General features: G+C 62.1%; 87 protein-coding genes, 2 tRNA genes, 1 rRNA gene and 1 pseudogene (1 of these 91 running past the window's edge). 50 read left to right on the top strand and 41 right to left on the bottom strand.

The genetic code is table 11. The annotated features are described in order from the left end of the window. Window positions 1-151 (bottom strand): 16S ribosomal RNA (locus CTR55_RS05580); the annotation flags it as partial. 958 nt (window positions 152-1109) lie between these two features. Here CTR55_RS05580 and CTR55_RS05575 point away from each other — a divergent pair. Further along, on the top strand, window positions 1110-1478 hold the full coding sequence (locus CTR55_RS05575; protein ID WP_296284869.1) for a BRO family protein: 369 nt from the start codon (window positions 1110-1112) through the stop codon (window positions 1476-1478). 420 nt (window positions 1479-1898) lie between these two features. On the opposite strand, the gene CTR55_RS05570 is transcribed toward CTR55_RS05575, so the two are convergent. The 3 genes from CTR55_RS05570 to CTR55_RS05560 form a co-directional block, all read right to left on the bottom strand. After that, window positions 1899-2648 (bottom strand): HNH endonuclease, encoded by a 750-nt coding sequence (locus tag CTR55_RS05570; protein WP_296284868.1) that lies wholly within the window; start codon window positions 2646-2648, stop codon window positions 1899-1901. A 79-nt stretch (window positions 2649-2727) separates the two neighbouring features. Then, window positions 2728-3114 (bottom strand): (deoxy)nucleoside triphosphate pyrophosphohydrolase, encoded by a 387-nt coding sequence (locus tag CTR55_RS05565; protein ID WP_296284866.1) that lies wholly within the window; start codon window positions 3112-3114, stop codon window positions 2728-2730. A gap of 64 nt (window positions 3115-3178) precedes the next feature. Next, complete coding sequence (locus CTR55_RS05560) at window positions 3179-5707, bottom strand: ATP-binding protein (protein ID WP_296284865.1); 2529 nt, start codon at window positions 5705-5707, stop codon at window positions 3179-3181. 774 nt (window positions 5708-6481) lie between these two features. On the opposite strand from CTR55_RS05560, the gene CTR55_RS05550 reads away from it, so the two are divergent. The 13 genes and pseudogenes from CTR55_RS05550 (at window position 6482) to CTR55_RS05490 (ending at window position 14965) form a co-directional block, all read left to right on the top strand. Then, window positions 6482-6754, top strand: coding sequence for a DNA-binding protein (locus CTR55_RS05550; RefSeq protein WP_296284862.1), 273 nt, complete (start codon window positions 6482-6484; stop codon window positions 6752-6754). Beyond that, window positions 6747-6878: pseudogene (locus CTR55_RS05545) on the top strand (Arc family DNA-binding protein); the annotation flags it as partial. The gene CTR55_RS05550 and the pseudogene CTR55_RS05545, both read left to right, overlap by 8 nt. 22 nt (window positions 6879-6900) lie before the next feature. Then, complete coding sequence (locus CTR55_RS05540; RefSeq protein WP_296284878.1) at window positions 6901-7233, top strand: DUF5447 family protein; 333 nt, start codon at window positions 6901-6903, stop codon at window positions 7231-7233. A gap of 573 nt (window positions 7234-7806) precedes the next feature. Then, window positions 7807-8226 carry a DNA-binding protein gene (locus tag CTR55_RS05535; protein WP_296284859.1) on the top strand — a complete coding sequence of 140 codons (420 nt, stop codon included), beginning with the start codon at window positions 7807-7809 and terminating at the stop codon, window positions 8224-8226. 98 nt (window positions 8227-8324) lie between these two features. Beyond that, window positions 8325-8537: a hypothetical protein gene (locus CTR55_RS05530; protein ID WP_296284857.1), complete on the top strand. Its 213-nt coding sequence runs from the start codon at window positions 8325-8327 to the stop codon at window positions 8535-8537. Window positions 8538-8550: 13 nt separating this feature from the next. Next, complete coding sequence (locus CTR55_RS05525) at window positions 8551-8781, top strand: major capsid protein (protein WP_296284855.1); 231 nt, start codon at window positions 8551-8553, stop codon at window positions 8779-8781. Window positions 8782-8925: 144 nt separating this feature from the next. After that, window positions 8926-10431: a virulence factor TspB C-terminal domain-related protein gene (locus tag CTR55_RS05520; RefSeq protein WP_296284853.1), complete on the top strand. Its 1506-nt coding sequence runs from the start codon at window positions 8926-8928 to the stop codon at window positions 10429-10431. Continuing rightward, window positions 10431-10757, top strand: coding sequence for a DUF2523 domain-containing protein (locus CTR55_RS05515; RefSeq protein ID WP_296284852.1), 327 nt, complete (start codon window positions 10431-10433; stop codon window positions 10755-10757). Before CTR55_RS05520 ends, CTR55_RS05515 begins: the two co-directional genes overlap by 1 nt. 12 nt (window positions 10758-10769) lie before the next feature. Continuing rightward, a complete protein-coding gene (locus CTR55_RS05510) occupies window positions 10770-11951 on the top strand; it encodes a zonular occludens toxin domain-containing protein (RefSeq protein ID WP_296284850.1) in 1182 nt (393 codons plus the stop codon). Window positions 11952-12092: 141 nt separating this feature from the next. Beyond that, a complete protein-coding gene (locus CTR55_RS05505) occupies window positions 12093-13385 on the top strand; it encodes a hypothetical protein (RefSeq protein ID WP_296284848.1) in 1293 nt (430 codons plus the stop codon). Between the two features lie 40 nt (window positions 13386-13425). Continuing rightward, entirely contained in the window at window positions 13426-13647 is a 222-nt protein-coding gene (locus tag CTR55_RS05500) for an AlpA family transcriptional regulator (RefSeq protein ID WP_296284846.1), read from the top strand. Beyond that, a complete protein-coding gene (locus tag CTR55_RS05495) occupies window positions 13644-13856 on the top strand; it encodes a hypothetical protein (protein ID WP_296284844.1) in 213 nt (70 codons plus the stop codon). Before CTR55_RS05500 ends, CTR55_RS05495 begins: the two co-directional genes overlap by 4 nt. Next, window positions 13856-14965: a tyrosine-type recombinase/integrase gene (locus CTR55_RS05490; protein WP_296284841.1), complete on the top strand. Its 1110-nt coding sequence runs from the start codon at window positions 13856-13858 to the stop codon at window positions 14963-14965. The genes CTR55_RS05495 and CTR55_RS05490 overlap by 1 nt, the downstream gene beginning before the upstream one ends. 86 nt (window positions 14966-15051) lie before the next feature. Here the strand turns inward: CTR55_RS05490 and CTR55_RS05485 are convergent. From CTR55_RS05485 to CTR55_RS05440, 10 genes are all read right to left on the bottom strand, one after another. Then, a tRNA-Pro gene (locus CTR55_RS05485) sits at window positions 15052-15128 on the bottom strand. A gap of 85 nt (window positions 15129-15213) precedes the next feature. Then, window positions 15214-15570, bottom strand: a complete 357-nt coding sequence (locus tag CTR55_RS05480; RefSeq protein ID WP_045217778.1) for a MerR family transcriptional regulator — start codon at window positions 15568-15570, stop codon at window positions 15214-15216. Beyond that, window positions 15551-15853 carry an integration host factor subunit alpha gene (ihfA, locus tag CTR55_RS05475; protein WP_003090661.1) on the bottom strand — a complete coding sequence of 101 codons (303 nt, stop codon included), beginning with the start codon at window positions 15851-15853 and terminating at the stop codon, window positions 15551-15553. Before ihfA ends, CTR55_RS05480 begins: the two co-directional genes overlap by 20 nt. Window positions 15854-15856: 3 nt before the next feature. Further along, entirely contained in the window at window positions 15857-18235 is a 2379-nt protein-coding gene (pheT, locus tag CTR55_RS05470) for a phenylalanine--tRNA ligase subunit beta (protein ID WP_296284536.1), read from the bottom strand. 34 nt (window positions 18236-18269) lie between these two features. Next, window positions 18270-19286: a phenylalanine--tRNA ligase subunit alpha gene (pheS, locus tag CTR55_RS05465; RefSeq protein WP_296284535.1), complete on the bottom strand. Its 1017-nt coding sequence runs from the start codon at window positions 19284-19286 to the stop codon at window positions 18270-18272. Between the two features lie 97 nt (window positions 19287-19383). Next, complete coding sequence (gene rplT / locus CTR55_RS05460; RefSeq protein WP_045217787.1) at window positions 19384-19740, bottom strand: 50S ribosomal protein L20; 357 nt, start codon at window positions 19738-19740, stop codon at window positions 19384-19386. Between the two features lie 21 nt (window positions 19741-19761). Next, complete coding sequence (gene rpmI, locus CTR55_RS05455; RefSeq protein WP_017516491.1) at window positions 19762-19956, bottom strand: 50S ribosomal protein L35; 195 nt, start codon at window positions 19954-19956, stop codon at window positions 19762-19764. Between the two features lie 60 nt (window positions 19957-20016). Beyond that, window positions 20017-20568 (bottom strand): translation initiation factor IF-3, encoded by a 552-nt coding sequence (infC, locus tag CTR55_RS05450; RefSeq protein WP_296284877.1) that lies wholly within the window; start codon window positions 20566-20568, stop codon window positions 20017-20019. Next, a complete protein-coding gene (thrS, locus tag CTR55_RS05445; RefSeq protein WP_296284534.1) occupies window positions 20568-22490 on the bottom strand; it encodes a threonine--tRNA ligase in 1923 nt (640 codons plus the stop codon). The genes infC and thrS overlap by 1 nt, the downstream gene beginning before the upstream one ends. Window positions 22491-22731: 241 nt before the next feature. After that, window positions 22732-23565 (bottom strand): alpha/beta hydrolase, encoded by an 834-nt coding sequence (locus CTR55_RS05440; protein ID WP_296284533.1) that lies wholly within the window; start codon window positions 23563-23565, stop codon window positions 22732-22734. Between the two features lie 248 nt (window positions 23566-23813). On the opposite strand from CTR55_RS05440, the gene CTR55_RS05435 reads away from it, so the two are divergent. Then, the gene (locus CTR55_RS05435; RefSeq protein ID WP_296284532.1) at window positions 23814-24167 is read left to right on the top strand and encodes a histone-like nucleoid-structuring protein, MvaT/MvaU family; all 354 of its coding nucleotides are present in this window, start codon (window positions 23814-23816) and stop codon (window positions 24165-24167) included. A 440-nt stretch (window positions 24168-24607) separates the two neighbouring features. Beyond that, complete coding sequence (locus tag CTR55_RS05430; RefSeq protein WP_296284531.1) at window positions 24608-24832, top strand: hypothetical protein; 225 nt, start codon at window positions 24608-24610, stop codon at window positions 24830-24832. 72 nt (window positions 24833-24904) lie between these two features. Here CTR55_RS05430 and CTR55_RS05425 read toward each other — a convergent pair whose 3' ends face one another. Both CTR55_RS05425 and CTR55_RS05420 read right to left on the bottom strand, forming a co-directional pair. After that, the gene (locus CTR55_RS05425; protein ID WP_296284530.1) at window positions 24905-25426 is read right to left on the bottom strand and encodes a DUF4946 domain-containing protein; all 522 of its coding nucleotides are present in this window, start codon (window positions 25424-25426) and stop codon (window positions 24905-24907) included. A 139-nt stretch (window positions 25427-25565) separates the two neighbouring features. Then, a tRNA-Val gene (locus CTR55_RS05420) sits at window positions 25566-25642 on the bottom strand. Window positions 25643-25827: 185 nt separating this feature from the next. Between CTR55_RS05420 and CTR55_RS05415 the strand changes: the two genes are divergently transcribed. Continuing rightward, window positions 25828-27111 carry an FAD-binding oxidoreductase gene (locus tag CTR55_RS05415; protein WP_296284529.1) on the top strand — a complete coding sequence of 428 codons (1284 nt, stop codon included), beginning with the start codon at window positions 25828-25830 and terminating at the stop codon, window positions 27109-27111. A gap of 208 nt (window positions 27112-27319) precedes the next feature. Here the strand turns inward: CTR55_RS05415 and CTR55_RS05410 are convergent, their stop codons facing one another. From CTR55_RS05410 to moaA, 5 genes are all read right to left on the bottom strand, one after another. Further along, window positions 27320-28264: a PA2778 family cysteine peptidase gene (locus tag CTR55_RS05410; RefSeq protein WP_296284528.1), complete on the bottom strand. Its 945-nt coding sequence runs from the start codon at window positions 28262-28264 to the stop codon at window positions 27320-27322. Between the two features lie 11 nt (window positions 28265-28275). Further along, the gene (locus CTR55_RS05405) at window positions 28276-28671 is read right to left on the bottom strand and encodes a PA2779 family protein (protein ID WP_296284527.1); all 396 of its coding nucleotides are present in this window, start codon (window positions 28669-28671) and stop codon (window positions 28276-28278) included. A gap of 131 nt (window positions 28672-28802) precedes the next feature. Continuing rightward, entirely contained in the window at window positions 28803-29288 is a 486-nt protein-coding gene (locus CTR55_RS05400) for a hypothetical protein (RefSeq protein ID WP_296284526.1), read from the bottom strand. 109 nt (window positions 29289-29397) lie between these two features. After that, complete coding sequence (locus CTR55_RS05395) at window positions 29398-30216, bottom strand: transporter substrate-binding domain-containing protein (protein ID WP_296284525.1); 819 nt, start codon at window positions 30214-30216, stop codon at window positions 29398-29400. Window positions 30217-30281: 65 nt separating this feature from the next. Further along, window positions 30282-31277 (bottom strand): GTP 3',8-cyclase MoaA, encoded by a 996-nt coding sequence (moaA, locus tag CTR55_RS05390; RefSeq protein ID WP_296284524.1) that lies wholly within the window; start codon window positions 31275-31277, stop codon window positions 30282-30284. A gap of 211 nt (window positions 31278-31488) precedes the next feature. On the opposite strand from moaA, the gene CTR55_RS05385 reads away from it, so the two are divergent. After that, window positions 31489-32142 carry a TetR/AcrR family transcriptional regulator gene (locus tag CTR55_RS05385; RefSeq protein WP_296284523.1) on the top strand — a complete coding sequence of 218 codons (654 nt, stop codon included), beginning with the start codon at window positions 31489-31491 and terminating at the stop codon, window positions 32140-32142. Between the two features lie 113 nt (window positions 32143-32255). Here the strand turns inward: CTR55_RS05385 and CTR55_RS05380 are convergent, their stop codons facing one another. After that, window positions 32256-32687 (bottom strand): heme-binding protein, encoded by a 432-nt coding sequence (locus CTR55_RS05380; protein ID WP_296284522.1) that lies wholly within the window; start codon window positions 32685-32687, stop codon window positions 32256-32258. Window positions 32688-33044: 357 nt separating this feature from the next. On the opposite strand from CTR55_RS05380, the gene gcl reads away from it, so the two are divergent. The 10 genes from gcl to CTR55_RS05330 all read left to right on the top strand — a co-directional run bounded on the left by gcl (window position 33045) and on the right by CTR55_RS05330 (window position 45531). Further along, window positions 33045-34820, top strand: coding sequence for a glyoxylate carboligase (gene gcl, locus CTR55_RS05375; protein ID WP_296284521.1), 1776 nt, complete (start codon window positions 33045-33047; stop codon window positions 34818-34820). Between the two features lie 120 nt (window positions 34821-34940). Next, window positions 34941-35723 (top strand): hydroxypyruvate isomerase, encoded by a 783-nt coding sequence (gene hyi, locus CTR55_RS05370; RefSeq protein ID WP_296284520.1) that lies wholly within the window; start codon window positions 34941-34943, stop codon window positions 35721-35723. 69 nt (window positions 35724-35792) lie between these two features. Then, a complete protein-coding gene (locus CTR55_RS05365; RefSeq protein WP_296284519.1) occupies window positions 35793-36683 on the top strand; it encodes a 2-hydroxy-3-oxopropionate reductase in 891 nt (296 codons plus the stop codon). A 306-nt stretch (window positions 36684-36989) separates the two neighbouring features. Next, a complete protein-coding gene (locus CTR55_RS05360) occupies window positions 36990-38261 on the top strand; it encodes a glycerate kinase (RefSeq protein WP_296284518.1) in 1272 nt (423 codons plus the stop codon). Beyond that, a complete protein-coding gene (gene pyk, locus CTR55_RS05355; RefSeq protein ID WP_296284517.1) occupies window positions 38258-39688 on the top strand; it encodes a pyruvate kinase in 1431 nt (476 codons plus the stop codon). Before CTR55_RS05360 ends, pyk begins: the two co-directional genes overlap by 4 nt. A 585-nt stretch (window positions 39689-40273) precedes the next feature. After that, window positions 40274-41191 carry an urea transporter gene (locus tag CTR55_RS05350; protein WP_296284516.1) on the top strand — a complete coding sequence of 306 codons (918 nt, stop codon included), beginning with the start codon at window positions 40274-40276 and terminating at the stop codon, window positions 41189-41191. 32 nt (window positions 41192-41223) lie between these two features. After that, entirely contained in the window at window positions 41224-42078 is an 855-nt protein-coding gene (dapF, locus tag CTR55_RS05345) for a diaminopimelate epimerase (RefSeq protein ID WP_296284515.1), read from the top strand. Between the two features lie 197 nt (window positions 42079-42275). After that, window positions 42276-43520 (top strand): serine/threonine transporter SstT, encoded by a 1245-nt coding sequence (sstT, locus tag CTR55_RS05340; RefSeq protein WP_296284514.1) that lies wholly within the window; start codon window positions 42276-42278, stop codon window positions 43518-43520. Between the two features lie 90 nt (window positions 43521-43610). Further along, window positions 43611-44450 carry an ion transporter gene (locus CTR55_RS05335; protein WP_296284513.1) on the top strand — a complete coding sequence of 280 codons (840 nt, stop codon included), beginning with the start codon at window positions 43611-43613 and terminating at the stop codon, window positions 44448-44450. An 82-nt stretch (window positions 44451-44532) separates the two neighbouring features. Continuing rightward, entirely contained in the window at window positions 44533-45531 is a 999-nt protein-coding gene (locus CTR55_RS05330; protein WP_296284512.1) for a sulfate ABC transporter substrate-binding protein, read from the top strand. Between the two features lie 161 nt (window positions 45532-45692). Here the strand turns inward: CTR55_RS05330 and CTR55_RS05325 are convergent, their stop codons facing one another. Both CTR55_RS05325 and CTR55_RS05320 read right to left on the bottom strand, forming a co-directional pair. Then, window positions 45693-46790: a P1 family peptidase gene (locus CTR55_RS05325; RefSeq protein ID WP_296284511.1), complete on the bottom strand. Its 1098-nt coding sequence runs from the start codon at window positions 46788-46790 to the stop codon at window positions 45693-45695. A gap of 19 nt (window positions 46791-46809) precedes the next feature. Beyond that, window positions 46810-48174: an APC family permease gene (locus tag CTR55_RS05320; protein WP_296284510.1), complete on the bottom strand. Its 1365-nt coding sequence runs from the start codon at window positions 48172-48174 to the stop codon at window positions 46810-46812. A gap of 211 nt (window positions 48175-48385) precedes the next feature. Here CTR55_RS05320 and CTR55_RS05315 point away from each other — a divergent pair, with 211 nt between their 5' ends. The 3 genes from CTR55_RS05315 to CTR55_RS05305 all read left to right on the top strand — a co-directional run bounded on the left by CTR55_RS05315 (window position 48386) and on the right by CTR55_RS05305 (window position 51466). Beyond that, window positions 48386-49189, top strand: coding sequence for a helix-turn-helix transcriptional regulator (locus CTR55_RS05315; protein WP_296284509.1), 804 nt, complete (start codon window positions 48386-48388; stop codon window positions 49187-49189). 159 nt (window positions 49190-49348) lie between these two features. Beyond that, window positions 49349-49933, top strand: coding sequence for an HD domain-containing protein (locus CTR55_RS05310; RefSeq protein WP_296284508.1), 585 nt, complete (start codon window positions 49349-49351; stop codon window positions 49931-49933). Window positions 49934-50074: 141 nt separating this feature from the next. After that, on the top strand, window positions 50075-51466 hold the full coding sequence (locus CTR55_RS05305) for an adenylate/guanylate cyclase domain-containing protein (protein WP_296284507.1): 1392 nt from the start codon (window positions 50075-50077) through the stop codon (window positions 51464-51466). 336 nt (window positions 51467-51802) lie between these two features. Here the strand turns inward: CTR55_RS05305 and CTR55_RS05300 are convergent, their stop codons facing one another. Next, window positions 51803-53104, bottom strand: coding sequence for a dicarboxylate/amino acid:cation symporter (locus CTR55_RS05300; protein ID WP_296284506.1), 1302 nt, complete (start codon window positions 53102-53104; stop codon window positions 51803-51805). A gap of 363 nt (window positions 53105-53467) precedes the next feature. On the opposite strand from CTR55_RS05300, the gene CTR55_RS05295 reads away from it, so the two are divergent. After that, window positions 53468-54469: an AraC family transcriptional regulator gene (locus tag CTR55_RS05295; RefSeq protein WP_296284505.1), complete on the top strand. Its 1002-nt coding sequence runs from the start codon at window positions 53468-53470 to the stop codon at window positions 54467-54469. A gap of 119 nt (window positions 54470-54588) precedes the next feature. Here CTR55_RS05295 and CTR55_RS05290 read toward each other — a convergent pair whose 3' ends face one another. The 5 genes from CTR55_RS05290 to CTR55_RS05270 form a co-directional block, all read right to left on the bottom strand. Further along, window positions 54589-55932: an ATP-binding protein gene (locus tag CTR55_RS05290; RefSeq protein WP_296284504.1), complete on the bottom strand. Its 1344-nt coding sequence runs from the start codon at window positions 55930-55932 to the stop codon at window positions 54589-54591. Further along, window positions 55929-56606, bottom strand: a complete 678-nt coding sequence (locus tag CTR55_RS05285; protein WP_296284503.1) for a response regulator — start codon at window positions 56604-56606, stop codon at window positions 55929-55931. The genes CTR55_RS05290 and CTR55_RS05285 overlap by 4 nt, the downstream gene beginning before the upstream one ends. A 56-nt stretch (window positions 56607-56662) precedes the next feature. Further along, window positions 56663-57274: a hypothetical protein gene (locus tag CTR55_RS05280; protein WP_296284502.1), complete on the bottom strand. Its 612-nt coding sequence runs from the start codon at window positions 57272-57274 to the stop codon at window positions 56663-56665. A gap of 342 nt (window positions 57275-57616) precedes the next feature. Next, a complete protein-coding gene (locus CTR55_RS05275; RefSeq protein WP_296284501.1) occupies window positions 57617-58825 on the bottom strand; it encodes a lytic murein transglycosylase in 1209 nt (402 codons plus the stop codon). After that, on the bottom strand, window positions 58822-59493 hold the full coding sequence (locus tag CTR55_RS05270; protein ID WP_296284500.1) for a polysaccharide lyase family 7 protein: 672 nt from the start codon (window positions 59491-59493) through the stop codon (window positions 58822-58824). The genes CTR55_RS05275 and CTR55_RS05270 overlap by 4 nt, the downstream gene beginning before the upstream one ends. 222 nt (window positions 59494-59715) lie before the next feature. Here CTR55_RS05270 and CTR55_RS05265 point away from each other — a divergent pair, with 222 nt between their 5' ends. From CTR55_RS05265 to CTR55_RS05255, 3 genes are all read left to right on the top strand, one after another. Then, window positions 59716-60513: a dienelactone hydrolase family protein gene (locus CTR55_RS05265; protein ID WP_296284499.1), complete on the top strand. Its 798-nt coding sequence runs from the start codon at window positions 59716-59718 to the stop codon at window positions 60511-60513. A 240-nt stretch (window positions 60514-60753) separates the two neighbouring features. After that, a complete protein-coding gene (locus tag CTR55_RS05260) occupies window positions 60754-61476 on the top strand; it encodes a 4'-phosphopantetheinyl transferase superfamily protein (RefSeq protein WP_296284498.1) in 723 nt (240 codons plus the stop codon). Window positions 61477-61693: 217 nt separating this feature from the next. Further along, the gene (locus tag CTR55_RS05255) at window positions 61694-63067 is read left to right on the top strand and encodes an OprD family porin (protein WP_296284497.1); all 1374 of its coding nucleotides are present in this window, start codon (window positions 61694-61696) and stop codon (window positions 63065-63067) included. 185 nt (window positions 63068-63252) lie between these two features. Here the strand turns inward: CTR55_RS05255 and modC are convergent, their stop codons facing one another. The 6 genes from modC to CTR55_RS05225 form a co-directional block, all read right to left on the bottom strand. Continuing rightward, a complete protein-coding gene (gene modC, locus CTR55_RS05250) occupies window positions 63253-64356 on the bottom strand; it encodes a molybdenum ABC transporter ATP-binding protein (RefSeq protein WP_296284496.1) in 1104 nt (367 codons plus the stop codon). Window positions 64357-64363: 7 nt separating this feature from the next. After that, window positions 64364-65044: a molybdate ABC transporter permease subunit gene (gene modB, locus CTR55_RS05245; RefSeq protein WP_296284495.1), complete on the bottom strand. Its 681-nt coding sequence runs from the start codon at window positions 65042-65044 to the stop codon at window positions 64364-64366. Between the two features lie 17 nt (window positions 65045-65061). Then, complete coding sequence (gene modA, locus CTR55_RS05240) at window positions 65062-65817, bottom strand: molybdate ABC transporter substrate-binding protein (protein ID WP_296284494.1); 756 nt, start codon at window positions 65815-65817, stop codon at window positions 65062-65064. A gap of 211 nt (window positions 65818-66028) precedes the next feature. Further along, window positions 66029-67654, bottom strand: coding sequence for an ATP-binding protein (locus CTR55_RS05235; protein WP_296284493.1), 1626 nt, complete (start codon window positions 67652-67654; stop codon window positions 66029-66031). Between the two features lie 238 nt (window positions 67655-67892). Beyond that, window positions 67893-68447: a GNAT family protein gene (locus CTR55_RS05230; RefSeq protein ID WP_296284492.1), complete on the bottom strand. Its 555-nt coding sequence runs from the start codon at window positions 68445-68447 to the stop codon at window positions 67893-67895. A gap of 3 nt (window positions 68448-68450) precedes the next feature. Beyond that, window positions 68451-69155, bottom strand: coding sequence for a response regulator (locus CTR55_RS05225; protein ID WP_296284491.1), 705 nt, complete (start codon window positions 69153-69155; stop codon window positions 68451-68453). A 798-nt stretch (window positions 69156-69953) separates the two neighbouring features. On the opposite strand from CTR55_RS05225, the gene CTR55_RS05220 reads away from it, so the two are divergent. The 5 genes from CTR55_RS05220 (at window position 69954) to CTR55_RS05200 (ending at window position 77109) form a co-directional block, all read left to right on the top strand. Beyond that, window positions 69954-72842, top strand: coding sequence for a ribonucleoside-diphosphate reductase subunit alpha (locus CTR55_RS05220; protein WP_296284490.1), 2889 nt, complete (start codon window positions 69954-69956; stop codon window positions 72840-72842). Window positions 72843-73077: 235 nt separating this feature from the next. After that, window positions 73078-74325, top strand: coding sequence for a ribonucleotide-diphosphate reductase subunit beta (locus CTR55_RS05215; RefSeq protein WP_296284489.1), 1248 nt, complete (start codon window positions 73078-73080; stop codon window positions 74323-74325). Between the two features lie 267 nt (window positions 74326-74592). Beyond that, on the top strand, window positions 74593-75228 hold the full coding sequence (locus tag CTR55_RS05210; RefSeq protein WP_296284488.1) for a hypothetical protein: 636 nt from the start codon (window positions 74593-74595) through the stop codon (window positions 75226-75228). Then, window positions 75225-76268, top strand: coding sequence for an ATP-binding protein (locus CTR55_RS05205; RefSeq protein WP_296284487.1), 1044 nt, complete (start codon window positions 75225-75227; stop codon window positions 76266-76268). The genes CTR55_RS05210 and CTR55_RS05205 overlap by 4 nt, the downstream gene beginning before the upstream one ends. 370 nt (window positions 76269-76638) lie before the next feature. Further along, entirely contained in the window at window positions 76639-77109 is a 471-nt protein-coding gene (locus CTR55_RS05200; RefSeq protein ID WP_296284486.1) for a Bro-N domain-containing protein, read from the top strand. A gap of 1564 nt (window positions 77110-78673) precedes the next feature. Here the strand turns inward: CTR55_RS05200 and ycaC are convergent. After that, a complete protein-coding gene (ycaC, locus tag CTR55_RS05195; protein WP_296284485.1) occupies window positions 78674-79303 on the bottom strand; it encodes an isochorismate family cysteine hydrolase YcaC in 630 nt (209 codons plus the stop codon). 367 nt (window positions 79304-79670) lie between these two features. Between ycaC and CTR55_RS05190 the strand changes: the two genes are divergently transcribed. Beyond that, complete coding sequence (locus CTR55_RS05190) at window positions 79671-79892, top strand: DUF1654 domain-containing protein (RefSeq protein ID WP_024763117.1); 222 nt, start codon at window positions 79671-79673, stop codon at window positions 79890-79892. A 56-nt stretch (window positions 79893-79948) separates the two neighbouring features. Here the strand turns inward: CTR55_RS05190 and CTR55_RS05185 are convergent, their stop codons facing one another. Further along, entirely contained in the window at window positions 79949-80272 is a 324-nt protein-coding gene (locus CTR55_RS05185) for a hypothetical protein (protein WP_296284484.1), read from the bottom strand. A gap of 158 nt (window positions 80273-80430) precedes the next feature. On the opposite strand from CTR55_RS05185, the gene CTR55_RS05180 reads away from it, so the two are divergent. From CTR55_RS05180 to CTR55_RS05165, 4 genes are all read left to right on the top strand, one after another. Next, the gene (locus tag CTR55_RS05180) at window positions 80431-80709 is read left to right on the top strand and encodes a hypothetical protein (protein WP_296284483.1); all 279 of its coding nucleotides are present in this window, start codon (window positions 80431-80433) and stop codon (window positions 80707-80709) included. 82 nt (window positions 80710-80791) lie between these two features. After that, complete coding sequence (locus tag CTR55_RS05175) at window positions 80792-81676, top strand: LysR family transcriptional regulator (RefSeq protein ID WP_296284482.1); 885 nt, start codon at window positions 80792-80794, stop codon at window positions 81674-81676. Window positions 81677-81860: 184 nt separating this feature from the next. Beyond that, window positions 81861-82697 carry a bifunctional allantoicase/(S)-ureidoglycine aminohydrolase gene (locus CTR55_RS05170; RefSeq protein WP_296284481.1) on the top strand — a complete coding sequence of 279 codons (837 nt, stop codon included), beginning with the start codon at window positions 81861-81863 and terminating at the stop codon, window positions 82695-82697. Window positions 82698-82881: 184 nt separating this feature from the next. Continuing rightward, a complete protein-coding gene (locus CTR55_RS05165; protein ID WP_296284480.1) occupies window positions 82882-83400 on the top strand; it encodes a hypothetical protein in 519 nt (172 codons plus the stop codon). Window positions 83401-83407: 7 nt separating this feature from the next. Here the strand turns inward: CTR55_RS05165 and CTR55_RS05160 are convergent, their stop codons facing one another. After that, window positions 83408-84256 carry a CAP domain-containing protein gene (locus CTR55_RS05160; RefSeq protein ID WP_296284479.1) on the bottom strand — a complete coding sequence of 283 codons (849 nt, stop codon included), beginning with the start codon at window positions 84254-84256 and terminating at the stop codon, window positions 83408-83410. A 206-nt stretch (window positions 84257-84462) separates the two neighbouring features. On the opposite strand from CTR55_RS05160, the gene CTR55_RS05155 reads away from it, so the two are divergent. Then, complete coding sequence (locus CTR55_RS05155; protein WP_296284478.1) at window positions 84463-85932, top strand: diguanylate cyclase; 1470 nt, start codon at window positions 84463-84465, stop codon at window positions 85930-85932. A gap of 7 nt (window positions 85933-85939) precedes the next feature. On the opposite strand, the gene CTR55_RS05150 is transcribed toward CTR55_RS05155, so the two are convergent. After that, complete coding sequence (locus CTR55_RS05150; RefSeq protein ID WP_296284477.1) at window positions 85940-86233, bottom strand: putative quinol monooxygenase; 294 nt, start codon at window positions 86231-86233, stop codon at window positions 85940-85942. Between the two features lie 166 nt (window positions 86234-86399). Here CTR55_RS05150 and CTR55_RS05145 point away from each other — a divergent pair, with 166 nt between their 5' ends. The 4 genes from CTR55_RS05145 to CTR55_RS05130 all read left to right on the top strand — a co-directional run bounded on the left by CTR55_RS05145 (window position 86400) and on the right by CTR55_RS05130 (window position 90469). Further along, window positions 86400-86990, top strand: coding sequence for an NAD(P)H-dependent oxidoreductase (locus CTR55_RS05145; RefSeq protein WP_296284476.1), 591 nt, complete (start codon window positions 86400-86402; stop codon window positions 86988-86990). Window positions 86991-87278: 288 nt separating this feature from the next. Further along, a complete protein-coding gene (locus CTR55_RS05140; RefSeq protein ID WP_296284475.1) occupies window positions 87279-87560 on the top strand; it encodes a peptidylprolyl isomerase in 282 nt (93 codons plus the stop codon). A 369-nt stretch (window positions 87561-87929) separates the two neighbouring features. Further along, entirely contained in the window at window positions 87930-89246 is a 1317-nt protein-coding gene (locus CTR55_RS05135) for a methyl-accepting chemotaxis protein (RefSeq protein WP_296284474.1), read from the top strand. A gap of 107 nt (window positions 89247-89353) precedes the next feature. Then, the gene (locus CTR55_RS05130) at window positions 89354-90469 is read left to right on the top strand and encodes a PilT/PilU family type 4a pilus ATPase (RefSeq protein WP_296284473.1); all 1116 of its coding nucleotides are present in this window, start codon (window positions 89354-89356) and stop codon (window positions 90467-90469) included. Between the two features lie 240 nt (window positions 90470-90709). Here CTR55_RS05130 and CTR55_RS05125 read toward each other — a convergent pair whose 3' ends face one another. After that, a protein-coding gene (locus CTR55_RS05125; protein WP_296284472.1) for an SGNH/GDSL hydrolase family protein crosses the window boundary here: on the bottom strand, window positions 90710-91772 show its 3' portion. It continues 170 nt past the right edge of the window; the window shows 1063 of its 1233 coding nt (coding positions 171-1233); the start codon falls outside the window, past its right edge; it ends in the stop codon at window positions 90710-90712.

The raw sequence follows: 91772 nt of genomic DNA, 5'->3' as shown, positions 1-91772 counted from the left end.
AAACGTTGTCCCCCACTACCAGGCAGATTCCTAGGCATTACTCACCCGTCCGCCGCTGAATCCGGGAGCAAGCTCCCATCATCCGCTCGACTTGCATGTGTTAGGCCTGCCGCCAGCGTTCAATCTGAGCCATGATCAAACTCTTCAGTTCAATACTGCTTGGGTTTTGAGAAAACCCTAAACTTGGCTCAGCAATCGCATGCTCAATTTAATGAGCTAAAACTCTCGAATTCACGAGTGTTACTTGCGTTGCTGATAATCAGTCGATCACCAGTCTTACATCACAAGCACCCACACGAATTGCTTGATTCAACTTGTTAAAGAGCAGTTGGTTNNTTCCGTCAAGCTTTATTTTCGAAAATTTCTTTTCTACTCAATCGCTTGGGCTTCAGCGAAGGCAAACCTTCTCATCAGCGGGAGGCGCATTCTACAGCGATCAAACTCACTGTCAAGCACCTCGGCGACCTTCTTTTCAGCTCGCTGCCGGAGCAGCTAATGAAGAGCAGCAAGTGAATCACCTGCCTGATCACCACTCTCAACCTCGAATCTCTGTAAGTACTTGATTTTCAAGTTCTTTCATCGCTTCGTCGCTGGGAGTGGTGCGCATTATAGGGAGTTTAAATCGGCCGTCAACGACTTTTTGCAGAAAGATGACAAAGGCCCCCCTCTATAGAAACAGCACCTTCCTGCGCCCTCACCACACCGGCGCATCAGCAGCATCCAAACGGGTGCGTCTTGCTGCCTATATTAAAGAAGGCACCGCTGAACCTCACATCCCCAGCGCGCTTCCCGGATTCCTACGCGCTTTGCAGGTTGCCGCCTCGGAACGCTCTCCCCCATCCTCCGCCCGTCACGGTCATTCCCGTGACCAGGTTTAGCGACTTGAGAGATGGCGCGACTGCGCTGAAAGCGCATGCGGGAAACAGCGAAGGTTTCCTGTAGGCCCTTTCACGCCTGTAGTATTCACTACTGGCTCTATGGCGGATCGCGCGGGGAGACCCTCGGGTCTGCCGGTACCATCTCCCGGTTCGCTAACCCTGCGCGGTCCGCCACCCTTCGAATAGCGACGACGCGTGGCGGCTCCTCAACCTCGTAGATGGAGCTTCACCATGCACGACGTCTACAAGCCTGTCGTTTTCCAACGCCACACCTACCAACTGCGCGCCATCCTGATCGACCGCCAACCCTGGTTCGTCGCCCACGACTTCGCCCTGCTGATCAACGCCCGCCGCCCCTACCGCCTACCAAAGCGCATGGACCCAGAACAGAAACGCGCCGTCGTCCTGGAATACAACAGCGGCTTCCGCGAGGAAGTGGAAGTCATCAGCGAATCCGGCGCCTACAAAGCCCTCTACCGCTTCTGGCACCCCGAACACCGCAACATCGCAACATCGCCAAATGGCTCAGCGACGAAGTCCTCCCCACCCTCCACGACACCCAGCACATCCCCGACACCAATCCCCACCGCGCCTTCATGACCTGGGCCGACCAACGCATCGGCGTCATCAAGTGGCAAGGCGAAATCTGGATAGCCCGCGGCGACCTGCCAACCTTTCTGGCGGCGCAGGATGATTGGGCGCTGCGGGACGCGCCGAGTTGGAGATCGATCTAGGTAATCTTTGCGGGAAGAGAAATGCAAAAAAGCCGGTTCATTGCTGAACCGGCCTTTTCAAATTTGGTCGGGACGGAGTGATTCGAACACTCTACCCCTTGCACCCCATGCAGCGCGCGAGTCCTCTGCAATAGAATGATTAATAAGGAGAAAATGCCATCACTGCCGGTGCAAAAATCACCAATGTGGGTGCTTATACAAACGTAGCCATGCGGGCTGCAGGGGCGGTTTTGCGCAACCGAAACGCCCTCGAAGGATCTGCACCAGAGCATCCCTCCTTCGCTAGCTAGGCTTCCGAGCGCTCGATAAGCAATCGCTTTTGGAGCGTTTTCACGTCTGCCCCATCATTCAAAACATGCATGCGTCGATGGCAGTTCGGGCACAGCGCCACTGTGTTCTCCACAGTGTCCTCACCATCACGAGCTAGCCAAACAATGTGATGTGTCTCCAAGTAGGCAGTCCCATCTTTCCGCGTAAACGGAGCGGGCCCTTCACAAAGCTCGCACTTCCCTTTTGCACGCCGCTTCGCGTGCTCCGCCACCCAAGGAGACCGCTGGTACTGGGTCGCACGAACGCTACGCTGACCTACCGCCTGCCGACCAGTCCGGCGTGCTTGCTCAGCTACCTGCTCGTCACTGAGCCGTCGAATCTGCTTCTCTTTCAGCTCGTTCAACTCATGGAGAGCTGCCTCGGGGATCTCCGGGGGCGCTCCGGTCTTTAGCCGCATGGGGAAGATCCATACCAAACGAGAGCGCCCCAGAGCGTCAGGCTGCTTCTCGGAGTAGGCACTGCCCGACAGCTCGACCTCACCGATGTAGGTGTATACCTTCGGCGTGAAGACCTCGAAAAGGTGTACCGCCACGCCATTGGAGCTTGATTTATGGAGCGTCTTATTTTGAGCGAAGGCCAGTGATTGGTCTCCCTCCTGCCCCATGCCGGTGTAATGCAAGACATCGCTAATCCAGCGATCGTCATAAACAGACTTCACGTGGTTGGAGACAATGACTAGCGTGTTGGTCTCCTTTGAACGTCGCATACCGCCTTGGGGACTACACCTGAACCAAGCAGTAAGCTCATCGTTGTTAAGCGTGGCACCAGACTCTGGGGGAACGAAGCTATCCATACTTCCCAATGATCTCCATAGCTATCGGAATGTCTGCAGGAGCCAGCTCGTAGCTCAGCAGCTCGCGAGGCAGACACCACTCAACGCGGTCATGCACCTGCAGAACGAAATGCGTGGAATTCAGAACGAGCTCCACAGCGATCAAGTGAATTGTGCCGCCGGGATAGGCAAAGGTGGACTCAGTGAGGATCTCGCCAGCCTCAGAGTAGACTCCAAGCTCTTCGCGGATCTCGCGAACAATGCAGCGTTGCGGAGTCTCATCGACCTCAAGCTTTCCGCCCGGAAACTCCCACATCCCAGCAAGCTTTTCACCTGGAGCACGGCGAGTGAGGAGCACCTTCCCGTCGAGGTATACAACTGCAGCTGCAACCTTCTTCATTTTGACCTCAGAACTCCGCGCGCAGAGGGCTATGATGTAATCATTGCGCTTTAGCTGTGGATGGCTAAATAGTCTTTCTAGTGAGAATGTCGCAAAATCTTGTCACTGAAGATCCATAAGCATCACCAACGTGAACCGGATTTGAATCCACATCATAATTGCCTGCCCCCCATGCTTTTTCGATTGCATCAATGGCAATCTCATAGTTTGTCTTAAAATTATCTTGATGATACCCATCAATTGATGCTAGCCAGTCAGGCTTTCTAACTTTGCTTAGCTCAAGAAGGTTGCTTTCTTGCTCAAAGTGGTCAAAGTCGCTCTTTGCGATATCTTCATCATCGTGAGTGACCTCATCATCATAGATAATGATTTCGCTAAGTTTGGCAGCCTCATGCTCTAGCTGTTCAACAGTGACTTTTTTCCCGCCTAGCCTTCCAATAGTAAGACCAGAAGCAGTTGCGCCATAATGTATTAGCAATGCGCAGCACGCGGGAGTCATCATATTATTTTTCAGCATGATCTGTTTTTGAGCTTCAGCCCAGACCGTAAGCTGTTTAACTGTTATATCAGGAATGGCGGTAGTTCTAGCAAGATCTTCTTGCGGCTTTGACTTTATAATCCCAGTCAACCCTGAGATATCTGCAGCTTTAATTCCGTTGGTAACAGCAACCCCTGAGTGAACAAGGTAAGATGAGAATTCTCGGGTATTATAAATGCAGGCACGCCCCTTGAGCTCATCCCCCTCAAATATATCCGTAAACTCCTGCGTATATTTAGAGTTGCCCTTTCCGATTCGCTCAAGTATTTGACCTGAACCAATTGAAATCCAATCGTTAGCTTGAACAGCAAGAGTTCTAGGCTGCAGCTCGGTTTTTGTGTAAATATTTATATCTAGCGCAGGGGCTAGACTTGCACAAAGCTGAGAAATTGTGAGTCTCGGGGAGTCTTTGTAGAAAGATAGTTTTGGGAGTAGTCCCTCCACAATCTCTTTACTTATCGGCGTGACTATTTTTGTTCCGTGTCTTTTTAGTTTTTCTTCGCTTGATGGTGGCCGTAGAATTGGGCGACTCCTGGTTCCATTGGTGAACTCTAGAACCCAATCTTTACTTTCGTCGTTTTTACTATCACAACGTTTTGTTATTACTTTTGGCTGATCACCAAGCATGAACAGCGAGAAGAAGCCAATGCCAAATTTACCTGTCGGTTTAAATTTTGCCCTTGTTAGGTCTTCCCATTCCCTTCTTAAATCAGGACTCCCCCAAAGAGATCGCCCAAAGTCAAGCAAGACCTCTGTTAGCACGTACTTGCTCATTCCTACTCCAGTGTCGGACACTGTGAGTAAATAATCCTCCTCCCGCTTAATTAGTGCTACTTCAATTTCACCCTCTTCCTCCGATAGTGCACCTAAAGCTCGACAGGCGCGAATAGCGTCAGCGGAGTTTTGAATTAACTCTCTCAGAGCTTGGGCTGGCGAGCTCCCATAGAGTCTAGAGCCACCAAAATTTTCGACTATATTATTTATATTTGTAATTTTAATACTGGTATCGATCGGATGCCATTCTTTAGCTGGAACATTTATTGCGAAATCGCTAGGTGTATTTATATAGGCAACACTTCTAGCTGCAAGTCTCTGCCTATGAGTTTCGACAAGGATTATGTCTGCAGCGCGAAGCTCTTTATCTATTAACTTTGCCGTGTCGTATGCTAGCCACCAAGCAGCCTGTTCCTGTATAGGAAATTCGGTTCCAGATACAATTAGCTCATGCCGCTCATGGTTGTCCGCTAGCTTTATATCGTGGATTCTGCCTTGAAACTGCCAATGAGGTATGGAAGAGGCAGAGGGTTTTGTTAATGCGAAAAGGAACTTTGGGGCGCGCAAGCTATTTATATGTGCAGCGTCAGCAGTGCGTAAGAGGATGGCTAGCTTTAGGAGGTCGATCTTCCAAGGGGCAGGGTTTATTACAGCAGGTGGATTTATGGTTTTCTTATTGAATGCCTCTAATTCTTGTGGATAAAACCAGTGACTCTCTGCTATTTGCCCTATTACATCCCCGTAGGCTGCTCTAAGCTCATCATGTGGAATAAGGTATAATTCAGTTGTGTCTTGAGGAGCCTTCCATTTCGCGTGAGGAAGCTTCCTGGCCTGCTTCGGATGCATATATCGAAGCACTTCAAATAAGGTAACTTGAAATTCTATGCTACCAGGCTTCGCATGGATCAACTCCCCATTTTCTTTAGGTAGAAACGATTCCCATTCAGGAAGACTCATAATTTCCTGAATACCTCCGGGGTAGGCGGCAATAGTATGGGCTGAGTCATGAAGCAAGAACGCTCCTCCGAGAACAAATGCCTCAGCGGGATTTATTTCGAAGTCATCGCCGGCCACCTCTGATGCCGTCCACCAGAGTGCGTCAATATGAGTAATATCGTGCACTGTCAAGTCAGGCATATCGGCGTGTATTTTTGAGACTAGCAAGGATGCTCGCCCTCTAAATTCTTCATATGCTTTCTCCAACAATTCACCTTGCTTTTTGAATACAAGATTCTTTTCGGAGAATGCACTTTTCCAGAGCGGAGAGTCTTTGTAGTCCATCACTTGGGTCCGTTTAGTATATTTCGATAGCTTAGTTTTAGCGTCAAATCAGAAAGCTAAATTATAGTAGCGCCATATATCCATAATGCCACTATAGATACGACCACTCCAGAAGCGAAGCCTAGGATAAATGTTTTCTTCGCCCTTCTGCGAATCGCTAGTTCATAACGAGCCGCCCATACCGAGTATTCAGGCGGAGCAGACATTTTTTGGATCCAGGGCTCTCGATACCTTGTTGTAACTTTTGGTTCTTGGCGACCATTCTGAGTAAATTTTGTTTGCTCATCCTGTTCGCTACGAGCGCTTCTGAACCATTCCCTGTCGTATAATCCCATTTGCTGCTCCTTGCCCTAATTTTTTAGGACGCACCAGCGCCTAGTTACTTCCCCATGTAATCGCTATCCCGCGTCTTGTCCGGCCAAGCTTCTATGGGACTCATCATATTCAGGGCTAGTTTGGCCGCTTTCAGGCGCGACCTTTCCAGTCACCAGCCAAAGGGCGTATTGGGGGAAAAGTGCTATTACAGCTTCAATCTCGGCGTCCGTAATGCGCGCCTTTCCATTACGCACGTTTCCCCACCGGTAGCGATCAATACCGGTTTCTTTCTCAAACCAGACGCTAGTCCGCTCCTTGTTGAACAAGGTTATAAGCCGGTCTTTTATCATTCCCAAATATTCTACTTAGTAGATTGTACTTAGCGACAATCTAGATGTATGGTTTTGCTACTTAGTAAATGTTACTCAGTAAGAGTGTTTTTTATTATAGGGCAAAACCATGGAAGAGTCTGGAATAGTGGGGTTCACCGTCACAGGTGCGATGGAGAGAGTCACGGACTTCCGTACCGCTCCGTTCTGCTCCCAGGCGGTATTCGCTCAGATGCTGGGCCTGGAGGACATCACGGAAGACGTGGTGCGCGGCTGGGTCGAAACCAAGACCGTGCCGACCGCCAAGATTGGTCGCCGCCGCGTCATCAACCTCCACAAAATCCGCCGCGACCTCGACCGGGGTAAGTCGATCTTCTGCCAAGGGGATTACGACGATGAATGACGCCCGGTCCTTCTCCCAATTCAAGCTGCGTATGCCTCCGGCTCTTCGCTCCCAGGTTGAGCAAGCCGCCGAAGCTTCCCTGCGCTCCCTGAACGCCGAACTGGTCTTCCGCCTTCAACAGAGCTTCGAAGGGGAGGTGCCCGCCGATGCATCCGAGCAAGTACCTGCACCGACCGCATCCATTGGACTGCGACTGCTCTGTCTGCTGGTCCCGTCGCGAACTGGGGAAAATCAGTCCCTGCCAATCCACACCGTGCACCGAATGCCGCCCTACGCGAGTCGTCACCGTAGTTACCGTGATGAAGAAGGTCGCTGGAGCGTGGCGCTCGATCTCCTCGACCTACCGGGTGGAACGGGGTTTTACCTGCGCGAAACACATGCCCGCGCTCCGTCCCCCGAAGTACTGGCACGTTGTGTACGACAGCGGCAGGCCGACTCCCTTCGTTCCTGTGCGCGAACCATTCGAGCTGGAGGGCTGAGCCATGGTCTCTAACCCGATCCCGCACCTGATCTTCTGGCTCGTCCTGCTGGCAGTTGGCGCAGTGGTTGGCCACTACCACGCTCGTCACACCATCCCCACCTGGGCCAACCAGGTCCAGGGCCGCCGCACCGGCTTGTCCGAACGCGCTTTCCCGTTCGGACAAACGGAGCGCCGAGCGAAGCGCACCCTTGACCGTCCCCCTCCCTGAGTAGCCTCCGCTCGGGAGTGAGGGGCAGCATCACCGCCCCGCGCTCCTGAGCCCTCGGCGGCGAGAGCGGGATGACAAGGGCAGAGCCCTTGGTGTTATTCGAACATGAGTAATCTGCACTTTAGAGAACTTCTAATTACTCAATATTGCAGAGTGTTACTTGTTAGAAGCACTCACTTGATAAATTCGCACAAACGGTTTTAGCCGGCTTTTTTGTGCTGATATAGAGCTGTTGCAAGGCAATTTAGCTAAAGAAATTTGGCTCTTAAATCCTAAAGAAAACAACCCCGCTGAATTAACGGTACATGAGCCGAATTGCAGCAGCGGGCCAACTCATGCCCGAAAAAGGCAAAGGAGCTTCAGATGAACATGTTTGCAACCACTGGCGGCGTAGTTGAACTCTGGGTCACCAAGACTGATACCTACACCTCCACGAAGAGCGGCGAGATCTTCGCCAGCGTCCAGGCGATTTCCCCAATCCCGGAAACCGCTCGTGGCAACGCCAAGGGCTTCGAGATCAGCGAATACAACGTTGAGCCGACCCTGCTGGACTCCATCGTCTTCGAAGGCGCTCCGGTGCTCTGCAAGTTCGCCAGCGTCGTCCGCCCAACCCAGGACCGTTTCGGTCGCACCACCAATACCCAGGTGCTGACCGAACTGCTGGCCGTGGGCAAAGAAGCCAGCGCGCCTTCTCCGGCAGCCCGTCCCGCTGCACAGCAGCAGGCCCAGCGCCCCACTCAGCAGCCCGCCGCCGAGAAGCCCGGCGACTCGGCCAAGAGCTAATTCGGGAGCGCTGCCATGACTAAGTACCTCTCCCTGTTCGTCGTGGGCCTCGCCACCGGCTACCTGTGGGGCTGGCTCGATGGCGTGGCGCGCTTCCTGTGAATTTCCTCGCTTGTGACGGCAACTGGGCTGTCAGCGCCGATGGCTCGGCCATCTGCACCGGAGTCCTGCACGTCGTCACGAGCGAGGAACTGCAGAGCGAGTTCGGCTCTGCACTCACCTGGGATCAGGTCGCGGAACTGCGTGGCGAAGTCCTCGCGCTGTTCTGCATCGCCTTCGGCTTCCTGGTCCTGAAACGACTGCTCAAGTAGCGAGGTAATACCCATGAAACAGCTCAAGACCCACCTGCAAAACAGTGCTTCGGCATTCGGTCGCAAGGCCGCTGCTGTCGGCGCTCTGACCCTCAGCGCCGCTGGTGCCGCCATGGCTGCCGTACCGGCTGACGCCACTGCCGCCCTGACCACCGCGGGCGACGACACCAACACCATCGGTTGGGCCGTCTTCGCCGTGCTGGTCGCCGCCGCGGCGTTCAAGTACATGCGTCGCGCCCTGTAAGCCCACCCGGCTAACAAGCCGAAGCACCGAACCCCGCTCCGGCGGGGTTCTTTCTTCTGGAGTCCGAACAATGTCCGTTCAATGGTTCGTCCTCATCGTCACCACCGTGGCCTTTGCCGTGGTCCTGTTCGGGCGGGTGTGAGCATGGGCCGATATCTCGCACTGCTGCTGGCCCTGATCGTCGGGCCAGCCTTCGCCACCGAGCGAGTGAAGGTCGATCCCTTCATCAAGGCAGGTCCCGGCTACAGCGCCGCCAACGGATCGATCACCGGCTACGTCCCTTCCAAGTCCAACGCTGATCTTCTGCTCGAAGCCGAGCGCAAGGGCTGGATGGGCGGCTCCGCTGCGAAGACTCCGGTCACGGTAAAACCCAAGGTCACCGTGCCCGTCAGCGGGATCGGCTCCAAGCTCAAGGCGGGCCTCAAGACCAATGCCGGGCAACTGGCGATGAGCGCCGCCATTTCCGGTGCCATCGCCGCAGTGGGCTGGGTGATGTCCGACGACAACACCAAGCTACAAAAGAAACAGGAGTCGGTCGACGGCATCCCGGTATCAGGCAGTGGCACCGGCTCATTTGATGCGTGCTCGTACCCCGCCGCCGAAGTCCTCAACAAGATCAAGGTGGTGACTGCCAACGGTGTCACTCGTGCCATTGGTGCGTGGCCCTCCGGCGCCAAACCCGGCGATGGGATTCCATCGGGCTACACGCTCGTCAACAACTGCACCAACACCAAGTTGGGCTACGACTGGAACAAGACCACCGGCTACTGGCCGTCCTCCGCCACGCGGACTATCTCCATCGATGAAGTTCAGTCCGTGAAGATGGACCTCACCGACTCCGACCTGAACCAGCTGGACCCGTGGGTGAGCGCGCAGACCGCCCCCTTCCTGCGCGACCTGCTGAAGGCCACCTGCGAGGGTTCGCTGGCTCCGCAGGCTTGCTACGACGACCTGCAGAAGCAATCGAAAGCCATCATCACCGGCCCGGCCTCCGTCCAGGGGCCGAAGCAAACCACAACCGGCACCTACAACCGCCCGGACGGCACCCTCGGCAATACCTCCACCACGAGCAACACCACCTACAACATCCGCTACGGCGATTCGTACTTCGACTACGACACCGTCACCACCACGACGACCTATCAGGACGGCCAGAAGACCGGCGAGCAAACCACCTCGGATGAAGGTAACCCACAGGAAAAGCCCGACGAAGAAAAGGACAAGGAGGACGAGGAAAAACCCGAACGCCTAGCCTCCGGTGAGCCCTGCGACGTGCCGTTGTCTTGCTCCGGCGACGCCATCGATTGCGCGGTGCTGACCCAGGAAAAAGCCCTGCGCTGCGCCTACGAAAAGCAGAGTGACTACGAGAAGCACGAGGCCGACATCAAGGCCGCCGTCACCGGTGCGAAGTTCGAAATGGACGACAGCACCGAGATTCAAATCCCGTCCTTCATCAACCAGGGCACGCGCTTTCTCCCCGCGTCCTGCCCGGCTGACAAGACCTTCACCCTCAGAACCAACGGCGGCCGCACGTTCGCCGTCACCTACGAGCCGCTCTGCGCGGCTGCCACAGACCTTGGCTACCTGATCGTCATCGCGGTCGGGGCTTTCTGCGTCCTCTACGTCGGACGCTCTCTCGGAGGTGAATGATGCAATACGCCTTTATCGTCCAGATGCTCCTGATCATCGCCGTGCCCATCGTGAAGATGGTCCTGCGCGCCATCGGCTTCGCCGTCGTCAGCTACGTCGGCTTCAACCTGCTGATCGACGTGGCCCGCAGTTACCTGATGTCGCAGATGGGCAATGTCGCCGTGCCGATCCAGCAGATCCTCGGCCTCGCGAAGATCGATGTGGCGATCAACATGTATCTCGCTGCCGTCACCACCCGTGCGCTCATGGCCGGCTGGTTGAAAGCGCAGGACCGTCTCCGTCGGCAGGTGTGGAACCCGCCGGGCCGTGACTACATCGACGCGTAAGGGGGACCGGTCATGCTCTATATCCGCACCGGTAAGCCCGGCCACGGCAAAACCCTCAACACCATCCGCGAAGTGGACGCCAAGGCCAAAGCTGAAGGCCGCATCGTCTACTTCCACAACGTCGCCGGCCTCAAACCCGAAAAGCTCGAAGCGGCCTGGTTCGAGTTCGAAGATCCGTTCAAATGGTACGAGCTGCCTCAGGACGCGATCATCGTCGTGGACGAGGCCCAGGGCTGGTTCGGCGCCCGCGACCCGCGTAACCGCCCACCGGAGCACATCACCCGCTTCGAAACCATGCGCCACCAGGGCCACGAAGTGCATCTGGTGACTCAGGACCCGCGTTACATCGATGTGCACCTGCGCCGCTTGTGCAATGGCCATATCCACTACTGGCGGGTCTTCAAGAGCCAGCAGCTACTGCGGTTCGAATCGGAAGCCGTGATCGAGGCAGTCGAGAAAAAGACCAGCTTCAAGGATGCCGACAAGACGGTCATCAAGCTCGATAAGAAGTACTTCGGCGTCTACACCAGCACCCAGGCGCAGCACCACTTCAAGTTCAAGCCACCGAAGAAAATGGTGCTCGCACTGGCGGTCATCGTCGGCGCCGGTTTCATGGTGTATCGCGCCTTCGAGCGCTACCAGCAGGGCAGCAAGCCGGCAGAAACGGCGGCCACGGCCAACGTACCGAAAGACCAGCCCGGCATGGTCGATCAGGCCAAGTCGATGGTGGGCTCGCTGATCAGCCCCAGCGGCGGCGACGCCCCGAAGGCCGTCACTCCCGAGCAATACATTGAGCAGCGAAAACCACGCATCGCGGATCTGCCAGCCTCGGCCCCGGTGTATGACCAGCTCACCACACCGGTCAGCAAACCCCGCATCTACTGCCTGTCGACCAGCGACCCGAGGCTCGTAGAGCGGCGGCCGCCGGAGACGGTCAAGGACGGCCAGTCCTGCCAGTGCTACACGCAGCAGGCGACCAAGTTCGCGACCTCCTTCGACTTCTGCATCAGCGTGGCGCGCAACGGCTACTTCGATCCCACCTTGCCCGACCGTGGCATCGGCCCTGATGCGCGCATGGCGCAGCAGCTCCCGCCGGGGCAGGCATTCCCCACGAACCAGCCCGCGCCCACCAGCGAGGCCGAGGGGACGAGGGTGACGGTCATTCCCTACGAGAAGGGCAAGTTCCTGTGGTGAGCCCGCCAGGGCCGTTTTGCGGTTTGAGCCGACGTAGGAGGCCACCCGCAAACGGCCCGGCGGGGCGGGCCGACGCCCCTGTAACACGTCAGATAGCTAACGAGTAAGCACCTCAATAAACCTCATTGAAGGTACGAAAGAATGAAAAAGGCAGTTCACCCCCTCCGCCTGATCCTCAAGGAGACCGGGGATTTTTATGAGTCGTCCGAAGGACGGATTTTCATGGACCCGAGCAACGGCCGATTCGCCGACCTGTCGGGTGTGCGCCTGCTGCGCTGTGGCGTCGATACCGTGCGGCAGCTGTACAACGGCATGATCCGCCCGGAAGTGATGGCGCTGTTCGATGAGCCGGAGGATCTCGTCAACTTCGCCGGCTACAAGTGGGCCAAGGGCCGCATCGGTCGTGACTCGGGCTACCAGTTCCGCCTGCAGAACGCCGACCTCGGTCTGATCTTGCTGATCAAGAACCACAACGTGAAGCTGGAGAACATCGGCCCGCACCTCAAGATTGAAGTGTCGCCTCACGCCCTGGATGGCGCCGATCCGAAGATCCTGCAGGGCGTAATGGATGACCTGGCCGCTGGAGTGCTCTCGGCCTGCGAGGTGAACCAGTGCGCCGTCCACATCGCCCTCGACGTCCAAGGCTGGATCCCACCCGTGGACTTCGTGGACCGCATGCACTGCCGATCCCGTCGTGTGCGCCAGATCAGCGGCATCGACCGCATCGAGTATGACGGCAACGCCTCGGTCTATGGGCGTGGTGAGACCTTCATGTTCGGCTCGGCCAACGGTCTGCAGATGTGCCTCTACAACAAAACGCTGCAGGCGAGAGCGACCGACAAGCTCGACTATTGGGAATCCGTGTGGGCCTCCCTCAACGGTGATCCCTTCGGCGATGGTGAACCCGCCTTCAACCCGCTGGAAACGGTGTGGCGTATCGAATTCCGCTTCCACCATTCCATCGTCCAGCAGTTCTCCGAAGGCTCCACGATGTCCTCTGGCGAGGTGATCGGCTGCCGGACCTATGAGGGTCTCTGTCCGCACCTGCAAGGCCTCTGGCAGTACGCCTGCGACAACTACAAGCTCATTTCCCGGGAAGGGATCTTCGATGCCTTCTGGTCGCTGATCAGCCTCGACACCAAGGTCCAGGTGGAAGCGGATCCACTCATTGAACGCACCGAGTACCGCCGCTACTACAAGACCGCTCAGGGCTTCTCCGGCAAGAACTGCGAGATGTTCCTGGGCCAGTTCGCCAGCCTGATCGCACGGGAGCGCATCCCGCCAAAAAAAGCGCTTGAGGTCGGGAGAACGCTCCCCTTCTGGCATGTGATCGAAGACCACTACACCGCCAAGGGCTACAGCACTCGCGACCTCGAAAAGCACGTTATCGGATTGATCAATGATCGCTACATCAGGCGCGGCTACGCCATTTGATGACATCAGCGGATCAAGTAGTAGCGATGGAGTAAGAGAAATGGAATCGAAAGCAGGCACTCGCAGAATACTGCGCTTACCCGAGGTGATTCATCTTTGCGGCATCAAGCGCTCGACCATCTATCTCTGGATGAGCACGGGAGTCTTTCCCCAAGCCAAACAGATTGGCCCATCAATGGTGGGATGGGACTCCCTGGAAATCGATCAGTGGATCTCCGCTCGACTCGATGGAAAAGGCTGGAAGTCCGAGGGGGAAGAATGAGCAGAGAGCTGATTAAGATTGCTGAGTTCCAGCGTCGGTATTGGGGAGTGAACGGAACACCTCTCTGCAGTCAGACCATACGTAACCAGATCCGCAATGGTGATATTCCGGGCGTCAGGATCGGCAAGCTCTGGTATGTGGATTGGCGAGCTTTCAATAAGGGGACAAGCAACGAACTGGTCGCCATGGTGCTCAAGGACCACTGCTGATGTCACCGCGTCCTCGTAACAAAGCAAATAGGTCCCTTCCGCAGAATCTCTACTTCGACGGTCGACGTGGGACTTTCAGGTACAGGCGCCCTACTGATGGCGTCTGGTTTCAATTCGGAAAGGATCGGCTCAAGGCAATTGATGCTGCCAAGCAACTGAATCTCACCTTCATGGAAGGTGCCGACCTAGTTGCCAAGGTTAAAGGCCTGGCTACAACCTTGTTCGTCGACTTTCTGGATTACTACCAGCGTGAAGTACTGCCGCCTCGCGAATTGGCAAAAGCCACCCTGGAACTCTACGCAGTGAGATTCAGGCAGTTCCGAGCAGCCTGGCCGTCTAAGGCCGTGGATGAAATCACGCTTCGAATGGCTGCTGAACTACTCGATAGCCTGACCGCGCGGGCATCCAACCAAGCAAGAGCGCTTCTTATCGATATCTTCAACCACGCTGCCGCTAAGGGACTATGCCCGGATAATCCTGCAGCCGGGACTATCCCCAGGATCGAAAAGAAGCAGCGCAAGCGCCACACCGCGGAAGGACTCAAGGCTATCAGAGAAGAATCTCCGACCTGGCTGCAGAACGCGATTGATCTGGCTTTGATCACAGGCCAAAGGCGTTCGGATATCTTGTCGATGAAATTCGATGATATCCGGGACGGGTTCCTGTACGTCATCCAGCAGAAGACAGCCAAAGTATCGGATGCCGCCTGGATCCGCTTCCGCGTTACCCGCGAGCTGCAGGATGTAATGGATCGCTGTAACGATGGCGTCCCCTCCCCCTTCCTGATTCATCGGCGACCGGACCGGAAACTGGGGCTTGCTGACCGAAAGGAGCATTGGACGAAGATCGATGAGCGTTATCTGTCCAGGGCATTCAAAGAAGCGCGGGACGCTTCAGCCTGCTATTCAGGATGGAAAGACGAAGAGATGCCGGGCTTCCATGAGATCAGAGCCCTGTCGCTGCATTTGTATAAGAAGGCCGGGAAAGATGGCCAGAAGATCGCTGGGCATGCCAGCGCAGAGATGACGAAGAACTATCAGCGGGACCATGCCGAAGTGGTCTGGTCAGATGCAATTCCGGACCTGGATATCAGCGAATTTGCCCGCTAGTTTTGCGCGCATATTGCGCCGGTTTTGCGCAGTCCAGAAATGAAAACGGCCCAAACACTGTAAGTATTTGAGCCGCTTCAAGAATTTGGTCGGGACGGAGTGATTCGAACACTCGACCCCTTGCACCCCATGCAAGTGCGCTACCAGGCTGCGCTACGCCCCGACGTTGCTTTTGAGTTCCCTCAGAAGCGGATCGCACTATACCCCAAGCATTTGCTTTGGAGAAGTGCTTTTTTCATTTTTTTCAGTTACTTGCGCAACACATGCAGCACATCTTCCAATTCGGCGATCATCTGCCGGATCAGTTGTTTGTACTGGGTGGCGTCATCGCGGGCTTCGTCGCCGGTGAGGCGCTGACGGGCGCCACCAATGGTGAAGCCCTGGTCGTAGAGCAGCGCACGGATCTGGCGAATCATGAGGACGTCCTGACGCTGATAGTAGCGCCGGTTGCCTCGTCGCTTGACCGGGTTGAGTTGCGGGAACTCCTGTTCCCAGTACCGCAGCACGTGCGGCTTCACCGCGCAAAGATCGCTCACTTCACCGATGGTGAAGTAGCGCTTGCCCGGAATGGGGGGCAACTCGTCGTTATGACTTGGTTCCAGCATAAGCTTCAACCCTGGCCTTCAGTTTCTGCCCTGGACGAAAGGTGACGACGCGCCGGGCTGTGATCGGGATTTCCTCTCCCGTCTTCGGGTTGCGTCCGGGACGCTGGCGCTTATCGCGCAGATCGAAGTTGCCGAAACCTGACAACTTTACCTGTTCGTTATGCTCCAGCGCCTGGCGGATCTCTTCGAAGAAGAGCTCCACCAGTTCCTTGGCTTCCCGCTTATTCAGGCCCAGCTCTTCGTACAGACGTTCAGCAATTTCAGCTTTCGTCAGAGCCCCCATACGCTACTTCCTTAACGTGGCGTTGAACCTTTGTTCCAGCGAGGCGACGATATTCTGCGTAGTCGCGTTCACCTCGTCATCATTAAGAGTGCGTGATGGATGCTGCCAGGTCAAGCCAACGGCCAAGCTTTTTCTAAGCGGATCAATGCCTTTACCGTGGTAGACGTCAAACAACCTGAGATCTGTCAGCCATTCGCCCGCCGTTTCACGGATATTTGCCAGGACGAATTCGGCCGGGGTTTCCAGATCGACGATCAGGGCGAGGTCACGGCGCACTTCAGGGAAGCGCGACAGTTCGCTGAATTTCGGCAAGCGGCCCTTGGCGACTTCGGCCAGTACCAGCTCGAAGACATAGACCGGGCGGTCCAGATCCAGCACCTTGGCCAACTCCGGGTGCAGGGCGCCGAGGTAGCCGACCAGTACGCCGTCACGCTCGATCTTGGCGGTCTGGCCCGGGTGCAGCGCCGGGTGTTCTGCCGGGGAGAAGGTGAAGGCCTCGATGGCGCCAGCGTTACCCAGCAGCGCTTCGACATCAGCTTTCACGTCGAAGAAGTCGACGTTCTCGCGGCCGTTGGCCCAGCCTTCCGGCTGACGGGCACCGCAGACGACGCCGGCGAGCATGTTTTCCTGCACCAACCCTTCCAGCTGACCGACGAAGCGCAGGCCGCTTTCGAACAGGCGCACACGGGTCTGCTGACGATTGAGGTTGTGCTGCAGGGACTTCACCAGACCCGGCCAGAGCGAGGCGCGCATGGCGGCCATGTCGGCAGAGATCGGGTTGGCCAGCATCAGCGGCTCGACGCCAGGGTGGAACAGCTGGAACAGCTTGGGATCAATGAAGCTGTAGGTGATGGCTTCCTGGTAATCGCGGGCGACCAGCAGGCGGCGCAGCGCCGGCAGCTCGGCCTGGGACTCGGACTTGGTGTTCGGCGCCAGGCGGGCCTGCGGGTAGCGAACCGGCAGACGGTTGTAGCCATACAGGCGGCCCAGTTCCTCGATCAGGTCGACCTCGATGGAGACGTCGAAGCGATGGCTCGGTACACCAACGGTCCAGGCATCGGCACCAGACTTCTGGACGTCGAACTCCAGGGCGGCGAGTAGACGCTCGATCTCGGCGTTTTCCAGGGTCATGCCCAACATCTGGGTGACGCGCTCGGCACGCAAGGTGACCGGCGCAATCTTCGGCAGGTCAGCTTCGCTGGCTTGCTCCACGATCGGACCGGCTTCGCCGCCAACAATCTGCAGCAGCAGTTCGGTGGCGCGCTCCATGGCGCGACGGGCCAGTTGCGAGTCCACGCCACGCTCGAAGCGGTGCGATGCATCTGTGTGCAGGCCATAGGAACGTGCCTTGCCGGCCACGGCGATGTTGTCGAAGAAGGCGCTTTCGAGGAACAGGTCGCGGGTCTTGGCGCTGACGCCGCTATGCTCGCCCCCCATCACGCCGGCGATGGCCAGGGCGCGTTCGTGGTCGGCGATTACCAGGGTGTCGGCACGCAGGGTAACTTCCTGACCGTCTAGCAGAACGAGCTTCTCGCCCTCCTCCGCCAACCGCACGCGAATGCCGCCCTTGATCTCATCAAGGTCGAAAGCGTGCATCGGCTGGCCCAGTTCGATCATCACGTAGTTGGTGATGTCGACGGCGGCGTCGATGCTTCGGATGTCGGAACGGCGCAGGCGCTCGACCATCCACAGGGGGGATGGTTTGCTCAGGTCGACGTTGCGGATGACGCGGCCGAGGTAGCGCGGGCAGGCCTTGGGTGCCAGCAGCTCGATGCTGCGCACTTCGTCGATCTGCGGAGCAACGGCATTGACCACCACCGGCTTGACCTCGGCGCTGTAAAGCGCACCGACTTCGCGGGCGAGGCCGGTCAGGGACAAGCAGTCGCCGCGGTTCGGGGTCAGGCCGATCTCGATGGACGCGTCATCCAGTTCAAGGTAGTCGCGCACGTCAGCACCCACCGGCGCATCTGCGGCGAGCTCCATCAGACCGGCGTTTTCTTCGCTGATTTCCAGCTCTTTGGCCGAGCAGAGCATGCCGTTGGACTCAACGCCGCGCAGCTTGGCTTTCTTGATCTTGAACTCGCCCGGCAGTTCGGCGCCAATCATGGCGAAGGGGATCTTCAGGCCTGGGCGCACATTGGGCGCGCCGCAGACGACCTGGAAGGTCTCCGAACCATTACTGACCTGACAGACGCGCAGCTTGTCGGCGTCCGGGTGCTGTTCGGTCGACAGCACTTCGCCCACGACCACACCGCTGAACTGGCCGGCAACCGGGATCACGGCGTCGACTTCGAGGCCGGCCATGGACAGACGAGCCACCAGCTCATCACGGGATACCTGCGGATTTACCCAGCTCCGCAGCCACTGTTCACTGAATTTCATCCTGCTCTCCTAAATGCGTTGACGGTCGTGCGGGCTAGCGGAACTGGCCGAGGAACCGCAGATCGTTGTCGAAGAACAGGCGCAAGTCGTTAACGCCATAGCGCAACATGGCCAAGCGCTCAATGCCCATGCCGAAGGCGAAGCCCTGGTATTTTTCGGGGTCAATGCCCGACATGCGCAGCACGTCGGGGTGGACCATGCCGCAACCCATGACTTCCAGCCAGCCGGTCTGCTTGCAGACGCGGCAACCCTTGCCGCTGCAGAGCACGCACTGGATATCGACTTCCGCCGAAGGCTCGGTGAAGGGGAAGAAAGATGGACGGAAGCGGACGGAGAATTCCTTCTCGAAGAAGGCACGGAGGAATTCCTCGATGGTGCCCTTGAGGTCGGCGAAGCTGACGTCTTCATCGACCAACAGACCTTCGACCTGGTGGAACATGGGCGAGTGAGTCAGGTCGGAGTCGCAACGGTAGACGCGGCCCGGGCAGACAATGCGAATCGGCGGCTTCTGGTTTTCCATGGTGCGAACCTGTACCGGCGAGGTATGGGTGCGCAGCAGCATGTTCGCATTGAAGTAGAAGGTGTCGTGCATGGCACGAGCCGGATGGTGGCCCGGAATATTGAGCGCTTCAAAGTTGTGGTAGTCGTCTTCGACTTCCGGACCCTCGGCGACTTCGTAGCCGATGCGGGTGAAGCACTGCTCGATGCGCTCCTTGGTACGGGTGACCGGATGCAGACCGCCGGAGGACTGGCCACGGCCCGGCAAGGTCACGTCGATGCGCTCGGCGGCCAGCTTGGCGGCGAGGGCGGCGCCCTCAAGCTCAGCCTTGCGGGCGTTCAGCACATCCTGAACCTGTTCCTTGGCGACGTTGATCAGCGCACCGATTTTGGGGCGCTCTTCGGCGGGCAGGTCGCCCAGGGTCTTCATGACCTGGGTCAGTTCGCCTTTCTTGCCGAGGTAGTGAACCCGGATCTGCTCCAGGGCGTTGACGTCTTCGGTGTTTCGCACGGCGTCCAGGGCCTGCGAAACCAGCGCGTCCAGGTTTTCCATGTACCAACTCCAGATACAAAATAGGGGAAGAGCGGTAAGGCTCTTCCCCTATCGGTGACGTTACGTCCGGACCGAGATCCGGTAACTGTCGTGGGGCTTAAGCCAGGCTGGCCTTCGCTTTCTCGACAATCGCGGTAAACGCCGCTTTTTCGTTCACAGCCAGATCGGCCAGGACCTTACGGTCGATCTCGATGGCCGCTTTTTTCAGGCCAGCGATCAGACGGCTGTAGGACAGACCGTTCAGACGAGCACCAGCGTTGATACGGGCGATCCACAGAGCACGGAACTGACGCTTGCGCTGACGACGGTCGCGGTAGGCGTATTGGCCTGCCTTGATTACCGCCTGCTTGGCAACACGGAACACACGCGAACGCGCGCCGTAGTAGCCTTTTGCGAGCTTCAGAATCTTTTTGTGACGACGACGGGCAATTACGCCACGCTTAACACGAGCCATTTATTTATCCTCTACCAGAAATCAACGCAGACGCAGGGAGCGCGCTACACGGCGAACGTCGGAAGCAGCGAGCATCGAAGTGCCGCGCAGCTGACGCTTACGCTTGGTGGTCATTTTGGTCAGGATGTGGCTCTTGAAAGCGTGCTTGTGCTTGATGCCACCAGCAGTCACTTTGAAGCGCTTTTTGGCGCCACTCTTGGTTTTCATCTTTGGCATGTTTGGTACTCCGCATTCGTTAACAACTGATAACCATCAGGCCTGCCAGTGCCCGGGAGGTTATTTACGCTTCTTGGGAGCGATGACCATCATCAGCTGGCGTCCTTCCAGCTTAGGATGCTGTTCCACGGTGCCGATCTCGGCGAGGTCGTTTTCGACCCGCTTCAACAGCTCCATGCCCAGCTCCTGGTGGGCCATCTCACGACCACGGAATCGAAGCGATACCTTGGCCTTGTCCCCTTCATTAAGGAAACGTACCAGGTTGCGTAGTTTTACCTGGTAATCCCCTTCTTCCGTCCCTGGACGAAACTTGATTTCTTTGATCTGCTGCTGGTGCTGATTCTTTTTCGCAATAGCGGCTTGTTTCTTCTTCTCGAAGAGGTGCTTGCCGTAGTCCATGATGCGGCAGACAGGGGGCAGCGCATCAGCAGAAATTTCCACCAGGTCCAGCTTGGCCTCGTCAGCCAGACGGAGAGCCTCATCGATGGAGACCACACCGATCTGCTGACCGTCAGCACCAATCAGACGAACCTCACGGGCAGTGATGTTCTCGTTGATCGGCGGTTTCGGGAGAGCCCGCTTATCCTGTCTCATTTCACGCTTAATAATGATTACTCCGAGTCTTGGCGACCACGCCGGGAAACCGCCTGAGCAAGCAGCTCAGCGAACTGGGCGACCGGCATCGAGCCGAGGTCTGCCCCTTCGCGCGTACGTACGGCGACGGCCTGCGATTCAACTTCCCGATCGCCTATAACAAGCAGATAGGGAACCTTGAGCAAGGTATGCTCGCGGATTTTAAAGCCAATTTTCTCGTTTCTCAAGTCGGACTTGGCACGGAATCCGCTTTCCTCGAGCTGACGAACCACTTCTTCGGCCCATTCGCCCTGCTTGTCAGTGATATTCATCACCACGGCCTGGGTCGGCGCGAGCCACGCAGGGAACAGGCCCGCGTAGTGCTCGATGAGCATGCCGATGAAGCGCTCGAAGGATCCGAGAATCGCGCGATGCAGCATGACCGGACGGGTACGACTGTTATCTTCGGCGATATAGCTGGCATCCAGACGTTCCGGCAGGTTCGGATCGTACTGCAGGGTGCCACACTGCCAGTTACGGCCGAGGCAATCTTTCAGGGTGAACTCGATCTTCGGACCGTAGAACGCGCCCTCGCCCGGCTGGTATTCCCACTCCAGGCCGGATTCGTTCAGGGCGTCGGCCAGCGCACTTTCGGCGCGGTCCCACAGCTCTTCGGAACCAACGCGCTTGGCCGGACGAGTGGACAGCTTCATGGAGACATCGCTGAAACCGAAGTCCGAATAGACCTGCAGGGTTAGCCTGATGAAGTCGGCCGCTTCCTTCTTCACCTGCTCTTCAGTGCAGAAGATGTGGGCGTCGTCCTGAGTGAAACCACGCACACGCATGATGCCGTGCAGCGCGCCGGACGGCTCATTGCGGTGGCAGGCGCCGAACTCGGCGAGGCGCAGCGGCAGGTCACGGTAGGACTTCAGGCCCTGATTGAAGATCTGCACGTGGCACGGGCAGTTCATCGGCTTGACCGCGAAGTCGCGACTTTCCGACGCAGTGGTGAACATGTTTTCGGCGTAGTTGGTCCAGTGACCGGAACGCTCCCAGAGGATACGGTCGACGACCTGAGGAGTGCGCACCTCCACATAACCGTGGTCACGCTGCACCTTGCGCATGTACTGCTCGAGCACCTGATAGACGGTCCAGCCGTTCGGGTGCCAGAAGACCATGCCCGGCGCTTCTTCCTGGAGATGGAAGAGGTCGAGCTGCTTGCCGATGCGGCGGTGATCGCGCTTCTCGGCTTCCTCGATGCGCTGAATGTAGGCGGCCAACTGCTTCTTGTCCGCCCAGGCGGTGCCATAGACACGCTGCAGCTGCTCGTTCTTCGAGTCGCCGCGCCAGTACGCGCCGGAAATCTTGGTCAGCTTGAAGGCTTTCAGGAAACGCGTGTTCGGCACATGCGGGCCGCGGCACATGTCCACGTACTCCTCATGGAAGTACAGGCCCATGGCCTTCTCGTCCGGCATATCCTCGATGAGGCGCAGCTTGTATTCCTCACCACGAGCCTTGAAGGTCTCGATGACTTCGGCACGCGGAGTCATCTTCTTGATGACGTCGTAGTCCTTCTCGATCAACTCGGCCATGCGCTTTTCGATGGCGGCCATGTCTTCCGGCGTAAAGGGGCGCTCGAAGGCGATGTCGTAATAGAAGCCCTCATCGATCACCGGACCGATAACCATCTTGGCGGTTGGATACAGCTGCTTGACCGCATGGCCCACCAGGTGCGCGCAGGAGTGGCGGATGATTTCCAGCCCGTCCTCGTCCTTCGGGGTAATGATCTGCAGCGTCGCATCGCTGTCGATGATGTCGCAGGCATCGACCAAACGGCCGTTGACCTTGCCGGCCAGAGTGGCTTTCGCCAAGCCTGCGCCAATGGATTGCGCCACCTCGGTCACACTGACCGGATGATCGAAGGAACGCTGACTACCGTCGGGAAGAGTAATGATGGGCATGGCGCCTCCTCTCCTAGTGGTGACCCCTACGAAAGGCCACATGGGTTGGGATGTGCCAGTAAGCGTCGCCCGCCGGGAAAGCCTGCCTCACAGTGGCAGGCGCCTTGTCGGCACCCTGCGCATTCGCGCGCGGACGTAGATCACTGGAAGAAATCGAAAACCTGCCCGCGAACGATAGCGGGCAGGACGTGGAATGTTACTGCAAGTTAGCGAAACTGACGAGCGGCAACTCTGGCGTCACTCAGCACCACTCGACAAATTCCAGCACGGCACGATTAAAGGTTGCTGGGCGAATCACGTTCATGCCATGGGACGCCCCAGGAATCACCACCGTCTGGGCATTTCTAATGATCGATTGCAGCGCCTGAATGATTCGCGGAAACGGCTCTGGACTTCCAGCTCCACCGATCAGCAGTACCGGCATCTGCAATTGTTCAATTTGTTCGCGATTAATGGGCACCGGATGGTCGGCCACTTGCCCGACCAACGTCATGGCATTGGCCGTTGCCATTTCACGGAACTGCCGGGAGGATCGAGCCCAAACCCCTGCCCCACTAACTGTATCGACAAAGAGTCGCAACCCCTCCTCCACCTCACCAGCACGAATCAACTTCAGCGCCTGCTGACGAAACTGATTGCGCTCAACGGGAGATACTGGCGCTTCGATATTTACCCCAGTGAAGACATCATCGGCAAAATCTCCTCCGGGATCTGCAAGCGTCAAGGAAAGCAGTTTCTGCGGAGCCGCCAGCGCCATTCGTAAACAGAGATTGCCGCCTCGCGAATGGCCCAACAGATGAACCTGTCCGGGCAACTTATCAAGTAGCGCCAGCAGATCACGGACATGTTGCTCGGTCGTGAAGCCCGTGCCCTCACCATCCCATTGTTCGGGGAAATAGTGACGCAGACTGGGTACTATCACACGATAGCGGCCAGACAAAGCCTCAATCTGCCCCTGCCAGTAGCGATAGTCACAAAGCGACCCGTGAACCAGCAGCAGCGGCACCCCTTGCCCGGCAACCTGGCACGTCAGCTCATAGTCACCAACCCGGTATCGCACTATCTCGTTATTCATCCAGCACTCGCACGCAACGCACCACAATAAAGCACACAGGTTTTTCCAGGGGTTACTGACGGGCAGGCAACCCCCTTGAATCCACGCATTATCCCCCACCGATCAATTATTTCGCCAACCCTTCATGTGCTCTTAATATTTAAAGGTTTCTTCCCAATCGCAACAATTCATATATTCAGTTGACGCGCACAGTCACCAGAACACAGAATCGCCCGGTACTAATCAACCCTACTTACGGGAGCACCTAGATGTCCAAACTTGCGGAATTCCGTGAAGCCGAGCGCAAACTCCAAGAACAACTCGCCCTCCTCGAGAAACTCAAGAGCGATGGCGGCCTGAAAAAAGAACTGGAGTTCAAGGATCAACTACAATCCCTGATGGACCAGTACGGCATGAACCTGCGCAATGTCATCGACATTCTCGACCCGCAGATCTCTGCCGAGCCCGCCGCCGCACAACAGCCGCGCCGCACCCGCCAACTGAAAGTCTACAAGAACCCGCATAACGGCGAGACTATCGAAACCAAAGGCGGCAACCACAAGACCCTGAAAGCCTGGAAACAGCAGTACGGTGGCGACACCGTGGAGTCCTGGCTGCAGTAACACCGCGCTTCCGCGGAGCGCTCCCGCTCCGCGGAATACCCTATCCACCACAGGGAACTGACCGACGGCTGTATAAAAACTAGCCATCGTTAGCAGGATTCCTTATAATCGTTGAAGCGAACACCAAACCCAAGGTCGCCCCTCCCAGTACTCCCTACCTGATCCAGGGCAGAATCTGGGCTCTACAGGGCCACGGCCAGCGCATCCTCCGCATCGATTCCAGAGCACGTCAACCGCGCCAGGAACATTTGCCCGAGCGATCAGCGCCCCACGTCAGATCATCTGCCTTTACCCAACATTGCAGCCTGGCGCGACAGACCCCCAAGTTTCCAATCGCTGCCATATTCCGGTCACACGTCTTCTGCATTCTCAGATCGCACCCGGAGCTTTTGACGATTTCGACGGTCACAGGACCGTTACCTATTTGGAAAGACAAGACAATGAAAACTTCCCTGCAAATCCAGGAGGCGATTGGCACCCTCTCCGCGGCCTTCGCCCCTCTGAACTGCGTCATCCAGGCCACGCGCAAGCATGGCTTCAGCTTCACCCTGGTGAACGAGCATGGCATCGCCAAGCACACCGAGCGCCTCTATCCCCAGCAGTATCTGGGTGAGGCACCGCTGAACGCGGTGATCCAGCGAGTGCAAGCCACCATCGCTGCCTGAGCCAGAAAACGAAAAAGCCCCGCCTAAGCGGGGCTTTGCATTTGTGCCTTCTTATATAAAGGAAGGCAGCACTCAGTGCAGACTGATACCCACCTTCACCGACTCGATCTCCCCCGCCAGCGCCGCATAGCGCTGGGACGGTGCCGCATAGGTCAGCGAGTAGGCCACCCCATCACCGAGCGCGACCTGCACAGTCTGCCTGAGCACTTCGGTGCCGTTCTGACTGATGCCGCAATGGACTTCCAGCCCCGCCAGCCCACCCAGCTTCGTCTCCAGCGGCTTGCCGCACGCCGCCTGGAAACCCTGGCGCATGAAGTCTTTCTGCAACGCCTTGCGCATCTCGACGATGACATTCTCGACGCTGACCGCGACACCGGAACCGAGTCGACTGCGCGTAACCTCCATGACCAGGTCCTGGGATCCGTCTTGCGCCATGCGCACGCCGCGCTGGCGAACCACCGGCGCATTGGCGGCGGCATCCGCCGGCGAACGCGAGACATCCCAACCCTGCGGCCAGATCACCTGCATTTCCGCCAGCGCTGGCAACGGGACAAGCAAAGTACCGAACAACAACCAGGATCGCAGACTGCTCATCACCACCTCCGACCACACCCCAAGGGAACACCATAGCAGGTGCGCCCGCGCCTTCGCGGACCAGCAACTTTTCCACAGGCAAACAAAAAGGGCGATCCTTTCGGATCGCCCTCTAAGTACCGCCAGAAGCGGGTTTGTTTGGTAGGCACAATTGGACTCGAACCAACGACCCCCACCATGTCAAGGTGGTGCTCTAACCAACTGAGCTATGTGCCTGTCGTGTGGGGCGCATTCTACGCGATCACTTTCGAGCGTCAAGCACTTTTTCAGCTAAGCCACTGAAAAAGTGAATTTTTTTATGTTCGACCGTCCGTAAATTATTTTGCACGGGCACTAGCCGGCCAGATTCGACTCAGGTAGCATCCGCTCATCTCGTAAAAAATAACAAACACAGGTGCATTATGCCGCACACTTCCTACCCCACTTCCTATTACGCAGCTTCGGCCAACCCGGTTCCGGCCCGTCCTGAACTGCAGGGCGAGGTGGAAACCGATGTCTGCGTGATCGGCGCAGGCTACACCGGCTTGTCGACCGCCCTGTTCCTGCTGGAAAGCGGCTTCAAGGTCACCGTACTGGAAGCCGCCAAGGTCGGCTTCGGCGCGTCGGGCCGCAACGGCGGCCAGATCGTCAACAGCTATAGCCGTGACATCGACGTCATCGAACGCACCGTCGGCGCCAAGCAGGCCAAATTGCTGGGTGACATGGCTTTCGAAGGCGGCCGCATCATTCGCGATCGTATCGCCAAGTACAACATCCAGTGCGACCTGAAGGACGGTGGCGTGTTCGCGGCCCTCAGCGCCAAGCAGATGGGCCACCTGGAGTCCCAGAAGAAGCTGTGGGAGCGTTTCGGCCACACCCAGCTGGAACTGCTGGACGCCAAGCGCATCCGCGAAGTCGTCAAGACCGACAGCTACGTCGGCGGCATGCTCGACATGAGCGGCGGCCACATCCACCCGCTGAACCTCGCCCTGGGCGAAGCCGCGGCCGTGGAATCGCTGGGCGGCGTGATTCACGAGCAGTCTCCTGCCATCCGTATCGAACGTGGTGCCAACCCGGTCGTGCACACTCCGCAAGGCCGCGTAAAAGCCAAGTTCATCGTGGTGGCCGGTAACGCCTACCTCGGCGGCCTGGTTCCGGAACTGGCGTCCAAGTCCATGCCGTGCGGGACCCAGGTGATCACCACCGAGCCGCTGAGCGCCGACCTGGCCAAGTCCCTGCTGCCGCAGGACTACTGCGTCGAAGACTGCAACTACCTGCTCGACTACTACCGCCTGACCGGCGACAACCGTCTGATCTTCGGCGGCGGCGTGGTCTACGGTGCGCGTGATCCGTCGAACATCGAGGCGATCATTCGTCCGAAGATGCTCAAGGTCTTCCCGCAGCTGAAGGACGTGAAGATCGACTTCGCCTGGACCGGCAACTTCCTGCTGACCCTCTCGCGCCTGCCGCAGGTTGGCCGCATCGGCGACAACATCTACTACTCCCAGGGCTGCTCCGGCCACGGCGTTACCTATACCCACCTCGCCGGCAAGGTGCTGGCCGAGGCCCTGCGTGGCCAGGCCGAGCGTTTCGACGCCTTTGCCGATCTGCCGCACTATCCCTTCCCGGGCGGGCGCATGTTCCAGGTTCCGTTCTCCGCGATCGGTGCCTGGTACTACACCCTGCGAGACAAGCTGGGCGTCTGACGCTCCGCACCGCACGAAGAAGAACGGCGCCTCTGGGCGCCGTTTTCTTTTTCATCGCGAGGCGCCACCTTCTTCGCAGCCGACGCACTCGCCTTGGCTGACGCTCCGCCGCGTACCGATGTTTTTTTCGTGGCCACGCCAAGCACCTCGCCGGGGGCATTGCAGGACTCGCTACGCCCTCCCCGCTTTGGCTCAGGAACCGGCAGCCTCAGTTCGCCGGGCAGGCCGGTACCGACTGGCAACTGGCACCCGCCACTGCCGCACTGCTGACTTTCTGCGAGAAACGCGCATCGTCCGGCGCCAAGTGACGCGCACAACTCGCCGCGACGCCGGCCTGCTGCGGGCAGCCGCGCTCACCCAGCACGTTGGCCAGATTGAACCAGCCCGCTGCAAACGCCGGCTTCGCGCCGACACTGCGGCGCAGCGCGTCCTCGGCATCACTCAGGTTGCCGTCCGTGTAACGCGCGTTGGCGAGGGCGAACCAGCCGAGGGACTCCTGCGGCCAGGCACGGGTCGCGGTGCGATAGGCCTGCTCCGCCAACGCCGGCTGCCCGGTTTCCTCCAGGTCATGAGCCGCCCGCAACCAGGCTGTCGGCTCCGCCGTGGCAGGCAGGCGATCCACCGGTACGGTCAGCACCGCCCAGCGCTGGCTGCGTTTCCAGGTCAGGTCGAAGGCGGTGAAGTCGATCACCAGGCGCTCGGTGATGCCCGAGCGGAGGATCAGTTCGTGGCGATTGCGGTCAAAGCCGACCACCACTGCGAAGTGCCAGACCGGCAGCCAGTCCAGCCCCTGATTCTGCAGGATCAGCACCGGATTGCCCGCCGCCACTTCGCTGAGGATGCTCTCCAGGCGCGGCTTGAGCGGATAGACCAACATGCCCTTCTCCCGAGCCGCGGCCACCAGCTCCACCTGCAGGCTGCCCTCGCGGCCGGGGATGAACACCCGATCCTTCAGCTCGCGAGGAGTCACCCGCACGCCGCGCTGGTTAAGCATGGTCGCGAGCGCGGCCGGGCCGCACTGAAACTCCTGCTGCGGGAAGAACTGCACATCGCTCAGCTCCACTCGCTCCGGCAACGCCTCCACGCTGGATGGCAGCGTCGGCGACTGCGCGCAGCCGCCGAGTGCCACGGCCGCCGCGAGGGCGACGGCCATGGCCCAGCACCTCAACGCTGGCACCTCACGAAGGTGAAGATGTGGGTAATACACAGCATGTCGGTGATCACGAAGATCAGCAGGAACAACAGGATGATGCCGATGATCCCACCCGCCGGCGCCTGGTCCAGTTGCTGGTTGAACTGCGCGAGCTCTTCGTTGGACAGACTCTTGATGCGCTGTTCGACCTTGCCGCGCTCCACGCCCATGGACTGCAGCTTTTTCTGCACCCCCTGGTCATCGAGCATCTTCAACAACTGTTCGCGGTCGACCTGTTGCTGCTGTGCCTGCAGCACTTCGCCCGTACCCACCATGGCGGCCTGAGCCAACGGGATTTGCGCAACGACACCCAACTGCGCGAACACCAGGACTGCCGCAAGGCTTTTTACCCGTTTTGTTATGGTCATTCTGGGTCACCTCATCATGGACTGCATGCACTAAGCAGGAGGTGCAGGCCGCTCGCACGCGAGACAACCGACCACCACGCTCCCGCCACTTCGGCGGCAACCGCAGGGCCGCTATCTAGTGAGATGCTGGCTCAGGCAAAGAGTTCGAAGCGCAATTGGCTCCAGTCGGCGTCCAGATGACCCAGGTAGAGGCAGGCGTGGCCACGGGGAAAGAGAATGTGCTCCGGGCCGATACCCGGACCTTCGAGGCGCAACAGACGCCCCCAGGGGTGGTGGCTGATGCGTCCGCGCACGTCCTCGACTGTGCCGCCACGCCACCAATGGATAGCGGCCTCCGCATCTTCGACACCTTCAGGCTGCTCGATGCGCACCGGCTCGTCGCACCAGCCGATCACCCGTTGCGGGTCGAAACCGGGCTGCTGCGCCAACGGAAGCGGGGTGATCCAAAACGCGCCGTCACGCTCTTCCAGCAACACTGCCACGGGGCACCACCGCGGCTGCTCCAGCGCCCAGAGCAGATCGCCATCGATCTCCAGCGAGGGTTCAGGCTGGGCCTGGATGCGAAAGCCGGGGCAAACCAGCGCGCCCTCGCGCAAGGGAATGCGGAGATCGCTCATGCCGGCTCCGGCTGGGAATGGCGGAGAAGGAAGAACAAGGCGCGGCGCACTTCATCCTCCCTACGGCTGGCGCGCGAACGGCAGCGGCGATTTTAGGGAAGAAGACGGCTCAGGGCGACTTCTGTTTCGCTTTCTGGCGCTCGAGGAAGTCCACTTTCCACTGCTCGACGCCCAGGTGCTCGGAATCCAGGCTCGCCTCGACACCATACTTCGTCTTGAGCGCAGCGACTTCCTTGGCGTGGTCGACGAGGAAGCGGTCGAAGCGCTCGACCAGCTCGCCCTGCTTCACCGTGGACAGGTGGAAGGCGCTGCGGGTGTGCGGCAGCGACGGATCGAACACCAGAGCGCCCGGCTTCGCGCGAATATTGTCCAGGTAGTAGGTGGCGACCACCACGTTGAAATAGGCGCCATCAGCCTGCTTCTTCAGCGCGGCGTGAATCATCTGCCGCAGGTCGGCGCCCGGCGCGATGCTGATCTGCCCGGACTGCACCTGCTGCTCGTAACCACGAGGCGTCCAGCCGTCCACCAGCGCCAGCCGCTTCAGCGCGCCGACGCCCTGTCCCAGCCGCTCCGGCGCCACCAGCACGCCATCGACATATTGGCTCACCGGCTGGCTGTAACGCAGGGTTTTCCCGGCCTTCTGTTCGGGCGCCCAGTTGGGGTTGTCCGGGTACTTGAGGTCGACCTGGCCGGAAAGCAGCGCCGGCAGCAGGGCATCCACCGGTAGTGGGCGGTATTCCAGGGTGATGCCATTGGTGCTGGCGAACAGGTCCAGCACTTCTCGGGCGAAGCCCTGGTAATTGCCCTGTGCATCGGTGACGTAGTGCGGGGCGAAGGCGAGTTTCTCGACGCCGACCACATAGGTCTGCGCCATGACGCCAGTGGAAAGGATGCTGGCAAGCGCGCAGCAGAAGGCCTTGAGCTTCAAACGACTCTCCTTGTTAGCTGTTGTTTTTGTTCTGTCAGGCGGGCCGGGCAGCCGCCGTGGCGGACTCAGCCGCCGGTCATGCTCATGAAGCGCAGTACCTGCACTTGTCGATCCGCCTCGAAGTGGTGTCGTTCGGGCTTGAGCTGCAGCGCCTGCATCAGTGCATCGCGCAGGCGCACGCCATCGCCAGGGTGCTCGCGCAGCAGTTGGCGCAAGTCCAGTGCGCCTTCGTGCCCCAGGCAGAGCACCAGCTTGCCTTCAGCAGTCACCCGTACGCGATTGCAGTCGCCACAGAAGTTGTGACTGTGCGGGGAAATGAAGCCGATGCGGCTGGCGTTACCGTCGATGCGGTAGTAACGCGACGGCCCACCGCTGCGCTCGGGCGTCGGCAGCAATTGCCAGCGCTCGGCGAGCTGCGCGCGGACTTCGTCGCTGCTGCACAGAGTCTGCTTGCGCTCGTGGCTGCTGACGCTGCCCAGCGGCATCTCTTCGATGAAACTGATGTCGATGCCCTTCTCCAGGGCGAAGGCCACCAGGTCGCAGACTTCGTCGTCATTGCGGCCTTTCTGCACCACGGCATTGAGCTTGATGCGCTCGAACCCGGCTTCGCGGGCGGCGTCGATGCCGTCGAGCACCTGCTCCAGCTTGTCGGATCGAGTGAAGGCGGCGAAGCGTTCACGGCGCAGCGAGTCCAGGCTGATATTCAGGCGGCGCACACCGGCGGCGCGCAGTTCGGCCGCGCGCTCGCGCAGTTGCGAGCCATTGGTGGTGATGGAGAGGTCTTCCAGCTCCGGACGCGCACCCAACCGCTTCAGCAGACCGGTCAGGCCCTTGCGCACCAGCGGCTCGCCGCCGGTGATGCGGATGCGCTTCACACCCAGACCAATGAAGGCGTCGGCCACGGCTTCAAGTTCCTCCAGGCTCAACACCTGGTCGCGCGGCAGGAACTGCATGTCTTCGCTCATGCAGTAGGTGCAGCGGAAGTCGCAGCGGTCGGTGACCGACAGGCGCAGGTAGGTAATGCGTCGACCGAAGGGGTCGACCAACTGGGAATCGGGCATGGCAGTGGGATTTTCCGGATGGCAGGTGCCGAACGAAAGTGCGCTAGAAATACCTTAGAACGCCATCGCTGTATACACAAAATCGACCCGCGAGTCAGGAAATTGCACGCCAGTACCCGCGACCGGGCCGAGTTGAGAGGCTCGAGAGCCCGGTGCTACCATGCCCGGCTCTGTTCTGTGACAACAGCAATAAAAGAAAGAAGACCAGCCAATGACCAGCATTCGCGAGCGTAACCGGCGCCTCATCCTGCGAGCAGCCAGCGAGGAATTTGCCGAGAAGGGTTTCGCGGCGACCAAGACCAGCGACATCGCCGCTCGCGCGGGGCTGCCCAAGCCCAACGTCTATTACTACTTCCAGTCCAAGGAAAACCTTTACCGCTGCGTGCTGGAAAGCGTCGTCGAGCCGCTGCTGCAGGCCTCCGCGCCATTCCGCGAGGACGACGAGCCGAGTGAGGCACTGCGCGCCTACATCCGCTCCAAGGTGAAGATATCCCAGGAACTGCCGCACGCCTCGAAGGTGTTCGCCAGCGAACTGATGCACGGTGCGCCGCACCTGCCGAAGGAATACCTGGATGAGCTGAACACCCAGGCCCAGCGCAATATTGCCTGCCTGCAGAGCTGGATCGACCGCGGGCTGCTGGCGTCGGTGGACCCGCATCACCTGCTGTTCACCATCTGGGCGGCGACTCAGACCTACGCCGATTTCGACTGGCAGATTTCCATCGTCACCGGCAAGGCCAGCCTCAGCGATGCGGACTTCGAGGCCGCCATCGAGACCATCACCCGCCTGGTACTGCGAGGCACCGCGCCGGACAATGGTGCCGAGCCCAAGCCGCAGGGGCGTTTGCGGCCGTTGTCGATCTGACGGTTTTCAACCGCTGCAGCATGGGTATCGCTTCGCTCCACCCGCCCTGCAAGTACCCCGGAAGCGCGTAGGAGCGAGGCGCGCGATGAGCCGCGCGCCCTTCCCTGCTTCGATCAGCCCGCGTCGGCGACCAGGCCCAGCGCCTGCACGCCACGGATCGCGCATTGCTCGTCGATGTCCGAAGCGTCGCCGCTGATGCCGATGGCGCCTATCACTTCATTGGCCGAATTGCGGATCAGCACGCCACCGGGTGCGGGTACCACGTTGCCTTGCGCCAGCGTGTTCACCGCCGCGATGAACGCCGGGCGCTGCTGAGCGTCAGCCGCCAGCACTCGCGACGACTTACCCAACGCCACCGCGCCCCACGCCTTGCCGATGGCGATCTGCGGACGAAGCATGCTCGCACCATCCTCGCGCTGCAGGCTCAGCAAGTGCCCGCCGGCGTCCAGCACGGCGATGGTCAGTGGCGCAGTGGACAGCTCACGGCTGGCGACCAGGGCGTGGCGGGTAATGTCCAGTGCGGTTTCCAGACTCAGGATGCTCATGAGGTTTTCCTCTTCAAGTTGATAAGGCGGATCAAGGTCGGTAAGTCGGGGCCACGGCATGCGCACAGGTGAATGCTGCGCACACGCGTATCAGAAATCTGTACGCAATCTAGTAGCCGAAGGTCTCACTCAAAGCAACAGAAAAGGACAATTCACATCTATTTTTGTATACATTTTTTCAAACGATAGTTTGACCCCGCGTTCAGCTTTTTCCTGCAAGCATCTAAATAGAAGGCTTCCAAGCAAAAATGACCGCTCAGTCCCTCGTATACAACCCATCTTGACCTTCGCCGAATTGCCTGCCTAGAATCGCCTCAACTTTTGTACACAATCAGTATAAGAACCGAGGAACAAAATATGGCCAGAATGAGAGCAATCGAGGCTGCCGTACTCGTCATGCGTCGCGAAGGTGTCGATACCGCCTTCGGCGTGCCGGGCGCCGCCATCAACCCCATGTATGCGGCCATGAAGAAACTCGGTGGCATCGATCACGTCCTGGCCCGCCACGTCGAAGGCGCCTCGCACATGGCTGAGGGTTACACCCGCACCAACGCCGGCAACATCGGCGTGTGCATCGGTACTTCCGGCCCTGCCGGCACCGACATGGTCACCGGCCTGTACTCGGCTTCCGCCGACTCCATCCCGATCCTCTGCATCACCGGCCAGGCTCCCCGTGCGCGCATGCACAAGGAAGACTTCCAGGCCGTGGACATCACCAGCATCGTCAAGCCGGTCACCAAGTGGGCGACCACCGTGCTGGAGCCGGGCCAGGTGCCCTATGCCTTCCAGAAAGCCTTCTTCGAAATGCGCAGCGGCCGTCCCGGCCCGGTGCTGATCGACCTGCCGTTCGACGTGCAGATGGCCGAGATCGAATTCGACATCGACGCCTACGAACCGCTGGCGGTGAACAAGCCCAAGGCCACCCGCGCCCAGGCTGAAAAAGCACTGGCCCTGTTCAATGACGCCGAGCGTCCGCTGATCTGCGCCGGCGGCGGCATCATCAACGCCGACGCTTCCGACAAGCTGGTGGAGTTCGCCGAGCTGACCGGCGTGCCGGTGGTCCCGACCCTGATGGGCTGGGGCACCATCCCTGACGATCACCCGCTGATGGCCGGCATGTGCGGTCTGCAGACCTCGCACCGCTACGGCAACGCCACCGTCCTGGAATCGGACATGGTGCTGGGCATCGGCAACCGCTGGGCCAACCGCCACACCGGTTCGGTCGACGTCTACACCGCAGGCCGCAAGTTCGTCCACGTGGACATCGAACCGACCCAGATCGGTCGCGTCTTCACCCCGGACCTGGGCATTGTTTCCGACGCCGGCTCCGCCCTGGATGTGTTCCTCGAAGTAGCCCGCGAGTGGAAAGCCGCCGGCAAGCTGAAGGACCGCAGCGCCTGGGTCGAAGCCTGCCGCGAGCGCAAGCGCACGATGCAGCGCAAGACCCACTTCGACAACGTGCCGGTCAAGCCGCAGCGCGTCTACGAAGAAATGAACGAGTTCTTCGGCAAGGACACCTGCTACGTCAGCACCATCGGCCTGTCGCAGATCGCTGGCGCGCAGTTCCTCCACGTCTACAAGCCGCGCCACTGGATCAACTGTGGCCAGGCCGGCCCGCTGGGCTGGACCATTCCGGCAGCCCTGGGCGTGGTCAAGGCCGACCCGAGCCGTCAGGTCGTCGCGCTGTCGGGCGACTATGACTTCCAGTTCATGATCGAAGAACTGGCCGCCGGTGCGCAGTTCAACCTGCCGTACATCCACGTACTGGTGAACAACTCCTACCTGGGTCTGATCCGTCAGGCGCAGCGCGGCTTCGAGATCGACTACTGCGTGCAGCTGGCGTTCGAAAACGTCAACGCACCGGAGCTCAACGGCTACGGCGTCGACCATGTGGCCGTGGTCGAGGGCCTGGGTTGCAAGGCGATCCGCGTGACCGACCCGAACCAGATCGGCGCCGCCTTCGCCCAAGCCCGCGAGCTGATGCAGCAGCACCGTGTACCGGTGGTGGTCGAGGTCATCCTGGAGCGCGTCACCAACATCTCCATGGGTACCGAAATCAACGCGGTCAACGAGTTCGAAGAGCTGGCGCTCAAGGGTATCGACGCACCGACTGCCATCTCTCTCTTGGATTAAGCCGCTGCTGGACTGATCAGCTGTACCGAACCCGGGAGCGCGCGGTGACGCCCTCTCCCCAACCCTCTCCCTGATGGGAGAGGGGGCTGTTCGTGCAACACGCCATCAAGGAGTCAACCAATGCCCCGTTTCTGCGCCAACCTGTCCATGCTGTTCACCGAGGTGGACTTCCTCGACCGTTTCGAAGCCGCCGCGCGCGCCGGCTTCAGTGGTGTCGAGTACCTCTTTCCGTATGACGTCGAGGCCGAGGTGATCAAGGCCCGCCTGGACGCCAACCAGCTCGAACAAGTGCTGTTCAACCTGCCCGCCGGCGACTGGGCCAAGGGCGAGCGCGGTATCGCCTGCCACCCGGACCGCGTCGAGGAATTCCGCGCCGGCGTCGACAAGGCCATCGCCTACGCCAAGGTGCTGGGCAACACCCAGATCAACTGCCTGGCCGGCATCCGTCCGCAGGGTTACGACTGCGCGACCATCGAAAACACCTTCCTGAACAACCTGGAGTACGCGGCGGGCAAGCTCGAAGCCGCGGGCATCAAGCTGGTCATGGAAATGATCAACACCCTCGACATTCCCGGCTTCTACCTGCAGACCACGAAGCAGGCCCAGGACATCCGCGAGAAGGTCGGCAGCGCCAACCTGTTCCTGCAGTACGACATCTACCACATGCAGATCATGGAAGGTGACCTGGCGCGCACCCTCGAGAAGAACCTCGCCTCGATCAACCACGTGCAGCTGGCCGACAACCCCGGCCGCCACGAACCGGGCACCGGCGAAATCAACTATCGCTTCCTGTTCGACCACCTGGACCGCATCGGTTACCGCGGCTGGGTCGGCTGCGAATACAAGCCCAAGACCACTACCGAAGCTGGCCTCGGCTGGCTGAAGAGCCACAACGTCATCTGATTCGCCGGCCGGCGCGTTGGGTACGCAGCGCACCAGCCAGCCTAACAAGAACAACCAGGAGAATTCCTCATGGCCAAAATCGGATTCATCGGCACCGGCATCATGGGCCTGCCCATGGCGCAGAACCTGCAGAAAGCCGGTCACCAGATCTTCGTTTCCACCCACCACGACGCCGCCCCGGCGGCCCTGGTCGAAGCCGGCGCCATCGGCCTGGGCAACCCCAAGGAAGTCGCCCAGGAAGCCGAGTTCATCATCGTGATGGTCCCGGACACCCCGCAGGTCGAAGACGTGCTGTTCCGCAAGGACGGCATCGCCGAGGGCGTGGGCCCGAACAAGGTGGTGATCGACATGAGCTCGATCTCCCCCACCGCCACCAAGACCTTCGCCGAGAAGATCAAGGCGACCGGCGCGCAGTACCTGGACGCCCCGGTTTCCGGCGGTGAAGTCGGCGCCAAGGCCGCGACCCTGAGCATCATGGTCGGCGGCTGCCCGAACACCTTCGAACGCGCCCTGCCGCTGCTTCAGGCGATGGGCAAGAACATCACCCGCGTCGGCGGCAATGGCGATGGCCAGACCGCCAAGGTAGCCAACCAGATCATCGTCGCCCTGAACATCCAGGCCGTCGCCGAAGCCCTGCTGTTCGCCGCCAAGAACGGCGCCGACCCGGCCAAGGTGCGTGAAGCGCTGATGGGCGGCTTCGCCTCCTCGCGCATCCTCGAAGTACACGGCGAGCGCATGGTCAAGGGCACCTTCGATCCGGGCTTCCGCATCAGCCTGCACCAGAAGGACCTCAACCTGGCCCTGGCCGGCGCTCGCGAACTGGGCCTGAACCTGCCCAACACCGCCAACGCCCAACAGGTGTTCAGTACCTGCGCAGCCATCGGCGGCAGCAACTGGGACCACTCCGGCCTGATCAAGGGCCTGGAGCACATGGCCAACTTCTCCATCCGCAAGGACTGAGAAATGCCTTCGCAGGATGGGTGGAGCTTGCGATACCCATCATTCAGCGGTACCGGGATCGATGGGTATCGCTTCGCTCCACGCCATCCTACGAAGAGCCAGTTGTACGGCGGATAACGCCAGCAAGAGCAAAGTGACGGGCGACGTTATGGGAGTGGCTTAGCCCGCCACGCTGCAAAGCGACTCGAACACCCGGCCGTAGGGAATCACGGCCTCGCCGGCCGGGTGTTCGATTCCATCGCTGAGCCTTCTGACGACAGAAGCCTGAGCCATGGAACACCACAACAAGAATCACCGGAGCCTGTCATGAGCCTCGACCCACGCGCCTTCCTGCGCGAGCTGTTCGACACCGCCATCGCCGCCGCGCATCCGGCCCAGGTACTGGCGCAACACCTGCCCGCCGACCAGGGCGGCCGCACCATCGTCATCGGCGCCGGCAAGGCCGCCGGGGCCATGGCCGAAGTCGCCGAGAAGCACTGGAACGGCCAGGTCGAAGGCCTGGTAGTTGCGCCCTACGGCTACGGAGCCGAGTGCCGCAGCATCGAAGTGGTGGAAGCCTCGCACCCGGTGCCGGACGACGCCGGTGAACGCGTCGCCCGTCGTGTGCTGGAGCTGATCAGCGGCCTCTCCGAGAACGACCGCGTGATCTTCCTGCTCTCCGGCGGCGGCTCCGCCCTGCTCGCCCTGCCCGCCGAAGGCATCAGCCTCGACGACAAGCGCAGCGTGAACAAGGCGCTGCTGAAATCCGGCGCCGCGATCAACGAAATGAACTGTGTGCGCAAGCATCTCTCGGCTATCAAGGGCGGCCGCCTGGCCCGCGCCTGCTGGCCGGCCAGCGTGTACACCTACGCGATTTCCGATGTGCCCGGTGACGAGGCCACGGTGATCGCTTCCGGCCCCACCGTGGGCGACCCGACCACCTCCGCCGATGCCCTGGCAATCCTCAAGCGCTACGCCATCGACGTCCCGGCGCACGTGCGCACCTGGTTGGAAGACCCACGCTCGGAGACCGTCAAACCCGGTGACGAATGCCTGTCGCGCAGCCACTTCAAGCTGATCGCCACGCCCCAGCACGCCCTCGATGCAGTCGCTGCCAAGGCTGAAGCCGCCGGCATCCCGACGCTGATCCTGGGCGACCTGGAAGGCGAATCCCGCGAGGTGGCCAAGGTCCACGCCGGCATCGCCCGGCAAATCCGCAAGCATGGCCAGCCGATGAAGGCGCCGTGCCTGATCCTCTCCGGTGGCGAGACCACCGTGACCGTGCGCGGCAACGGCCGTGGCGGACGCAACGCCGAGTTTCTCCTCAGCCTCACCGCCGACCTCAAAGGTGAACCGAACCTCTGGGCCCTGGCGGGGGACACCGATGGCATCGACGGCATGGAAAGCAACGCCGGTGCCCTGATGAGCCCATGCAGCTACAGCCGCGCCCTCAAGGCCGGCCTGAACCCGCTGCACGAGCTCGACAACAACAACGGCTACGGCTTCTTCGCCGAACTGGGCGACCTGGTGATCACCAAGCCGACCCGCACCAACGTCAACGACTTCCGCGCCATTCTGGTCCTCGAGAACGACAAATGACCCCTGACAAGAAAGTAAAGATTCTCGCCACCCTGGGCCCGGCGATCAAAAGCCGCGACGACATCCGCGCCCTGGTGGAAGCCGGCGCCAACCTGTTCCGCCTGAACTTCAGCCACGGCGAGTACAGCGACCACGCCCAGCGTTTCGCCTGGGTACGTGAAGTGGAAGCCGAGCTGAACTACCCCATCGGCATCCTCATGGACCTGCAAGGGCCGAAGCTGCGCGTGGGTCGTTTCGCCGAGGGCGCGGTACAACTGCAGAAGGGCCAGACCTTCACTCTCGACCTGAACGACGCACCAGGCGACGACAAGCGCGTCACCCTGCCCCACCCGGAAATCATCCAGGCGCTGGAGCCGGGCATGAGCCTGCTGCTGGACGACGGCAAGATTCGCCTGCAGGTGCTCAACGCCCACAGCGATGCCATCGAGACCCGCGTGATGAACAGCGGCGAGCTGTCCGACCGCAAGGGCGTCAACGTCCCGGAAGCGGTGCTCAAGCTCAGCCCGCTGACCGCCAAGGATCGCCGCGACCTGACCTTCGGCCTGGAGCTGGGCGTGGACTGGGTAGCCCTGTCCTTCGTGCAGCGCCCCGAAGACATCGAGGAAGCCCGCGAGCTGATCGGTGACAAGGCCTTCCTCATGGCCAAGATCGAGAAGCCCTCGGCGGTGCAGTCCATCGAAGCCATCGCGAAGCTGTCCGACGCGATCATGGTCGCCCGTGGCGACCTCGGCGTGGAGATGCCGGCCGAGAGCGTGCCGGGCATCCAGAAGCGCATCATCCAGGTCTGCCGCCAGCTCGGCCGTCCGGTGGTGGTGGCGACCCAGATGCTCGAATCGATGCGTTTCTCCCCGGCGCCGACCCGCGCCGAGGTGACCGACGTTGCCAACGCCGTCAGCGAAGGCGCGGACTGCGTGATGCTCAGCGCCGAGAGCGCCTCGGGCCAATACCCGCGCGAATCGGTGGAAATGATGGCGAAGATCATCCGCCAGGTCGAAGCCGAGCCGGACTATCAGGCCCAGCTGGAGCTCAACCGTGCCGAGCCGGACGCCACCGTGTCCGACGCCATCAGCTGCGCGATCCGCCGGATCAGCCGCATCCTGCCGGTGGCGGTGCTGGTGAACTACACCGAGTCCGGCGCCTCGACCCTGCGCGCCTCCCGCGAACGGCCCAAGGCACCGATCCTCAGCCTGACCCCGCAACTGAAATCCGCCCGCCGCCTGACCGTGGCCTGGGGCGTCCATTCGGTGGTCAACGCGCAGCTCGCCCATGTCGACGAGATCTGCTCCACCGCCCTGGACATCGCCCTGGCCCAGCGCATGGCGCGCCGTGGCGACACTGTGGTGATCACCGCCGGCGTGCCCTTCGGCCAGCCGGGCAGCACCAACATGCTGCGGATCGAGACCGTAGCACCGGCATTGGGGGCTTAAGAAAAGCCAGAGCCCCTCACTCCAACCCTCTCCCGCAAGCGGGAGAGAGAGCTGATCGGAGTCGCCGGCAAGTGTGGCGCTCCTTGAAATACCGCGCAGCCTGAACGTACCGGGTAGCACCGGACTGATAGCCACACCGAACGGCCCCCTATCCCTCTGAGAGGGGCGCGCAGCCAGGGCTGGGGTGAGGGAAAGCAGGCTGGCAGGAGAAACACCGAGTTCAGGAGCCACGCCACCGCGCGTGCCTCCGCACCGAGTCACTTCCGGACGGACGGGGCCGGGAATACGGGGCCGCGTCCCCGTCCGTCCGGGATTGACCTTGCTACTGAGTGCTTCAGCAGCAGAAACACGAGTACCGAATGCTTGTCGGTCCATGGCCCCCACGCAGCAACTCCCAATGCTGGCCATGGATTTTCGAGGCTGTTCGCGGTGATCCCGCGGGCAGCCTCTTTTCTTTTTCCAGACCCGTGGCGCGGCTCCGTATGGCGGCGTCACAAGGTTCTCACGCAGCGCCCGCCGATGGGGCCTCGATGCCCTACACCCAACGAGGCGCTGCGGAGTCACTTTCAACTGCCCAGAACCAACATGCCCCTGAACCCGTTCCCCCCGAAACAGCAGCTCCGTACCCGGCTGATCGGCTTCGGCCAGATCTACCTGCAGGCCGACGCCCGTTTCGGCCTGATCCTGCTGCTGACCATCGCCTGGTCCGCCCCGCACCTGCTGCCCGGCGCACTGCTGGGTGCGCTGCTCGGCCCGCTCACTGCGCGCTTCGTGCGTGAATCGCAGGCAGATATCGACGCCGGCCTGCACGACTACAACCCGATCCTCATCGGCCTGCTGCTGCCCTTCCAGTTCCAGTGGTCGCTGGGGCTGGTGATGCTCAGCGTCGCCGCCATCCTCACCAGCGTCGCCGTGCAGGCCGTGCTGCTGCGCCAGTCGCGCCGGCGCTTCGGCCTGCCGGCCTATACCTCGGCCTTCGTGCTGCTGGGCTGGGTCTCGGTAGCGCTGGGCAAGGCGCTCGGCCTTGCACCAGCGAGCGGCATCGCCTGCCTGTCCTGCGGCGTGGCCAATCCGCTGCTGGACTCGACCGCGCAGGGCTTCGGCGAAGTGATCTTCCTCGGCGAACCACTCGCCGGCCTGACCATCGCCCTCGGCCTGCTGCTGGTGGAACGTCGCGCCGCCTTCTGGGCGTTGGCCGGCGCCGCCGGAGCACTGGCCATGGCACCGCTGTTCGACCTGCCGGCCGCCTCGGCGCAGGCCGGGCTGCTCGGCCTGAACGGCGCGCTGGCCGGCATAGCCCTGTCGCTGCGCTTCCGCAGCCCGCTGGCGCCACTGTGCGGCATTGCCCTGGCGGTGCTGCTGCAACCCTGTTTCGCCCTCGTCGGCCTGCCCGCGTTCACTGCGCCCTTCATCCTCGCCTGCTGGCTGGTCATCCTCGGCCAGCGCGCGCTGGAAGCGCTGCTGCATAACCTGGGAAGGGAAAACAGCGAGCCGCGTGTATAGTCGGATTCATCTTTCGGCGACGGATCGCGGCGATGAACTTCGTGAAATACCAGGCCCTGGGTAACGACTATCTGGTCTACGCCGGCACCGCGCCATTCACCCTGAGCGCGGCACAGATCGGCCGCGTCTGCGACCGCCACCACGGCATCGGCTCCGATGGCATCCTGGTGGCGAATCACACGGACAACGCCTTCGGCCTGCGCATCCTCAACCCCGACGGCTCCGAAGCGGAGAAGAGCGGCAACGGCCTGCGCATCTTCTCCCGCTACCTGTGGGACGGCGGGCTGGTCGCCGACCAGCCGTTCGCCATCGTCACCGCCGGCGGCACCGTCACCAGCCAGGTGTTCGATGAGGGCCGCACCGTGGAGGTGTCCATGGGCCGGGCCGAGTTTTCCTGCGCGAAGATTCCGGTGCTGATCGACGCCCCCGAGGCGCTGGACTATCCCCTGGAAATCAATGGACCACTGGAAGTCGACGGCGTGGCGCTGAAGATCAACGCCGTCTCCATGGGCAACCCGCACTGCGTGGTGTTCGTCGAGCAGACCAGCCGCGAGCTGGCCTGCCGCCTCGGCCCGCTGCTGGAAAACCACCCACTGTTCCCCCGGCGCACCAATGTGCAGTTCGTCCAGTGGCTGTCCCGCAACGCCCTGCGTGTGGAAATCTGGGAGCGCGGCGCGGGCTACACGCTCTCCTCGGGGACCAGCAGTTGCGCAGCAGCCTCGGTGGCGCGCCGACTCGGCCTGTGCGACGAGCACATCGACCTGCAACTGGCCGGCGGTCGCCTGAAAATCCGCGTCGAGGATGACTTCCAGGTCACCATGCGCGGCGCCGTGCAGCGGGTCGCCGCCATCGACCTGGACCCGGAAGCCTTCGTCGAACTCGGCTGAGAGCCAGCCTATTGCCAAGGCGACCGGCATGGATCAATGCCGGCCCAAGCTCGCACACTCAGACTGCAACCCGACACCTGCCGAAACGCAAGTGGACCGTTCAATCGACGGGTAACCGCGCATTTCCCGGCATCAGACGGCATAATCCGCGACCTTTCGCACCCTGTGCGATCCCACTTCCAGCAGCGAAAGATGCCATGACGCTTCCAGCTCCCACCCTCCTGCAGCGGCTCAAGCGCACCAGCCTGGTCCTGCGGATCTTCATCGGCATGCTCTGCGGCATTGCCCTCGCCGTGCTCTGGCCGCAAGGCGCCGTAGCCGTCGGCTTGCTCGGCAAGCTGTTCATCTCCGCCCTGAAGGCCGTGGCACCAGTGCTCGTACTGGTGTTGGTGATGGCTTCCATCGCCAACCACAAGCAGGGCCAGCGCACCCATATCCGGCCAATCCTGCTGCTGTACCTGATCGGCACCTTCGCGGCAGCCGTGGTCGCGGTGATCGCCAGTTTCACCTTTCCGTCCACCCTGGTGCTGCACGCGCCGGCCAGTGAACTGTCGCCACCCGGCGGCATCGGCGAAGTCATGCGCTCGCTGCTGTTCAGCGTCACCACCAACCCGGTGAAGGCACTGCTGGAGGCGGACTTCATCGCCATCCTGGCCTGGGCCATCGGGCTGGGCATCGCCCTGCGCCACGCTCGCCAGAGCACCCGCGACCTGCTCGATGACATGGCCAGTGGCGTGACCCTGATCGTCCGTGTGGTGATCGCCTTCGCCCCGCTGGGCATCTTCGGCCTGGTGGCCGGCACCATTGCCGAATCCGGTTTCGACGCACTGCTCGGCTACCTGCACCTGCTGGCCGTGCTGCTGGGCTGCATGCTGTTCGTTGCGCTGGTGGTCAACCCGCTGATCGTCTTCACCAAGCTCCGTCGCAACCCTTACCCGCTGGTGCTGACGTGCCTGCGCGAGAGCGGCATCACCGCCTTCTTCACCCGCAGCTCGGCGGCCAACATCCCGGTCAACCTGCAACTGTGCGAACGCCTGGGCCTGCACGAGGACACCTACTCGGTGTCGATCCCGCTGGGCGCCACCATCAACATGGCCGGCGCGGCGATCACCATCAGCGTGCTGACCCTCGCGGCGGTGCACACCCTCGGCATCGACGTGGACCTGCCCACCGCCATCCTGCTCAGCGTGGTCGCCTCGGTCTGCGCCTGCGGCGCATCCGGCGTGGCTGGCGGCTCGCTGCTGCTGATCCCGCTGGCCTGCGGCCTGTTCGGTATTTCCAGCGAAGTGGCGATGCAGGTGGTGGCGGTCGGCTTCATCATCGGCATCCTCCAGGATTCCGCCGAAACCGCGCTGAACTCCTCCACCGACGTGCTGTTCACCGCCGCGGCCTGCCTGGCCGAGGGCGACGTGGACGAGCCGCCGGCCGGCGAGCGCGCCTGACCTGACATTCTCAAACGCGCGCGGGGGCGGCTACGGCTGCCCCCGCGCATCTCGGCTAAGGTGTCTGAATCCCCTGACGTGGATTCCCCCATGGCCGATTCCCCCCGCTGGCGCCAGCGCCTCTACGTCATCATCTTCCAATCCGACACCGTCGCCGGCCGGCGTTTCGACAGCGTATTGCTGATCGTCATCCTCACCAGCCTGCTGGTGGTGATCCTTGATAGCGTCGACGACATCAGCCTTGCCTACGGCAGCCTGCTCAGCGACATCGAATGGGTGATCAACGGCCTGTTCCTCATCGAATACCTGCTGCGCCTGTACTGCTCCCCCAAGCCGCTGCGCTACGCGCTGAGCTTCTACGGGCTGATCGACCTGCTGGCCGTGGTGCCCGGCGTGGTTGCCATCTTCTACCCGAACGCGCAGTACCTGCTGGCCGTGCGGGTGGTCCGCGTGCTGCGCATCTTCCGCATCCTCAAGCTGCGCCAGTACCTGCGCCAGGCCGACTTCCTGCTCACCGCGCTACGCGGCAGCCGACAGAAGATCACGGTGTTCTTCGTCTCGGTGATGAGCCTGGTGACGGTGTTCGGCTCGCTGATGTACGTAGTCGAAGGCCCCGAGCACGGCTTCACCAGCATCCCGCGCGGCATCTATTGGGCCATCGTCACGCTGACCACCGTGGGCTTCGGCGACATCACCCCGAAAACCCCGCTGGGCCAGGCCATCGCCAGCCTGGTCATGCTCACCGGCTACTCGATCATCGCCGTGCCCACCGGCATCTTCAGTGCCGAACTGCACAACGCCATGCGCCAGGAGCGCGCGCCGGGGCAACTGGACAAGCCCTGCCCGGCGTGCGCCAAGACCAGCCATGAGCCGGAAGCCGCATTCTGCTCGCGTTGCGGCAACGCACTTTTTCCGCGGCCCAGCGAATAAGCAAATAGCCTTTAAGTATTTAAGTGCCATATAACCTGCCGGCATAATCGACACCCAACAACACTGCCAAAAGGAACTGCTCGTGAAACGTCTGTTCAGCGCCTCGCTGCTGGCCGCCGGCCTCGCCCTGGCTTCCGCCGCCCAGGCCGCCCAGCCCCTGCTCAACGTCTCCTACGACGTGATGCGCGACTTCTACAAGGATTACAACGCCGCCTTCCAGAAGCACTGGCAGGCCGAGAAAGGCGAGAAGATCACCATCCAGATGTCCCACGGCGGTTCCAGCAAACAGGCCCGCGCAGTGATCGACGGCCTGCCGGCCGACGTCATCACCATGAACCAGGCCACCGACATCGACGCCCTGGCCGACCACGGCGGCCTGGTGCCCAAGGACTGGGCCACCCGCCTGCCCAACGACAGCGCGCCCTTTACCTCCGCCACCGTGTTCATCGTGCGCAAGGGCAACCCCAAGGGCCTGAAGGACTGGGACGACCTGGTGAAACCGGGCGTGCAGGTCGTGGTGCCGAACCCGAAGACCTCGGGCAACGGCCGCTACACCTACCTCTCTGCCTGGGGCTACGCGCAGAAGCACGGTGCCGATGAAGCCAAGGCCAAGGCATTCGTCGCCCAACTGTTCAAGAACGTCCCTGTGCTGGATACCGGCGGCCGCGCGGCGACCACCACCTTCATGCAGAACCAGATCGGCGACGTGCTGGTGACCTTCGAAAACGAAGCCGAAATGATCGCTCGCGAGTTCGGCCGTGGCGGTTTCGAAGTGGTCTACCCGACCGTCTCCGCCGAAGCCGAGCCGCCGGTGGCCGTTGTCGACAAGGTGGTCGACAAGAAAGGCACCCGCGCCGAGGCCGAGGCCTACCTGAAGTACCTGTGGTCCGACGAAGGCCAGACCATCGCCGCGAACAACTACCTGCGCCCGCGCAATCCGGAAGTGCTGGCCAAGTTCTCCGACCGCTTCCCGAAGGTGGACTTCTTCTCCGTGGTGAAGACCTTCGGCGACTGGCGCACCGTGCAGAAGACCCACTTCGCCGACGGTGGCGTGTTCGACCAGATCTACACCCCGAACTGATCGGCGGTACGGGAAAGGCAAAAGCCGGAGCTGCCCAGCAGCTCCGGCTTTTTTATTGCTGTTCGCAGGATGGGTGGAGCGCAGCGCAGCGATACCCATGCTGCATCGGCACAGGGCCAATCAATGGGTATCGCTTCGCTCCATCCTACAAATGCGTCACGTCATCTCTTCCAACCGACTTCGCGCAGGGCCGCCAGCAACCGTTCCCCGCTCAGCGCCGGCACCAGCACGCCGTCATCGGTGCGCATGTCCTTGCCGGCCAGCAGCGCGTTGACGATGGCTTCCTCCACGGCCTCGGCTGCCGCCGCGAACAGCGGCGAGATGTGGTCGTTGTTGACCATCTCCAGGGCCGTGGTGAACGGCAGGTCCTTGCGCCCGTAGTCCGCCAGCGGCAGGTCGCGATTACCGGTGGCGAAGGCGAGGAAGATGTCGCCGCTGGAATCGTCGGTGCCACCGCCGGTACGGGCGATCCCCAATGAAGCGCGCTGCGCCAGGCGCTGGCACTGGTGCGGCAGCAGCGGCGCGTCGGTGGCGAGGATCACCACGATGGAGCCCATGCCCGGCGTACCTTGCTCGGCGAAGGGCGAAGGCAGGTCGCCCAGGTGGCGGCCGACCGGGTAACCATCCACCCGCAATTCGCGGCGCTGACCATGGTTGGCCTGCACCAGCGCGCCCACCGTCCAGCCGCCCTGCTCCGCCGGCAACTTGCGCGAGGAGGTGCCGATGCCGCCCTTGAACTCGTGGCAGATCATCCCCGTGCCGCCACCCACCGGGCCTTCCCGCACCGGGCCGGGTTCAGCCGCCGCCAGCGCCTCGCGCACCTGCTCGGCACCAACGTGCTGGCCCCAGATGTCGTTGAGTAGGCCGTCGTAGGTCTCCATCACCACCGGCATGCACCAGTAGACGGACGGGTCCGCCAGCTCGGCGTGCTCGGCGGCGATCAACGCATCGCGCACCGCGCCCACGCTGTGCGTATTGGTGATGGCGATGGGCGTGGTCAGCAGCCCCGCCTCGCGAATCCACTCAAGGCCGGTGGCGTCACCGTTGCCATTGAGTACGTGGCAGCCGGCGAAGCAGGGTTGCTGGCGCGCCGCGCCGTCGCGTGGTTGCACTACCGTGACCCCGGTGCGCACGGCCTTGCCGTCACGCTCGCCGATCAGGGTGCTGTGGCCGACGCGGATGCCGGGCACATCGGTGATGGCGTTGAACTCGCCGGGCGTGCCCAGGCCGAGGGTGATGCCGAGTTGACGAGCGCGCATGCTGTCTCCTTGGAAAGGTTCAGAGCTTCTGGAAGGCCGGGCTGAGCTTGCCGTAGGTGCTGTAGAGAATCACCGACACGGCCAGTATCCCGGCAATGATCATGACGTCCCGCGAGGAAGCGTCGAGCAACAGGTTGAGCAGCAGGTAGCCGGCACCGACCACCGCCAGCATCGCCGGCAGCGGCCACAGCGGCATGCGGTACGGATGCTCGCGGTCGCGGCGCAGCACGCGGCTGAACAGCGCGCAAAGCGCTACCACCAGGTAGACCATCACCAGCAGCAGGACGGTGAAGGAGGTCAGCTCCTCCAGGTTCGAGCTGAAGCTCAGCGCGGCCGAGGGCACGCCGAGGAACAGCGTGGCGATCCAGGGCGACTCCCAGCGCGGATGGATGCGGGTGAAAGCGCGGTTCATCAGCGGCGTCCACAGCTCGTCGCGGCCGCTGCTGAAGATCACCCGGCCGACCTGGATGACGATGGCGACGATGGCGTTGAACACCGAGAGGAAGATGCCGGCGCTGACCAGCCGCGACAGCGTTTCGTTGCCATGGGCGGTGAGCAGGTAGCCGACCGGGTCGGGGCTGGCGATCATGTCTTTCAGCGAGGGCGCGCCCAGCAGCAGCGCGGTCAGCGGGACGATCTCGATCACCACCACCAGCACCAGCGACCAGATCACTGCGCGGTGCACGCTGCGCCCGCCGCACTTCATGTCCTCGGCTAGCAGCACCGCGCCGCCGAAACCGTTGTAGGAGAACAGCGCGGTGCCCACGGCGCCGATCACCAGCGCCCAGGGCGCAGCGGCCAGTATCCCGCCGTCGATATGCTGTGGCTGCACCAGCACGCTCATTGGCTGGCTGACGTGGCCGAAACCGAGCACCACGATCACCAGCAGTGCCGCCACTTCGCAGAGCAGGAACACGCCGGTGATCCAGGCATTCACGCGGATGTTGAGGATGCCCAGCACGTAGCTGGCGGCGACTATTACCAGGGCGACGGTCTGGGTGTCGAAGTTCGTTCCCAGGGCGTTGTTGAGGTAGGTCGCCGCGCCCGTCGCCAGTACCGGCGGGATGAACAGCAACGAGACCAGCACGGTAAGGAAGGTGGCGTAGCCAGCGAGACCACCGAACACGCGCTTGGCGTAGACGTACTCGCCGCCGGCGGAGCTGTGGGCGCGGCCGAGTTCGGCGTAGCACCAGGCGAACATCAGGGCCAGGAACCCGGCGAAGACGAAGGCCAGGAAGGCGCCGCTGCCGGCCTGCTGGATGGCGAAGGGAGCGATGACGAAAACGGAGCTGGCGGGGGTGACCGCCGAGACGGTGATGGCGACTACGTCGAGCACGCCCAGGCTGGGCTTGAGCGCGCTCGCTGGCGCAGGGGAAGCGCTCATATCGTTGTTTCCTCGTGTTGTTATTGGTGGCTGAGGCAGGAACGAAAACCTTGTTGCGCCCTCTTGCTCGGGGCGTCAGGTGGCGCTGAGTCTGTGCGGGGTACGCGCAGCGGCCAATCACCATTTGGGGTTACGCCCCCTTGACGGCGGGCGGGTAAAAGGAGGAAACCGTGGGCCCAGTCCCCCTCTCTGCACTGGAGAAAACCCGCCGATGCACACCCTGTTCCGCGAGGTCGGCATGCACGCCAACCTCGGCCGCGCCATCGAGCAGATCGGCCAGCCGCGTTTCTGGAAACAACTGGTCCTGCTACTGCACCAGTGGCTGCCGTTCGATAACGCCCTGGCGATGTTCTACCCGGCCAGCGGTACGCCGGTGGCGCTGGAGGAATACGACGCCGAGCCCACCGCCGGGCCCGCGGCCATGGCCATCTACCTCGACGGCCTGTTCCAACTCGACCCGTTCTACCAGGCCTGCCGCGAGGGCGTGCCCAGCGGGCTGTACCGGCTGGAAGAAATTTCCCCGGACCAGTTCCGCCAGAGCGAGTACTTCCTCAGCTACTTCCACGACAACGTGCTGGAGGACGAGGTGCAGTTCATCCTCCAACTGCCCGGCGAAGGCGCTCTGTCGCTGTCGCTGGGCATGCGCAGGTTGTTCGACGGCGAGCAAACCGGCCTGCTGGCGATGCTTTGCCCCTGGGTGCTGGCACTGATGCAGCAGCACTGGCAGCAGCGCCGCCAACGCCTGCTGCCGGGTGCCAATGACGGCGTGGCGGTGCAGGTACGCGATGCCCTGAGCCACTTCGGCGCGGGTGTGCTTTCCGAGCGCGAGCTGGAGATCGCCCGGCTGATCCTGCGGGGTTACTCCTCCAAGGCCATGGCCGAGCGCCTGGCGATATCCCCGGAGACCGTCAAGGTCCACCGCCGCCACCTGTACAACAAGCTCGACATCTCCTCGCAGCCGGAGCTGTTCTCGCTGTTCCTGCAGTCGCTGGGCCACGACCCGCAGAACCCTTGAGCGTTTCTTCTGGCCAGAGCGGCCGCCATCCGCGCGGCTGATGCCACGCCATTCGCGCCCACCGGGACACCCCGCTGGCGCTGCACGGACACTACCGCCGCTGCGACAGGCTTCTAGACTGGAGCCGTCCCCCTCCAACAATCACAAGAGGACAGCCTGATGAACGCACGCGCCCACTTCACCCACATGGAAGACGGCAGCGCCGAGGACTGGGCGATCATCGCCAAGGACTTCGGCCAGTACGCCGCCCTCCTGCCCGACCGCATCCTGACCCACCTGCGCCTGCTCGACGGCGACTTCGGCGGCTTCCCGGTGGATCGCCTGACCCACTCGCTACAGACCGCCACCCTGGCCCACCGTGACGGCCGCGACGAGGAGTACGTGGTCTGCGCCCTGCTCCACGATATCGGCGACACCCTCGGCTCGTTCAACCACGCCGACATCGCCGCGGCCATCCTCAAGCCGTTCGTCAGCGAGGCGAACCTGTGGATGATCGAGAAGCACGCGATCTTCCAGGGCTACTACTTCTTCCACCACCTGGGTCTGGACCGGCACCTGCGCGAGCAGTTCAAGGACCACCCGCAGTTCGAGCAGACCATCGAATTCTGCGCGCGCTACGACGCCGCCGCCTTCGATCCGGACGGCGAAGTGCTGCCCCTGGCGTTCTTCGAACCCATGCTGCGGCGGGTCTTTGCCCAGCCCCGCCGCTCGATCTACCAGAAGCCCGACGGCACGATGGCCTGAGGGTCCCGAGGTGACCGGCGGTCCGCGGCGAAGAGTGTCGAACCGTCGCTGGCCCCGGGGACTGCGCATGGAATAAGATTCCCCCAAAATCAGACGCGCAATTGGCCACGAGCCTACGCGCACTAGGGAAGTTTCTTGCGCATGAAGCCTAACGTTCTCGAGCGCTCCAGCAGTTCGCTCACCCCCGTTCCCCTGCGCGAATACCATTCCCGCGTGCTGGCCTATATTGCCGTTGCCGCAACCATCACCGCCGGCACCGTTGCCAAGTATTTCGGCTACGACATCCTCTGGATGATTCCGTATGCCCTGCTCTACCCGCACCTCGCCCAGCAGGTCAGCCGCCGATTCAAGCGCGACCACCCGCAGCGCACCCGCCTGGTGCTGCTGTTCGTCGACGCCCTGCACGCCGGCATCGCCACCACACTGCTGGGCTTCTCCGAAGTGCCCAGCCTGATGCTGGTGCTGGTCCTCGCCTTCTCCGCGCTGATCATCGGCGGCCTGCGCTCCCTGGGCCTGGCGCTGCTGGTGGCACTGAGCGCCGCGGTGCTCAGCGCCGCGCTGATCGCCCCAGCCTACAAGGGCCAGACGCCAAGCATCGTCGCCCTGGTCAGCGTACTGTTCTCCACGCTGTACATCTGCGTTACCGCCTTCTTCGTGCACCAGCAGGGCCTGCGCCTGGCCCTGGCCCGCTCGGCCATCACCCTGGAGCAGGAAAAGGCCGCGCGCCTGGCCAGCAACCTGGCCAAGTACCTGTCGCCGCAGGTGTGGGAATCGATCTTCAGCGGCAAGCGCAGCGTGCGCCTGGAGACCCAGCGCAAGAAGCTCACGGTGTTCTTCTCCGACATCAAGGGCTTCACCGAGCTGTCCGAGGAGCTCGAAGCCGAAGCCCTCACCGACATGCTCAACAACTACCTCAACGAGATGTCGAAGATCGCCCTGAAATACGGCGGCACCATCGACAAGTTCGTCGGCGACTGCGTGATGGTGTTCTTCGGCGACCCGGCCACCCAGGGCGCGAAGAAGGATGCCGTGGCCGCCGTGTCCATGGCCGTGGCGATGCGCAAGCACATGAAGGTCATGCGCCAGCAGTGGCGCGCCCAGGGCATCACCAAGCCGCTGGAGGTGCGGATGGGCCTGAACACCGGCTACTGCACCGTGGGCAACTTCGGCGCCGATACGCGCATGGACTACACCATCATCGGCCGCGAAGTGAACCTCGCCAGCCGCCTGGAAAGCGCCGCCGAAGCCGGCGAGATCCTCATCAGCCACGAGACCTACTCGCTGGTGAAGGATGTGCTGATGTGCCGCGACAAGGGCCAGATCACCGTGAAAGGCTTCAGCAAGCCGGTGCAGATCTACCAGGTGGTCGACTTCCGCCGCGACCTGGGTTCCAACCCCAGCTTCGTCGAGCACGAGGTGCCGGGCTTCTCCATGTACCTGGACACCAACAACGTGCAGAACTACGACAAGGAACGGGTCATCCAGGCGCTGCAGCAGGCGGCGGAGAAGCTCAAGGACAAGATCATTCTCTGATCGTCCGGCTCCCTTCCTGCAGCAATGCGCCCTCCTCGCTGACGCCCACCCGATCGCGGACGAAGTCCTCTCCTACGCTCGCCGGGTAGGCTCTGGTTGCCGGTGTCCGGCCTCCTCATTCTCGACCGGTCGAAGGCACGGAGCATCTGTGGGAGCGAGCTTGCTCGCGAACCCGCCCGACTCCGCTGCTTGCTGGAAACCATTCGCGAGCAAGCTCGCTCCTACGAAGAACCTGGCGCAAACCACTCGCCCATAAAAAAGCCCGCTCAAATGAGCGGGCTGGAAAGGCTCCGGTGCTTCACGTTCACCGGGCCGAATTGCTCGTTGGGAAACCCGTCAGGAAGGCTGCAGCTCCGCCGAGTTGCCCGGGCCAGCGGCCAGTTCCGCAGACAGGGTCTTCTCGTCCAGCTGCTTGCACCACTTGGCGACCACGATGGTGGCGACGCCGTTGCCAACCAGGTTGGTCAGCGCGCGGGCCTCGGACATGAAACGGTCGATACCCAGGATCAGCGCCAGACCGGCAACCGGCAGGTGGCCGACCGCGGACAGGGTCGCAGCCAGTACGATGAAGCCCGAACCGGTGACACCGGCGGCGCCCTTGGAGGCGATCAGCAGCACTACCAGCAGGGTCAACTGGTGGCCGATGTCCATCGGGGTGTCGGTAGCCTGGGCGATGAACACGGCGGCCATGGTCAGGTAGATCGAGGTGCCGTCCAGGTTGAACGAGTAGCCGGTGGGGATCACCAGGCCGACGACGCTCTTGTCGGCGCCCAGCTTCTCCATCTTGGCGATCATGCGCGGCAGGGCGGATTCGGAGGACGAGGTGCCCAGCACGATCAGCAGCTCTTCGCGGATGTAGGAGATGAAGCGCAGGATGTTGAAGCCGTGGGCGCGGGCAATGCCGCCAAGCACGACCAGCACGAACAGCAGGCAGGTGATGTAGAAGCACAGCATCAGCTGGCCCAGTTGCACCAGCGAACCAAGGCCATAGGCACCGATGGTGAAGGCCATGGCACCGAAGGCGCCGATGGGAGCGACCTTCATGATCACGTTGATGATGTTGAACATCACGTGGGTGATGCGATCGATGAACTCGAACACCGGCTTGCCGTAGTCGCCCAGGCGGTGCAGCGCGTAGCCGAACAGCACGGAGAAGAACAGCACCTGGAGGATGTCACCGTTGGCGAAGGCGCCGACCACGGTGCCCGGGATGACGTTCATGAAGAAGTCGATGGTGCTCTGCTTCTCGCCTGATGCGATGAAGCCGGTGAGCGCCGCGTTCTTGTTCATTTCGGCGGTCAGCGTGGCGACGTCGGCGTGCATGCCGGCGCCCGGCTGGACCACGTTGACCACGACCAGGCCGATGATCAGCGCGATGGTGGAAACGATTTCGAAGTACAGCAGTGCCATGCCGCCCGTCTTGCCCACGGCCTTCATGCTCTGCATGCCGGCGATGCCGGTCACCACGGTGCAGAAGATGATCGGCGCGATGGCCATCTTGATCAGTTTGACGAAGCCATCGCCCAGCGGCTTCATCAGTTTGGCGGTGTCGGGGTAGAAGTGGCCGAGTGCGATACCGATGGCGATGGCGATCAGTACCTGCACGTACAGGCTTTTGTAGAAGGGTTGCTTGGTCATGGCAGCTCTGTCCTCACGGGTGAGTGCTCCCTGGGGGAACACCACACCGAACGCGTTATCTCCCTGCAATGGGAGAATTTGTTTTCAGGGCATGCCAGACGGCAGGCCTTGAGCGCATATCGCAAGTGCTGTGCCAGACCTTAAAAAAATAACATAACTCTTTAAATTCAATAGCTTGCACGCAAAGTCACGGCACGGAAGGCTCCAGAAATGGCGGAAATCCGCCTTCTCGCTGGCGGGTTTCCCGCCCTCTGGCGGGTATCCGCCAGGGCCTTCGTACCGTAGATTGTAGAACCCCGATCAGGTTCGATCGGGTTTATCGCACCGCTGTTGGACGTGCGACCAGAACAACAAGGACCGCTCATGCGTGAACGCACCATTGCCAGCCATTTCGTCCGCGCCGCCGTTCACGGCGCGCAGCGCAAGGGGCTGGACATTCAACTGTTGCTGCGTGAAGCCGGCATCGCCCCGGCGATCCTCGACGAGCCCCGCGCGCGCATCGATCCCTCGCAGTTCACCTGCCTGCTGCAGCGCCTTTGGGAAGTGCTCGACGACGAATACATGGGCTTCGGCGCCATGCCCAGCAAGCGCGGCACCTTCGCCATGATGTGCAATGCGATCATCCATTGCCGCACGCTGGAGAAAGCACTGGGACGCGGTGCGCTGTTCTATGGACTGTTTCCGAACGCCCCGCGGATCGAACTGGTACGCGAGGGCGATTGGGCACGACTGACCCTCGACGAGACGCACCTGCGTGACCCGGATCATTTCCTCGCCGAGAGCCTGCTGCTGATCTGGCACCGCCTGGCCAGCTGGCTGATCGGCCAGCGCATCCGTCTGGACGAAGCTACCTTCAGCTACCCGGCGCCCGAGCACCAGGCCGAATACGACCTGATCTTCCCCTGCCCTCGCCGCTTCTCGGCCGGCAGCACCAGCCTGCTGTTGCAGGCGCGTTACCTGGACATGCCACTGCTACAGGACGAGCGCACGCTCAAGCACTTCCTCAAGGACTCCCCCGCCGACCTGCTCGCCCGCCCCGATGGCGGCGACAGCCTGACCAGCCAGATCCGCCGCCTGCTCGGCCGCGACTGCCGCAGTTGGCCAGATCTGGAGCAGGTCGCCGCGCAACTGCACATGAGCCCGCAGACCCTGCGCCGCCATCTGCGCGAGGAAGGGCCGAACTTCCAGGAGTTGAAGGACCAGCTGCGCCGCGACCTGGCGATCTACTGCCTGGGGCGCGCCGAGCATTCGATTCAGGACATCGCCGACCAGCTCGGCTTCTCCGAGCCTTCGGCCTTCCACCGGGCGTTCAAGAAATGGACGGGGCTGACGCCGGGGGCTTACCGGGCGCAGCAGGGGGAGTGACTGTTGCGGGCTTGTCACAGGATGGGTGGAGCTTGGGATACCCATGCTGCCCCGGACATCTCACGAATGATGGGTATCGCTTCGCTCCACACTATCCTACGGGAGCGAAAGAGTAGCCCTCACCCCGGCAACCGAATCCGGAAACACGCCCCGCCCAGCACGGAATCCTCCAGCGCCAGTTCGCCGTCGTAGCTGTCGATGATGTCCTTCACCACCGCCGTGCCAATACCCTGGCCGGGGTGCTGGGTGTCCAGCCGCTCGCCGCGCTTGAGGATGCGTTCCCGCTGGCTGGCCGGCACGCCGGGGCCATCGTCCTCGATGATCAGCTCGAACATCCGGCCATTCTTGCGCGCGCTGACCTTCACCGTGGTCAGGCACAGGCGGTACGCGTTCTCCAGCAGGTTGCCGAGCATCTCCAGCAATGCGCCCTTCTCCAGCGGCAGGGAAAAGCCCGGCGGGATATCCCGCTCCAGCTTCACGCGCTTGTCGCGGTAAACCTTGTCCAGCGCGCCGGCGATGGTGTCCAGCAGGGGATCGAGGGCTGCGCGGTGGCGAATCAGGCCGCTCTTGCGCATGGTCGCGCGCTGCAACTGGTAACCGATCTGCTGGCTCATGCGCTCGATCTGGGTCCGCAGCACCTGCACCTGTTCGCGGTTCTTCGGCTCATCGGCGAGGGTTTCACTGACGCCCTGCAGTACCGCCAGCGGCGTCTTCAGGCTATGGGCGAGGTCGCCCAGGGAATTGCGGTAGCGCTCGCGCTGGGCGCGCTCGCTGTCCAGCAGGCGGTTCACCGAGCCGGTCAGGCGCAGCATCTCCTGGGGGTGGTCATCGCTCAGGCGTTCGCGGTCACCGGTCTCGATCTGGTCCAGCTCCGAACGCAACCCGCGCATGGAGCGAAACCCCCAGCCCAGGCCGAGCCAGAGCAGGCCCAGCAGCAGCAACAGCGCGCCACCCAGCCAGACGTAGAGCTGGTCGCGGAAGCCGCTGACCAATTCGCGGAACTCGCTTTCCGGCTGCATGGTGACAATGCTGTAGGCCGCGCGCTGGCCGCCGAGCAGGTCGATCTCCACGTCATAGACGAAGAACTCCTGGCCAGTGGCATCACGGATACGGGTGAACTCGTCCATCAGGCCGTCGTACCTGGGCGAGTAATCGACGCTCTCGTCCTGCGCCGAGGTGGAGCGCCACACCAGCTTCCCGGACTGGTCGTAGATGAAGCCCAGCAGCTTGGATTCGGGGAGGTTGAAGTCCTCCACCGGCAGGTGCTCGGGCATGCTCAGGACGTTACCTTCGATGCGCGCCGAGGACACCAGGGTCGCCACGTCCGCCGCCAGACGCTGCTGGATGGCGTTCTCCAAAGCGATGCTGAAGGCACGCTGGAGAGCCGGCAGCAGCGCCACCATGAACAGCACGGCAAGAATCGCCGCACCGATCATCAGGCGCAGCCGCAGCGATCGGATCACTTGCACCGCTCGTTGAAGATGTAGCCCTGGCCGCGCACGGTATCGATCGGCTTGAACGCGGCGGCAGCCTCCAGCTTGCGGCGCAGGCGGCCGACCAGCACCTCGATGACGTTCGGGTCGCGCTCGTCGTCGTCCGGGTAGAGCTGCTCGATCAGCCGTTCCTTGGCCACCACCTGCTGGTGATGGCGCATGAGGTATTCGAGGATGCGGTACTCGAAGGCGGTCAGCTGCAGCGACTCGCCATTGACCAGCGCCTGCTTGCGGTTGATGTCCAGCACCAGCGGGCCGGCCTCGATGCTCGCCTGGGCGAAACCGCTGGAGCGGCGCAGCAGAGCGTTCAGGCGCGCCTCCAGCTCCTCGAACTGGAAGGGTTTGACCACGTAGTCGTCGGCGCCGGCGGCCAAGCCTTCGACCTTGTCCTGCCAGTTGCCGCGAGCGGTGAGGACGAGAATGGGGAAGGTCTTGCCCTGGCTGCGGAATTCGCGGATCAGGTCCAGGCCGCTCATGCCCGGCAACCCGAGGTCGATCATGGCCAGGTCGTGATGGTATTCGCTGGCGCGGTACAGCGCCTCCTCGGCATTGGCAACGGCATCGACCACATGGCCTTGCTCGCCGAGCCGGGTATACAGGTGATGGCGCAACAGCGCCTCGTCTTCCACCACCAGCAGTTTCATGCGCGTGCTCCCTGAGTCAGGCAACCGGGCCACGCGGGGCCCGGTTGCGGTACCGGTCAGAACTTGTAGTTGGCGCCCAGGTAGAACTGGGAGCTGCTGTGCAGGTCAAGGGATCCCACCTTGCTGCCACCGTGCGGGCTCATCTCGGTACTCGCGTTGGTACGCAGGTAACGGTAGCCGCCTTCCACGGATGCGTTCTTGCCGAGCTCCTGGAGGATACCGGCTTGCGCGCCGAGGGCGTAACCCACATCGCTGTCGCGGCTGTAGCCTCTGGAGTCCTGCTCCAGCTTGACCAGGCCGGCGGTGCCGCCGCCGAACAGCTTGGTGCCCTGGTCGCCCAGCGGCAGGAAGGCGTCGTAGCTGCCGAGCAGGTTCTGCTGGCGCAGCTTCAGGCCGTTCTCGGTGTCCGAGACGTTTTCATAGGTGATGTAGTAGCGGCCCTGCTCCATCTGCTGGCCGGCGCGAACACCCCAGGTGCCGCTGTTGTTGATCACGCTGTCGAACTTCGGATTGCCCAGGTTGCGGTTCAGCGCGTCAGACTTCTGGATGTTGTTGCTGGTTTCGCCCCAGGTCATACCGACGAAGGTGTCGGCAGCGTTGGCGGCGGTAGCGGCGACGCTGGCACCGAGGATGGCGCTGGCGAGGGCGATTTTCTTCAGAGCTTTCATGGGGATTCTCCCGTCAAGGATTTGCGTAATGGGTTGACGGGGAGAAGGTTACGAGGGGGGCACTGAACCGAACCTGTCGGACTGCTGAACCAATGCTGAACGAATTATCCGAAGGAAATTTCACGTTTTTTTGGGATTGCGGAGCCCACGGCGGGCCCCGTCGCTCACATTTGGTTCGCGAGCAAGCTCGCTCCTACAGTCGTGCGCCGTCCTTTCACATCGCGCCCGGCTGTTTTTCGTAGGACCGAGGGGGACGCCTAGTCCTTGCTCGCGAACAAAGGCCCGGACACAAACGAAAAGCCCCGGCATGGGCCGGGGCTTCTCTTGATCCAGGCGTAACGGTCAGCCGCCCTGCAACGCCTTCAGGATCTTTTGCCCCGCGCGCCCGTCCGCCGGCGTCAGGCCGCGCTTGTTCTGCTCCTGCTGGATCGCCTTGCGCGTCACGTCGCCGATCATGCCGTCGGCCTGGCCGATGTCGTAGCCGCGCTGGATCAGCAGCTCCTGCAGCTCCTTGCGTTGTGCCCGGCTCAGGCCCGGATCGTCGGTCGGCCAGGATGTGCGCAAGCCCGGCTCGCCACGCAGGCGGTCGGACAGCAGTGCAATGGCCAGCGCATAGCTTTCCGCCGCGTTGTAGGAATAGATCGCGTCGTAGTTGCGCAGCACCAGGAAGGCCGGGCCATTGGCGCCTGCCGGCAGCAGGATGGCAGCCTTGGAATCGATACTCGGGATCGCCTTGCCATCGATGCGCTTCACACCACGGCTGGTCCAGTCCGACAGCGCACGGCGCTTGGTGCGCCCGGCCAGCGACGCGTCGAAGCCCGCCGGCAGTTTCACCTCGTAGCCCCAGGGCTGCCCTTCGCGCCAGCCGGCCTTGCGCAGGTAGTTGGCGGTGGAGGCCAGGGCGTCGGCGGTGCTGCCCACCAGGTCGCGGTGGCCGTCACCGTCGAAGTCCTCAGCGATGCGCGCGTAGGTCGAGGGCATGAACTGCGTCTGACCGAAGGCACCGGCCCAGGAGCCGGTGATGCCGCTGTCGCGGATATCGCCCTGCTGCAGCAGCTTGAGGGTGGCGATGAACTCGCCCTGGAAGAACGACTGGCGCCGGCCATAGCAGGACAACGTCGACAGCGATACCAGCAACGGGCGCTTGCCGGTGATGCGGCCGTAATCGCTCTCCACGCCCCACACCGCGACCACCGTGGCCGGGTCGACCTGATAGCGCGCGGCGATCTTGCGCAACAGGTCGGCATGTTCGGTCATTCGTGCCTTGCCGTCGGCCACGCGCTGCTCGTCCACCAGCCCGGCCAGGTAATCCCAGATCGGCGTGGTGAATTCGGGCTGGGCGTCCAGCAGCGGCAGCACGCTCATGTCCGGCTGCAGGCCTTTGGTGAACTGCGCGAAGCTGGCGGAGCTGACGCCCTTGGCCTGGGCAGCGCCCTGCAAGCGGTTCAAGCAGGAGCCGAAATCGTCGCCCGGTGCGGCCTGCGCCAGTGCCGCCGGCAGCAGCAGAGCCAAGGCCAGGGAAGCGCGACGCGCGATGGAGAAAGTCTTCATTGGTGTCGAATGCTCAGATCGGTGAAGGTGGCGCGCCCGCCCTCGCTGGCGGGCCCGCGATTGTCCTGCAGGTAGAGGCCTGCCTTGAAGTACAGGCCCTGGTAGGCCCACTGGGTGTCCAGTTGCTGGCTGACCTGGCCGCTCTCGACCTGCACGCTCAGCACCCCGCTGCTGGACACGCCCAGCCGGTAGGTAAAGGTATCGCCCAGGGGAATGCCGTCATAGACGGTATAGGTGCGCGTGGTGATGTCGTCCGGCCGATCGCGAACCAGCGCCTGTACCCGCGCCTTGTCCAGGCGCTGCTGGTAGACCAGCTTGACCAGAGGCAGGGCCTCGGCGCTGCCGCTGCCGTTGCTGTGGACCTGCCCGATCACCATGCGCCGGCTGGAAGGCACCGCCTCCACTCGCAGGGTGGCGACCAGCAGGTTCTCCGCCAGCGGATAGCGCCAGGTCACCAGGCGACCGTCGGGCCTGGTCTCGCGCAGTTCGGTACGGGGATATTCGCTGCCACTGGTATGGGCGCCGTTCACCGGCACCCAGAACTCCACGCCCTCGGCGCTGCGGCGGAAATACGGGCTCTGGTAGTCACGGCCGAGTTTCGCCGTGGAAATGGTCGCGGCCGGGCCGCGTTGCGGAATGGTCAGATTCCAGGTGCTCAGGTCCAACATCGGCCTATCGCTTCGCGGGTCAGAACATGGGCGCAAGGGTAGACGAGGCTGTCGGACTTTTCACTCATCAGCCGCCTATCTTTCAGTCGACAACCGCACCCTTGAGCGGCTGCGTGCATTCTGCACGGGCGTTTTGCGCATCAGCGGCTATCTTCTTGGGTTCCGCGCCCCTTACCCATTGCCCACTGGCTATCGCCACGGCCCACGCTACGGAGAATCCCCATGCGCCTGCTCACCGCCCTGCTGCTGTTCGCCTTTGCGGCCAGCGCTTCAGCCGCGATCAAGACCCAGGAAATTCCCTACGAATCCGCTGGCGGCACGAAACTGATCGGTTACTTCGCCTACGACGACGCCAAATCCGGTATCCGCCCCGGTGTGCTGGTGGTGCACGAATGGTGGGGCCTGAACGACTACGCGAAAAGCCGCGCCCGGCAGCTCGCCGAACTGGGCTACAGCGCACTGGCCATCGACATGTATGGCGAAGGCAAGCACACCGAGCACCCCGAAGACGCCAAGGCCTTCATGAGTGAAGCGCTGAAGAATGCCGATGCGGCCAAGGCACGCTTCCAGGCCGGCCTCGACCTGCTGAAGAAACAGCCGCAGACCGACCCGAGCAAGATCGCCGCCATCGGCTACTGCTTCGGCGGCAAGGTGGTGCTGGACATGGCCCGCGCCGGCCTGCCGCTGGCCGGCGTGGCCAGCTTCCACGGCATACTGGCGACCCAGACGCCGGCGCAGCCAGGGCAGATCAAGGCGAAGATCCTGGTCGAACACGGCGCCGCCGACACCCTGGTGCCGGCCGACAGCGTCACAGCCTTCAAGACCGAGATGGACAACGCCAAGGCCGACTACAAGCTGGTGATCCAGCCCGGCGCCAAGCACAGTTTCACCAGCCCGGACGCCGACAAACACAAGGGGCACGGCCTGGACGTGGGCTACGACAAGACGGCCGACCAGAAGTCCTGGGCGGACCTCAAGGCGTTCTTCAAGGAAATCTTCGACGTAAAAACAGGCGCGTAGTCAAACGCCGGCCATAAAAAACGGGAGCCCATCCGGGCTCCCGCACTCAATCAAGTGTCAAAGGTCAGAGCCCACCTTGGCGGCACTCCAACAACAACCTCACCTGCGTCCCCTTGGGAACGCGACATGAAGTGTGACAAAGCCTGTCAGACGAATCCGTACGCCTTTGGTGAAGGTTTGCAATCGAATGTAAGTGCCGCGTGACTGGTGAGCCACGTTCTGGCGCGGCAGAATGCACCCATGACCGCCCTCCCCGACTTCTGCACCCCGCTCGACGCCGACTGGCCCCTGCCCACGCCGCTGGCCGGCTGCCAGTTGCGCAGCACCCGCTTCGACCGCCAGCGCCTGCAAGCCGGCGACTTTGCCCTGAGCCGAGTCGAGGCGCCGGCCAATATCCAGCGCTCCGTCGCCAAGCGGCAGGCCGAGTATCTCGCCGGGCGCCTCTGCGCCCGCGCAGCGCTGCTGGCGGCGGGCTCGCAGACCTGGGTGCCGGGAACCGACGAGGAACGCGCACCGATCTGGCCAGCGGGTTTCTGTGGCTCGATCACCCATGGCGACGGCTGGGCGGCCGCTATCGTCGCCAGCGACAGCCATTGGCGCGGGCTCGGCCTGGATGTGGAAAATCGGCTGGAAAGCGCGCGCGCGGAACGACTGGCGGCGGAAATCCTTACGCCAGGTGAACTGGCGCGCCTCGATCCGCAGCAGGCCGCACTGCAAGTCACCCTGACCTTTTCCCTCAAGGAAAGCCTGTTCAAGGCGCTCTTCCCCTTGGTGCGCAAGCGCTTCTACTTCGAGCACGCCGAGCTGCTGAGCTGGTCCGCTGGCGGCCACGCTCGGCTGCGTCTGCTGACCGATCTGTCGGAGGAATGGCTCCACGGCAAGGAGATCGACGGGCAGTTCAGCCTGTTCGACGACCGCCTGCTGAGCCTGGTCGCCATTCCCGCGCTCAACGGCAGCAACTGACAGCTGAAGCTGACAGAAAAAACTGAAGTCTTGACTTAAAAGTCAGAATTTGGCGTCATGCACGCCGCCCAGACGTACCCGTACCCACAATGATCCTCAGATTTTGCGCTCAGAGGAATCGTCAGCAGGCCCATCGGTATATAGAATTATATACAGCCAGACGGCAACGTCTGATTCTTCGGTTCCCACAAAAAGAAATGACCATCGGAGCAACGTAATGACCAGAAACACCCTGGCGCTCGCCATTGCGGCGAGTTCGCTCGGCCTCATCGCGCCATCGGTCCACGCTGGCGGCTTCATCGAAGACAGCAAGGCCAGCCTGACCCTGCGCAACTTCTACATCAACACCGACAACCGTAACGGCAGCGCCTCGCCCAGCAAGCAGGAAGAGTGGGGCCAGGGCTTCATGCTCAACTATTCCTCGGGCTTCACCCAGGGCACCGTGGGCTTCGGCGTCGACGCCCTGGGCCTGCTCGGCGTGCGCCTGGACGGCGGCGGCAAGGCTGGCAAGGCCGGCATCGATCGCCAGCCCGGTACCGTCTTCCCGCTGGAGAGCGACGGCAGTGCGGTGGATGAATTCAGCAGCCTCGGCATGACAGCCAAGGCGAAGATCTCCAGGACCGAATTCCGCTACGGCACCCTGCAGCCCAAGCTGCCGGTGGTGGTCTACAACGACGCCCGCCTGCTGCCGATGACCTACGAAGGGGGCCAGGTAACCTCCAGCGACATCGACAACCTGACCCTGACCGGCGGCCAACTGACCCACACCAAGGGCCGCAACTCGACCGACTGGCGCAGCATGTCCATCGCTGGCGCCAACGGCAGCAGCGCCTCCTCGCGCGACAGCAACAAGTTCTACTTCGCCGGCGGCGACTACAAGGCCAGCAAGAACCTGACCCTGTCGTACTACTACGGCGAGCTGGATAACTTCTACAAACAGAACTACCTCGGCCTGGTGCATAGCTTTGCTGTAGGACCGGGCACCCTGAAGTCCGACATCCGCGTCTTCATCAGTGATTCCGACGGCAAGAACGGCAGCGCCTCCGGCCGCGCCGACGGCTATGTCAGCAGCGGTTACTACGGTGGCAACAGCCTCAAGGGCGAAGTCGACAACAACGTCTACAGCGGCATGTTCACCTACGCCCTGGGCGGCCACAGCATCGGCGCCGGCTACCAGACAATGACTGGCGACAGCGACTTCCCCTACCTGAACCGAGGCGACGGCGAAGGCACCAGCACCTACCTGATCTCCGACGCCCAACTGCTGAAGTTCAACCATGCCGGCGAGCGTACCTGGATCGGTCGTTACGCCTACGACTTCGCCGACCTCGGCGTGCCCGGCCTGACCTTCAGCGTGCTCTACCTGAACGCCGACAACATCGACACCAAGCAGGGTGACCAGGGCGAGTGGGAACGGGATATCGCGCTGGGCTACGTCGTCCAGGAAGGGACCCTCAAGGGCCTGGGCCTGGCCTGGAAGAACGCCACCATGCGCAGCGGCCTGCCGGCAGCGTCCACTCCGGGCGTACCGAGCCAGCGCGACCAGGACGAGAACCGCCTGATCGTCAGCTACACCATTCCGCTGCTGTAAGGCGTGGAGTGAAACGAGGAAGGGCGGCCAGTGGCCGCCCTTCTTCGTTTCTGATCTACCCGCAAAGCTGGACGTCAGGAGGCATCTGTAGGATGGCGTGGAGCGCAGCGATACCCATCGTTCCAGCGCACCGGCAGCATGGGTATCGCTGCGCTCCACCCATCCTACGAAAAGCAGGTGCAGTCTCAGGCCAGCAACGCCACCGACTTGATCTGCGCCCAAACCGCCTGACCAGTGCGCAAGCCGAGTTGGTCGCGGGAATAGCGGGTGATCCGTGCCAGTAGGGGCGTACCGGCCACGTCCAGCTTCACCAGCAGGTGCGCCGGGTTGTCCATCGGCACGATCTCGACCACCGTCGCCGGCAGCACGTTGAGGATGCTGCTGTGGGCCGCAGGCTCCAGGCTCAGGCTGACGTCGCGCGCCTGCACCTTGATGCGCAGCGCCCGGCCCTTGTCCATCGGCGCATGGGCCAGGCGGATACGCTGTTCGCAGTGCGGCAACGCCACGGTCAGCAGGCCGTAGTCGGCGTTATGACCGAGGACCTGGCCGTCGATCACCACCCCGGCATCCTCCAGGTGGGAGATCGGCAGGTCGGTGCGCGCCAGGGTTTCCACCACCGGGCCGCTGGCGATGGAGCGGCCCTGGTCCAGCAGCACCAGGTGATCGGCCAGCCGCGCCACTTCATCGGGCGAGTGGCTGACGTAGAGAATCGGGATATCCAGCTCGTCGTGCAGGCGTTCCAGGTACGGCAGGATTTCTGCCTTGCGCTTGAGATCCAGCGCCGCCAGCGGCTCATCCATCAGCAGCAGGCGCGGGCTGGTCAGTAGCGCACGGGCCATGCCGACGCGCTGGCGTTCGCCGCCGGAAAGGTGCCCCGGCATGCGCTCCAGCAGGTGGCCGATACCCAGCAGCTCGGTGGCCTGCTCCAGCTCCACACGGTGCTGGTCGCGCGGCACGCGCTTCATGCCGTAGGTGAGGTTGCGCTTCACCGACAGGTGCTCGAACAGGTTGGCTTCCTGGAACACGTAGCCCAGCGCGCGTTTGTGCGGCGGCAGGAACACGCCCGTCGCGCTGTCCTGCCAGACCTCGCCGTTCACCACCAGCCGGCCGAGCGGCGCGCGCTCCAGGCCCGCCACACAGCGCAGACAGGTGGTCTTGCCGGAGCCGGAATGGCCGAACAGCGCGGTCACGCCCTTGCCCGGCAGTTGCAGGTCGACGTCCAGGCTGAAGCCCGAATAGGCGATCTGGAAGCGAGCCTCGATGGCGCGTGCGGGAAGCTCTTGCGGCATGCCCACCTCAGGCCCAGGCCGAACGGCTGCGGCGGCTCGCGTAGAGCGCCAGCAGGACGAAGAAGGAGAAGATCACCATGCCACCGGCCAGCCAGTGCGCCTGGGCGTACTCCATGGCCTCGACGTGATCGAATATCTGCACCGACACCACGCGGGTCTTGCCCGGAATGTTGCCGCCGATCATCAGCACCACGCCGAACTCACCCACCGTGTGGGCGAAACCGAGGATGCTGGCGGTGATGAAGCCCGGCCGTGCCAGCGGCAGGACGACCGAGAAGAAGGTATCCAGGGGACTCGCGCGCAAGGTCGCGGCGGCCTCCAGCGGTTTGTTGCCGATGGCCTCGAAGGCGTTCTGCAACGGCTGCACCACGAAGGGCAGCGAATAGAACACCGAGCCCACCACGAGCCCAGCGAAGGTGAACGGCAAGCGCCCCAGACCCAGGCTCTCGGTGGCCTGACCGATGAAGCCGTTGGGCCCCATGGTGATCAGCAGGTAGAAGCCGATCACCGTCGGCGGCAGCACCAGCGGCAGCGCCACCACGGCTCCCAGCGGGCCTTTCAGCCAGGAGCGGGTGCGCGACAGCCACCAGGCGATCGGCGTGCCGATCAGCAGGAGAATCAGGGTGCTCAGGGCGGCCAGCTCGAGGGTGAGCCGGATGGCCAGGAAATCCTCCTGCGTGAGGGGCATCGCGTTTCCTTAGAGGCTTAGAGTTCGTAACCGTAGGACTTGATCACCGCAGCGGCCTTCGGCCCTTTCAGGTACTCGACCAGCGCCTTGGCAGCGGCGCTGTCCTTGCCCTTGTTGAGGATCACTGCGTCCTGGCGGATCGGGTCGTGCAGGTCGGCCGGCACGATCCAGGCGGAACCGCTGCTCACCTTGCCATCCTTGTAGATCTGCGACAACGCCACGAAGCCCAGCTCCGCGTTGCCGGTGGAGACGAACTGGAAGGCCTGGGTGATGTTCTGGCCTTCGACGATCTTGCCGGCGACCTTGTCCTTGAGGCCGAGCTTGTCGATCACCTGGGTGGCGGCCAGGCCATAGGGCGCGGTTTTCGGGTTGGCGATGGACAGGTGCTGGTACTCGTTGCTCTTCAGCACGTCGCCCTTGGCATCGACGTAACCGTCTTTCGCCGACCACAGCGCTAGGGTGCCAACGGCATAAGTGAAGCGCGAACCGGGGACGATTTCCTTCTCTTCCTCGAGTTTCTTCGGCGTGCTGTCGTCGGCGGCGAGGAAGACTTCGAACGGCGCGCCGTTCTTGATCTGGGTGTAGAACTGGCCGGTGGCGCCATAGGCGGCGACCAGTTTGTGCCCGGTGTCCTTCTCGAAGTCCTTGGCGATCGCCTGGATCGGCGCGGTGAAGTTGGCAGCGACGGCGACCTGGACTTCATCGGCCAGCGCCGAGTGCAGGCTGAAGCAGGAAGCGACCAGCAGGGACAGGCTTGCGAAGCGGTGTTTCATCATGAAGCTCCAGTGGGTGTGGTTCTCAAGCGTCGTTCCGGCTGATTAAATCGCCTGCATCCGCTCGCTATAACAAAAATTACATAACGATAGCGGTGACTCTGCAATACCCCTCATGGGATAGCAACATCAGTGCGAGAAATCAGTACAGGGCAGGCTTGCCATCAGCCGGTGATGGCACCGCAGCATTCTGCATTTTTTGACTAACAGGTCAAATACTGTCGTCGACCTTCGGCGCCTGGCGACGTGGCCACATCAGCGTGAAGCACGCACCGCCCAGCACTTCGCTCTTGGCGATCTGCGCGCGGCCGCCGTGCCAGTGGATGATCCGCCGCACGATGGACAACCCCAGCCCATGCCCGCCAGTGACCCGCGCGCGGCTGTCATCAGCACGGAAGAACGGCTGGAACAGCCGGTGCCACTGCGCTTCCGGCACGCCGGGGCCGTCATCCTCCACGTCCACCTGGCAGCGGTCCACGCTCACCCGGTAACTGATCCGTACCCGTCCTTCGGCATAGCGCAGCGCGTTGGTCATCAGGTTCTGCAGCGCACGGTGCAGGTAGCGCGGCTCGGCCTCGATCCAGCTGCCCTGGTCGAACGGCACCAGTGAGCCCGCCTCGCAGGTCACGGTGATTTCCCGGCGCAGCGGGGCGATCTCCGTGACCACCTGCTCCACCAGCGCGCCCAGCTCGATGCGCTGGTAGGCCAGCGCTGGCGAGCCTTGCTCCAGCCGCGCGTAGGTGAGCATCTCGTCCACCAGTTGGTCGAGGTCCTGGATGTCGCCGTCCATGCCTTCCATGTACTTGCGCCGCGCCGTGTCGGTCTCGGCGGACTCGATCATCTCCAGCCCGAAGCGCAACCGCGCCACCGGCGTGCGCAGCTCGTGGGACACTGCGCGCACCAGCTCGCGCTGCACCGTCAGCAACAGGTGCAGCTGCTCGGCCATGTGGTTGAAGGCTCCGGCGAGGCGCCCCACCGAGTCCGCACCACGCACCTCCACGCGGGTATCCAGGCTGCCACGGGCGATGCGCGTGGCTGCGGATTCGAGGCCGCGCAGGCGCTGCTCCAGGCCGCTGATCAGCAGGTACAGGGTCAGGCCAATCAGGGTCAGCGCCACCACCACGATGATCGTCAACAGTTGCGGCGGATAGGGGTTCATCTGGTAGATCGGCCCCAGCTCCAGCACCCACGGCGTATCGAGGATGCCCGAGAGCACGCGGATCGAATCACCGCCCTTGCCCAGCGCCATCACCGTGTCACCCTCTTCCACCCGGCGACTCTGGTCGTCGTCCAGGTCGACCTCCTTCAGGCGCAGCAGATGCACCTCGAAGCCGAAACGCTTGTCGCGGACGATGCGCGCCAGGTGATAGGGCTGCTCGCTGGCCGGGTAGCGCTTGAGCTCGTCCATCAGCAGGTAGATGGTGGCGCGCGCCAACTGCTCGCTGACCTGCTCCACCTCGCCGGTAAGGACCAGCCCTTCGGCCGCACTCACCTGGGTCATCACCTGCACTTCATGGGGCGCGCTGGCCTGCACCAGTACCTGGTCGTTCATCAACCGCGCCCGGCTGCGCCCTTCCATACCCAGCGCGTCCAGGCTGGTGAGCTTCAGCGGGATACCGAGCAGGCGGCTCCACTGGCTCAACGCGCGCTTGCGGTCGACCTCGCTCATAGGCAGCAACTCATCGGCCATTAGGCGGAACGTGCCGCGCGCCAGGTCCTCGCGGTAGCGTTCGCCGCGCACGTCGTTGACCAGGTGCAGGGTCAGCACCGCCAGCGCGGCGACCGCCACCAGGGTCAGCAGCATGCCGCCATAGATGCGCAGGAAGATGGATTTCATGGGTGGTTGATCCGGACAGGCGCGGTGCAGGCTGGGAGCACCCTCACCCTAGCCCTGGCTGCGCGCCCCGCTCGGAGGGAGAGGGGACTGTTCGGCGTGCGCGCGAAGATTGGCGCCCTGCTCGGATGGCTCGGCTGGCATCTATCACGACAGCACAACGCCGAACCGGCAGCCGGCACTGACGGCCCCCTCTCCCCTCGGGAGAGGGCTGGGGGGAGGGCCAGCCCGAGCACCGAGCTCACCCTGCGTCCACCGAATTGAGCAACCCGTAGTAATCCAGGCTGAGGAACGCCCCGTCCTTCACCTCGCACTCGCGGCGCCGGCCTTCCAGCGTAAATCCCTGGCGCAGCAGCAGGCGGCCGCTGGCGAGGTTCTCCGTTTCCACCTCGGCCTCGATGCGGTGCACGTTCATTTCGCGGAAGGCGTGGCGGAAGATCAGCGGCAGGCATTCGCCCATCACGCCCTGCCCCCAATGCTCGGGCAGCAGCCAGTAGCCCAGCTCCAGACGACGATGCTCCTGCTGCCAGTCGTTGAAGCCACAGCCGCCGACGATCTCCTCGGGTGCGTCCGGCCGGCAGATCGCCCACCAAATGCCGCTGCTCTCCTTATAGATGCGCTCGAACCACTCCATCTGCTCGCGGGTGGCTTCCAGCGACGCGTAGGAGACGCCGTAGTAGCGGATCACCTCAGGATGCGACAGCGCGCGGAACACCGCCGGCTGGTCGGCATCGGTAAAGGCGCGCAGGCTGAACCGCTCACTGTGCAGTTCCGGGAACGGCTGCTCGCCGGCCACGGCTCAAAGCTCCCCGACGAACAGGTAGCCCTTGCTGCGCACCGTCTTGATCAGGCGCGGGTGCATCGGGTCGTCGCCGATCTTCGGGCGGATGCGCGAAATACGCACATCGATGGAGCGGTCCTGGCCGTCGTACTCGATGCCGCGCAGGGAGTTGAAGATTTCCTCGCGGGAGAGGATGCGCCCGGTGTTCGCCGCCAGCAGCCAGAGCAAATCGAACTCGGCGCTGGTCAGCTCGATGGTCTGCTCGTCCAGCCAGGCCTCGCGCATGGCGTTGTCGATCACCAGCTTGCCGAAGGTCAGGCGCTTGCCACCCGCCGCCGGCGCGGCCTCAGCCGGCTCGCTGCGCCGCAGCAGGGCGCGGATACGCGCCAGCAGCACGCGCGGGCGCACCGGCTTGCACACGTAATCGTCGGCCCCCATCTCCAGGCCCTGCACCTGATCCATATCGTCGGTACGCGCGGTGAGCATCAGGATCGGCCCGTCGTAATCCGGGCGCAGGCGCTTGCAGATGGACAACCCATCCTCCCCCGGCAACATCAGGTCGAGCACCACCAGATCCGGCCGCTCGGCCAGCACCCGGTCCACCGCCCTGCCGCCATGGGACTCGATGGACACCAGCAGACCGTTGCTCTCCAGGTAGTCCTGGGTCAACTCGGCCAATCGCTGGTCGTCCTCGACGATGAGAATGCGCGCTTCTTGTTCCACCTTGCCTCCTGATGCGCCATGAGCGAGCGCGGGCATTCTCACTATAGAGAGTGACTATAGGGAGCCCGCAAAAGCGGCCGGCATTGTAGCCAGATTGCCATCGCCGCCGCACTCCACCGGTGCACGCAGGCATTGCGCGAAAAGGTCAAGGCCGGCTGCGGCAAAAACACTACATATTGTGGTAGCGTTCCGCGCCGCGCAGCACAGCCGATGCGTGTGAAAAATCTGTCACCAGCCGCGACGAACGGTGAAAGGCCGACAGCATCAGGGATGGCGCGAGTTACCCCGCTTCACCCACATTCCATGCACATTTTATCCACAGCTTTTCCCCGTTCCTCCGCCTTGCAAACCCCCCCATAGCGCATTATCTTGTATCCCCGTTGCGGTATACCCCTACATCTTGGGGTTGCCACTACGAACCGGGCACAAGAAGCAAGTCGAAATCCAGAGCCTGTTCCACGGCTCCACCGGTTCCACCACAACGTATTCCAGACGTACTGATGTGCCAGGCGGCCCAGCCCGCAAGGAGCGATTCATGTCGATGGAAATGCGGTACGGGTGTTGCAACGTAACGTTCAACACCACTAGGTATTGTGGTCCCGGCCCGTAAAGCCGGCACCCGAGTTGGGCCAGGGAGGCGCTTCGGGTCATTCCCCCTGTTCCAGAAGAATTCCAGCTTGCGGCTGACCCCGCGAGCGACCGCTCTTTTTGCTCTTTGTTTTTGCTCTTTGTATCTAGAGAACGGCGCCAGGGGCGCCGGCAACGCACCCATTACGAGAACGTGGAGACAACCACCCCATGCAAATCGACACCACTCGCGAGAACCCGCAGGCCAACGCGCCGCAGACCGCCGAATCCGCCCAGGATCTGGCCGCCACTGCGCCCGGCCAGCTGCGCGTGATCAAGCGCAACGGCACCGTAGTTCCCTACACCGATGACAAGATCACCGTAGCCATCACCAAGGCGTTCCTCGCCGTGGAAGGCGGCACCGCCGCTGCCTCGTCGCGCATCCATGAAACCGTGCGCCGCCTGACCGAGCAGGTCTCCGCGACCTTCAAGCGCCGCATGCCATCGGGTGGCACCATCCACATCGAAGAAATCCAGGACCAGGTCGAACTGTCCCTGATGCGCGCCGGCGAACAGAAAGTCGCCCGCGACTACGTGATCTACCGCGAAGCCCGTGCCAACGAGCGCAAGAGCGCCGGCAACGCCAGCGACATCGCCCAGCCGCACCCGAGCATCCGCATCACCAAGGCCGACGGCAGCACCCAGCCGCTGGACATGGGCCGCCTGCAGACCATCATCCGCGAAGCCTGCGAAGGCCTGGCCGAAGTCGATGGCAGCCTGATCGAACGCGAGACCCTGAAGAACCTGTACGACGGCGTCGCCGAGAAGGACGTCAACACCGCCCTGGTGATGACCGCCCGTACCCTGGTCGAGCGCGAGCCGAACTACTCCTACGTCACCGCCCGCCTGCTGATGGACACCCTGCGCGCCGAAGCCCTGGGCTTCCTGGGCGTCGCCGAGAGCGCCACTCACCACGAGATGGCCGACCTCTACGCCACCGCCCTGGCGGCCTACGTCGAAAAAGGTTCCGAGTTCGAGCTGATCGACAGCAAGCTCAAAGGCTACGACCTGGCCAAGCTGGGCGCCGCGATCAACCACGAGCGCGACCAGCAGTTCACCTACCTGGGCCTGCAGACCCTGTACGACCGCTACTTCATCCACAAGGACGGCATCCGTTTCGAACTGCCGCAGGTCTTCTTCATGCGCGTGGCCATGGGCCTGGCCATCGAAGAGAAGGACCGTGAAGCTCGCGCCATCGAGTTCTACAACCTGCTCTCGTCGTTCGACTACATGTCGTCGACCCCCACCCTGTTCAACGCCGGCACCCTGCGTCCGCAGCTCTCCAGCTGCTACCTGACCACCGTGCCGGATGACCTGTCGGGCATCTACAACGCCATCCACGACAACGCCATGCTGTCCAAATTCGCAGGCGGCCTGGGCAACGACTGGACTCCGGTGCGTGCGCTGGGCTCCTACATCAAGGGCACCAACGGCAAGTCCCAGGGCGTCGTGCCCTTCCTGAAAGTGGTGAACGACACCGCCGTCGCCGTGAACCAGGGTGGCAAGCGCAAGGGCGCCGTCTGCGCGTACCTTGAAACCTGGCACATGGACATCGAAGAGTTCATCGAGCTGCGCAAGAACACCGGTGACGACCGCCGCCGCACCCACGACATGAACACCGCGAACTGGATTCCCGACCTGTTCATGAAGCGCGTGTTCGACGACGGCCAGTGGACCCTGTTCTCGCCGTCCGAAGTGCCGGACCTGCACGACCTGACCGGCAAGGCCTTCGAAGAGCGCTACGAGTACTACGAAGCCCTGACCCAGTACGGCAAGATCAAGCTGTTCAAGACCATCCAGGCCAAAGACCTGTGGCGCAAGATGCTCTCGATGCTCTTCGAGACCGGCCACCCGTGGCTGACCTTCAAGGACCCGTGCAACCTGCGCAGCCCGCAGCAGCATGTGGGCGTCGTGCACAGCTCGAACCTGTGCACCGAGATCACCCTGAACACCAACAAGGACGAGATCGCAGTCTGCAACCTGGGCTCGATCAACCTGGTCAACCACATCGTCGACGGCAAGCTGGACACCGCCAAGCTTGAGAAGACCGTGAAGACCGCCGTGCGCATGCTCGATAACGTTATCGACATCAACTACTACTCGGTCCCGCAGGCTCGCAACTCGAACCTCAAGCACCGCCCGGTAGGCCTCGGCATCATGGGCTTCCAGGACGCCCTGTACCTGCAGCACATCGCCTACGGTTCCGACGCGGCCATCGAGTTCGCCGACAAGTCCATGGAAGCGGTGAGCTACTTCGCCATCCAGGCTTCCTGTGACCTGGCCGACGAGCGCGGCGCCTACGAGACCTTCGACGGCTCCCTGTGGTCCAAGGGCATCCTGCCGCTGGACTCCCAGCAGATCCTCATCGAAGCCCGTGGCCAGAAGTACATCGACGTCGACCTCACCGAATCCCTCGACTGGGCTCCGGTCCGTGCCCGCGTACAGAAAGGCATCCGTAACTCGAACATCATGGCCATCGCGCCGACCGCGACCATCGCCAACATCACCGGCGTATCGCAGTCCATCGAGCCGACCTACCAGAACCTGTACGTGAAATCGAACCTCTCCGGCGAATTCACCGTGATCAACCCCTACCTGGTTCACGACCTCAAGGCTCGTGGCCTGTGGGACCCGGTCATGGTCAACGACCTGAAGTACTACGACGGCTCCGTGCAGCAGATCGAGCGCATCCCGCAAGACCTGAAAGACCTGTACGCCACCGCCTTCGAAGTCGAGACCAAGTGGATCGTCGACGCCGCCAGCCGCCGCCAGAAGTGGATCGACCAGGCGCAGTCGCTGAACCTCTACATCGCCGGCGCCTCGGGCAAGAAGCTCGACGTGACCTACCGCATGGCGTGGTTCCGTGGTCTGAAGACCACCTACTACCTCCGTGCCCTGGCCGCGACCAGCACCGAGAAGTCCACCATCAACACCGGCAAGCTCAACGCCGTATCGGCCGGTGGCAACGACGGCCTGCAAGCCGCCGCTGCCGAGCCGCAGCCGGCTCCGGTGCCGCAAGCCTGCAGCATCGACAACCCCGACTGCGAAGCCTGCCAATAAGGTGAGCGCGCCGCGAAAGCGGCGCTGACACCGAAACGGCAGACCGCACGGACTGTCCCCTCTCCCCCTGGGAGAGGGCTAGGGTGAGGGGCTTTTCAAGGCCCCTCCTCCTTACAGAACAACAGCCTCCTCCGCCGCGCACCGCGCATGACGGAAGACGCACAAGCTCTTAGCGTGCACCACACGCCACCAGACATCAGGCCGCCCCAGAGCGGCCCACCAGGAGAGGACCCCCATGCTGAGCTGGGACGAATTCGACAAAGAAGACGCCACCGAAGCCAAGGCCGCCCCGGCAGTCGCCCAGGCCGCCGCGCAGAACGCTGAAAAACTCGACGCCGACGCCGCCGGTTCCGTCGAAGAAGCGCGCGCCGTATCCGCCAACGACTCCGACGCCGTTGCCCGCGCCAAGCAGGCCCTCGACGCCCTGGACATCCAGGAAGGCCTGGACGATCTGGAAGGCTCCGCCGCCCGCGTACAAGTCGGCGACAAGCAGATGATCAACGCCCGCGCCGACCTCAACCAGCTCGTACCCTTCAAGTACGACTGGGCCTGGCAGAAGTATCTGGATGGTTGCGCCAACCACTGGATGCCCCAGGAAGTGAACATGAACGCCGACATTGCCCTGTGGAAGAGCAAGGACGGCCTCAGCGAAGACGAGCGCCGCATCGTCATGCGCAACCTCGGCTTCTTCTCCACCGCCGACTCCCTGGTCGCCAACAACCTGGTGCTGGCCGTCTACCGCCTGATCACCAACCCCGAATGCCGCCAGTACATCCTGCGCCAGGCCTTCGAGGAAGCGATCCACACCCACGCCTACCAGTACTGCATCGAATCGCTGGGCATGGACGAGGGCGAAATCTTCAACATGTACCACGAGATTCCTTCGGTCGCTAAGAAGGCGTCCTGGGGCCTCAAGTACACCCGCTCGATCTCCGATCCCAAGTTCGAAACCGGTACTCCTGAGACCGACCGCCAGTTCCTGCGCAACCTGATCGCCTACTACTGCGTTCTGGAAGGCATCTTCTTCTACTGCGGCTTCACCCAGATCCTCTCCATGGGCCGCCGCAACAAGATGACCGGCACTGCCGAGCAGTTCCAGTACATCCTGCGCGACGAATCCATGCACCTGAACTTCGGCATCGACGTGATCAACCAGATCAAGATCGAAAACCCGCACCTGTGGGATGCCCAGATGAAGGACGAGGCCACCCAGATGATCCTCCAGGGCACCCAACTGGAAATCGAATACGCTCGCGACACCATGCCGCGTGGCGTACTGGGCATGAACGCCGCGATGATGGAGGACTACCTCAAGTTCATCGCCAACCGCCGCCTGACCCAGATCGGCCTCAAAGAGGAATACCCGGGCACCAGCAACCCGTTCCCGTGGATGAGCGAAATCATGGACCTGAAGAAGGAAAAGAACTTCTTCGAGACCCGCGTGATCGAGTACCAGACTGGCGGCGCGCTGAGCTGGGACTGACGGAAGTAGTAGCAAGACGGCAAGTCAAGACCATTAGAAACGCTGTAGACCGAAATGGAATTTTGGGGCAGTGATAAAGAAAGACGAAAAGCCCCGCCTAGTGCGGGGCTTTTTCTTAGGCCAGCTAAAAGTTTAAATCACCACATTGATAGCTACTGGCCAGTAGTGTAAATTCGATTGAACACCCAGCAAGGATGTCGGGGATCAGATCAAAATCTAGCCCTGCCTTGTGCGGGCTTTTTATTTCCAATCACAATCGGAGAGAATATGGACTGGATAATAGCCAATAAAGAATGGTTCTTCAGCGGAGCGGGAATTAGCTTAATTGGCTTAATATATCAAATTATGAAAGGAAAGCCTGAACCAGCACAGGCGCTACCGTCCTCTCCGGCCATTACAATTAACAACAACAACAACAACAACAACAACAACAACAACACTGAAAGCACAGAAAAGGCGGAGCATACCACTACAAAGGAAGCTCAACCTATAACAAAGACCCTGCAAGATTACAAGAACGAAACAAAAATACTATTCATTGATGACGACACAAAATTTAAAGTAGCAAAAATACTGTCAAGAAGCGGATGGGTCCACACAAAGCTTATTAAAGACGCTGACACACTAGATATGCAAGACATCGCAGAGGCAAACATACTATTCATTGATGTGCAAGGTGTCGGCATTGCAATGGGTTTCCATGACGAAGGGCTAGGCCTTGCTCTTGCAGTAAAGAAAAAATATCCATCCAAGAAAGTTATAATTTACTCTGCAGAAACCCAAGGAAATAGGTTTCATGAGGCACTACGAAAGGCGGACACATTCCTAGCAAAAAACGCCGAACCGTATGAATTCCAACAGATTGTTGAAGAGTACACAGTGGGAAGCCTCGAGCAAAAATGAAAATCAGATATAGAATAACTGACAAATACAACAAAATACTATTCTGCAATCTACTTCAAAAGGAGATAGAGACGCTTCCTAACGTCACAACAAGCTCCACCAAAATAGCCGACGGGAGAGCCCGATGCGGCGCTCATATCGGGGAGCTTGGCACCGTGTACGCATTTACTAACGACAGAGAATTCGTTGCCAGTTCTAGCAAATTTCGGACGACGTTAGATGCTATAGCAAACAGCCTAACAACAATAAAAGAAATAATATCAGAGAGCAACGAGCGCCATAACACAAATACCAGACGACTAATCCACAATCTTACATCTCTAAACGCACACAACATCCAAGAGGTCTACTCACTAATTCCACAGGACGTTATTAGCCGAAGAACAGGAACGCATGTAGATTTCGTAGAAAAAATAGTAAAAGAAGAGCCTAGAGATACAGCCTTAGCACTACTAAGAATTGCGAAACACAATGCTGCAATGAAAGCGGAATTTTCCGTTTTCAAAAAGCTATTCACGAGCACTCCTTCTCTTGACCCCAGGTATCACAACACTCATAAAGTACTGATGAACATATTCTACCTCTTCTTTCCAGACTTCACCGAGAAAGAGGTAAGAGTAGAAATCGGGGAGAGCTCTCATACAGCATTTTTCGATTACGAGTCTATTCACGTCGCCCTATATCACATAATTGAAAACGCAACAAAATACATAAAGCAAAAATCAGACTTAAAAGTCAACATCCATGACAGCGGAGCTTATACCACTGTCGAAATGGACATGATCAGCATAAAAATATCAGAAAAAGAAAAACTCGCTATTTTTGAAGAGGGTGTCTCAGGGGAAATTCCAAAAAAACTAAGCAAATCAGGGGATGGAGTCGGACTTAACAGAGTTAAAAAGATTATTGAATTGAACAATGGCCACATTGAGTTAATCACTCACCCGTCAACCTCTGAGCAAATTCTGGGAATTCCTTATCAACGAAATGTATTTTGTCTTCATCTGCCTAGGCGGCATGAGCCAACACTAAAAGATTAGATATTCCAAGATTCGAAGGGCATCACTTCTGCTTGACCCTTCACCGCCATCGCCCTACCCTCGCACCGGCGCCTAAGAAACGCCTGCCACACAGCGGCCTGACCGCTCCCGAAAGTTAAGCGGCTTTTTCGAGCACGCTGGATTCATTCGTCCTCGAAAAACCTCTGCGACGCCGGGAGTGGGCTAATACAAGACCCGAAAGGGGAATACGTCCGGCCCTCTGTGTGGGGTTTCTTAGCTCCCGGCACCCAGCCCTAAGAAAGCTGGTCACATCACACAGAGGTAATGGATATGCCTTTCACCCCTAGCCTTCGCCCCGAAGGCGCTTCGCTGTACCCGCCCTCTTCTGCCTCCTTCCCGGAGGTGCGCCATGTCTGAAGAGTTTCTGATCCCCACCGAATTCATCCGCCACAAGCGCCTGCTGCGCGCCGTGCTGCTGGAAGACCAGTGCTGGTTCTGCGCCCACGACCTGGGCCGGCTGATCGGTGTTCCATGGCTGGCCGAGCGCGTGGAGCGTAACCTGGACGACGACCAGTTCCGCCGCGCCTGGGTGCGCGATGGCAGCGGCGATTACGTCGATGAGCTGCTGATCAGCGAATCGGCGGTGTATGCGGCGCTGATTCACTACTTCCATCCGGAGAATCGCAGCGTGCGGCAGTGGTTGTCGCTGCATGTGATTCCGGCGTTGCGGGACCAGCATCGCGCCGGCCTCGGCGAGCCACGCCGGGAAACGCTGCGGGCGGCGATGCAGACGTTGTCGGTGTTGAAATGGCAAGGTGTGACCTGGGTGCCCTTCCAGCTCTGGCCCGAGCTGAGTGCCGGGCCGGAGAGCACGACGTAGGATGGTGTGGAGCGGAGCGATACCCATCGCTCTGCTCTTCCCCTTCACCGCTCGGTATTCCCCTGTAGGACGGGCGGGGGCGCCTAGCCCATGCCCGCGATCCGTCGGCAGGGCCGGCGTCTGCTTCTGCGCTGGTATTGGTTTGTTGCTTGGGATTGGGTGTTTCAGCGCCGCTTCGGCGTACGCCCAGGCTTCTTGTTTCGCCCCCTCGGGCGACCCACTTTGGCAAACGACGGATGGCCGCCCCACCCAAAGTGGGCAAAGGTCTAGCCCCTGCCATCCGGCTTTTCGCTTCGCGAAAAGTACCCTCGGCTCTTCGGAGTTTCAGGGGGCCGAACTAGGCGTCCCCCCACGAAGGGCCATCCCTGGCCAGTCGCGGCTTCCGCGGCATCCATGCCGCTCTCCCCCTGAAACTCCGATCACCTTCGGCCTCCTGAACGGGGCACTTCGGCGCGTGTGGATGTTTTTCTGGAAGACATCAAAGGCAACAGCCAGAGCCAAAGCGGGGGCGTAGTGGTGCGGCGTGGCTTTTCGTAGGAGCGGACTTTGTCCGCGATATCCTTCGCGGCGGGCCGTGCATATCCCTGTGCCTGCCACAGATTCGCGCCTGCACCGTAGGAGCAAGCTTGCTCGCGAACGGCATCCTGCCAACGTCTCCGGAAAACGCTGGCGTGGACTGGGGGGCAACGTTCCGAGGAATTGCGATACACGTGATGTCGGTGCGCAGGAATCGATGGGTATCGCTGCGCTCCACGCCATCCTACGTTCGTGCTTCGCCGTGATTTCGATATGGTCGGCAACTCTTATCGCGGACTAGGTCTGCTACTACAGGCGGGCAGCAGTGCCAAGTGGTTCGCGAGCAAGCTCGCTCCTACGAAAAGCCAAACGCCTCGATCTGGCTTTGTCTCTGGCGTTGGCTCTGAAAGACTTCCAGAGAAATACCAGCGCACTCCAGACCGCCCCGTTCAGGAGGCCTCGTTGAAGCGGAGTTTCAGGGGTTGAGCGACATGGATGTCGCGAGAGCGGCGATGGGCCAGGGATGGCCCTTCGCGGCGTGCCCCTGAAACTTCGATTCAACGAGGGAATTTTTCGCCCCAAGCGAAAAACCGGATGTCCGGGGCAAGACCTTTGCCCACTTTGGGTGGGGCGGCCATCCGTCGTTTGCCAAAGTGGGTCGCCCGAGGGGGCGAAACGAGAAGTCCGCGCGCGCGCCGAAGCGACGCGGGAAACCCGGAGCGAGGCAGACACATCGCGGACGAAGTCCGCTCCTACGCCGTCCGTTAGTCCGCCGCGAGGGTTTGCCCTCTCCCTAACCCTCTCCCTGAAGGGAGAGGGGACTGGTTCGGCGCCGGTTGAAACCAAGGCGTCAGCCGGCACAATCTGCCCCCTCTCCCTCTGGGAGAGGGCTGGGGAGAGGGAAAACACAGGCACGGACTTTCAGAAGAAGACAGTTGCTCCTACAGGTAGGCAGCGGTGTCATGCGGTTCGCGAGCAAGCTCGCTCCTACGAAAAGCAAAAAAACCGGAGCCTCGCGGGAGGCTCCGGTTTTCATTTCAGCAGACGGTTACTTGCCCCCAGTCAGCGCGTTGTAGCTGGTCATCAGATTCCGGTAATCCGGAATGTGGTTCGAGCACAGCGCCGCCAGCCCTTCGACATCGTTGCGCCAGTCACGGTGCAGCTCACAGGCCACGCCAAACCAGGTCATCAGCTGCGCGCCAGCCGCTTCCATCCGGCGCCAGGCCGCATCGCGGGTCATCTCGTTGAAGGTGCCGGACGCATCCGCCACCACGAACACATCGAAGCCTTCCGCCAGCGCCGACAGCGCCGGGAACGCCACGCAAACCTCGGTCACCACACCGGCGATGATCAGCTGCTTCTTGCCAGTGGCCTTCACCGCCTTGACGAAGTCCTCGTTGTCCCAGGCGTTGATCTGGCCGGGGCGGGCAATGTACGGCGCATCCGGGAACTGCGCTTTCAGCTCGGGAACCAGCGGGCCGTTGGGGCCGGTTTCGAAGCTGGTGGTGAGGATGGTCGGCAGGTTGAAGAACTTGGCCAGGTCGCCCAGCGCCAGCACGTTGTTCTTGAACTTGTCCGGATCGATATCGCGGACCAGCGAGAGCAGGCCGGCCTGGTGGTCGACCAGCAGTACGACGGCGTTGTCTTTGTCCAGGCGGTTGTAGGTGGCGTTGGTCATGGTGAAATCCTCGATTTGCTTTCAGTGGATGCCGGCTCGGCCGGAGGTTTTTGGCTCGCTTCGCAGTGCGTCACTGCATGGAACAAAGATTAATTTCGACACCCTTGATCCACCAGACGGCAAAAACCGCCTCTAGCGTTCCATTTTCAGGACGATAGAGGAGAACGAGCCCTCAACTTCACGGCGTCCGAGGGCTGCGCCCATGGGCCAGCACCGGGAATGCGCTCCGGATCGCTCAGAAATCAGCGCCAGAGCTGCCGATTTCACTTCCTTCAGAAAGCTGCCTTACCGATAGTCACGCAGGCCTTTACAAGAAATACTGTATTTACATACAGTATTTCCATCCACCCCGAACCGGAGGCCTCCCATGCACGCCGCAACCTACAATCAGCTGTCCGCCCGCGTGAACGCCCTGCTGGCAGACCCGACCACCCTGAAGAACCTCGGCATCACCCTGCGCCGTGAGCCTTCCGATGACTCAGCCGCCTGGAGCCAACTGGTCACCGACCTGCGCCAGGCCCCGAACCTGACGCTGCTGCCCTTGCAGGACGGCGCCATTCGCCTGGCGTGGCATAGCTGGCTGGATTGAACCGCGAGAGGGAGAGCGAACCAGGATGGACCACAAACTCCCCATCCCGGCAGGACTTACGGCGAACTGGTCCGCGCCGTATCGGCGATGGCGTTGCAGGTGGTGGGGTTGAGGCAGTAGGTGATGTAGGTCGCCTGCTTGTTACAGCCGCGCACGCCGATGGTGTACTCGGTGCGCTCCATGGCACGGCGAACCTGGGTGACCTTGCTCGACAGCACGCTGCTGGTAATCGACTCGCAATTGAGCTCGAACTTCGCCCGCGACTCAGTGGCCTTGATCGCGGCGGGCTGGTTCGAGGCGAGAAACTCTTCATTGCTCATGCAACCGGACAACGCGGCGACAGCAGCCAGCACCGGCAGGGACAGCGGTAGACGTTTCATGGTGACGTTCTCCGTGTGGTTCCCCCGGATTGGGTCAGCTTCTGGAGTCTAGATCGCGCTGAAGGAAACGTCCGACGTGCAGTCCGTCGGCTGATACGGCGCAACGCCACTACGGTTCTACGCTCACCTCTGAGGGTATTGCAGTGGAGCGACGCACGATGAATCTCGACGACGATTTCGACCTCAGTGACTTCAATTTCGATGACCTGAACCTCGATGAACTCAGCCTGGTACCCATGGAACCGGCCAAGCCATCCCCCATGGAAGCCCCGCCCGCCATGCAGGCCAAGGCGAAGTTCCAGATCGACACCCGCCACGGCGATCGGCGCTGTAGCGCCGACCGACGACAAACCATCCGTTTCGAAGACGACCGCCGCAAGGGCGATCGGCGCGGCAGCAGGGTCGACGATCCCTGGGCGAAGAGCGTCGACTTCTGAGCCCCATCGGCACCCGGTGATTTGCCGGGTTCAAGGCGAGCTGTTAGAAAGCGGTATCAGCATTCAGATATCCGATACCGCCATGAGCGACAGTGATAAATCGAATACCCGCCTCTTCGACCTCGACCTGCTCCGCGCCATCGTCACGGTGGCCGACTGTGGCAGTTTCACCACGGCGGCCACGCGCCTGCATTCGACCCAATCCACGGTCAGCCAGAAGATCCGCCGGCTGGAGGAAATGGCCGGGCATCGTCTGCTCGAACGCGGCAATCGCGATGTGCTGCCCACCGATGCCGGCGACACGCTGCTGGGTTATGCGCGGCGGCTGCTGGCGCTGAACGACGAGATGGTCGAGGCGCTGTCCGGTGCCACCGTGGCGTTGACGGTGCGTATCGGCGTGCCGGATGACTTCGCCACCGGGCGCACCACCGAGCAGTTGGCCGCCTTCAATCGCCGCTACCCGCAGGTGAAGCTGGAAGTCACCAGCGGCCTGAGTCGTGACCTGTCCGCCAGCTATGACCGTGGCGAGCTGGACCTGGTGCTGCTCAAGCAGCGGCAGAACGCCCGCGAGGCGGTAGCCTGCTGGCCAGAGAAGACGCGCTGGGTGGATAGCGCGAAGAATGCCTGCATCGAGCTGGACCCGCTGCCCATCGTCACCTTCCCGCCGCGCGGGGTGTACCGCGACGAGATGATCGCCGCACTGGAATCCATCGGCCGGCGCTGGCACATCAGCTTCACCAGTTCGAGCCTTTCCGGCATCCAGTCGGCCATCGCCGACGGCATGGGCATCGGCCTGTTGCCGCAGCGCGCGGTGACGGCGGGGCACGCCGTGCTGGCGAAGAATATCGGGCTACCCTCGGTGGACGTGTTCGAGGTCGCGCTGCTGCACCGGCCGACGGTTGACCCGATGGTGAAGGAGCTGGCACGGGTGCTGTCGCGGGTTCTGGCGCAGGACACGCGTGCTTGAGTGCCTTCCCCAAACATTCACAAATCGAATACAGCGGATTCCAACATTTAATTTGTGCATGAACACGCCGCTGGATATTGTGGTTTCCAGCGACGGCCAGCGCTCCCAGCGCGCCGCTCTGCACAAATTGCTCACCACGGCGCCGCACGCGCCGGGCAGCAAGACAACAATGAGGAAGTACCCCATGGCCAAATCCAGCTATTACGCGCCGCACGGCGGGCACCCGGCACAGACCGAGCTGCTCACCGACCGCGCCATGTTCACCGAAGCCTATGCCGTGATCCCCAAGGGCGTGATGCGTGACATCGTCACCAGTCACCTGCCCTTCTGGGACAACATGCGCATGTGGGTCATCGCCCGCCCGCTGTCGGGCTTCGCCGAGACCTTCTCGCAGTACATCGTCGAACTGGCGCCCCAGGGCGGCAGCGACAAGCCCGAGCAGGACATCAACGCCGAAGCGGTGCTGTTCATCGTCGAAGGCGAGCTGACCCTGACCCTGCAGGGTGAAGTGCACCAGATGCAGGCGGGCGGCTACGCGTTCATTCCGCCGGGCGCCGACTACAAGGTGCGCAACACCAGCGGCCAGCACACCCGCTTCCACTGGATCCGCAAGCACTACCAGAAAGTCGACGGCGTACCGCTGCCCGAAGCCTTCGTCACCAACGAGCAGGACATCGAGCCGCGCGTGATGCCGGATACCGAAGGCCGCTGGAGCACCACCCGCTTCGTCGACATGGCCGACATGCGCCATGACATGCACGTGAACATCGTGAACTTCGAGCCGGGCGGCGTGATTCCGTTCGCCGAGACCCACGTGATGGAACACGGCCTGTACGTGCTGGAAGGCAAGGCGGTGTACCGCCTGAACCAGGACTGGGTCGAGGTGGAAGCCGGCGACTTCATGTGGCTGCGCGCCTTCTGCCCGCAGGCCTGCTACTCCGGCGGCCCCAGCCGCTTCCGCTACCTGCTGTACAAGGATGTGAACCGCCAGATGCGCCTGACCCTGAACCAGCCGCACTGAGTGCAAGGTTCGGGCAGCGAGTCGCAGCGACTCGCCGCACGGCAGATGAGAAACCGGCGCCCAGGCGCCGGTTTTTCTTTTGGGGACGGCGTGACGGCGTGAACTGCCTCGCGTGGCAAGCACCGCGCAGTCTGCTAAAAAGTCAGGCTGAAAGACGTTTCGCAGTCGCCGAGGAAATATGCGCATGGATGTCCGGTTCTTGCCCCAGACCGAGTTCGACAACGTCCATTTCTATCGTGCCGTCACCCTGCTGATCCTGCTGGCGATGATCACCTTTACCCTGATCAAGATGTTCAGCGGCGTGGTCAGCCTGTTCTCCGCCCTACCCCTCTGCCTGCTGCTGCTCGGCTGGCGCTTCGCTATCGAGTGGCGGAGGGTCGCGCGGGCCGAGCCGGCCTTCATCGACAAGGGCGAGCTGGTGCTGTGCGGCAAGGAAAGCCACCGGCAGATCGCCCTGGAGAAGATTCGCGAGGTGCGCAGCCGCCACAGCCTGTTCATGGTGCGGCGCTATCGCTCCTGGGCGGAGCACCTGGCGTTCGTGGAGTTCACCCTGGACAGCGGCGAGCGCGTCTCCACGCTAGCCGAAAGCGGCGTGCTCGAACTCCCGGCGGCCTCGGGCACGCTGGCGGCCGTCGATTCGGCCATCCTCGCGGCGAAAGTGAAGCGTCAGGGCGGCGAGCCGGGCGCTGTCAGCAACGGTTGATGACGGCTCAGGGCGAGCCGAACATCGCCGTCCAGTAGATGCCTGCGTCGCTCTTCGGGTCCGCCGCGTAGGCCGCGCCCAGTTCGCTGTACTGCGGGTTCATCAGGTTGGCGCAATGGCCGGGGCTGGCCAGCCAGCTGTCCACCACCTTCTGTGCATTGCCTTGGCCGGCGGCGATGTTCTCGCCGATGCGCTGGCCGGCGTAGCCGTTCAGTTCCGCGCGGTCGCCCGGCGTGCTGCCGTCGCGGCCCTTGTGGTCGAAGTAGTTGTTGTTGGCCATGTCACGGCTGTGGGCTTCGGCAGTGCCGCCCAGGGTCGCGTTCCAGCTCAGTGCGCCTGTCGGCCCGAAGGCCTGGTTGCCGCATTGGCGCCCTTTGCCGCGCGCGGCGTTGATCGCCTGCAGCAGTTGCTGGCCCTCTGCTTCCCAGGTACCCAATTTGCCCTGCAGCAGCGGGCGGCCGAGCAGCACGCGCCAGTCGTCGCCCTCGCGGACGATGCCGACGTCGACGAACTGCGGGTCCAGCAGTACCTGGCAAAAGCTCTCCTGCAGCGCCTTCATGGCGGCCGTCACATCGCGCGGGCCGGTAAGGCTGAGCATACGCACGCTGCTCATCGGGTAACCGGCCTGGTTCAACGCGGCCTTCCACTCCCCCGCCGAGGCCGGCAGCGCCAGGCGCGGGTCCGGCGACAGCGGCGGCAGCACCTGGGAAGCCTGCCCGGCGCAGGACTGCACGTCGCCGCGGTAGGCGTTGATGGCTTCGAGCAGTTGGTCCTGGTCGGCCGCGCCGGCATCGGCAACGGCCAGCAGGCCGAGCGACAACAGCAGGCTACGCAGAAGGAACGGCTGATTGGGCATGGACGGCTCCGAGGGTCGAGAAGGGCTCAATGATGCGGGATTTCTCGGCGTTTGGCTGCGGCTGGCGGGCGCGGGCTCCCTTCGCCGTAAAAGTCGGCAACGTTTGCCCTGCCAGACCAGGGAGAATTTCCGGGGAGCCTGACATAGGACAAAGGAGTCCCCAACAGCGATTGAACCCCGCCCGCCACCCCCAAAGACTCAGATATATGAAGTCATTTTCGGAGGTTGGCGTGGTGCTCAAACCCGTTCGAGTGTTCTGCTTCATCTTCCTCCTGGCGGTACTCGCCACGCTGCTGACCGGCTGGCACATGCTGCAAATGAAGGAGGATGCGCTGGCCTATGCCCACGCCAGCGGCAAGAACACCCTGCTGCTGGTAGAGCGCGAGTTCCACCGTGACCTGGACGTGCACGCGCAAACCCTGCAGACCCTCTCCAATGTGCTGACCGGCCCGGCGACACCGGCGCTCACCCAGCAGATCCTGCAGGAACTGGTGCAGGGCCACGCCGCCGGCTCCGTGCAATCCGGCACGCTGGTTGTGACCGATGCCAACGGCCAACTGCTGATGGACCTGAACCATGCCGGCGAGTTGCGCCGCGACCTGTCCGAACGCGAGTACTTCCAGGCGGCGCGGGACAATCCGGGCCGGCAGTTCCTCAGTCGGCCGTTCCTGCCGTCCTACCCCGGTGCCTCGGAAAGCACCGCCCTCAGCCGCGCCGTACTGGATGCGAACGGCCAGTTCGTCGGTGTGGTGGCCGCGATCAAGGAACTGCGGCACATGGAATCCTTCGTGCGTGGGCTGGACCTGGGCGAGCTCGGCGATGTCTCCATCCGCCTGCTCGACGGCAGCGTCCTGGCCCAATGGCCAGCGGAGCCCAAGCGCTCCAGCGCGGACGAACGCCAGACCTTCGAGGCCTTCGTCGCCAGCGGCGAGGTCGAAACCTTCCGCCAGCAGGCGAACACCCCCGACGCTTACTGGCGCGGCTACCGGCGCATCGGTGATTACCCGGCGGTGGTGTCGGTGGAGCTGGGCCGTAAGGCCATCTTCCATACCTGGACGGCGCGCACCTGGATCACCAGCGGCCTGCTGCTGGCGATCAACGCAATGACGCTGTTCTTCGCCTATCGCCTGACCCGCCACCTGCGCCGCCGCGATGCCCAGGAAAGCCGGCTACGCACGCAGGCCGACACCGACCCGCTGACCGGCCTGCACAACCGCCGCTGGTTCGACCAGAAGGCACAGCGGGAATGGCAGCGCCGCCGCGCGGGTGACGGCCAGTTGGCGGTGCTGATGATGGATATCGACCAGTTCAAGGCCTACAACGACCACTACGGGCACCCGCGCGGCGACCTGGCGTTGATCAACGTCGCGCACCTGGTGGGGAAAGGCTGTCGCCGCGAGGAAGACGGCGCGGCACGTTACGGCGGCGAAGAGTTCGTGATGATCCTCCCCGGCTGCGACACCGCCGCCGCCGCACGGATTGCCGAGTCGATCCGCCGCGAGATAGAGGAAACCGCGCTGCCCCACGCCAAGGGTGACCGTGGCGTGGTGACCCTCAGCATCGGTGTGGCCAGCACGTCGGACACGGCAGCGGAGAGCATCGAGGCGCTGATCGACGCGGCGGACGCCAACCTCTACAAGGCCAAGGCGGCGGGGCGCAACAAGGTGGTGGCCTGAGCGTCGATCAGCGCGGCGGCATCACCTCGACCTTCTGGACAGCGAAATCGCGGCGCAGGTATTCCATGCGCCGCTCATGGAACTCCCGCATGTGCGGCAGCGCGGTGTGAATGGCCAGGTGCTCACGGCTCTGCCAGACCTCGAAGAAGGTGAACAGGGTCGGGTCGCTGGCGTCGCGCAGCATGTGGTACTGGATGCAGCCGTCTTCGGCGCGGCTGGGGGTCAGGTAAGTCCGGAAGAGGTTCTCGAAAGCTTCGGCTTTTTCCGGGCGGGTATGGGCCTGGAGGATGAAGGCGTACACAGGTTGGCGCTCCTGAAGTGGGGAAGGATTGCCTTATGCTGACGCAAATCAATCCTCGTCATTCTTGATTCTCACGCACGTATCCTTTGTCCGAAAACGGGTTTTTCCGCCCTGCTTCGCCCGATATTCTGCCGCCATCGAATTTCTGACTTGCGGAGCTCACACCATGAAAAAGATTCTGCTGATCAATGGCGGCAAACAGTTCGCCCACTCCGAAGGCCGCTACAACGCGACCCTGCACGAAGCCGCCATCGCCCATCTGGACCGCGCCGGTTTCGACGTGAAGGAAACCTTCATCGACGGCGGCTACGACATCCAGGAAGAAGTGCAGAAGATGCTCTGGGCCGACGTCATCGTCTACCAGATGCCCGGCTGGTGGATGGGCGCGCCCTGGACGGTCAAGCAGTACATCGACGAGGTGTTCACCGCCGGCCACGGCAGCCTCTACGCCAACGACGGCCGCACCCGTTCCGACGCTTCGCAGAAGTACGGCAGCGGCGGCCTGCTGCAGGGCAAGCAGTACATGATCTCGGCCACCTGGAACGCGCCGCAGCAGGCCTTTGACGATCCGACTGATTTCTTCGAGGGCAAGGGCGTGGACGCGGTGTACTTCCCCTTCCACAAGGCCAACCAGTTCCTGGGCATGAGCCCGCTGCCGACCTTCCTCAGCGTGGACGTGATGAAGCGTCCGAACATCGAGGCCGATGTGCAGCGCTACCTGCAGCACCTGAGCGAAGTGCTGGACGCCAAGGCCTGACGGATCAGGCGTAGGAGCGGACTCCGTCCGCGATCGCTTGCCGCTGGCACGTCCTCCATCTGGGCGAGGTCCATCGCGGATGAATCCGCTCCTACGCGCGTCCCACCCTGGCAGCGGCCTGTAGGAGCGAGCTTGCTCGCGAACGGACTTACCGGCGATTTGGAAGCTGGGCGGTTCGCCAGCAAGCTCGCTCCTACATCAGCCTGCTGTCAGACAACCTGGCATTGGGTTCAGCCACGGAATCAGCTAGGCTTCGCCCTTTCTTACTGCCTGTTCAGGAGTTATCCCATGGCCCGTGCATCCGCCCGTCACATCCTGGTTTCCAGCGAAGCCAAGTGCAATGAACTCAAAGCTTCCATCGAAGGCGGCGCCGACTTCGCCCAGGTGGCACGCGACAACTCCACTTGCCCGTCCGGCCAGAGCGGCGGCGACCTGGGCACCTTCCGCCCGGGCCAGATGGTTCGCGAATTCGACCAGGTCGTGTTCAGCGCCCCGCTGAACGTCGTCCAGGGTCCGGTGAAGACCCAGTTCGGCTACCACCTGGTGGAAGTGACCAGCCGCGAGGACTGATCCGCTTCGCCTGCGCCGCGCCCGTCTCCGGGGGCGGCGCTGCTTCACCCGCTTGCCCGCCCTCCCCGCGCCACCAGCATCACTCCCAGCACCACCCCTATCCAGCCGCGCACACGCGGTATCAGTCGTTGGCCGCCCCCCCCCCCGCCTCAACACGCCGAGCAGCAACACGGTCTTGGGGTTGAGCGCCTCGACGATGAGGCCATCGCCAGGATGGTTTGCAACATCGTCTGAAAACGGGCGCCAGACCTTGCAGCATGCGGGCTACGACGATCAATCCGGGCTAAAGTCGCGAGCGGTTTGGCCGATGCAATGGGTGAAACGAATCGGCAATAGCCTTCGTGCCTCACCACTAGAGAAAGCCGCCGCATGTTCAACTCGCGTTTGAAGCAGGAGCTGGCCGCCCTGCGTGAAGAGCTCGCCTCCGTGGAGGAGATCCGCGCCAGCCTCGACGAGGAAATGCTCGTGCTGTTCCTCGACCCCCGAGGGCGCATCGAATCGGTGAACACCAACTTCGAGAAGGAAATGCTCCATCGCGGGGAGCAGCTCAAGGGCCGTCCGCTGCTGGACCTGATTCCCGACCATGTACGCGGGCTGGACTTCCATTTGAAGGTAAAGCACGCCATCGAGCGCGGCGAGCACCTGGCCGGGGTGATCCGCCTGCTCCGCGGCAACGGCGAGGAGGCCTGGCTGCGCTCGATCCTGCAGCCGGTGCACGACAGCGCCGGGAAGATCCAGCGCATCTCGATCTACGCCAGCGACCTCACCCGTACCATCGAGAACTCGCGCGAGCACGAGAACCTGATCGAGGCGCTACAACGCTCCACCGCGGTGATCGAATTCAACCTGCTGGGCGAAGTACTCACCGCCAACGACCGCTTCCTCAACGCCATGGGCTACGGCCTGACGCAAATCCAGGGCAAGCATCACCGGATGTTCTGCGAGCCCGCCGAATACAACTCGTCGAACTACGAGGCCTTCTGGGCCAAGCTGCGCCGCGGCGAGTTCGTCACCGGCCGCTTCAAACGCATCGACAGCCGTGGCCACGAAGTCTGGCTGGAAGCCTCGTACAACCCGATCATCGACGCCCACGACCGCCTCTACAAAGTGGTGAAGTTCGCCACCGTGATCACCGAACAGGTGCGCCGCGAGAACGCCGTGGCCGAGGCGGCGACCATTGCCTTCGACACCTCGCAGAGCACTGACAACAGCGCAACCAAAGGCGCGGCCGTGGTCCAGCAGACGGTCGACGTGATGCGCGAACTGGCCGACCGCATGCAGGAGGCAACCCAGGGCATCGAGGCGCTTGACCGCCAGTCCCTGGCCATCGGTGCGCTGGTGCAGAGCATCCGCAGCATCGCCGACCAGACCAACCTGCTGGCCCTCAACGCCGCCATCGAAGCGGCCCGCGCGGGCGATCAGGGCCGCGGCTTCGCGGTGGTCGCCGACGAGGTTCGCCAGCTCGCCTCGCGCACCAGCGCCGCCACCGAGGAAATCACCCGCGTGGTAGCGCAGAACCAGCAACTGGCCGGCCAGGCCGTGGCGATGATCGATCGCGGCAAGCAACAAGCCGAGCTGGGCCTGGAACTCTCCGGTCAGGCCGGCACGGTGATCATCGAGATCCAGGACAGCGCCCAGCGCGTGGTCAACGCCGTGGGCCAGTTCGCCAACCAGCTGTCGACCTGAAACTGCGGCACGTCAACACGACGTGCCACGGCCTCCCCTAGGCTCCCGTCCGGCATTGCAACTAGGCTCAATGCAGTTGCGCCCTCTCGCAATCTAAGGATGGTTCCATGAGCGACACTTCCCTCCCCGACGTTTTCAGCTACCTGGCCCTGCTGCCGAAACAGGGCGGCTCGGACATGTTCTTCAGCGTCGGTGCGCCGCCGCACCTGAAGGTCGAGGGCCACAGCCAGCCGGTGGGTGAGCGCGTGCTCGGCCCCGGCGAGGTGAAGACCCTGGCCTGGCAGCTGATGTCGCCGGCACAGGCGCAGGACTTCGAGCGCGACCTGGAAATGAACCTGGCGCTGAGCGTGCCAAACGTGGGGCGTTTCCGCGCGAACATCTACTTCCAGCGCGGCGAAGTGGCCATGGTGGTGCGCCTGATCAAGCAGGTGATCCCGGACGTGACCGCGCTCGGCCTGCCGTCAATCCTCGACAAGCTGGCGATGCAGGATCGTGGGCTGATCCTGGTGATCGGCGCGGCCGGCGCAGGCAAGTCGACGACCCTGGCGAGCATGCTGGATTTCCGCAACCGCCACCGCTCCGGGCACATCGTCTGCATCGAAGACCCCATCGAGTTTCTCCACACGCACAAGAAGTCGATCATCGATCAGCGCGAGGTCGGCCTGGATACTCACAGCTACGAGGATGCTCTGCGCAACGTACTGCGCGAGGCGCCGGACGTGATCATGCTCGGCGAAATCCGCGACGCCGCCACCATGCAGCACGCGCTGCACTATGCCGAGACCGGCCACCTGTGTGTCGCCACCCTGCACGGCACCAGTTGCCGCCACGCCATCGAGCGTATCACCCGCTTCTTCCCCGACGAGGCGCGCCCGCAAGTGCTGGCCGACCTGTCGCAGAACATCCTCGCGCTGGTCGGCCAGCGCCTGGTGCCCGGCTCGCACCAGCGCCGCGCCGTGGCGGTGGAGCTGGTGCTGGGCACACCGCACATTCGCGGCATCATCCAGCGCGACGAACTGCCCGAGCTCAAGGGCGCGGTGGAGCGCGCGTTGGAAAGCGGCATGCAGAGCTTCGACCAGAGCCTCTACAGGCTGCTGGAGGAAGGCCGAGTGAGCGTGGCCGACGCACTGAAGTTCGCTGATTCGCGCACCGACCTGGCGTTGAAGATCAAGCTGGAGCGCGGCATGGACGACGACAGCATCGGGCCTGCATTCGGTAGTTGAGGCGGCAGCCGAGGCTCCTTTCCGGCAATGCGGGCGTCAGGCGGGTCGCGGGCATGGCCCGCCCTTACGAGATAAAGAGCCCCTCACCCTAACCCTCTTCCGCAAGCGGGAGAGGGGACCGTTCAGTGCAGGATGAAACCACAGCATCAGCCGGCGCGATCAGCCCCCTCTCCCTGAGGGAGAGGGCTGGGGTGAGGGGGAAACGTCGGCACATGGTTGCCGGAAAAAAGACAGTTGCCCCTACAGGACGCCCTTGAGCAACGCATCGATATCCACGCTCTCCGCCATTGCCCGGTCCCCCGCATCGCTGGGGTGCAGGTGGTCGCCGCTGTCGTAGGCCGGCAGCAGGCGCAGCGGGTGGGCGGGATCGCGCAGGTGCGCATCCAGGTCCAGCACCGCATCGAACTCCCCGCTCTGGCGAATCCACTGGTTCACCCGCTGGCGCAGCGCTTCCTTGTTGGCCGCATGGTAGTTCTCGATCGGCGAGCCGCTGAGGGCGCGCTCGAACGGCAGAAGAGTCGCGCCGATGATGCGTACGCCCCGCACATGGGCCTGGGCGATCAATTGCCGGTAGCCGGCAAGCAGGTCTTCGTACTGCACCAGCGGGTTGTTCGGCGCGAAGGTGCTGCCGGGCCAGGAGATGTCGTTGATCCCCAGCAGCACGATGACCGCCTTGACCCCTGGCTTGCCCAACACATCGCGCTGCATCCGCACCAGTGCGCTCTGCCCCATGCCGTCGGAGAGCAGCCGCGCGCCGGAGATGCCGGCATTGATCACGCCCACGTCACGCGCCGCCAGCCGCTGCGCCAGCACGTCCGGCCAACGCTGGTTGCCGTCCAGGCTGGCGCCACGGCCGTCAGTAATCGAGTCGCCGAGCACCGCCACCACCGGGCGCGGTTCGGGCGTTTCCACCAGTACGTCCGAGAGGTACAGGCGCGCCTCCATCTGGCCGTCGGCCGGCAACCGTGCGGCATCGAGCTGTTCGCCGGGAGCGCCGTAGACGCGCTGCTTGCCGTCCCAGTGGAAGCCCTCGATAGCGGTTGGCTGCGGCAGGTAGATCGACACCGCCAGCTCGCCCAGCGCCGGGACGGCCAGGTCCAGCGGATCGCTGAGCAGCTCGGCGCCCGGCGCGATGTAGGCCGTGGGCTGGCCGGCGAAAGTCAGGCGCCGGCTCGGGCCATCGAGCTGCCCGGCAGACGTCGCAAGTGCCACGGCAACACCGCCGATGGCCACCGGCTGGCTGCCATAGGCATTGGACAGCCCGATGCGCACGCGCTGGCCACCCAGGCTGAGCTTCACGCTC

Origin of the sequence: Pseudomonas sp. (genome assembly GCF_002796985.1) — a bacterium.
Lineage (GTDB): Bacteria > Pseudomonadota > Gammaproteobacteria > Pseudomonadales > Pseudomonadaceae > Pseudomonas.
This window is presented reverse-complemented; position numbering and strand designations above follow the sequence as displayed.

Bases quoted from the DNA above. Each gene is read 5' to 3' on its own strand.
- CTR55_RS05255 (WP_296284497.1), top strand. From the start codon at position 61,694: ATGACCAGAAACACCCTGGCGCTCGCCATTGCGGCGAGTTCGCTCGGC.
- CTR55_RS05495 (WP_296284844.1), top strand. From the start codon at position 13,644: ATGAGCAGAGAGCTGATTAAGATTGCTGAGTTCCAGCGTCGGTATTGG.
- CTR55_RS05305 (WP_296284507.1), top strand. From the start codon at position 50,075: ATGAAGCCTAACGTTCTCGAGCGCTCCAGCAGTTCGCTCACCCCCGTT.
- CTR55_RS05350 (WP_296284516.1), top strand. From the start codon at position 40,274: ATGCCCCTGAACCCGTTCCCCCCGAAACAGCAGCTCCGTACCCGGCTG.
- CTR55_RS05570 (WP_296284868.1), bottom strand. From the start codon at position 2,648: ATGCGACGTTCAAAGGAGACCAACACGCTAGTCATTGTCTCCAACCAC.
- ihfA (WP_003090661.1), bottom strand. From the start codon at position 15,853: ATGGGGGCTCTGACGAAAGCTGAAATTGCTGAACGTCTGTACGAAGAG.
- pheT (WP_296284536.1), bottom strand. From the start codon at position 18,235: ATGAAATTCAGTGAACAGTGGCTGCGGAGCTGGGTAAATCCGCAGGTA.
- CTR55_RS05500 (WP_296284846.1), top strand. From the start codon at position 13,426: ATGGAATCGAAAGCAGGCACTCGCAGAATACTGCGCTTACCCGAGGTG.
- CTR55_RS05565 (WP_296284866.1), bottom strand. From the start codon at position 3,114: ATGAAGAAGGTTGCAGCTGCAGTTGTATACCTCGACGGGAAGGTGCTC.
- CTR55_RS05400 (WP_296284526.1), bottom strand. From the start codon at position 29,288: ATGAGCGATCTCCGCATTCCCTTGCGCGAGGGCGCGCTGGTTTGCCCC.
- CTR55_RS05385 (WP_296284523.1), top strand. From the start codon at position 31,489: ATGACCAGCATTCGCGAGCGTAACCGGCGCCTCATCCTGCGAGCAGCC.
- CTR55_RS05535 (WP_296284859.1), top strand. From the start codon at position 7,807: ATGAACATGTTTGCAACCACTGGCGGCGTAGTTGAACTCTGGGTCACC.
- CTR55_RS05310 (WP_296284508.1), top strand. From the start codon at position 49,349: ATGAACGCACGCGCCCACTTCACCCACATGGAAGACGGCAGCGCCGAG.
- CTR55_RS05180 (WP_296284483.1), top strand. From the start codon at position 80,431: ATGAATCTCGACGACGATTTCGACCTCAGTGACTTCAATTTCGATGAC.
- thrS (WP_296284534.1), bottom strand. From the start codon at position 22,490: ATGCCCATCATTACTCTTCCCGACGGTAGTCAGCGTTCCTTCGATCAT.
- CTR55_RS05280 (WP_296284502.1), bottom strand. From the start codon at position 57,274: ATGAAAGCTCTGAAGAAAATCGCCCTCGCCAGCGCCATCCTCGGTGCC.
- moaA (WP_296284524.1), bottom strand. From the start codon at position 31,277: ATGCCCGATTCCCAGTTGGTCGACCCCTTCGGTCGACGCATTACCTAC.
- CTR55_RS05510 (WP_296284850.1), top strand. From the start codon at position 10,770: ATGCTCTATATCCGCACCGGTAAGCCCGGCCACGGCAAAACCCTCAAC.
- modC (WP_296284496.1), bottom strand. From the start codon at position 64,356: ATGCCGCAAGAGCTTCCCGCACGCGCCATCGAGGCTCGCTTCCAGATC.
- CTR55_RS05525 (WP_296284855.1), top strand. From the start codon at position 8,551: ATGAAACAGCTCAAGACCCACCTGCAAAACAGTGCTTCGGCATTCGGT.
- CTR55_RS05560 (WP_296284865.1), bottom strand. From the start codon at position 5,707: ATGGACTACAAAGACTCTCCGCTCTGGAAAAGTGCATTCTCCGAAAAG.
- CTR55_RS05325 (WP_296284511.1), bottom strand. From the start codon at position 46,790: ATGCGCGCTCGTCAACTCGGCATCACCCTCGGCCTGGGCACGCCCGGC.
- CTR55_RS05220 (WP_296284490.1), top strand. From the start codon at position 69,954: ATGCAAATCGACACCACTCGCGAGAACCCGCAGGCCAACGCGCCGCAG.
- CTR55_RS05430 (WP_296284531.1), top strand. From the start codon at position 24,608: ATGAAAACTTCCCTGCAAATCCAGGAGGCGATTGGCACCCTCTCCGCG.
- CTR55_RS05335 (WP_296284513.1), top strand. From the start codon at position 43,611: ATGGCCGATTCCCCCCGCTGGCGCCAGCGCCTCTACGTCATCATCTTC.
- CTR55_RS05440 (WP_296284533.1), bottom strand. From the start codon at position 23,565: ATGAATAACGAGATAGTGCGATACCGGGTTGGTGACTATGAGCTGACG.
- hyi (WP_296284520.1), top strand. From the start codon at position 34,941: ATGCCCCGTTTCTGCGCCAACCTGTCCATGCTGTTCACCGAGGTGGAC.
- CTR55_RS05265 (WP_296284499.1), top strand. From the start codon at position 59,716: ATGCGCCTGCTCACCGCCCTGCTGCTGTTCGCCTTTGCGGCCAGCGCT.
- CTR55_RS05490 (WP_296284841.1), top strand. From the start codon at position 13,856: ATGTCACCGCGTCCTCGTAACAAAGCAAATAGGTCCCTTCCGCAGAAT.
- CTR55_RS05515 (WP_296284852.1), top strand. From the start codon at position 10,431: ATGCAATACGCCTTTATCGTCCAGATGCTCCTGATCATCGCCGTGCCC.
- CTR55_RS05315 (WP_296284509.1), top strand. From the start codon at position 48,386: ATGCACACCCTGTTCCGCGAGGTCGGCATGCACGCCAACCTCGGCCGC.
- gcl (WP_296284521.1), top strand. From the start codon at position 33,045: ATGGCCAGAATGAGAGCAATCGAGGCTGCCGTACTCGTCATGCGTCGC.
- CTR55_RS05205 (WP_296284487.1), top strand. From the start codon at position 75,225: ATGAAAATCAGATATAGAATAACTGACAAATACAACAAAATACTATTC.
- CTR55_RS05380 (WP_296284522.1), bottom strand. From the start codon at position 32,687: ATGAGCATCCTGAGTCTGGAAACCGCACTGGACATTACCCGCCACGCC.
- CTR55_RS05540 (WP_296284878.1), top strand. From the start codon at position 6,901: ATGCATCCGAGCAAGTACCTGCACCGACCGCATCCATTGGACTGCGAC.
- CTR55_RS05365 (WP_296284519.1), top strand. From the start codon at position 35,793: ATGGCCAAAATCGGATTCATCGGCACCGGCATCATGGGCCTGCCCATG.
- CTR55_RS05170 (WP_296284481.1), top strand. From the start codon at position 81,861: ATGGCCAAATCCAGCTATTACGCGCCGCACGGCGGGCACCCGGCACAG.
- CTR55_RS05260 (WP_296284498.1), top strand. From the start codon at position 60,754: ATGACCGCCCTCCCCGACTTCTGCACCCCGCTCGACGCCGACTGGCCC.
- ycaC (WP_296284485.1), bottom strand. From the start codon at position 79,303: ATGACCAACGCCACCTACAACCGCCTGGACAAAGACAACGCCGTCGTA.
- CTR55_RS05410 (WP_296284528.1), bottom strand. From the start codon at position 28,264: ATGGCCGTCGCCCTCGCGGCGGCCGTGGCACTCGGCGGCTGCGCGCAG.
- CTR55_RS05130 (WP_296284473.1), top strand. From the start codon at position 89,354: ATGAGCGACACTTCCCTCCCCGACGTTTTCAGCTACCTGGCCCTGCTG.
- CTR55_RS05520 (WP_296284853.1), top strand. From the start codon at position 8,926: ATGGGCCGATATCTCGCACTGCTGCTGGCCCTGATCGTCGGGCCAGCC.
- modA (WP_296284494.1), bottom strand. From the start codon at position 65,817: ATGAAACACCGCTTCGCAAGCCTGTCCCTGCTGGTCGCTTCCTGCTTC.
- CTR55_RS05135 (WP_296284474.1), top strand. From the start codon at position 87,930: ATGTTCAACTCGCGTTTGAAGCAGGAGCTGGCCGCCCTGCGTGAAGAG.
- CTR55_RS05550 (WP_296284862.1), top strand. From the start codon at position 6,482: ATGGAAGAGTCTGGAATAGTGGGGTTCACCGTCACAGGTGCGATGGAG.
- CTR55_RS05200 (WP_296284486.1), top strand. From the start codon at position 76,639: ATGTCTGAAGAGTTTCTGATCCCCACCGAATTCATCCGCCACAAGCGC.
- rplT (WP_045217787.1), bottom strand. From the start codon at position 19,740: ATGGCTCGTGTTAAGCGTGGCGTAATTGCCCGTCGTCGTCACAAAAAG.
- CTR55_RS05210 (WP_296284488.1), top strand. From the start codon at position 74,593: ATGGACTGGATAATAGCCAATAAAGAATGGTTCTTCAGCGGAGCGGGA.
- CTR55_RS05360 (WP_296284518.1), top strand. From the start codon at position 36,990: ATGAGCCTCGACCCACGCGCCTTCCTGCGCGAGCTGTTCGACACCGCC.
- sstT (WP_296284514.1), top strand. From the start codon at position 42,276: ATGACGCTTCCAGCTCCCACCCTCCTGCAGCGGCTCAAGCGCACCAGC.
- CTR55_RS05155 (WP_296284478.1), top strand. From the start codon at position 84,463: ATGAAGTCATTTTCGGAGGTTGGCGTGGTGCTCAAACCCGTTCGAGTG.
- CTR55_RS05425 (WP_296284530.1), bottom strand. From the start codon at position 25,426: ATGAGCAGTCTGCGATCCTGGTTGTTGTTCGGTACTTTGCTTGTCCCG.
- CTR55_RS05295 (WP_296284505.1), top strand. From the start codon at position 53,468: ATGCGTGAACGCACCATTGCCAGCCATTTCGTCCGCGCCGCCGTTCAC.
- CTR55_RS05190 (WP_024763117.1), top strand. From the start codon at position 79,671: ATGCACGCCGCAACCTACAATCAGCTGTCCGCCCGCGTGAACGCCCTG.
- CTR55_RS05215 (WP_296284489.1), top strand. From the start codon at position 73,078: ATGCTGAGCTGGGACGAATTCGACAAAGAAGACGCCACCGAAGCCAAG.
- CTR55_RS05300 (WP_296284506.1), bottom strand. From the start codon at position 53,104: ATGACCAAGCAACCCTTCTACAAAAGCCTGTACGTGCAGGTACTGATC.
- CTR55_RS05505 (WP_296284848.1), top strand. From the start codon at position 12,093: ATGAAAAAGGCAGTTCACCCCCTCCGCCTGATCCTCAAGGAGACCGGG.
- CTR55_RS05415 (WP_296284529.1), top strand. From the start codon at position 25,828: ATGCCGCACACTTCCTACCCCACTTCCTATTACGCAGCTTCGGCCAAC.
- CTR55_RS05435 (WP_296284532.1), top strand. From the start codon at position 23,814: ATGTCCAAACTTGCGGAATTCCGTGAAGCCGAGCGCAAACTCCAAGAA.
- CTR55_RS05160 (WP_296284479.1), bottom strand. From the start codon at position 84,256: ATGCCCAATCAGCCGTTCCTTCTGCGTAGCCTGCTGTTGTCGCTCGGC.
- CTR55_RS05165 (WP_296284480.1), top strand. From the start codon at position 82,882: ATGGATGTCCGGTTCTTGCCCCAGACCGAGTTCGACAACGTCCATTTC.
- CTR55_RS05235 (WP_296284493.1), bottom strand. From the start codon at position 67,654: ATGAAATCCATCTTCCTGCGCATCTATGGCGGCATGCTGCTGACCCTG.
- rpmI (WP_017516491.1), bottom strand. From the start codon at position 19,956: ATGCCAAAGATGAAAACCAAGAGTGGCGCCAAAAAGCGCTTCAAAGTG.
- CTR55_RS05175 (WP_296284482.1), top strand. From the start codon at position 80,792: ATGAGCGACAGTGATAAATCGAATACCCGCCTCTTCGACCTCGACCTG.
- CTR55_RS05140 (WP_296284475.1), top strand. From the start codon at position 87,279: ATGGCCCGTGCATCCGCCCGTCACATCCTGGTTTCCAGCGAAGCCAAG.
- CTR55_RS05285 (WP_296284503.1), bottom strand. From the start codon at position 56,606: ATGAAACTGCTGGTGGTGGAAGACGAGGCGCTGTTGCGCCATCACCTG.
- modB (WP_296284495.1), bottom strand. From the start codon at position 65,044: ATGCCCCTCACGCAGGAGGATTTCCTGGCCATCCGGCTCACCCTCGAG.
- CTR55_RS05145 (WP_296284476.1), top strand. From the start codon at position 86,400: ATGAAAAAGATTCTGCTGATCAATGGCGGCAAACAGTTCGCCCACTCC.
- CTR55_RS05185 (WP_296284484.1), bottom strand. From the start codon at position 80,272: ATGAAACGTCTACCGCTGTCCCTGCCGGTGCTGGCTGCTGTCGCCGCG.
- CTR55_RS05275 (WP_296284501.1), bottom strand. From the start codon at position 58,825: ATGAAGACTTTCTCCATCGCGCGTCGCGCTTCCCTGGCCTTGGCTCTG.
- CTR55_RS05575 (WP_296284869.1), top strand. From the start codon at position 1,110: ATGCACGACGTCTACAAGCCTGTCGTTTTCCAACGCCACACCTACCAA.
- pheS (WP_296284535.1), bottom strand. From the start codon at position 19,286: ATGGAAAACCTGGACGCGCTGGTTTCGCAGGCCCTGGACGCCGTGCGA.
- CTR55_RS05320 (WP_296284510.1), bottom strand. From the start codon at position 48,174: ATGAGCGCTTCCCCTGCGCCAGCGAGCGCGCTCAAGCCCAGCCTGGGC.
- CTR55_RS05480 (WP_045217778.1), bottom strand. From the start codon at position 15,570: ATGCTGGAACCAAGTCATAACGACGAGTTGCCCCCCATTCCGGGCAAG.
- CTR55_RS05405 (WP_296284527.1), bottom strand. From the start codon at position 28,671: ATGACCATAACAAAACGGGTAAAAAGCCTTGCGGCAGTCCTGGTGTTC.
- dapF (WP_296284515.1), top strand. From the start codon at position 41,224: ATGAACTTCGTGAAATACCAGGCCCTGGGTAACGACTATCTGGTCTAC.
- pyk (WP_296284517.1), top strand. From the start codon at position 38,258: ATGACCCCTGACAAGAAAGTAAAGATTCTCGCCACCCTGGGCCCGGCG.
- CTR55_RS05270 (WP_296284500.1), bottom strand. From the start codon at position 59,493: ATGTTGGACCTGAGCACCTGGAATCTGACCATTCCGCAACGCGGCCCG.